Source organism: Brenneria sp. hezel4-2-4 (assembly GCF_013155275.1).
Taxonomy (GTDB): domain Bacteria; phylum Pseudomonadota; class Gammaproteobacteria; order Enterobacterales; family Enterobacteriaceae; genus Brenneria.
Window position 1 is genome coordinate 173,015 of the sequence record NZ_JABJXS010000001.1, and the last position, 114,780, is coordinate 287,794.

Below are 114,780 nucleotides of genomic sequence, written 5' to 3' on the forward strand. Positions count from 1 at the left end.
CTGAAACAAATTCTGATGGATACGTATTACGGGCGTAAATTCTCTGAAAACACCACAGAGAAAGGTGCTACCGAAGCCGTTGCGGCAACACCCGCCGCGCCTGCAACAAAAGTAGCCAAGCAAGCCAAAAAAGTGACGAGTTAACCCGTCGGGGGAATAACAGCCTCAACAGAGGCTGTTGTCCAAGCACCTCGCATCAATACCCTGTCAGCCCGCTGTCAGGGTATTTTTTCGTCCTGCGTTAAAAAAGCCGCCGTAGGCTATTGTCGGAATAGTTTATCCCTGGCGCAGTAAATTTGTGCATTGATTTGCATTAACCTTGTTACCCCCCTCCTCGCCTCATTTCGCCTCTCTGCGAGCCTGTGGCGCGAATTCAGCGACTCCCTACGAGAGGGGTTAAGATTATTTAATATCGCCGTCTGGAGTCGTTTTCGAGCGTTAAATACCATCGTGGCGGCGCTGCATAGCTTATTCAATTTCGCTTCTAACTAACCCTAATGCGATTTTATAGTGCTTTCTGCAAACGGAGACATAACTGTCATTGCCGCCGATAACCACCTGTTCCCCTTCGTGGAGAGGATTTCCCTGCGCATCCAGACGTAACACGCGGTTCGCTTTACGGCCGCAATGGCAAATCGTTTTGAGTTCAATCAACTTATCGGCCCAGGCTAATAAATAGTGGCTGCCTGAAAACAGCTCGCCACGAAAATCCGTGCGTAAGCCGTAACACAATACCGGGATATCCAATAGGTCGACCACATCTGAAAGTTCGCTAACTTGTTCACGCGTCAGGAACTGACATTCATCAATTAATACGCAATGAATAGGCTGGCTACGGTGCTCTTTCAATAGCAGGCTAAATAAAGGCGTCTGCTGATTAAACAGTAGCGCAGGAGAAGAAAGGCCGATCCGCGAACTAACCATCCCCACCCCATGCCGGTTATCTATTTCCGCGGTGAAAACCAGCGCCCTCATGCCGCGCTCTTGATAGTTATATGAGGACTGTAATAGCGCAGTGGATTTCCCTGCATTCATTGCTGAATAATAAAAATAAAGTTGAGCCATACTCAGATGCTCCAAAAGACGGGCTATATCGCGTATGCGGTTAAAATTTATTGTAACAACCCACCGTTAGCCCATGCAATGGGCTATTACTTGCGCAGCCTCGCCCGGTTCATCTATTGATAGGCGCCATTGGATAAAAGATATAAACATTCCTTATAACGATAGAATCCGTCACAATATCTTATCGAACACATCAGCGCGGCAAATGACGGTTAAATGTATTCTCCGTAGGAGAGACGTATTTTATATTCATGTAACATGGCATGTGATATCTGTTTTAAAAATGGCAATTTTTAACAAACTTACAAATTTGACTATTGCAGAAAAGAAAATAGCACTCTATTATCTCACTACACGCCACCAATAATATAAATTTGAGATTATCACAATGAGCGAAGCACTAAAGATTCTAAACAACATCCGTACTCTGAGAGCCCAGGCAAGAGAATGCAGTCTGGATACTTTGGAAGAAATGCTGGAAAAACTGGAAGTCGTGGTAAATGAACGCCGCGAAGAAGAAAGCCAGGTTCAGGCAGAAGTTGAAGAACGTGCACGTAAATTACAGCAATATCGCGATATGTTGATTGCGGACGGCATCGATCCTAACGAATTATTACAATCTTTAGGTTCAGTCAAAGTTGCCGGTAAAAGCAAGCGTGCCGCCCGCCCGGCCAAATATCAATATACCGATGAGAATGGCGAAGTTAAAACCTGGACAGGTCAAGGCCGTACTCCTGCGGTAATCAAAAAAGCGATCGAAGAACAAGGTAAATCTTTAGACGATTTCCTGCTCTAATCTGTATTTAAAATACACCAAACGCAGATACCCTTGATTTTTATCAAGGGTATTTTTTTGTGCAAAGTAACAGGTATATCGGTGAGAATTCATGCTCCCTGTCCTGTGTAATAAAACAGAGAGCAGTTATTACTAAATATTATTTTTCTTCAGCTTCAATAGTTTCCCGCAGCCATTGGGTAAGTTCACCGCCCAGGCTATCATGGCGCATACCATATTCCACGAACGCCTGCATATACCCGAGCTTGTTGCCACAGTCATGGCTGACACCTTTCAGGTGATACGCTTCCACCGTTTCTTTTTCCATTAACAACGCAATGGCGTCGGTTAACTGAATCTCATTGCCGGCGCCTGGAGGGGTTTTCTCCAGCAAAGACCAAATTTCAGCAGAAAGAACATAACGGCCGACAACGGCTAAATTTGAAGGGGCCTCGGAAGCTTTCGGCTTTTCAACCACGCCAACCATTGGCGCACTGTCGCCCGCTTTTAATTCCACGCCCTTGCAGTCTACAACGCCATAACTGCTGACATCGTCAACGGGCTCAACCATAATCTGACTATGGCCGGTTTCAGAAAACCGTTGCAACATTTCACTCAGGTTATCTTTCTTCAGATCGGATTCATATTCATCAATAATCACATCCGGCAAAATAACCGCAACAGGTTCATCACCCACTAATGGATGGGCGCACAATACGGCATGCCCTAATCCTTTAGCCAGCCCCTGACGAACCTGCATAATGGTAACGTGCTTCGGACAAATAGATTGCACTTCTTCCAACAGTTGACGCTTAACACGTTTTTCCAACATGGCTTCCAGTTCAAAACTGGTATCAAAGTGGTTTTCGATGGAATTTTTAGAAGAATGTGTAACCAAAATTATTTCATTGATTCCCGCGGCGATACACTCGTTGACTACATATTGAATGAGCGGTTTATCCACCAATGGCAGCATTTCTTTGGGAATAGCCTTCGTGGCCGGCAACATACGCGTTCCCAATCCCGCGACAGGGATTACCGCTTTTTTTACTTTTTTATTAACAGTCGACATAAACAACCTCTTATATATCGTTCAAATAATGAACTTTATTTATCTGGTCTAAAAACTGGATAAGTATACCAGTTTAGCCGGGCCACGCTTGCCCATCGTTATAGTTCCATTAAAAATAAGACAACTACCTACATAGTAGAAAATAAAAAATAATAACGAAAGGCGAACACGGCCAGAAGAGAGTTATCACCCCTACCTATCGGATTATTCTGTAGAAAGCATTAAGCGTAAGCGCCCGCCACCGCCCCAAATCTGGCATTGCCACGCTTCACACTGGTGATTTAACTGATTGAGGTAAGCCTCATCGAGTGTTCCCAACGGCACGCCGCTATTGAGCGCAATTTGATTTTCATTGACGTTTAATGTGGCGTTTAACCCGGCGGAGATCAGTATCAGCCGTTTTAATTCACGATGATAATAACCGACCAGCAAGGGGAAACGCCCTTCCAAACTTGCCTGGCGTAATAACTGATTTACCTGTTTTAATAAAAGCGGCAAATGGGGTAAACGGTGCTCCTGGTTTGCCAGATGCTCCTGAAGCACGCCGTTAAACAAAGTACGAAGTAATAATGCGGCCAACGTGCCGTTATTGTTGACCGCCTGAGTGACATCAAGGCAGTAGAAAGCCAGTTCATCTTCAGAGAGCGCGGCAATATCCAAAACCAATCCCGGCTGTTCGGCAACCGTAAGCTGTCGATAATTAATTCGACAACGGGCGAGCGTTTGCTGCACCGGCGGCTGTAGTTGCGCTAAAAGTTTTGCCACCGCATCAGGCGATTGATTAAGCGAATCCATATCCAACATTAATTGCTCAAGCTCATGAGCCGGCGAAGTAAACATGTCCGGATACAGACAAGTCATAACCGCCTCGCGTAAACGAGCATAATCACGAATAGGTTTCAGCAACACATCCTGAACGCCAAGCCGCAGAACCTTGGCGACATCCGCCATTTGACTGGTCGCGGAGATCACCAGTATCGGGATATGGTTGTCTTGTAAGCGTAACCGCTCCAGGAACTCAATGCCGCCCATCATCGGCATCTTTAGATCGCAAATAATTAAATCAGGCTGATGATGCTCCAGAACGCTTAACGCCTCCAGGCCATGAATAGCTTCCAAAACCGAAGCACCAAGCGAAGTCAGATAACCGGAAAGTACGGAGCGGAAAACAGCCTCATCCTCGATAATCAATATATGTTTACCCGCCAATGGTTGTTCCATCAGTTGCCCCTTACTTCAAACTCTTTAATGTTTTACCGCCAACGCTCAGCACGGCCTGACGTCGCTTATACTGGTTTTCAATGCGATTTTTTTACCAAAGGTAACAATTCATCGCGCTTTTTCTCCACTGCCTGACGACCGGCTTCAATCGCTTCCTGTGCCCGATGAAAATCCAGAGTGGCGATTTGCGGGCAATAAGGCTGTAAGAGTACATCAGGCGGGTCGCCCGCCATCCGGGTCATCTTTAATCGGTTTTCAAGAATCTGGATTGATGTACTCATGATTTCCATTGCTGTCGGCGAAATCCCGGTGCGCTGGCGACGTTTTCGTAACAAACGCTCACGAATTCTCCCGCGCCAGTTATTTACCGCAACATCCCCTTCAGACTCTGGCAATGTCGGCTTAACCGACAGCAAATCATGGTGGTCAAGGCTGGCGTCCTGTTGCAAATCAACGGCGATCACAACATCCGCCCCCATCGCCCGAGTCAGCGACACCGGGACCGGATTTACCACCGCGCCATCTACCAGCCAGTAGCCATTAAACCAAACGGGAGACAACAAACCAGGTATACTGCAAGAAGCCCGAATTGATTGATGTAAATCTCCTTTTGTTAACCACAACTCTCGTCCCGTGCTCAGGTTGGTGGCCACTGCGCCATATTTAATATCACAATCTTCAATCCTCTGCGTATGTAACAAGTGCTTCACATTGTTAAATACGCGATCGCCGCGTAATAAGCCGCCGCGCTGCCAGGAGAGATCCATCAAGCGGATTACGTCCCAATAGCTAAATCCGCTTACCCAATGCTCCATGTCATCCAGCCGGTGCGTCGCGTACGCCGCGCCGACCAATGCCCCGACGGAACAACCGGCAACAACATCAATGTCAATGCCCAACTCCGTCAGCGCCTTGATAACGCCAATGTGAGCCCATCCTCTGGCGGCCCCGGAACTGAGTGCCAGACCCACTTTTATCTGCCGCATGGTTGTCCTCATGTGTTTTCATTCTAGCGCACATTGCTACATCCTGAGCTTCTTAGGTAACATATCGGCCTCATGGATGGGAAGCTCACTATTATTTATCAAGTTTTAAATTAATTTTCGTCAGGAGATGCTGTGCCGGAACTTTGCCCCTGTAGCCGCGGGCTGCCATATGACTCATGCTGCCAGCCGTACCATGCCGATACGATGACGGCTGCCGACCCTGTTACATTGATGCGCTCGCGCTATGCCGCCTATGTCAAATGCGAAGTGGATTACCTGATAGCAACCTGGCACCCCAGCCATCAAGCGGAAAAATGGCGAGCCTCTGTGACCGAAAGTTGTCAGGAGACCCGCTGGCTTGGACTTAACATATTGGCAACCTTTCCGGGTAAAACGCCAGACGAAAGTTATGTCGAATTCGCCGCCCGCTATACCTCTGCCGCGAACCCACAACAGGCAGGATTGATGCGGGAACGCTCGCGCTTTCTTCGTTATCATGATCGCTGGTACTATATGGACGGCATTCATCTGCAAACCGGCAGAAATGAACATTGTCCGTGCGGTTCCGGCAAAAAATACAAAAAGTGTTGCGGACAGTAAGATACGGGCATTAACCCGCAGTGAATTTCGGCACTGCATTAACCTACGATCGCTATTTTAGTTTTGGACAGGATCCACGCGCTCATGCAATCGCAAAATATACAAAGAAAAGTATTACGGACTATTTGCCCCGATGCTAAAGGGCTTATCGCAAAAATTACCAATATTTGTTACAAGCACGAACTTAACATTGTGCAAAACAACGAGTATGTCGATCACCGCACCGGGCGCTTTTTTATGCGCACCGAACTGGAAGGGATTTTTAACGATACCACCCTGCTCGCCGACCTTGACGGCGCGCTCCCTGACGGGTCGGTGCGTGAACTGACCAATGCCGGCCGCCGCCGGATTGTCATTCTGGTGACGAAAGAAGCCCACTGCCTGGGCGATTTACTCATGAAAAGCGTCTACGGCGGTCTGGACGTCGAAATTGCCGCCGTTATCGGCAACCATGAAACATTACGTACCCTGGTTGAGCGGTTTGATATTCCTTTCCATCTGGTCAGCCATGAAGGCTTATCCCGCGAAGAGCACGATCAACTGATGATCGGGCAAATTGACCAGTATCAGCCGGACTACGTTGTTTTGGCAAAATACATGCGTGTGTTGACGCCTGCTTTTGTGCAGCATTATCCGAATCAGGTCATCAACATTCATCACTCATTCCTGCCGGCATTCATCGGCGCCCGCCCTTACCATCAGGCCTATGAGCGCGGCGTAAAAATCATCGGCGCAACGGCGCACTACGTGAACGATAGCCTGGATGAGGGGCCGATCATCATGCAGGATGTGATCAACGTTGATCACACCTACACTGCTGATGACATGATGCGTGCCGGCCGGGATGTCGAGAAGAACGTATTAAGCCGCGCACTTTACCGGGTGCTGGCGCAGCGTGTTTTTGTCTACGGGAATCGCACGATTATTCTTTAACTCGCGTTCGGGCATTGTTTTTGTATGCGAATAACGCGAATGGAATAAAAAATCGGCAAATACTTTTGTTTTTGATATATCAGGCTTTACAGCGGCGCATCATTTGATATGATGCGCCCGCTTGAAGCGAAAGCCTCTTGCAGCAAGGCCAGTGGTGGGGTTCCCGAGCGGCCAAAGGGAGCAGACTGTAAATCTGCCGTCACAGACTTCGAAGGTTCGAATCCTTCCCCCACCACCACTTCAACATAGTATTCTGAATCAACTTCCACGCTAAAACTTCATATTCCCGTCAGGGGAAGGTGAGAACCTTCGACCAAGTCAGACTAACTCTTCCAACTCCCCGACACATAAGAAAAAACCGGCAGTTGCCATGACCAGCGGATCGCCGCCAGCCGCACGGATAGACCGATGCTGAATGAAATCAACAGATTGATATCATGATTGACGTTTAGCGCCTTCAATCCCAGATAAAGCAGCGCCACTAACAGCGACACGCTGGCGTAAAGCTCTTTCTTGAGCACCATCGGCGTTCGATTACAAAAGATATCCCGCAAAATACCGCCAAAAATCCCCGTCACAATTCCCGCCATAACCACCACCGTGATGGAGTAATTTAACCCCAGCGCGACGTTACAACCGATAATCGTAAAAGCGATCAACCCCATGGCATCCAACACCAAAAACAGACGGTGCAAATGATGCATAACGCGCGCGATGATAATGGTAAAGAGACCTGCGCCGATGGTGAGATAGATATAACCGGGATGTTGAGTCCAGCCGATAGGATAGTTGCCAAGCAGAATGTCGCGCACCGTTCCACCGCCAAGCGCAGTGATAAACGCGATCATGCCGACACCGAAAATATCCATATTACGCCGTCCGGCCGCCAGCGCTCCGGACATGCCTTCCGCGGTGATCGCGATCAGATAGATATAGGTAAGCACACAAGATTTCCTGTGGAATGCGCCCCTCCCTCTGTCCGTTTTACCTGAGAGTTTACGCAGCGAGCGCTGCTTGCCCCTTCGGTGGGTTGCCGCAACAACCTCTCTCCAGTTGGCTTAAATGGAATTCGCAGTATGGCGGCCTGAGCGATTATGGGAGTTTGCGCCTTCGGCGGGGCGCCACGTTTCGACGCCCTCTCTCCTGCGAGCAGCGGAGTATACGGACTCTTCCCTTACGGTTCAACTACCGTAACTGATTCTTATTTTCCTATTATGCCTGCTCCCACGCAACCGTGACTCGTCACCTGAATTTCTGTTAACATCTGAGAACATTTTCATTGAACGGCAGCTAACATGAAAGTTGTTTCTTTTAATATCAATGGCCTGCGGGCGCGCCCTCATCAGTTGGCCGCCATTATCGAACAGCACCAGCCGGATGTGATCGGATTACAGGAAACCAAAGTCCATGACGATATGTTTCCGCTGGAAGAGGTGAGCCAGTATGGCTATCACGTTTTTTATCACGGGCAAAAAGGTCACTACGGCGTTGCGCTGCTGTGTAAGACCGCGCCGATGGCGGTGCGTCGGGGTTTTCCAACGGATGAAGAAGACGCGCAACGGCGGATTATTATGGCGGATTTCGCCACCGAGCAGGGTACGCTTACCGTGGTGAACGGCTATTTCCCTCAGGGTGAAAGTCGCGATCATCCGATTAAATTCCCGGCCAAAACACGCTTTTATCAGGATCTGCAAACCTATATTGAGCAGAGCCATATCGCCGATCAGCCGTTAATCATTATGGGCGATCTGAATATCAGCCCCACCGATCTGGATATCGGCATTGGCGAAGAGAACCGCAAGCGCTGGCTGCGCACGGGCAAATGCTCGTTCTTGCCGGAAGAGCGCGAATGGCTGGCCCGCTTACAGACCTGGGGGCTTATCGATACGTTCCGGGCGGCCAACCCGGACTGTAACGATCGTTTTTCATGGTTTGACTACCGTTCTGCCGGTTTTGATACCAACCGGGGCTTGCGTATCGATTTGATACTGGCGAGTCGGTCGCTGGCGGAACGCTGTATCGACACCGGCATTGACTATGACATTCGGGCGATGGAAAAACCGTCCGATCATGCGCCGATATGGGCGGAGTTCTCGTTGTAGTTGTAAAGGCAGAGGCGTAACGGCGAACCGCCGTTACGCCTCACCGCTGATTGAATCCGCTGCTCAGGGTTACTGTTTGAGCGGTTGCCAAATCAGGTTATTGGTTCCCAGCGTTTGTTTATCCCGCACGCATTGCAGGATCACGCCGTCTATTTTCAACACCGCGCCTTCCGAATAGTTACGATTTTCGTAAACACAACAGCGCATACAATTATTCTGTCCACGCGTAGCGGAACCCGCGCCCCACGCTTCGGCGGGAATAGGCACCACGATATCTGTCGCGCCACGATTTGGATTTGCCTGAACCGTCGCCGACAACGTCAGCGCCGCGGCGGAAATAAACCAGCAAACTAACGATCTCATTAACTCTGCTCCTTCTTTTTGGGCTGAGGCTTACGCCGCTTTTTACTGCTTGCCTGAGGGGCGGTGATGCCTTTAAATGCACTCACGCCTCGACTCTGTCTGGCTTGATAAATCAACGCCTGCAAAGAATGCGTCAGCGGTTGCATAAAATCCTGATAGCGACACTTTTTTTCGCTGATTTGCGTCAGCGTCGCTTCCCAATGCGCCGTCATATCCGGATGTGCTGCGCTGTCCGGCAGAGAGTGAATCAATGCCCGCCCCGCTTCGCTGGCATGAATATAACGCCCCTTTTTGAATAAAAACGTCCGCTTGAACAGTAACTCGATAATACCCGCGCGCGTGGCCTCCGTTCCTAAACCATCGGTTGCCCGCAGGATTTTCTTCAGTTCTTTATCCTGCACAAAGCGCGCGATGCCGGTCATCGCCGACAACAAACTTGCATCGGTAAACGGCCGCGGAGGCTGCGTTTGCCGTTCCACCACCTCGCCGCGCTCGCACAGCAACTCATCGCCTTTGGCGACCACCGGCAACGGGGTGCCCTCATTTTCCTCATCCCGCTCCTTCCCGCCCAGCAGCGTACGCCAGCCGGCCTCCGCCAGAAACCGGGCTTTGGCGACAAATTTCCCCCCGGCGATATCCAGATCGATAACACATTTCCGAAACACCGCGTCGGGGCAAAACTGCATGATATATTGTCGGGCAATCAGCCCGTAAACTTTACTCTCATTATCCGATAATGCGGCAGGCGCACTGCGCGCCGTGGGGATAATCGCGTGGTGGGCATCCACTTTTCCGTCATCCCAACAGCGGTTGCGACGCTCGATATCCATAACCGGCTGCGGCAATAAATCCGACTGATGCGCCGAAATGGCGTTCAGAACCGCGTGGCGGCCGGCAAAATGCTCCTCCGGCAGGTAACGGCTATCGGAGCGCGGATAAGTAATCAGCTTGTGGGTTTCATACAGCTTCTGACAAATATCCAGCACCTGCTGGGCGCTGAGCGCAAACCGTTTGGCGGCTTCAATCTGCAACGTCGACAACGAATAGGGCAACGGCGCCGTTTCCGATTCCCGCTTATCATTATAGCCAGTCACAAACGCAGGCTGACCGTCGATGCGTTTGACAACGTGCTCCGCCAAAGAACGGTGTAGTAACCGCCCTTCTTCATCCTGATAAGGCTCACAGGACTCGCTCGGCTGCCATAGCGCGACAAATCGTTCGCCTGCCGGGGTGAGGATATGCGCTTTAACCTCGAAATAATCTTTCGGGACAAAGTTCTCGATCTCTTCATCACGGCGCACCACCAGCCCCAGCACCGGGGTTTGCACCCGACCGACCGACAGCACGCCGTCATAGCCGGCATTGCGCCCCAGCAGCGTGTAAGCACGGGTCATATTGATGCCATACAGCCAGTCGGCCCGGGAACGCGCCAGCGCAGAGACGCACAGCGGGATGAACTCCCGGTTCTCCCGCAGCCTTGACACGGCCCGTTCGACCGCCTGGGGATTAAGATCGTTGACCAGACAGCGCCTAACCTGATGGCGCTTTTCTGCCGGCAGGGAAAGATACTCCAGCACCTCGTCAACCAGCAGTTGCCCTTCACGATCGGGGTCGCCCGCATGAATGATTTCGCTGGCGTCCGCCAGGAGTTTTTTGATGGTGTTGAGCTGTTTGCTCACCGAAGGTCGAGGCTGCAACAGCCATTTCTGCGGGATAATCGGTAAATCGGCCAATGACCAGCGCGCGTAACGCGCGTCATAAACATCAGGTTGCGCCTGTTCGAGCAAATGCCCGACGCACCAGGTCACCACATCGTTCTGACCGCAGGCGATAAAACCCTCGCCGCGTCGATGCGGTTTCGGCAATACGTCGGCGATCGCCCGCGCGAGGCTGGGTTTTTCGGCAATAAAAAGTCGCATTACGCACCATTGCGCTGAAAGACGGTTTCACAACTGCCGTTGTGCAAACAACATGGAAAAAGCGGGAAGAAACAACGCCCCTTCAATTGGCGCCGATCAGAAATAACGGACAAATTTTTCAGCATCAAGCGGCATCACCCGGGTCGAGGCTTTCAGTTGCGGCGTCCCCAGATAGAGGAAACCGACAATCTCATCCTGTTCGCGGCAATCAAAGGCTTCGCGTACCTGCGGATGATGCGTCCAGGCGCCGCTGCGCCAGATGCCGTTATATCCCTGGGCCAGGGCCGCCATTTGCATGGCCTGAACGGCGCAGCCGGCGGAAACGACCTGCTCCCAGCGCGGGACTTTGGGATTAGCTTCGCAATGCGCCACAACGGTAATAATCAGCGGCGCGCGAAACGGCGCCTGCCTGGCTTTTTCTATGCCGGCTTCATCCATGCCTTCCTGCTTTGCCGCTTCGGTCAGTAATCGGCTAAAACGTTCGAGCCCTTCATTTTCGATTACAAAGAATCGCCAGGGCTGTAAAGTACCGTGATCCGGCGCTCGCATACCGGCGTGGATAATATGGTTAAGCGCTTCACCGGAAGGAGCGGGTGTTGTCAAGCGTGAAGCCGAACGACGATTAAGTAACAGTTCGAGAGCATCCATCGCACATCTCCTGTATGGCAATCTGATTTTTGTGGTAAGGCGACATTGCGCGCCACGGTAGCACAAGTAGAAGTTTTGTTACAAGATACCCCCATCCGGGCGCCGTCCGGGTACTATTTAATGCTGACTTTTTACCGTCCGCTCATTAGGATATTAAGCTGTTTTCCCGTTCCCGGAGATATCATGCGCACATTGTGGCGAATTTTTAGCGGATTTTTTAAGTGGACATGGCGTCTGCTTAATTTTATCAGAGAATTTATTCTCAATATTTTTCTTATCGCGCTCATTCTTATTGGCGTCGGGATTTATACACAATTCAGCGGCACCCCGGCCGAGACCGCCCGCGGCGCGTTGCTGATCGATCTGACGGGCGTGGTGGTCGATCAGCCCACCATGAATAATAAATTTCGTCAGTTGGGGCGCGAATTTTTCGGCGCTTCCAGCAACCGTCGGCAGGAGAACTCCCTGTTTGATATCGTTGACAGCATTCGCCAGGCAAAAAATGACGATAACATTACCGGCATCGTGCTGGATCTGAGCGATTTTACCGGAGCCGACCAGCCATCATTACACTATATCGGCAAAGCCCTGCGGGAGTTCCGGGACAACGGCAAGCCGGTCTACGCCGTCGGCGATAGCTATAATCAGGCGCAATATTATCTGGCCAGTTTCGCCAATACCATCGCGCTAACCCCGCAGGGGAATGTGGATCTGCACGGTTTGGCCACCAACAATCTCTATTTCAAATCCCTGTTGGACAAACTGAAAGTCACCACCAACATTTTCAGGGTTGGAACCTATAAATCAGCCGTTGAGCCATACCTGCGCGACGATATGTCCCCGGCCGCCAGAGAGGCGGACAGCCGCTGGATCAACACGCTCTGGCAGCACTATCTGGACACCGTCGCCGCCAACCGGCAGATCACCCCGCAGCAGTTGTTCCCCGGCGCAGCCGCTATCATCGCGGACTTGCAGGCCGTACAAGGCGACACCGCGCGCTACGCCTTGCAAAACAAGCTGGTGGATGAAGTCGCCTCCCGTTCCGTTATCGAGCAAACGCTGGTAAAAACCTTTGGTTGGAACAACAAAACCAATAACTTTAATTTCACCAGCATTTATGACTACGCGCCTAAGCCGCCGGTGCAGAATAATAATCAGATAGCCGTGATTTTTGCCAATGGCGCGATTATCGACGGCCCGGAAACCCCTGGCATGGTAGGCGGCGACACGACGGCCGCCCAGATCCGCGCCGCGCGTCTCGATCCGAAGATTAAGGCGGTGGTTATGCGGGTCAATAGCCCTGGCGGCAGCGTAACGGCCTCTGAAATGATCCGTTCGGAGCTGATGGCGGTACGTCTTGCCGGCAAGCCGGTGGTGGTGTCAATGGGCGGTATGGCGGCATCGGGCGGCTATTGGATTTCAACGCCGGCCAACGCCATTATCTCCAGCCCGAGCACCCTAACCGGTTCTATCGGCATTTTCGGCGTGATCACCACATTTGAAAACTCACTGGAAAGCATCGGCGTCCACACCGACGGCGTGGCGACCTCTCCACTGGCCGATCTGTCGATTACCAAATCGTTACCCCCGGAATTCAGCCAGATGGTTCAGTTGAGCATCGATCGCGGGTATAAGAATTTTATCGACATCGTCGCTCAGGCGCGTAAGAAAACGCCGGAACAAATCGATCAGATCGCACAGGGACATGTCTGGACCGGCAGCGATGCCAAAGAGAATGGACTGGTCGATCAATTAGGCGATTTTGACGATGCCGTGAAAAAAGCCGCCGAACTGGCCAAACTGGGCCAGTATCAGCTTAGCTGGTTTGCCGAACAGCCAAGCCTGTTTGACGCCATGCTGAACCAGATTAACGCTTCGGTTTACGCCTGGTTGCCCACCGCCGTTCAGTCGCTGCTGCCCACCCCGATGGCGCAGTTGGTCCAGGCGGTGCAATCACAGCCGTCCATCATGAATAACCTCAACGACCCGCAGCACCGCTACGCACTCTGCCTCACCTGCGGTGAAATCCGCTAAAGGCGGCTTAAGTCCGGCGTTGCCATTTTATGCGGCGACGCCGGACTGTTATGATCGCCGGCGGCGGGGAAAACGACATTAATCACGGAGTCAGCGATGAACAGAGCGCTATTACTGATCGATTTGCAGAATGATTTTTGTCCCGGCGGCGCGTTAGCCGTCAACGAAGGGGATCGGGTAATCGACGTCGCCAATCGCGCCATCGCCGCCTGCGTCACCGCGAACATCCCGGTTATTGCCAGCCAGGACTGGCATCCGGCCGATCATGGCAGCTTTGCCGTCAACGCCAACGCGCCGCTGGGCGAAACCGGCGAGCTGGACGGACTCCCGCAGGTCTGGTGGCCGGTGCACTGCGTTCAGGATCGGCCTGGCGCGCAGTTTCATCCGGCATTACATCGGCAGGCGATAGAATGGGTGGTGCGTAAAGGCACTCAGGCCGACATTGATAGTTACAGCGCGTTCTTTGACAACGGCCACCGCGCTAAAACCGAACTGGACGACTGGCTGCGCTCCCGCCAAATCACGCATTTAACCGTAATGGGCCTCGCCACGGATTATTGCGTCAAGTTCAGCGTGCTGGATGCGTTGGCGTTGGGCTACAAAACGGATGTGCTGACGGAAGGGTGCCGCGGCGTCAACCTTCGCCCGGAAGATAGCCAGACCGCCCTTCAGGAAATGCAACGGCATGGGGCGAACCCGATCTCGCTGAAAAACTTTATCGCCAGTCTGCCGCGCCGCGCATAGCGTATGAAGTCGGAGTGGATCAGTCCCGCCCGCTGGGGCAGCCTGCCCCGCGCCGTGTTTATTTCTGTGGTTTGATCCTGACGATGGCCGCGGCGTCACTGAACTGTTGCTTAAGCTCCTGTTTGCTTTTCATGACGATTTCACCATCGGTGCCAATGGTCATGTGCTCTGGCTGTTGGTTATGACGCGCTTGCCATAACATCACCATTTGCAGACAGTTCTCTTTTTGCTCCGCGGATAAAGCGACGCCATCCGGCCACTTCCCTAATTCAACCGCCGTTGCCAGCCGCTGATAAATCTCCGGCGTCATCGCATCAATCAGGCTATTGAGTTGCATATCCTTATCCCTGCATGTATTTAGCTGAAACGTTTAAAGCTATACGACTGCACCGACGCCGATTAGCCGTGGACGCGCTCGCCATCCACGTCATCAATAAAACTTAGCGACGCGGAATTGACACAATAACGCTCCCCCGTCGTCGGCGGGCCGTCAGGAAAGACATGCCCTAAATGCGCGTCGCAGTTTCCGCAGCGGATCTCGATACGACGCATATTATGGGAGTGATCGTCAATATAGCGAATGGCGTCCGCCGACACCGGCCGGTCAAAGCTCGGCCAGCCGCATCCTGAATCATACTTATTATCTGAATAGAACAATGGTTTCCGACAGCACAGGCAATGATAAACACCCGTACGCTTGTTGTGCAGCAACTTACCGGAATAAGCGGGTTCAGTGCCCCGTTGCTGGGTCACGTAGCGTTGCATTTCTGTCAGATCTGTTGCCTCTGAGGCTGTTTGCTGAGAGGGATGGTTACTCATAGGGATCTCGCAAAGTCTGGTATCTATAAAATTCATCATCAATTATAACAAAAAATTAACAACCTTGCAGGCCATTTTGGCTTAATATAATAGCGGCTATCAGGGGAATATTTAATTGTGATGCTTGTCACAATTTTGCCTGATACAGGCTTTACTATAGAAGCAAAATGCCCGTTATCAGGCTGAGATGTTCTTAATTTACAGCACTGGCGGATTTTCGTTCAAAGATTGGTCATAGGTTTGACTTACAGCAACTATTGACACGATTCCGCTTGACGCCCAGCAAGGTTTTTGTAATTTTACAACCAACCTTTTATTCACTAACCAATATCTGGTGGAATATATGACTATCAAAGTAGGTATCAACGGTTTTGGCCGTATCGGCCGTATTGTTTTCCGCGCTGCGCAAGAACGCTCTGACATCGAAATCGTTGCGATTAACGATCTGTTAGACGCTGATTACATGGCGTATATGTTGAAATATGACTCTACTCATGGTCGTTTCAACGGCACCGTTGAAGTCAAAGATGGCCATCTGGTTGTTAACGGCAAAACTATTCGTGTTACCGCAGAACGCGATCCTGCGAACCTGAAGTGGAATGAAGTAAACGTTGATGTTGTTGCTGAAGCAACCGGTCTGTTCCTGACTGACGAAACCGCTCGTAAACACATCACCGCCGGCGCGAAAAAAGTGGTTCTGACCGGCCCGTCCAAAGACAGCACGCCAATGTTTGTTATGGGCGTTAACCACAAATCTTACGACGGTCAGGATATCGTTTCCAACGCATCTTGCACCACTAACTGCCTGGCGCCGCTGGCTAAAGTCATCAACGACAACTTCGGTATCGTTGAAGCGCTGATGACCACCGTTCATGCGACCACCGCGACTCAGAAAACCGTTGACGGCCCGTCTCACAAAGACTGGCGCGGCGGCCGCGGCGCATCTCAGAACATCATCCCGTCTTCTACCGGCGCTGCCAAGGCAGTAGGTAAAGTCATCCCTGAACTGAATGGCAAACTGACCGGTATGGCGTTCCGCGTTCCTACTCCGAACGTATCCGTTGTCGATCTGACTGCTCGTCTGGAAAAACCGGCTTCTTACAAAGAAATCTGCGCGGCTATCAAAGCAGCTTCTGAAGGCGAACTGAAAGGCGTTCTGGGTTATACCGAAGATGACGTGGTTTCCACCGATTTCAACGGTGAAAAACTGACTTCCGTATTCGACGCCAAAGCCGGTATCGCACTGAGCGACAACTTTGTGAAACTGGTATCCTGGTACGATAACGAAACAGGTTACTCTAACAAAGTACTGGATCTGATCACCCACATCTCCAAATAAGTTCGTGTGATGATTCAATGATGAAGGGCGACCGGTTGGTCGCCCTTTTTATTTGCTGATTAACAACAACCAAAAATAGGCAACATCATGAATGATAAGATTTTCGAGCTTCCCGTCACCCAAAAGATTACCCCGGCCATAAGCCGGCGACAGGTAGAGCAACTGCCGGTGGTTGTCGTGGATCATCCTCAGGTTCGCGCGGCCGTAGCGCTACAGGGCGCGCATCTATTGAGCTGGCAGCCAACGGGTCAGGCGCCCGTTCTTTGGCTGAGCGGCAATACGACGTTCGTCGAGCATGTGGCAATCCGCGGCGGCATTCCGATCTGTTTCCCGTGGTTTGGCCCCTTTGCCGAACCTAATCACGGTTTTGCCCGTTTGCTGCCGTGGGAATTAACCTCCCACAGCGAAGATGAACATGGCGTACAGCTGGCTTTTACCCTGCGGGACACCGCAGAAACGCGTAAAATCTGGCCGCATGAGTTTACCCTGATCGCCCGTTTCAAGCTGGGTAAAACCTGTCATATCGAACTGGAAGCGCATGGCGATTACTCCATCACCAGCGCCTTGCATACCTATTTCCAGATCGGCGATATCAGTAAGGTCGCCATCCGCGGCCTGGGCGATCGGTTTATTGATAAAGTGAATCAGGGCAAGGTAACGACGCAGCCAGGCGATCTGGTCTTTAGCGATCGTACCGACCGCATCTATACGCATCCGCAGGATATTAGCGTTATTAATGACCCGGCATTACAACGCACGATTGAAGTGCATCACGCCCACCATAGCGATGTTGTATCGTGGAACCCCGGCGCGGAATTATCGCACACCATCGGCGATATGACCGACGACGGTTATAAAACCTTTGTGTGCGTGGAAACGGCGCGAATTCATCAGCCTTTCGTCGCAACCGTGCAGTCTCCTGCCCGTCTGTCCGCGACTATTTACATCAAGCCGGCCGCGTAACGGCAAGATGGCCTATGATCTCCCGATCATAGGCCATCAACACCGCTGGCTCACACCACATCCAGATGCTGTTTACGCTGAGGCGGCGGAAATGCCCGATCCAGCAAGGCGAGTTCATCAGGTTGCAGCACAATATCCATCACCTGTGCATTTTCTTTAACATGCTGTTCGGAACTGGCTTTAGGAATGGCTATCACGCCGGGTTGGCGAATAACCCAGGCCAGCAAGACCTGAGCCGGCGTGATGGCGTGCTGCCTGGCGATAGCATTGACCACCGGATCGGCGAATAATCCATCGCGCAACCGCCCCGCCTGTGCAATCGGACAGTAGGCCATCACCGGCACATGTCGTTGCCGGCACCATGGCAGCAAATCGAACTCAATGCCGCGTGACGCCAGATGATATAGCACCTGATCGGTCATGCATGCATTGCCGCCATCCAGCGACCAGAGTTCCTGCATATCATCGGTATCAAGGTTGGACACACCCCAACGACCGATTTTGCCTGACTGCTGTAGTTGCTGCATGGCCGTTATCGTATCGATTAGCGGAATGCCGCCGCGCCAGTGCAGCAGATACAGATCGATATGGTCGGTTTGCAGACGTTTCAAACTCTGTTCACAGGCTTTAATCGCTTTTCCGCCGCCGGCGTTGTGCGGATAAACTTTAGAAACCAGGTAGACCTTGTCGCGCCGCCCGCGGATCGCTTCGCCGACGACGATCTCCGCCCCGCCCTCCGCATACATTTCCGCCGTATCGATCAGCGTCATTCCTTGATCAATGCCGGCCTGAAGCGCTTTGACCTCCTGGTCTTTTGTCCGGGAATTTTCGCCCATATACCATGTGCCCTGCCCGACAGCAGGCACTTTCGTTCCGTCTGGAAAACTAACGTCTCTCATCGCCATGATTGATCCCCCTGAGATAAAAATAGCACAACGCCGAGTGCACAATTAATGTGCAAATGGGGTGATTTCACCCCATTTTTGTGCAGCGAATGCACCATGATATCGAAGGCGCGTTAAAACCGATAACTGACACCCACGCTCATTAACGCGCTATAGCTGCTATCGACTATCGGGCTATCCTTCGTTTCGTCGGACAAGCGGGTATAACGGCCCACGGCCCAGGCGCTCCAGCTTGGGTTTATCTGGTAGTTGGCGCTAAGCTCGACAAACGGCGCCCATCCATCGCCGGGACGATAACGGCTAAACCCTGAACGCGCCGATTCCTGACTGCTGACGCCATAGTAATAGCGGTTCATATGCTCGCTGAACCAGGTCGCGCCGATGCCCGGCGTAATGCTCAGGTCGCCCAGCATGAAGCGATAAAGATAGGCGGTATCCCAGATGAACCCGTTGCTGTAATCCAGCGTGTCGCCGGCCAGTACGGTACGAATCTGCCCCCAGTCGGCGATATGGCTATAGGCCGCCCCGGCCATCAGCGTGCCGCGCCGCTTATCCAACTGCCTCATCCGCGGGTCATCGTTATCGCCGGGCTTAAACCCCAACGGCAGGTAATAGGCCGTCAGCGATAGCTTGTTGGCGCCGTCATTCCACAAATAGTACCCACCACCCAAACCACGAAAATAAAAATTTTCGCTTTCGTAATTCAGCACGGGAAAAGGGAAAACATGATTGTCATCACCGCGATACACCGACGTTGAACCGTACGCTCCCGCGCCTAATGACACCTCAGCCGCATGGGCCGCGGGCAACGCGACGGCAACCGACACCAGCGCGGCTGACAGACATAATTGAGGCCTATTCACAATTTTTTGTTTCCTATTCCAGATAAACATCGTTAAAAATGATGACTCAAGCATTCATACTCTCGCCTGGTTTACATAAAAATAAGGCGGCGAGTTACTTATATCAATATTGCCGCAGTCTCACAAACACGGCGTCAACACCCACCAGACGGGATGTTACACGCTATGCTCAGGAAGTGAGTCATTGAAATATCTTAAAAATATGTCTTCCGGGTAGAGAAATTTTTGCGGATGCAAACTACGCTTTAATAGAGAAGGTGAAGTTTTCCGAGTCTACGAGCCGGCATAAATGCACGATCTCGCTTTGCACCACAAGTTGGCATAAGGGTTGCTGTACTCAGGGGGATTTCTTCTTTCGGAGAGCTAATACATTATAGGTTGTGCAAATTCCACACGCTCTCTTAATCTGTGCTAATCGACGAAGGACGGGCATCGCTATGAACATATTTGATCATTACCGTCAGCGCTACGACGCTGCCAAGGATGAAGAGTTCACATTGCAGGAATTCCTTACCATCTGTCAGCAAGATCGTAGTGCGTATGCGAATGCGGCTGAGCGATTATTAATGGCCATCGGTGAACCCATGATGGTGGATACCGCTCATGAATCGCGCTTATCCCGTTTATTTTCGAATCGGGTCATTGCCCGCTATCCTGCTTTTGAAGAGTTTTATGGTATGGAAGACGCCATAGAACAAATCGTGGCTTACCTGAAACACGCCGCGCAAGGATTGGAAGAGAAGAAACAGATTCTGTATCTGCTGGGGCCGGTGGGCGGGGGTAAATCCTCCCTGGCTGAACGCCTGAAAGTGCTGATGCAGCATGTTCCCATTTATATTCTCAGTGCCAACGGCGAACGCAGCCCGGTCAACGATCATCCGCTGTGCCTGTTCAACCCGCAGGAAGACGCCGCCATTCTGGAGAAAGAGTACGCCATTCCGCGGCGTTATCTGGGCACCATCATGTCACCCTGGGCGGCTAAGCGTTTGCAGGAATTTGGCGGCGACATCACTAAATTCAAAGTGATTAAAGTCTGGCCGTCCATTCTGGCGCAGGTGGCTATCGCCAAGACGGAGCCGGGGGATGAAAACAATCAGGATATTTCGGCGCTGGTCGGGAAAGTCGATATCCGCAAACTGGAACATTACGCCCAGAACGATCCCGATGCTTACGGATACTCCGGCGCACTCTGCCGTGCCAACCAGGGCATCATGGAATTCGTCGAAATGTTCAAAGCGCCGATTAAAGTGCTGCATCCGCTGCTGACGGCAACGCAGGAAGGCAACTACAACGGTACGGAAGGCATCGCCGCCCTGCCGTTTAACGGCATCATCCTGGCGCACTCCAATGAATCTGAATGGGTGCAGTTCCGTAACAACAAAAACAATGAGGCCTTCCTTGACCGCGTCTACATCGTGAAAGTGCCCTATTGCCTGCGCGTCTCTGAAGAGGTCAAGATTTATGACAAACTGCTTAACCACAGCGAACTCACGCATGCCCCTTGCGCGCCGGGTACGCTGGAAACGCTGGCCCGTTTCTCGATCTTGTCGCGCCTGAAAGAACCTGAAAACTCCAGCCTCTATTCGAAGATGCGGGTTTATGACGGCGAAAGCCTGAAAGATACCGATCCGAAAGCGAAATCCTATCAGGAATACCGTGATTATGCCGGCGTGGACGAAGGCATGAACGGTCTTTCAACCCGTTTCGCCTTTAAGATCCTTTCCCGGGTATTTAATTTCGATCACAGCGAAGTGGCGGCTAACCCGGTACACCTGTTCTATGTGCTGGAGCAACAGATTGAACGCGAGCAATTCCCGCAGGAGCTGGCGGAAAAATACCTGGAACACCTGAAAGGTTACCTGATCCCCAAATATGCGGAATTTATCGGCAAAGAAATTCAGACAGCCTATCTGGAGTCCTACTCCGAATACGGGCAGAACATCTTTGATCGTTATGTCACCTATGCTGATTTCTGGATCCAGGATCAGGAATACCGCGACCCGGATACCGGTCAACTGTTTGACCGCGAGTCGCTGAACGCCGAGCTGGAGAAAATTGAGAAACCTGCGGGGATCAGCAATCCCAAAGATTTTCGTAACGAAATCGTCAACTTTGTGCTGCGCGCCCGCGCCAACAACAGCGGACGGAATCCGAACTGGACCAGTTATGAGAAACTGCGGACGGTGATTGAGAAGAAAATGTTCTCCAACACCGAAGAGCTGTTGCCGGTGATTTCGTTTAATACCAAAACCTCAACGGATGAACAGAAGAAGCATGATGATTTCGTCGATCGCATGATGGAGAAAGGCTACACCCGCAAGCAGGTTCGTTTGCTGTGCGAATGGTATCTGCGCGTGAGGAAGTCATCATAATGCGGCACGATGCTGGCAATGTCGTTTGGGGGAAATATGGCCTATTTCATTGATCGACGGCTTAATGGCAAAAACAAAAGCATGGTTAACCGCCAGCGCTTTCTACGCCGCTATAAGTCGCAAATAAAACAGTCGATTTCCGAGGCCATCAATAAGCGTTCGGTGACGGATATCGAAAGCGGGGAGTCGGTGTCGATCCCCAATGGGGACATCAGCGAACCCATGTTTCATCAGGGCCGCGGAGGACGGCGTCATCGCGTCCATCCCGGGAACGATCACTTTGTACAGAATGACCGAATCGAGCGGCCGCAGGGAGGCGGCGGCGGCTCCGGTCAGGGCGATGCCAGTAAAGACGGCGAAGGCCAGGATGAGTTTGTGTTTCAGATCTCCAAGGATGAATATCTGGATCTGCTGTTTGAGGATTTGGCGCTGCCGAATCTGAAAAAAACCCAGCACCGGCAGCTTAATGAGTACAAAACCCATCGGGCGGGTTACACCGCCAATGGCGTTCCCGCGAATATCAGCGTGGTGCGCTCGTTGCAAAACTCGCTGGCTCGACGCATGGCAATGACCGCGGGCAAACGCCGGGAGTTGCATGTCCTGGAGGAAACGCTGGAGCAACTGGCGAACACCGAGCCGGCGCAGCTGCTGGAAGAAGAGCGTCTGCGCCAGGAGATTGCCGAGCTGCGCCAAAAGATTGCCCGCGTGCCGTTTATCGATACGTTTGACCTGCGTTACAAAAACTATGAACGCCGGGCCGAGCCATCCAGTCAGGCGGTGATGTTTTGTCTGATGGATGTTTCCGGCTCCATGGATCAGGCGACAAAAGATATGGCCAAGCGCTTTTATATTCTGCTCTACCTGTTTCTCAGCAGAAACTATAAAAACGTCGATGTCGTTTATATTCGCCACCACACGCAGGCCAAAGAGGTGGATGAGCAAGAGTTCTTCTATTCACAGGAAACGGGCGGGACCATCGTTTCCAGCGCCTTAAAGCTTATGGAAGAAGTCGTCAAGGAACGTTATGACCCGTCGCAATGGAATATTTATGCCGCCCAGGCATCCGACGGCGATAACTGGGCCGACGACTCACCGCTGTGCCACCAGATCCTGGCCAAACAACTGCTGCCGATGGTGCGCTATTACAGCTACATTGAAATCACCCGGCGTTCACATCAAACGCTGTGGCGTGAATATGAAATGTTGCGCGATGAGTTCGACAATTTTGCTATGCAGCATATTCGCGATCCGGATGATATCTATCCGGTTTTCCGCGAACTTTTCCGTAAACAGACCGTCGGTAATTAGCATAAATAAACCAGCCAGTTACTCTTTTCTGGCTGATTTTATGCTCCCCATCCCCTGCCGGTTCGCTACGTTCGAGCGCGATTTTTGTGGTCAACGCGCGATAGTTCGGCCTGCACGAATTAGCGCAACGGCATCTTTTGTTACAACGTCACCAATATAACGCTTTCATTCATGAACCGCGGGCATTACCCTATCGGTAAATAAAATTTAGGTTTCTGTCTGGTGATGCAAAAATTTGTTCTGCTCTTGCTGGCTCTGGTATTACTGGGGCCGCTGGGCATCGATATTTATTTACCCCTGATCCCCGCCATTGCTCAAGGATTGAATAGCTCGGAACCTCTGATTCAATCAACTATCGCACTGTTTATTCTGGTGATGGGTTTGGGCCAACTGGTCGCCGGCCCGCTGGTAGACATGTACGGTCGCCGACCGATGGCGCTTGCCGGCGTGATTCTCTACATCATCGGGGCGGCGATGGCGGCGTTGGCAAATGATGCCGTCGTTTTTATTGTTTCACGCCTTTTTCAAGGTATCGCCGTCTGCTGCACCGCCGTGGCGATTTTCAGTTGCGTACGCGACAGACTGAATGGCAATGATGCCGCCCGAACATACGGTTTTCTTAACGGCACGCTCAACATCGTGCCGGCATTGGCGCCGTTGCTCGGCGGACTGCTGGCCGAAGCCTTTGGCTGGCGCGCGCCGTTCTGGTTTCTGACCGGCTACAGCGCGGTGATCCTGGTGTTGATCGGCTTTTTTCTGCCCGAAACCAGGCCGGACACAACCCTACCTATTCGTGAGTTGCCCCTGCGGCAATATGCCCGCATTTTATCCAATCCGCGCTTTTTAGTCTTTGCGTTAGTCAATGCGGGAGCAATGGGAATGGCGCTGACCTATGTCACCTTTTCATCAGTGGTATTGATGAATCAGGCGCAGTTGACGCCGTTGCAGTTTTCATTCGCTTTCGGCGGAAATGGCTTTTGGATTATGCTGGTCAGCTTTTTTGCCAACCGGATTATTCGCAAAGCCGGCCGGCCGGTTTGTCTGACGATGGGCAGCATACTGATGGGGGCCGGATTCCTCAGCCTGCTTCTAAGCGTTGCCCTGCTGCCGCCGCATTTGCAGAATAGCTGGCCAAGCTACATGCTGCCCGTCGGACTGGCCTGCGCCGGGCTGGCATTTTTAATCGGCCCGGCCACCAGCTACGCGCTGGAACCGTACTCCAATGAAGCCGGGATTGCCTCGGCGATGGTCGGCTTTATTCAGATGGCCGGCGGCGCGGTATTAGGGCTGGCGGCGATGGCATTGCCGCTGCCCGCTAAAGTGTCACTGGCGATGGTCATGCTGTGCGCGGCGTTGCTGGCCGTCCGGGCCAGGCTGTTAACCCGCACGTTGAAAGGCCGCATTACACCGCTGCCTCAGCGTTAGACGTTGGCGTAGCGGAATACCGATAAATCGTCGGATTGAATATCCGGCGTTTTACCCGAAATAATATCGGCCAGCAGTTGGCCTGAGCCACAGGCCATCGTCCAGCCTAAGGTGCCATGCCCGGTATTCAGGTACAGGTTTTTCAGCGGCGAACGTCCGACCAACGGCGTGCCGTCCGGCGTCATAGGACGTAACCCGGTCCAGAACGTCGCCTGCTCAATCGGCCCGCAATGCGGGTAAAGATCGCGTACCACCCTCTCCAACGTTTCACGCCGTCTCCCATTCAGCGAGGTATTGAAACCGACGATTTCCGCCATGCCTCCTACGCGGATACGCCGATCAAAGCGCGTGATGGCGACCTTATAGGTTTCGTCCAGCACCGTGGAAACCGGCGCGGCGCTGGCATCCGCCAGCGGAATGGTCAGGGAGTAGCCTTTAAGCGGATAAACCGGAATAGCGAACCAATCGCGCAACAACCCGGTAGAATATGAACCGCAGGCCATGACATAAGCATCCGCGGTTAACACTTCATCATCACATTGCACGCCAACGATCTGTTGCCCTTCCACCTGTAGATGGCGAACGGCCATACCGAACTTAAATACCACGCCGGCGTCCGCGGCCATTTTCGCCAGCTGGCGGGTGAATAACTGACAATCCCCCGTTTCATCATGCGGCAGACGCAAGCCGCCGGTGAGTTTATCCGTCACATTCGCCAGCGCAGGTTCGACGGTGGACAATTGCAGCTTATCCAGCAGTTGATAAGGTACGCCCGCCTCTTTCAATACCGTGATATCGCGGGCCGCGTTTTCGTATTGCTGCGCCGTGCGGAACAATTGCAGCGTACCGCCCTGCCGGCCTTCATATTGGATATCGGTTTTCTGACGCAGCGTCTGCAAACAATCCCGGCTGTATTCCGCCAACCGAACCATACGGGCTTTATTGATTTTGTAATGGCTGCTGTCGCAATTCAGCAGCATCTGCCACATCCAACGCAACTGTTCAGTCGAAAAATCCGGCCGGATCGCCAGCGGAGCATGCCGCTGAAACAACCATTTGACGGCTTTCAACGGGATACCCGGCGCGGCCCAGGGAGCGGAATAACCCGGGGAGATCTGTCCGGCATTGCCGGCGCTGGTTTCAAGCGCCGGCTCCGGCTGCCGGTCGATGATCGTCACCTCATGCCCGGCCTGCGCCAGATACCAGGCACTGCTTACCCCAATAACGCCGCTCCCTAGAATTGCAACCCGCATCTTTACTTCTCTCCCTCAATGATTCCGATTTACCGTAACCCTGTAATATGCTGGATAATCGATTGTCTATTAGAATAAAAGACTACTCTAGCATTTAGGTAAAAATTGTCATCAGGTGTAGATATAGCATTTATCTATTGTTCGTTAGCGGTGCGAACAGCCTAATATACGAACCTATGCCATGAATATTTTCTGCCAACCTACCGTTTTTACGTCACTTTTATCAGATTGAGCTACGATTAATAATGTCTGTACGATATGGTGCAGACGAATCACGTAAGGGGCGCGCTGATGGCTATATCGACTGATAACCCGGTAAAAAAAACGCATCGCCTGGACGATGGGCCAGACTGGTCGTTTGAGTTATTGCAGGTCTATCTGGATGAGATAGATCGGGTAGCGAAACTTTATCGTCTGGACACCTATCCTCATCAAATTGAAGTGATTACGTCCGAACAAATGATGGATGCCTATTCCAGCATCGGTATGCCGATCAACTATTCTCACTGGTCATTCGGGAAAAAATTTATCGAAACCGAGCAGCGTTACAAGCACGGTCAACAAGGTCTGGCTTACGAAATCGTTATCAACTCAGACCCTTGTATCGCTTATCTGATGGAAGAAAATACGCTGCCCATGCAGGCGTTGGTCATGGCTCACGCCTGCTACGGACATAACTCCTTCTTCAAAGGCAATTATCTGTTCCGCAGTTGGACTGACGCCGGCTCGATTGTCGATTATTTGATTTTCGCCCGGCAGTATATTGCGCAATGCGAAGAGCGCTACGGCGTGGAAGAGGTGGAACAACTGCTGGATTCCTGTCACGCACTGATGAACTATGGTGTCGATCGCTACAAACGTCCGCAGAAAATATCGTTGGAAGAGGAAAAATCCCGGCAGAAGAGCCGTGAAGCCTATTTGCAAAGTCAGGTCAACGATTTGTGGAAAACGCTTCCCCGCCGCGAACAGGGCGTTTCTCAGGAACAAGCGCGGCGTTTCCCGCAAGAGCCGCAGGAAAACCTGCTCTATTTTATGGAAAAAAACGCGCCGCTGCTGGAACCCTGGCAGCGAGAAATTTTACGGATTGTCCGTAAGGTCAGCCAGTATTTCTACCCGCAGAAACAGACTCAGGTGATGAATGAAGGATGGGCCACGTTCTGGCACTACACCATTCTTAACCACCTATATGATGAAGGCCGGGTTTCCGAACGTTTTATGCTGGAATTCCTGCATAGCCATACCAACGTCATATACCAGCCGCCGTATAACAGCCCGTACTACAGCGGGATCAATCCCTACGCACTGGGCTTTGCGATGTTTCAGGACATTAAGCGCATCTGTCAGGAACCTACGGAGGAAGATCGTTACTGGTTCCCGGATATCGCCGGTAAAGACTGGCTCGACACGCTTCATTTCGCCATGCAGAACTTTAAAGATGAAAGTTTTATCAGCCAGTTCCTGTCGCCGAAGCTGATGCGCGATTTCCGCCTGTTTACCGTTCTTGACGACGATCAGAATAATTATCTGGAAATCGCCGCGATTCATGATGAAGAAGGCTATCGATTAATCCGGCAGGAGTTGTCCGCGCAATATAACCTCAGCCATCTTGAACCGAATATTCAGGTCTGGAATGTGGATTTGCGCGGTAATCGTTCCATGACTTTACGCTATATCCCGCATAACCGTGCGCCGCTGGATAAAAGCAGGAATGAAGTGATGAAGCATGTTCATCGTTTGTGGGGATTTGAGGTATTTATGGAACAGGCGAATGACGATGGCAGCATCGAGTTGCTGGAGCGGTGTCCGCCACGCAGTGTATCGTCCTCATAGCGCTCGAACATTGATAGCAAAACGCCCGTTGATAAAGGGTATTCAGATAACAGCCTGAATACCCTTTTCGTCATCAGCGACGGATTTCAGCGATATCGCGTGGAATGGCGCTCTGCATGCTATGCCAGATCGCACCGCTTTCCTTACCATAATGACGCACCACATCCATCACCTGCTCATATAATCCGTCATGACACAGCGTTTCCAGCCGGCTATAGAAATCCAAAGCCAGTTTTCGCGCGTCAGGATTAGAAAAATAGTAACGGCCCACGCGAATATACAGCCCTTTCAAGCCGTTCAGGATCAGGCCGTAAATCGGATTACCGGACGCAAACGCCAGGCCGCGGAATACGTTGTAATCAAGCTGGGCGAAAGAATCCGCATTATCATCCACCGATGCGGTTTGCTGTAAGACTTCGCGGGTCTTTTCCGGGTGTTGCCGTAACGCCGTACGGATAAAAATAGCCGCGATATTGGTACGAACCGCCAGAAGATTATCAATGAGTTGCGGGACGCTATCGTGATCGAGCCGGGCCAGCGTTTCCAGAATATTCAGCCCCGATGTTTCCCAGAAGTTGTTGATTCTCGTTGGTTTACCATGCTGAATGGTCAACCAGCCGTCACGGGCCAATCGCTGAAGCACTTCTCGCAATGTGGTGCGCGTCACCCCTATCAGCTCGGAAAGCTCTCTTTCTGCCGGCAGAATCGACCCCGGAGGAAAGCGGTTATTCCATATACTTTCAATGATATATTCTTCCGCGAATCCGGCCGGACTTTGCGCCTTTATTACCATGAGTTTGATATTCCGTAGCGATATTTACTGATGAAAGCTTAGCTCATCATACCAGACGAACTAAACATGACATAGTATGGCGGCGATACGCCCGACAAATTCAACCTAAAACTGTGACCACCGGCAAAACCACCCAAAGCGTCCACACTATATAACCGGCCGGCTATTGAATTTTTCCTCTGGCCCCGAGTCCAATACGTTTAGCGATGAAAAAGCGCCTCTGCGTCGATCAGGCGTGGTTATGGCCGTCATTAACGGCCGCGATCGTGTATAGTGGTCAGGCGATAGTAAGTACCGTCAGCGGCTTTCAGTGGTGTTGAACTATCGCTGAATAAAGAAGAGAATCAAATAAATACCTTTGTTACAGTTTGCACAGTGAAATGATGGTAGTGAAACCGGCCAGGTTTACGCTGCTGATTCGATCATTTTTAGCATGGAATACTCGTATGTTGCGATTTCTCAACCGTTGCTCGCGCGGGCGCGGAGCCTGGTTGCTATTAGCATTCACGGCCTTAATCCTGGAATTGGTCGCGCTTTATTTCCAGCATGTCATGCTATTGAAGCCCTGCGTGCTTTGCATTTATCAGCGTAATGCGCTGTTCGGCATCATGGGCGCCGGTTTGTTAGGCGCGATAGCGCCAGCCAGCCTGTTACGTTATCCCGCTATTGCGCTATGGATATACAGCGCATATGAAGGGCTGCGTCTGGCCTGGAAGCATACGGATATCCTGCTGCACCCATCGCCTTTTAATACCTGCGACTTTTTCGTCAGTTTTCCGTCATGGTTGCCGCTGGATAAATGGCTTCCCGCCGTCTTCAACGCAACGGGGGATTGCGCGGAACGTCAATGGCAATTTCTTTCGCTGGAAATGCCGCAGTGGCTGGTGGGGATATTTGCCGTCTATTTGCTGATTGCGGTGCTGGTGTTAATTGCTCAGCCTTTCCGCCCTAAGCGTCGCGATCTTTTCAGCCGCTGAAAAATCAGCGTGCGGCCAGAAAGAAAGCCCGGATGAAAAAACCGGGCTTTCTTAGCTATCGTTGCTGCTGTGCTCCATAAATATCCCTGTAATGGTCTAATCTTTCTATGAAATACTGCCTTTTCTCTTGTGGGATTTTTTCCGCTATTTCATCAGCATTAATCTTTTTTTTCTGACTCTCCATGAAAGCAATCGTTGAAGCAGCAAAGTCAGCGTACTGATCGCTGTACCCAAGAATCATCTTTTCAAAGTTAATCATCTGCTCCCCCCTTTGTTTCGCCGTTGTTGTATTAAAATTATACAACACATTTGGATTTTCACCTGGGAGAGGCGCAGCAAAATATGACGTTATCTGGCCCACGCCGGCTTGTTCAGGATATGGTCTTGCCAATCCACAACCTCATTTTCCCGCACGGCAATGTGCCGGACAGAAATGCGCTCGCCGTGCATCGCTGCTTTAGAGCCGGTAATCAACGGATGCCATTGCGGCAACCCTTTTTTTTCATGGATGAGCCGATAGGCGCAGGTGGCCGGCAACCAGTTAAAGGTCAGCAAATTTTCGCGGGTAAGTTTGATGCAGTCAGGTTCATACTCAAAGCGCCGGCTGTAATTACGACATTGGCAGCTTTTTATATTCAGTTGATTACAGGCGACGTTGGTAAAGTAAATCTCCTCCGTATCCTCATCAATGAGTTTATTCAAACAGCACTGCCCGCAGCCATCGCACAGCGACTCCCATTCGTCGTCGGTCATGTCGGATAAGGTCTTTTGCTGCCAAAAAGGGCGTTCAGTCATTTTTCTTTCCGGGTTAATCTGTTGGGGCGCTCTGTATAACGGGTTTAACACGCCGAGGCAAGTTTTGCTACCCGTCCGCACCGACGCGGGTAGCACGGCATTTAGATAATACGGGTGTTGAGGGTACGGTCATTGACGGTGATTTTCAGCATATCGCCAGACTGAATCGGCCCAACCCCTTGAGGCGTTCCGGTCAGAATGATATCGCCGGCCCGTAACGTAAAGAAGCGGCTCATATAGGCAATCAACGGCAGGATCGGTGTAATCATATCGCGGGTGTTCCCCTGCTGGCGAACGTCGTCATTCACTTTCACCCCCAGTTCGGTCTGCTGCGGATCGCCGAATTCGGCCACCGGAATAAAGCCGGAGATCGGGCAGGAGCCATCAAATGCCTTCGCTTTTTCCCACGGTTGCCCCGCTTTTTTGCATGCGGACTGTACGTCGCGCAGCGTCAAATCCAGCGCCACGCCGTAACCGGCGATCGCCCGCGCGACCCGTTCTTCATTCGCCTGCTTAAGCGGCGTGCCAATCAGCACCGCCAGTTCGACCTCATGATGTACCGAGCCGAGATTTTTGGGAATAGCGACTGGCTGACGTAAATCGCACAGCGCGGTTTCCGGCTTGATGAATAAAACGGGTTCAGTCGGCGTCGCGCTTCCCATTTCTTTAATGTGCGCGGAATAGTTGCTGCCAACGCACACCACTTTGTTTACCGGGAAATCAAGCAGCGCCCCCTGCCAGTCTCTGTGTTGATACATGAATCGTCTCCTGCCCTGTCAGTTGGGTAAATATTACACTTATCACAATAAGAGCGTATAAAAATGCAATCTTGCAGAAATACGCGCTATCACGTCAAAACTCAGCCTTTGGAGAAAGGAGGGCTTGCCTTGAAGCAACCCCACCTTTTACCCTATTCCACCGTTCAATTCTGCCATCATCATCACTCTCTGCGCCATCGCGCCGCAGGGAAGCGCATTTCTTTTTGAAAAATAAACCGGACGTTATTATGACTAAGGCATTATCCGAAAATAACGGTGGTATTATTTTTTTACATTTACCAAAGCGTTTTTAATAAATTTTCCGGCGGCGGCGGAACCTGTAGATAAAAACCCTGATCTTCAAGCGCGCGTTTAACTTTTTCAATATCGGCGCTGGCCAATTTCTTACTGCCGTCCAGCGGTAATAACATGGCTAAATGCGGCGTGCCGAAACTTTTCATCAATTCTTCCGGCACCCGGGAAAAATCGTCTTTTTTTTCGACATACAGATAGGTTTGTTCGCGTTTGGCGCTTCGGTAGATCACACAAAACATTTTTTTTACTCTATTTAATGAGAATGGCGTCTTGCCTGTATATAATTGTGACTATAACATGCTTACAGCGCTCTGGAATATCATGCCTTAGATGTTACTCTGAGGATTAAAAGATGCTGAAACTGAGTCAGGATAGATGTCACAAACGCCAATTGAACTAAAAGGCAGCAGCTTTACCTTATCGGTTGTTCATTTGCATGATCCCCAACCCGAGGTAATTTATCAGGCATTACAGGAAAAGATCGAGCAAGCGCCGGCTTTTCTGAAAAATGCCCCCGTTGTCATTAATGTCGCCGCATTAACCGCGGATATCGACTGGATAAAATTACAGCAGGCCATTTCTTCCACCGGGCTGCACGTCGTGGGCATCAGTGGATGCAAAGACGAGCAGTTGAAACAGGTTATCACGCAAGCGGGGTTGCCCCTGCTGAGCGAAGGAAAAGAGCAGCGGCGGGCGACGCCTCCCGTCATGGCGGTGCCTGCCGTCGTGAAGACCCAAGTCATCAGCACTCCCGTTCGTTCCGGCCAGCAAATCTATGCGCGGAACTGCGATCTGATTGTGACCAGCAGCGTCAGCGCGGGCGCGGAAGTGATCGCCGACGGCAACATTCATATTTACGGCATGATGCGCGGCCGCGCCCTGGCCGGCGTATCCGGCGATGTGCAGAGCCAGATATTTTGTACGCATCTGGCCGCAGAGCTGGTGTCGATCGCCGGCCGCTACTGGCTTAGCGATCAGATACCGTCTTCATTTTCCGGGCAGGCGGCAAGGGTTAACCTGAACCTGCTGGATAACGTTTTAAACATACAACCTCTAGACTAAGCCCTTTCAAGGAAACATTTATGGCACGCATCATTGTTGTTACATCGGGTAAAGGGGGCGTTGGCAAGACCACTTCAAGCGCGGCCATTGCTACCGGTTTAGCCCAAAAAGGAAAAAAGACGGTTGTCATCGACTTTGACATCGGTCTGCGCAACCTCGACCTGATCATGGGGTGCGAGCGTCGTGTGGTTTATGATTTTGTTAATGTTATTCAAGGCGATGCCACATTAAATCAGGCGCTGATTAAAGATAAGCGGACGGAGAATCTTTATATTCTGCCGGCGTCGCAAACCCGCGACAAAGATGCGCTTACCCGTGAAGGCGTGGAAAAAGTGCTTGATGACCTGAGCGAAATGGCTTTTGACTTCATCGTCTGCGACTCTCCGGCCGGCATCGAAACCGGCGCGCTGATGGCGCTCTATTTCGCCGACGAAGCCGTTATCACCACCAACCCGGAAGTCTCTTCAGTACGCGACTCCGACCGTATTCTGGGTATTCTGTCCTCCAAATCGCGCCGTGCCGAACGTTCGGAGGAGCCGATTAAAGAACACCTGCTGTTGACCCGCTATAACCCCGGCCGGGTCAATCGCGGCGACATGCTGAGCATGGAGGACGTACTTGAGATTCTCCGCATTCCGCTGGTTGGGGTGATCCCGGAAGATCAATCCGTTCTGCGCGCGTCCAACCAGGGCGAACCGGTGATCCTGGACCCGGAAGCCGATGCGGGTAAAGCCTATTCAGACACCGTTGATCGTCTGTTAGGCGAAGAGCGGCCTTTCCGCTTCGTTGAAGAAGAGAAGAAAAGTTTCCTTAAACGACTTTTTGGGGGATAAATTATGGCATTACTCGACTTCTTTCTGTCCCGCAAAAAAACGACGGCCAATATTGCCAAGGAACGGCTGCAAATTATTGTCGCGGAGCGACGTCGGGGAGATAGCGAACCCCATTATCTGCCGCAATTAAAACGGGATATTCTGGAGGTCATCTGTAGATATGTACAGATCGACCCGGAAATGGTCACCGTTCAGTTAGAGCAAAAAGGCGATGATATTTCCGTGCTTGAACTGAACGTCACATTACCGGAAGCGGAAGAAACACCGAAATGATTTTTCCGCCATAACACTCTCTGCTTATTTGCAGAGAGTGTTATATAACCGAAAAATACGCGCGTTGAATAAAAGACATTGCTGCTGAAAGGGTTCTCTGTTTATTTCGGATATCTCCGAAATAAACGTTTTTTACGCCCGCCGTTAATACGCCTGTAAAATTTCCCGTAGCTCATCGCCATATAAACGATTACGCCAGCCAGACAACATTTCCGGCGCCGGCTCCTTCCCGCCACTTAATTTCCAGTGCCAGTTAAGCAGCCGATTAATCTGACGCCGTGACGCCAGTAGTTCGGCGGATAATCCGCTACGTTCGTTTACGCGTTGTACCAGCGCCTTAATATCTTTAAATGCCTTTTTATAGCCGGGATAGTCGATAAGATTGATCACCGGAGCCGGGCAGTCTGCGTCGGTCATGCCGTTAGTCTGATCGACCAACGCCAGCAGCGTTTTGCCGTGATAGCGGATCTCCGGGCCGCTCAGCCCTAACGAATCCAGCTCGCCCAGCGACGCGGGTAAAAAACGCGCCACCTGCCACAGATTCTCTTCACGTACCACGAAATTCACCGCGCTGTCGCGTTCACGCGCTTTGCGCAGACGCCACTCGGCAAGCTTCTGAAGACAGGCCAGATTACGGCCGCGCAACTGCCAGGCATTGCCTATTTCACGATAGGCCAACTCGGGAGCCAATATTTCCTGCTTGCGCTGACACAGTAAACGGCACTCATCCAGCGCAGCCGCCATCCATCCGGCGGCCTCCGTTTCCTCGACCAGTTTTATTGCCATCGGCAACAGATAGAACACATCGGCGGCGGCATAGTCGCACTGTCTGGCGCTTAATGGACGTGCCATCCAGTCAGTTCGCGACTCGCTTTTATCCAGCGCGACATCCTGATATTCGGCCACTAACGCCGCAAAGCCATAAGAGAGCGGCTTGCCTAAAAAAGCGGCCAAAATCTGGGTATCGATAAACGGCTCGGGAGACAGGCCAAACGCATTGAGGAAAACTTCCAGATCCTCGCTGCCGGCATGCAAAAACTTGATGACCTGCTCGTCGCGCAGCAGTTGCTGAAAAGGCGTCCAGTCGGCGATCGTCAAGGGATCGATAAGCGAAAGCCGTTCACCATCGAACAACTGAATCAGCCCTAATTGCGGATAGTAGGTACGGGTTCTGACGAACTCGGTATCCAGCGCAACCTGTTTATATTGGCGCGCATGCGTGCAAACCTGTTTTAACCCGGCGTCGGTGGTGATCAACTGATAATTCAAAACATCATTCTCTTGGTTGTTTCAATATAAAACATTGATAAAAAGTAACGCCGGTTATACCGGCGTGAGATTGGCCGCGGCGCGTAATCCGCCGCCTATCGGCAGGGTCAACGATAATGCCTGAAACCTATGATATCCTGTCCTGCCCGCATCTGGCAGACGTTTTACTGATAAATCACCCGCGGCTATCCATTCTGCTACGGCGTTGCGGTTTCCCTGGTTTTATCGGGGTCGTCGCGCAACTCCCGCCGCAAAATCTTTCCTACATTCGATTTAGGTAAATCCTCGCAAAACTCAATTTCTTTCGGCACTTTATACCCGGTAAGATTGCGGCGACAGTGAGTGATCAGTTCGTCTTTGGTCAGCGAACCGTCACGACGCACCACAAAGGCTTTTACCGCCTCGCCGGAAACGTCATTGGCGACGCCGATAACCGCAGATTCCGAAACTTTAGGATGGCGGGTAATCACATCTTCAATTTCAGTCGGATAAACGTTAAACCCCGACACCAAGATCATATCTTTTTTGCGATCGATAACCCGCAGGAAGCCTTGATCATCCGCGGTGACAATGTCACCGGTGGCCAGCCAGCCGTCTTTCAATACCTCGTCGGTCGCCGCGGGCTGCTGCCAATAGCCCAGCATCACCTGCGGGCCACGGATCCACAGCTCCCCTGATTCGCCGGGCGCGACATCATTGCCTTCGCCATCAATGATGCGCACATCCGTCGACGGCACCGGCAGACCGATGCTTCCGCTGTAATATTTCAAATCGTAGGGATTGCCGGAAACCAGCGGCGAGCTTTCCGTCAGCCCATAGCCTTCCAGCAGATGTTTGCCGGTCAGCTTTTCCCAGCGTTCGGCCACCGCCTGCTGTACCGAGGCCCCGCCGCCGACCGACAATCGCAGCGTCGAGAAATCCAGCTCATGAAATTCTTTATTATTCAACAGCGCATTAAATAACGTATTGACCCCGACCACGACGGTAAACGGATGCTGCGATAACTCCTTCACCAGCGCGGGGATATCACGGGGATTGGTTATCAACAGATTGGTTCCGCCAAATTCGATAAACAACAGGCAATTCACCGTCAGGGCGAAAATATGATACAGCGGCAGTGCGGTGACCACCACCTCATGCCCTTCCTGCAATACCGGGCCATAGGCCGCTTTACACTGCGCCAGATTCGCCTGCAAGTTACGGTGAGTCAGCATCGCGCCTTTGGCGACGCCGGTGGTGCCGCCGGTATATTGCAGGAAAGCCAGGTCGGCATTGATGATATCCGGCTTCACATATTGCAAGCGCCGCCCCTCTTGCAACACCCGCCGGAATGAAATGGCGTCCGGCAGATGATATTTAGGCACCAGCCGCTTAATGTACTTAACCACAAAATTGACCAGCGTCCCTTTCGCCGTCGATAGCTGATCGCCCATGCGCGTTAGGATAACGTGCCGCACCTGAGTGTTATGCACCACCTTTTCCAGCGTGTGCGCGAAATTGGATACAATCACAATGGCGCTGGCGCCGCTGTCTTTCAACTGATATTCCAGTTCACGCGGGGTGTACAGCGGATTGACGTTGACCACCACCATACCGGCCCGTAGCACGCCAAACAACGCCACCGGGTATTGCAACAGATTTGGCATCATCAATGCCACACGGTCGCCTTTCTTCAGTTTAAGCTGATTTTGCAGATAGGCGGCAAACGCCCGGCTGCGCTCTTCCAGCTTACGGAAAGTCATCACTTCGCCCATATTGCTGAATGCAGGCCGATCGGCGTAACGCGCCACCGCATTCTCAAACATTTCAACCAGTGAGGAATAGCAATCCGGATCGATGTCGGCGGGTACACCTGCCGGATAGCGCGATAGCCAAATTTTGTCCAAGACATCACTCCCGAGATATTTTTTTAGCGGCATCGTCAGCCTCACTACCAGATGATTGTTAACATTATTTTAACTCAGCTTACCAGTTGAAAAGCAAACAATGTCAAGGTTGCGAGGCCGATCACTTATTTTATGTTAATAACTTGTTCAAAAAAAATCAGGCAACCGAGTCGCCTGATTTCTATCGTGCCCAACGGTGGTTTATTCCGTCACTACCGTCTCAATCTGAGCCGGGCCGTACCATCCACCGCCGAATCCCCAACCGGGGCCCCAGCCATAGCCGTAGCGGGCATGCCAGCCCCACGGGCCGTAAGCCCCCGGCGGCATCACCACACGCTGCGCCACATTCCAGCGTTTATATCCCTGAGCGTCAACCACCACATAGCGGTATGGCTTGTCGCCGATGGCCCCCTGCTCCGTTCCCGTGATGGGGCCGACAACGGTAACTAATTTGTCTTTAAAATCCACCGGCTCCAGAAAGCGGTTTACATAAGCAATAAAGCGTCCTTCGGAAGGCAGATTCAGACGGGGTTTAGCGCCGCTGTCCAGCGGCATGGCGGCAATTTCCAATCGGGTTTTGTCGGCTTCATTCCGAATGCCGACCACCCGGCCGCCAAAGCGGGACTCTTGCCCCACATACAGCTGCGGCGCATTCATGACCCGCACAAGATCGTCCTGAGGCGTTGGAGAAGTTCCCTTGATGGCATCAGGCACCGTGACGCATCCGGAAAGCAGCCATGCTGCGGCGATAAGGATACCGACCCAGACAGCGCGTTGCCGCCGGGCATGCCGCATTTTATCATTCATATACCGTGCAATAATCATGACATCTCCTTTTCCAGGGCCTGATAATTAGACTATATCGCACAGAATAAGTTGCTGTTCATTCACGACCGGGCAGTTTTTTCCAGGCGACTTCATTGCGCAGATAACGGGGTTGAACCCGTTCCACGCTTACCGCCCGACCGTCCAGCCATTGCGTCAATGCCAGCGGCAGCATATCTTCCGCTTGGGGTAACAGCGTGTCGCCATCCAGCAATGCTATTGCCGGGTGATTCACCAGATCGGCGTAGGTTTTCCATCCCGTGCCGGCGGTTGCCCACCGGCCACTCAATTCAGCGCTCAGATCCCGCGCCTGCTGCGGCGTCAACACGGCTTCAGACGCGTCGCCTTGCCAGCGCCCATCGGCCTCTTGCTGGTATTTGGCCCAGTAAACCTCACCCATGCGGGCATCAATGGCAGCCAATACCCGCGTGGCGCCGGTACGGCGAAATGCGCCCTGCGCCAGAGTCGCCAGCGTGGAAACGCCGATCATCGGCAGCTCGGCGCCCAGAGCAAGTCCCTGAGCAATACCAATACCGATACGCACGCCGGTAAAACTCCCCGGCCCCTGACCAAATGCCAGCGCATCCAGCGCATTGAGCGTCAGGCCGCTTTCCGCCAGCACTTGCTGAACCATCGGCAACACACGCTGCGTATGTTCCCGGGGACAAATTTCAAATAAAGAATGAATTTCACCATCATTCCAGAGTGCGACGGAACAGGCTTCCGTCGCGGTATCAAGCGCTAGAATTCGCGTAGACATGCCAACCTCAGGCGGGATAAAAAATAAGTCTTAACGGCGCGCATCATAACATAGCCCCCGGCACATTTCCGTTATGCTTTCCGGGTAAGAAATTCGATGGCCTGGCCGAGATCGCGGGTGCGGGGAGCCGGCGGCAGGCTATTGAGAAACACGGCGCCATACGGGCGCATAACCAGACGGTTATCACAAATAACCAGCACGCCGCGATCGTCAATATCCCGAATCAAACGCCCCACGCCCTGTTTCAGCGTGATCACCGCATCCGGCAATTGCACGTCATCGAAGGGTTCGCCGCCCCGCAAACGGCAATCTTCAATGCGCGCCTTCAATAGCGGATCGTCCGGCGAAGTGAACGGAAGTTTGTCGATAATCACGCAAGACAGCGTATCGCCGCGCACGTCAACCCCTTCCCAAAAGCTGCTGGTCGCCACCAGCAGCGCGTTACCCGCCGAGACAAACTGCGAGAGGAGTTGCGCTTTACCGGTTTCCCCCTGCAATAAAACCGGCAACGTCAGCGTTGCCCGGAATTCGGCGGCCAGCTCGCGCATCATCTGATGCGAGGTGCACAACATAAAACAGCGCCCCTGATTCGCCTCAATCAGCGGACGCAGCATGGCGGCCAGTTGCCGGGCGGCGCCGGGTCGATGGGTTTCCGGCAGATAGCGCGGCACACAGAGCAATGCCTGACGGGCATAATCAAACGGACTGGGCAGCAGCAAGGTATGGGTATCGGCGTCATCCAGCCCCAGCCGCCGGGTAAAATGCGTGAGCTGCTCATTAACTGACAGCGTGGCGGAGGTAAATACCCAGGCCGACGGTTTTTCTTTCATCAGTTCGCGAAAGCGATCGGCAACGGAAAGCGGCGTCAGCGCCAGAACGAAGTGACGGGAACTGCATTCATACCAGTAGCTGTAACCGGGTTGCTGCACATCCAGCAATCGTTTTAAACGCCCGCGGTATAGCGTCGCCCGTTCAAAGGCGGCGTCCAGCAAGGCTGAGCGCCCCAGCGAGAGTTTAGCCACGTCATAACACAGCTCCAGCGCATCATCCAACAGCACCAGCGCGCGCTGAAGCGACGGCTGATTGAGGATTTCGCGCAGATTGCCGCGGAACCCGGGGTCGCCCAGCGCCAGGCGGAAATCCTGGGTGCTTTGCGTCAGGCGATCCGCGCTCTTTTGCAATTGCGCCGCGTCACGCACCTCGGTGCGGTAGGCGATGCTCATATCTTTCGCCAAATCCATCAGTTGCCGGCTGGAAAGCTGCTGACCGAAATACTGGCTGGCGATATCCGGGATCTGATGGGCCTCGTCAAAAATCACTACCTCGCTGTCGGGGATCAGTTCGGCAAAACCACTCTCTTTAACCACCATATCCGCCAGATAGAGATGGTGATTGACCACCACGACATCCGCATCCATGGCTTTGCGGCGCGCCTTAACGACAAAACATTCTTTATATCGCGGGCAATCACTGCCCAGGCAATTATCATTGGTGCTAGTCACCAGCGGCCAGACCGGGCTATCTTCCGCCACCCCGGCACAGGTCGTCACGTCGCCCTCCGCCGTTTCAGAAGACCATCCCCGCAGCCGAACCAGTTCGCTTAGCGTTTCCGCGGAAAGATCGCCGCCCGCCAGCGACTGTTGGTCAAGGCGCTCCAGACACAGATAGTTGGATCGTCCCTTCAACAGCGCCAATTTACCTTTGTATTTCAGCGCCTGCGCCACCGTCGGCAAGTCTCGGCTATAGAGCTGATCCTGTAATGCTTTCGACCCCGTCGAAATAATGACTTTTTTATCCGATCGCAGCGCCGGCGCCAGATACGCATAGGTTTTGCCGGTTCCGGTTCCGGCTTCCACCACCAGCGCCTGCCGCTTATCAATCGCCTGAGCGACAGCCTGTGCCATTTGCCGCTGGGGTTCACGCGGTTTAAATCCGCGGATGGCTTTCGCCAGCGCCCCGTCGGTTGCAAAATCATCTATTACACGATCGTTTGTCACACTGTCTCTCTTTATCGGATATGCAGACGGCCGACGTTACCTGATGATAGCGCCGCGCCGATTATGCCAAGACTCAACTACGGCTACCACCCTAAATCAGACGGACTTTTTATCCGCGCAAATGAAAGCGGCGTAAAAGATTATGTTAGGCTTGACGCCGTTATTCACCAACGATGAAGAGACAACACGCTTATGCCAATTACCAGAATCGATGCTGAAGCCCGCTGGTCCGATGCTGTTATTCACAACAACACGCTGTATCACACCAGCGTGCCGGATAATCTGGATGACGACGCCCGCGCCCAGACGGAAAATGCCCTGGCGGCGTTGGATGCCGTGCTGCAACGGGCGGGAACGGATAAAAGCCGTCTGTTGGACGTCACCATTTTTCTGGCCGACGCCGAAGATTTTGCGGCGATGAATGCCGTCTGGGATAGCTGGGTCGTGTCAGGCAGCGCGCCGGTGCGTTGCACCGTACAGGCCAAGCTGATGAATCCGAAATATAAAATTGAAATAAAAGCGATTGCCGCCGTGTAAAGCGATAGCGGAGGAATAGCCGTCAGTGCTCTTCCTCTTCTTCGCCGTCGTCAAAAGAGCGCGTCTCATCCTCATCGTTTTCATTGGTTTCTTCGTCATCAAACATAGCAGTGACCCTGTCACCTTTATGCGTTTCACGAATCTCGGCCGCCACCGTCGCGATAGCCTGACCGCTGCTCATTCCCTGCGACATCAGCGCCTGAATACGCTCTACGGCTTCCTGCTGCTGCTCATGCGTCAATGCCGGCATACCTGCAATCATGATAAACTCCTGGTGGTTGAATCGGGGCGTATCATCGCACGCTATCTCAGCCATACACCAGAACTTCCGGTTTGTGGTACGCTAGCCCACCGGGAAAATCCCCGGGCTCACCACAGAAACCGACGTCCACCTGCAAAGCATGAGATTATACGAAAATACCATGTCCTCATCCCCTGTCTATCACGCGCTGCCCTATCAGCCGGATGCATTGCTGACGCTTTTCGCGCCGTTTTCGCAACAACCGTGGGCCATGTTGCTGCATTCCGGTTTTGCCGAACATTCCCATAATCGTTTTGATATTATGGTGGCCGACCCCAGAGTGACGCTCTGCACGCGCGGCGGGCAAACGGACATTATTCGTGACGATGGCAGGCAGGTCTCCGCCGACGATCCCTTTTCACTGTTACAGCAGCAAATTGAAAGTCTGGGGATCGCCGCCGACCCGCACCCTGATTTCCCCTTTCAGGGCGGCGCGCTCGGTCTGTTCGGTTACGATCTCGGCCGCCGCATTGAAACGCTGCCGACACAGGCCGCGCAGGACATCGACCTGCCGGATATGGCCATCGGTCTTTATGACTGGGCGTTAATTGCCGATCATCAGCGCCAGACATTAACGCTGATCGTACATCGCCACCTTCAGCACCGGCTCGACTGGTTAGCGAACCCGCCGGTCTATGATCGTCAGGCGGATTTTCAGCTCACCGGGCCGTGGCGCGCCAATCTGTCACGCGAAGCGTACGGCGAAAAATTTCGCCGAATACAGGATTATCTGCTGTCGGGAGATTGTTATCAGGTCAATCTGGCGCAACGCTTTGTCGCCGAGTATCAGGGCGATGAGTGGCAGGCTTTTTTACGCCTGTCATCCGACAACAAAGCGCCGTTCTCCGCTTTTCTGCGTCTGCCCGAAAATACGGTGATCAGTCTGTCTCCGGAACGTTTTCTGTGGCTGGAGAATCAACGTATTCAGACGCGGCCGATTAAAGGCACGCTGCCGCGGCTGGCGGACCCGGCGGCGGATGCCAGACAGGCCGAGCGGCTGGCCCGGTCGGAAAAAGATCGGGCGGAAAACCTGATGATTGTCGATTTACTGCGTAATGATATTGGCCGGGTCGCGGCGCCCGGCAGCGTCAGCGTACCGCAACTGTTTGCCGTTGAGCCTTTTCCGGCGGTGCACCATCTGGTCAGCACCATCGTGGCGCGGCTTCCCGAGACCTGCCGCGCGACGACGCTGCTGCGGGCCTGCTTCCCCGGCGGTTCCATTACCGGCGCGCCCAAAATCCGGGCGATGCAGATTATTGAAGAGCTGGAGCCGCACCGGCGTAATGCCTATTGCGGCAGTATCGGCTACCTTAGCGTTTGCGGCACCATGGACACCAGCATCACCATTCGTACCTTATTAACCGAACAGGGGAAAATATACTGCTGGGCCGGCGGCGGAATTGTTGCCGACAGTCAGGAACAGGCGGAATATCAGGAAACATTTGATAAAGTAGGCCGTATCTTGCCGTTGCTGAATGCATCGAATCAGCAGGATGAATTGGATCGTCAACCAGATGCTCAGGTTAATACCCGTGACACATTCCGTGATTGAGACCAGCGCGCCGGCGCTACGCTCGGCTGCGCCTTTTAGTTTGGCCGAGTTTATTACCCGCTTTCAACTGCAAACGCCGCCGCCCGCGTCTGTCGCCCGCCAGCCGCGGCATGCCGCGGTGTTGGTGCCGATTGTCTGCCGCCCTACGCCGACCCTGCTGCTCACCCGACGGGCCTCCAACCTCAGAAAACACGCCGGACAAGTCGCTTTCCCCGGCGGCGCGGCCGATAGTGATGACCGCTCATTGATCGCGACGGCTTTGCGCGAAGCGCAGGAAGAAGTCGCCATCCCGCCGCAGAATGTGCGGGTGCTGGGCGTGTTGCCGCCGGTAGACAGCATCAGCGGGTTTCAGGTCACGCCCGTTATTGGTCTTATTGCCGCCCGGACGCATTTTTATCCTAATGAACACGAAGTGGCCGAGCTGTTTGAAATGCCGCTTGAAGAGGCATTGGCGCTGACGCGCTATTACCCCGTTGATATCGAGCGACGGCAGCGGCCCCATCGGGTTTACCTTTCCTGGTATCGGCAGCAATTTGTCTGGGGATTGACGGCATCGATCATTCGCCAGCTTGCGCTGCATGTTTCCAGCGCGCCCTGATATTGCCCCCACTTCTTTTCCATCGCCAATTATCCCTGCCATTTACAAGGTTATAATGGTGATTAATTACCCCACCCAGCCTTTCTGGAATAAGTTCTGTTGTGAACTGGCATAAGTTTATTTCATGCGAAAAAGAAAGCCACACAACATATTCCACACTACAATAGCGCAATTTTGAGAATTTTATTCTAACCAGCGGATTAACGTGCGCTTTTTAAGGGGTTTTGTGTGATAAGCGTTTTCGACATGTTTAAAATCGGTATTGGCCCCTCTAGCTCTCATACGGTAGGACCGATGAAAGCCGGTAAGCAATTTGTCGATGAGCTAATAAGCCGGCATTTACTGGACGCCACCACGCGGATCGCGGTTGATGTTTACGGTTCGCTGTCGCTGACCGGAAAAGGACATCACACCGATATCGCCATCATCATGGGGCTGGCAGGCAACATGCCGGACACCGTCGACATTGATGCCATTCCGAGTTTTATCCGCGACGTTGAGCAGCGCGAACGCCTGTTACTGGCGGATGGGCAGCATGAAGTCGATTTCCCGCGTGAAGGCGGTATGGTGTTCCGCAGCGAAAACCTGCCGTTGCACGAAAATGGTATGACCATCACCGCGTTTGCCGGCAGCAAAGAGCGTTACCGCAAGACCTACTATTCCATCGGCGGCGGGTTTATCGTCGATGAGGAAAACTTCGGCAACAGCGTGTTAAATGAAGTCTCAGTGCCCTATAACTTTCATTCAGCGAAAGAAATACTGGCGCACTGCAAACAAAGCGGCCTATCACTCTCCGGCATGGTAATGCGCAACGAACTGGCTTTGCATAGCCGTCAGGATATCGAAGATTATTTCGCCGCCGTCTGGCAAACCATGCGCGCCTGTATCGATCGCGGCGTCAATACCGAAGGCGTTTTACCCGGCCCTCTGCGGGTTCCCCGCCGTGCTTCAGCCTTGCGCCGCATGCTGGTCGCCTCCGACAAACTGTCAAACGATCCGATGAATGTCGTCGACTGGGTCAATATGTTTGCCCTGGCGGTAAATGAAGAGAATGCCGCCGGCGGACGCGTCGTTACCGCGCCGACCAACGGCGCCTGCGGCATCGTGCCGGCCGTCCTCGCTTATTACGACCATTTCATCGAACCGGTGGGGCCGGGCATCTATATCCGCTATTTTCTCGCCGCCGGCGCGGTGGGGATTCTGTACAAAATGAATGCCTCCATTTCCGGCGCGGAAGTGGGTTGTCAGGGAGAAGTGGGCGTCGCCTGCTCAATGGCGGCCGCCGGGCTGGCGGAATTAATGGGCGCCAGTCCGGAGCAGGTCTGCGTCGCCGCGGAAATTGGCATGGAGCACAATCTGGGCTTAACCTGCGATCCGGTTGCCGGTCAGGTGCAGGTTCCGTGCATTGAACGCAACGCCATCGCCTCGGTAAAGGCGATCAACGCCGCACGAATGGCGATGCGCCGCACCAGCGAACCGCGGGTATCGTTGGATAAGGTGATCGAAACCATGTACGAAACCGGTAAGGATATGAACGCCAAATATCGCGAAACGTCGCGCGGCGGGCTGGCGATTAAGGTTCAGTGCGACTGATTTACGCTATGTGATAAACATCGCGGCGGAAACCAGCCCCGTAGAGTTCGGGGCTGTTTTATGACGCTTACTCTTCTTCCTCATCAACCGGCTCGGTGATTTTTTCCACCCTGACCAGCTCAATGCGGTACTCCGACACCTCCATGATTTGGAAGCGCAACCGGTGGATTTCAATCACATCGCCCACCTGCGGAAACTCATCGCTGTGTGCCAGCAGCATTCCCGCCAGAGAGGCATAATCCTCTTTCGGGCTGACCAGATCGCTGCTGTCGACGACCTGCTGCAATGAGTGCAAATCCGTGCCGCCTTTAACCAGCCAACCGTCGCCGTCCGCCACAATCTCCAGCGTTTCATCCTCATCCGGGAATTCACCGGCAATGGCTTCCAGTACGTCAAGCGGCGTCACCAGCCCCTGCACGACACCGAACTCGTTGCTTACCATAACCAGGCTCCCTTTGGCCCGACGCAGCACCGGCAGTAAATTGATCACATCCAGCGTTTCCGGCACCACGATGGGCGGGTTCGCGGCGGCAAAGCTCTCTACATCGGTGTGATCTTCCAGCGCGACCAGCAAATCCTTGGCGCGGACGACGCCAATGAGTTCATCCAGCGAACCCCGGCAGACAGGAAATAGACTGTGGGGGGTATCCAGCAGTTGCAAGCGAATTTCGTCAATGGAACGCTCACTGTCCACCCAGGAAATTTCCGTTCTCGGCGTCATGACACTGCGTAAAGAACGCGACGCCAATGTCAGAACCCCGCTGATCATATAGCGTTCCTCTTCAGCAAAGGTTTCGGTCATGACTTTCTTCGGTTCATCGTCCACATCGTCGGTGGTTTTTCTGGTGCCCATCAAACGCAAAATCGCCTCCGCGGTTCGCTCGCGCAGAGGGCGTCGCGACTGATGTTTCATAAAGTTATGCCGGGCAATCTGGTTAAACATTTCGATCAGGATCGAGAAACCAATCGCCGCATACAGATAACCTTTGGGAATATGGAAGCCGAAACCTTCCGCCACCAGACTTAAACCAATCATCAGCAGGAAGCTGAGGCACAGCACCACCACCGTCGGATGAGCGTTGACGAAATTGGTCAGCGGTTTAGACGCCAACAGCATTACACCCATGGCGATAATGACCGCGGTCATCATCACGCCAAGATGGTTAACCATTCCCACCGCCGTAATAACGGCATCCAGCGAGAAGACCGCATCCAGCACCACAATCTGCGCCACTACCGCCCAAAAGCTGGCATGCGCGCGATTGCCATGCTCATCATGCGATTTATTCTCCAGCCGTTCGTGGAGTTCCATCGTGGCTTTGAACAGCAAAAACAGCCCCCCGAACAGCAGAATAAGATCGCGTCCTGAGAAGCTAAAATCAGCAATGTGAAACAGCGGACGGGTCAGCGTGACCATCCAGGAAATCAGAGACAACAGCCCCAAACGCATTAACAGAGCCAGCGATAAACCGATAATACGGGCTTTATCGCGCTGTTTGGGCGGCAGCTTATCCGCCAAAATGGCAATAAAGACCAAATTGTCGATGCCCAGAACAATTTCAAGTACCACCAGCGTCAATAGGCCTGCCCAGATTGAAGGATCCAGCAAAAATTCCATGTCAGACTCCGAAAAATGAACGAGCAAATGACATCAATGCGTTAATTGCATTGAAGGGTAATAAAAAGAGTGGGTTTGAATCAGGGTGCCTCAGATGAAGATGGGAACGACCAACTGAGTACAGAAAACCACCAGCGTTAGCGGGTAAACAGAGAACGTTTTGTCGGTGACAGTCCATGGGAAGGGCGGATGCCCGGTGCTCCTAAGCAATTTAAGGGAAGATTACTCTAACAGGTTGCCCCCATTTTTCACAAAGATTTTCTTACGCTCAGCATCAACTAACCGTATGCAACATTTCTATTGTTTACTCCACATTTGAGTAACAGATCAAACTTTTTACCGATCAAAGGTGGAGCCGCATCACACTATTTATTTTTTCGATGAGTAAAATAAATCCGTCAAATCGTCGTTTCACGTTTGATTGCCTGACCCGATTCATTGAATGTCGAATGAATTTTAACGTTTTTTACCTATTGGATAACCAAGTTAGATTCTTACGACCATACTGATAACACTGCGGTTAACTTTCAGTATCTGAACGTTAATCCTGTTTCCTGACGTATTACACATGCAATTTGATGGTGAATAATGAGGAGGTAGCAAGTGAGTATTGCGATAATGTTATGCACTCACGGAGCCACTGCGGGGCCGCTGCTAAAAACGGCTGAAATGATCCTTGGCGAACAAAGCAACGTCGCCTGGGTTGATTTTGTCCCCGGTGAGAACGCTGAAACATTAATGGAAAAATATCAGGAGAAGCTGTCCCGGTTAGATACGTCGCTTGGCGTATTGTTTTTAGTCGATACCTGGGGAGGAAGCCCGTTTAACGCGGCCAGCCGCATGGTAACGGATAAAGAAAACCATGAAGTTATCGCCGGGGTAAATATCCCCATGCTGGCGGAAACGTTTATGGCGCGAGACGACAATCCGGCATTCGCCGATTTGGTGGCGATCGCCCTTGAAGCCGGCCGGGACGGCGTAAAGGCGCTGAAAACGCAGGAGAAACCGAAAGCGGCCGTCTCCCCTGCTCCGGCATCCCCCAAGGCGCCCGCCGCCGCTCCGGCTTCCGGAACCGGCGAACATATGAAAATAGGTCTGGCGCGTATCGATGATCGCTTAATTCACGGTCAGGTCGCCACCCGTTGGACAAAGGAAACCAATGTCACGCGCATTATCGTCATCAGCGATGACGTCGCGGCCGATCATGTCCGCAAAACCCTTCTGACCCAGGTCGCCCCTCCCGGGGTTACGGCGCATGTAGTCGATGTCGAGAAAGCCATTCGGGTTTATAACAACCCGAAATATGCATCCGATCGCGTTATGTTGTTATTTACCAACCCGACCGATGTATTACATCTGGTTGAAAATGGCGTAAAAATAACCTCCGTTAATATTGGGGGCATGGCATTCCGTCAAGGAAAGACGCAGGTCAATAATGCGGTCTCTATTGATGAAAAAGATATTGCCGCGTTCAAAGAGTTGGATAAACGCGGAATTGAATTGGAGGTCAGAAAAGTTTCCAGCGATACCAAACTCAAAATGATGGACTTAATTAATAAGATGGCTCGTTAACACCCAATAAATAACGCGGCGTAACGATTTATTTTATACCCTTAAAATTTCAAATTGCCGCCTGGCGGTAATCGGGCGAATCCCTGAAGCTTGCGCAAAATAAGCGAACGGGACGAACGAAAGCAGCCGACGCCGCAACGTGAAAAATGACGGGGATACTCAGAAACGCTTTCATAGGAGAAGTACAATGGAAATCACCACACTTCAAATTGTGCTGATATTTCTTGTCGCTTGTGTCTCGGGGATGGGATCGATTCTTGATGAATTTCAATTCCACCGCCCACTCGTCGCCTGTACGCTCATCGGGGCGGTATTAGGCGATTTGCAAACCGGGATCATTATCGGCGGTACGCTGGAGATGATCGCACTCGGCTGGATGAACATTGGTGCGGCGGTCGCCCCCGATGCGGCGCTGGCTTCCATTATCTCAACCATCCTGGTTATTGCCGGCGGACAAAGCGTCGGCGCCGGGATTGCCCTGGCGATCCCGCTGGCCGCCGCCGGGCAGGTACTGACGATTATTGTCCGAACCATTACCGTTGCCTTCCAGCATGCCGCCGACAGCGCGGCGGAACGCGGTAATTTAAGCGCCATCAGTTGGCTGCATGTCTCAGCCCTGCTGCTTCAGGCGATGCGTATTGCCATTCCTGCCGTTATCGTTGCGATTTCCGTCGGTACTGATGCCGTTCATGCCATGCTGAATTCAATCCCGGACGTCGTCACCAACGGCCTGAATATCGCCGGGGGCATGATTGTGGTGGTCGGTTATGCGATGGTCATCAACATGATGCGCGCGGGCTACCTGATGCCTTTCTTCTATCTCGGTTTCGTTACTGCCGCATTCACCGATTTCAACCTGGTGGCGCTGGGTGTGATTGGCGTTGTCATGGCCGTGCTGTATATCCAGCTCAGCCCGAAATACAACAAGACGCAGGGTCAGCCTGTAGCGGCGGGTAGCAACGATCTTGATAATGAACTGGACTAATAGGGGTGAGAGAAATGGTTGACACAACTACAACTGATGTAAAGAAACTCACGGCCGGTGATATTCGCGGGGTGTTTATTCGCTCCAACCTGTTCCAGGGGTCATGGAACTTCGAACGTATGCAGGCGCTCGGTTTCTGTTTTTCCATGGTGCCGGTGATCCGCCGTCTTTACCCCGAAAATTCGGAAGAACGCAAACAGGCGATTAAGCGCCATCTGGAGTTTTTCAACACCCAACCGTTTGTCGCGGCCCCGATTCTGGGCGTGACGATGGCCATGGAGGAGCAACGCGCCAATGGCGCGCCGATTGACGACGGTGCGATCAACGGCCTGAAAGTGGGCCTGATGGGGCCGCTGGCCGGCGTAGGCGACCCGATATTCTGGGGCACCGCGCGCCCGGTTTTTGCCGCGCTCGGCGCGGGGATTGCGATGAGCGGCAGCCTGCTGGGGCCGATACTCTTTTTCGTGCTGTTCAACCTGGTGCGTCTGTTGGTTCGCTACTATGGCGTGGCTTACGGCTACCGTAAAGGGGTTGATATTGTTAATGATATGGGTGGCGGCTTCCTGCAAAAGATGACCGAGGGGGCATCGATTCTCGGCCTATTTGTCATGGGGGCGCTGGTCAATAAGTGGACGCACGTTAATGTGCCTTTGGTGGTATCGAGGATCACCAATCAAAACGGTGAAACCACGGTGACTACCGTCCAGTCGATTCTCGACCAGTTGATGCCGGGGTTGATCCCGCTGTTGCTGACTTTCGGCTGCATGTGGCTGCTGAGGCGTAAAGTCAACGCCTTGTGGCTCATCATGGGATTCTTTGCCATCGGGATCTTCGGTTATTGGATCGGCCTGCTTGGTTTATAATGCGTACCTTGCCGGAGGTTTTCACCTCCGGCCTTACGCGGCCGAAACACGACTCAAGTCTGGAATACCCTCTTACCCGGCGCGATATTCCGGCTTAAAACGCCATTCAGGTTATCACTCGCTGTTCCTCATACTTACAAATGGAGTTACCCATGACGGTTACGGATATCGCCCTGGCTGTGTCGATTGCACTGGCGCTGATTTATGCCATCTATGACGAATTCATCATGGATAGGCTGAAGGGAAAGACGCGGCTCCGCGTCTTGTTAAGGCGTGCAAACCGACTGGACGCGCTCATTTTTATTGGTTTAGTCGCCATTCTTATTTATCAAAATATCATGAATAATGGCGCGATAATGACGACCTGGCTTTTGCTTTCCCTGGCATTAATGGCGATCTATCTTGCCTATATTCGCCGCCCCAAGTTGCTGTTTAAATCAGCAGGGTTCTTTTATGCCAATATATTTATTCCTTATAACTGTATTAAAAATATGAATTTATCTGAGGATGGGGTTTTGGTCATCGATCTGGAGCGGCGGCGATTATTAATTCATGTCGCGCAACTTGATGATTTGGAAAGAATATATAATTTTATGATTGAAAATCAATAGGATATAGTAAAATTATCGTAAATTTTTAATATTATTAAACATACCATTAACTTATTTGTGGTATTTAATCCTTATTCTATCTGACGTTATTTTATGCATTTATCCCTATCTTTATTTAAATGAAAATAATTATCAATTGCATTATTAACACTTAGATTTTTTATTGTTGTTTCACCCCTAAATAATATGCTAAGGTTGCGCCGTCATTGGGGAGTAGCCGGTTTCTGATATTTAATATTAGAAATGCTCGTATCAACATACTCGTTTTATATCCGTATTAAGGATATTTAAAACGTGGTGCGGGCGGCCGATTGGCAGGCGAGACCATAGACACGGCGATCATCATCTGGTTGGGGATGATCTACGTGGATATGGAGAACCACCCAGCCGAGGCTATTACAATGAACCTATCAGCAACACTTATCCTGGCTTTTGGCATGTCGATGGATGCATTCGCCGCATCAATTGGTAAAGGCGCCGTACTGCACAAACCCCGATTCCGGGATGCCATTCGTACCGGTCTGATTTTTGGTATCGTTGAAGCCATCACACCGTTAATTGGCTGGTCGCTCGGTTTTTTTGCCAGTCAGTTCATTATTGAATGGGATCACTGGGTTGCCTTCATGCTGTTGGTGATTCTCGGCGGGCGCATGATCATCGGAGGCTGTAAAACGGCCAAGACCTGTCACTGCGAAAAAATCAAGAAACACAGTCTGGCTCTGTTGGTCTGCACCGCAGTGGCAACCAGCCTTGATGCCATGACCCTTGGCGTGGGACTGGCATTTTTACAAGTTAATATTTTCCACACGGCGATGGTTATTGGCTGCGCCACCATGATTATGGTGACGTTAGGCATGATGATTGGCCGCTATATTGGCCCGATCCTCGGCAAAAAAGCGGAGATAGCGGGTGGCATCGTGCTGATTGCCATCGGCTGCAATATTCTTTACGAACATCTTGGCTATTTAGCCTGACGCCCGCGCCTGCACTGAGGTCTCATCAGTGCAGGGCTTCCCGCCCCGCACGTTTTACGCTATCGCAGTTTATGCCGGCTCCCCGGCGGGGCCGGCATCGTCAATACGCTGATGCAGTCGGATAATAAAATCCGTCTCGCAGCTAAATTGCCTCATTGCCAACAGCTTTTGGCTGACCTCCGGCGTGGCGCGCCAGGCGAACGGCGTCATCTGCAACAAGGCGGCGCTCTCCTGCCCCGATAATTGCATCGGATAGGCCAGGGGTTGCTGTTCGATCAACTGAAACCCCGCAAGCGTTTCGTCTCTGGTGGGATGCAACCGTACCTGGTCATAGACTTCGGCTTTTAGCTGGTAAAGATGCCGCGGCCCCGGCGATACGGTAATAACCCAGCCGCCGCCTTTGACCGTGCGCTGTAGTTCAGCCTCATTGCAGGGCGCATAAATCTTCAATATGGCATCCAGCGAGCCGTCGTTGAACGGCAGTCGTTGGCTTGATGCGACACAGTAGTCGACCTGCGGATAACGTTTTGCCGCACGTTGGATAGCGGCTTTTGACACATCCAGTCCATAGACGGTTATTGCCCGGCTTGATTTAAGCGCGTCAGCCAGCGCCGCCGTGTAATACCCTTCCCCGCAGCCGATATCCAGCAGCGCGGCCGCATCATGCGGCAATGCCTCATTAATGCGCTGCGTAACATATTCACGCAATGGCTGATAATGTCCCGCCTCCAGAAAACGTCGGCGCGCCTGCATCATCTCGGCGCTGTCGCCCGGCTGTTTTGAACGTTTAAATTGCACCGGCAACAAGTTCACATAACCTTCTTTCGCACAATCGAAACTGTGACGACCGCACGACCACTGCTGCGCTATCCGGCGTAAGGGTTGCCGGCATAGCGGGCATTGATAAAACATCAGCACGTATTCCCTGCTAAAAAATATTCTTTAATACCCGTCATACTTCAAGTTGCAGGCGCGTTGGCTTTATCACTCGGCCCCTCTATGGGCCTCGCCCCGTTGGGGCCGCTGCAAGCAGCGTTCAAATCTACCTCAGGCAGATTTGAGATTGCTAACAAAATCGTCTGTAAGCCCGAGATACCCGGGCCTACCGTACCGAGGGGCGCTCCGGCGGCTTACGCCGCTACGGCCCCTCGCCACACTCTCCCTAATAACGGGCTTTGTCAATGGACTGAAATCAGCCCCAGGCAGATTTGTCGCTCACCCCGATCGCTCACGGGCGTAAGCTCCCGGGGATGAATGAGAGACATCCGGTCTCTCACCGCAGGCCAGCCGTTGGCTGGTCAAATTCGTTCCCGACGAATTTGTCGCGGTGTCGCCGCCTTGCTGCAACTCGAATTATTTAGTGTATATATTTGCGTCATAAGTGTTGCGTCGATAAAAATCAGGCAACAAAAAACCCGCACCATGGCGGGTTTTGCAACGTGTGCGGTAATTACAGCGCAGTAACGTTGACGGCAGACGGACCTTTCTGACCGTCTTGAATTTCGAACTCTACGTTCTGGCCTTCAGCCAGAGTTTTAAAGCCGTTGCCTTGAATTGCAGAGAAATGTACGAATACATCTTTGCTTCCGTCAGCCGGAGTGATGAAACCAAAGCCTTTAGACTCATTGAACCACTTAACCTGACCTTTAATCTTTGCCATTTCAGATATTTCCTTTAATTGTTTAAACCGCCAGAGGCGTTATACAGACAAACCAAAGTCGTTACTGCTTGAGGCACTAAGATAAGGATCGGCAGAGAAGCGGTATTCAACGCTAACGTTTGTACTCATATCTTCTTTACTGAAAATGCCATTCATATACAGAACTGTACCTCGTTTTACCCAAGTGCGTTATTACACACTCTTTAATCAATGGCAAGCCATTTTTTTTCAGTCGTGGACGAGCTGCACAGATTAGGCGTATTGATGACTTATAAATACGCAATGACGCGCTAAATCACTGTCCCGGATAAGGAACATGTCGCCCTGAAATGAGGACAATGTGGAAATGAAAAAGGCAAAAGTGGTAAATCGCCGAGGCTTAGATAAAAAATAACTATCAAATACCATTTTTGCCTTTTATAGACGGCGCTTTAAATCAACAAGTAAGAAATGTCACTTTTTCTATAACTTTTCTTACTTTTTTTGATTAGTCCAGCGATAACATAACAATAAACAATGGAACTAATAAAATAAGTAAAATACAACTTATCCGCTTCCAACGTCTTTCTGATTTCCAACGTCTCTCTGATTTTGAACTCATATTCCCGTACGTCCTCCCGACACAAAATTTAGGCATAAAACCCTACTTTTTGTGTTTATCGGCAGACTCTGTGATTTTATTAGCTCAATTGTTCAGCGTATCGGGTAATCTGGGCTTATTGCGCATAAACAGTGCGGATATGCGCGTTAGGGTTAGACTTACGTTGCAACGTTACGTACGATTTATTAAATTATATCAATATTTTTGTTATCGAAGGAGCATTATGAGTTTCATGCTCATGTGCACACAGTTCATCACCCGCAGAGTCGTTCAACGCGCCATCAATATCCATCGCTCTCTTGACTTAAATGATATTGATAATTATTCTCAAAAACTATTTCCCGACTTGTTAAGGATGTTCGTATGAATGTTGTTCTGGCCCAGTTACCTCCTCTTTTGCGACGTATTGCGCTGTCGAGCGTCCTGATTATGTCTGTTTGCAGCGTCCAGGCGGCGGAAAAGCTTAAAGTCGTCACGACGTTCACCATCATTCAAGACATGGCGCAAAACATTGCGGGAGACGCCGCCATTGTCGAATCCATTACCAAGCCGGGGGCCGAAATTCATGACTACCAACCGACGCCGCGCGACATTGTTAAAGCGCAATCGGCCCAGTTGATATTATGGAACGGCATGAATCTGGAACGCTGGTTTGAGCGTTTTTTTGAGAATGTCAAAGATGTTCCCGCCGTGGTGGTGACCGAAGGCATTACGCCGCTTCCCATCCGTGAAGGCGCCTATAACGGCAACCCGAATCCGCACGCCTGGATGTCGCCTTCCAATGCGCTGGTCTATATTGAAAATATCCGGGCCGGACTGGTGAAGTATGACCCGGCGAACGCGGAAACCTATAACCGCAACGCCAAAGCCTATGCGGAAAAAATCCAATCCATTGACTCGCCGTTGCGTGAGCGGTTGTCCCGTATTCCTGAACAGCAGCGCTGGCTGGTTACCAGCGAAGGCGCATTCAGCTATCTGGCAAAGGACTACCAGTTCAAGGAAGTCTATTTGTGGCCGATCAACGCCGATGAACAGGGATCGCCTCAGCAGGTGCGTCGCGTGATTGATGTCGTCCGGCAGCAAAAAATCCCGGTGGTGTTCAGTGAAAGCACCATTTCAGACAAGCCGGCAAAGCAGGTCAGTAAAGAGACTGGCGCCAACTATGGCGGCGTACTCTATGTCGATTCTCTGTCAAACGAAAAAGGCCCGGTTCCGACCTACATTGACCTTTTACAAGTCACCGTAGAAACCATCGCCAAAGGATTTGATCAATGAGCAGTGAGAGTGCTACAGCTACGCAATCATTAGAAGTCAACGATGTCTCCGTAACCTACGGCAACGGACATCAGGCGATTCGTCATGCCTCTTTCGCATTGAACGGCGGCACGATTTGCGCGCTGGTCGGAGTCAACGGCAGCGGGAAATCCACCCTATTCAAAAGCATTATGGGTCTGGTGAAACCCACCGCCGGGCAAGTTCTGTTGAACAAAAAACCCATTGTTCAGGCTTTGAAACAGAATCTGGTCGCTTATGTTCCACAAACCGAGGATGTGGACTGGAACTTTCCGGTGCTGGTCTCCGATGTGGTGATGATGGGACGATACGGGAAAATGAATTTTCTGCGTATTCCCAGTCAGCAGGATCGCGCCATCGTTGCCGAATCACTGGAACGCGTCGGTCTTTCGGCGCTACATCAACGGCAGATAGGCGAATTATCCGGCGGCCAGAAAAAACGGGTTTTTCTGGCGCGCGCGCTGGCGCAACAGGGCAGCGTGCTGCTACTGGACGAACCCTTTACCGGCGTGGATGTAAAAACAGAAAACGCGATTATCGACCTGCTGCGCACATTACGTAACGAGGGACATCTGATTCTGGTTGCGACGCATAATCTCGGCAGCGTCCCCGAGTTCTGCGATAACGTTATTTTGGTGAATCGTACCGTGTTGGCCTCAGGGCCGACGCACAGTACGTTTACCCAGAGCAATCTGGAAAAGACCTTTGGCGGCGTTCTGCGTCACATTAACCTTGGCGGCCCGCACCTTCACGATGATGATGATGCCCGAACGGTAACGGTGCTGACCGATGATGAGCGCCCCGCCGTTTTTTACGGCTCAACCAAAAGCGATCCTCCCGCTTCACGCGCCATCGCTCCGGAGGAGAAAGAACACCAATGATCGAACTGTTGCTACAGCCCTTTAGCTATAACTATATGGTGAAAGCTATCTGGGTCAGCGCCATAGTAGGCGGCGTTTGCGCCTTTCTCTCCGCCTATCTGATGCTTAAAGGCTGGTCATTGATGGGCGATGCGTTATCGCATTCCGTCGTTCCCGGTGTCGCCGGCGCCTATGCATTAGGTCTGCCGTATGCCGCCGGCGCTTTTTTTACCGGGATGCTGGCCGCGCTGGCCATGACCCTGATCCGGCACATCACCCGATTGCGCGAAGATGCGATTATCGGGTTTATTTTTTCAACCTTTTTCGCCGTCGGGCTGCTGATTATTTCACTTAATCCCACGTCGGTTAACGTTCAGTCCATTATCTTCGGCAATATCCTGGGTATCGCCGATGAAGACGTGCTTCAGGTTGAGATCATTATCGGTATTACCTTTATTATTCTGTGCCTGATATGGAAAGACCTGCTTGCGGTGTTCTTTGATGAAAACCATGCCCGGTCTATCGGCCTGTCGCCGCTGAAGCTGAAAATTCTGTTTTTTACCCTGCTTAGCGCCTGTACCGTCGCGGCGTTGCAAACCGTCGGGGCGATCCTGGTCATTGCGATGGTGATTACTCCCGGCGCGACGGCCTATCTGCTCACCGATCGATTCGGCCGTTTGGTGCTGATCGCTATCGCGCTTGGCGCAATCACCAGCGCGGTCGGCGCCTACCTGAGCTTTTTCCTGGATGGCGCCACCGGAGGCGTCATCGTCACGTTGCAGACGGTGGTGTTCCTGCTGGCGTTTCTGTTTGCGCCCAAACACGGATTGCTCGCCTCGCGTCGCTTAAGCCGGCGCGAGCAAACGGGAGATGCGCTATGAGCCTGATACTGAGTTGGATAGCAGAGCCGTTATCCTACCCGTTTATGCAGCGGGCGCTTATCGCCGCGGTGGTGACCGGGACGGTGTGCGCGGTATTGTCGTGCTATCTGGTGCTGAAAGGCTGGTCATTGATGGGAGACGCGATTTCACACGCCGTTTTACCCGGTATCGTGGTTGCCTTTCTGCTGGGGATCCCGCTAGTGATTGGTGCGTTTATTTCCGGCGTTTTCTGTGCGGTCGCCACCGGTTATGTCAAAGAGCATAGTCGGGTTAAAGAAGACACCGTGATGGGGATCATCTTTTCAGGCATGTTCGCGCTGGGGCTGGTGCTGTTTGCCCGTATCGATACCGACCAACACCTTAATCATATTCTGTTCGGTAATGTACTGGGGATCACCTCGCAGGAACTGACGCAGATACTGATTATCGCGGGAATTACGCTGGCGGTGATCCTGCTCAAGCGCCGGGATTTCATGCTCTACTGCTTCGATCCCAATCACGCGCGCGTTATCGGGTTGCCCGTCAAGCTGCTGCATTACGGCTTGCTCTGCCTGCTGGCGTTAACCATCGTCGCGTCATTGCAGGCCGTCGGCGTCATTCTGGTCATCGCCATGCTTATCGCCCCGGGTATCATTGCGTTTATGCTCTGCAAGCGTTTCGACCTTATGCTGCTCGTGGCGACGCTGGTTTCCATCCTATCCTGTGTCGCCGGCACGATGATCAGTTTCTACATCGATGGCGCGACCGGCCCCTGTATCGTTATCGTCCAGGCGTTGTTCTTCGCCGTGGCGCTGAGTTATCACCAGTTGAAGCTTCATCGCCAGCCGGCCAATCAGGCCGCGGTAAACACCGTACCGCGCTGATCCTCTCTGAAACCGGCGGTTCTCTGCCGGTCAGACCGTTGACTAACCTATTACCCTTTATTGAACGGTAATAATGGAATGGAAGAGTAAAGCGTCCGCGCCAGGGATGGCGCGGTTCGAGCTTACAAGGATGTACTTGCAGCGTCTTTACGATCCATCCATCATTACCGCTCACCGGACTTTGTCAGCAAACTCACCGGCGGTTCTCCGCCGGTTTCGCTTTTCGTCCGCCGTGTTATTTTCAACAGCGTCTATACTTTTCTGCGGACATCCTTTCACCATTGCATCAATCGTCATCACTGTGCTGTAGATTCAGTTTTTATAAAGTTCAATAGATTACCGTAACGGCATGACCCAATCGCATAATCGGGTATCGGGCAACATCAACGGGAGAATGATCTTATGTGGCAAGCTATCAGCCGGCTTTTGGAAGAACATCTCGGTGCTGCTGAAATTCAGGAACGCCGGGAACTGTCAGGCGGAGAGATGCACCCAGCCTGGTATATTCGTTATGGCGAGCATGAGGTTTTCGTCAAATGCGACCTGCGCGAAATGCTGCCGAAGTTCACCGCGGAAGCCGATCAACTCGCCCTGCTGGCGCGTAGCGCTACCGTCAACGTGCCCGAGGTATACGGCGTCGGCAGCTCCCGTGATAACAGCTTTCTGCTGTTGCAGTTCCTGCCGGTAAAACCGCTGGATGCCCACAGCGCCTGGTGTCTTGGCGAGCAATTAGCGCGCTTGCATCAATGGAGCGATCAGCCGCAGTTCGGCCTGGATTTTGATAACGATCTGTCGACCACGGTTCAGCCCAACTGTTGGCAGCGGCGTTGGTCGTCTTTTTTTGCCGAACAGCGTATTGGCTGGCAATTACAACTGGCTGCGGAAAAAGGCATGCATTTCGGTGAGGTTGATAGCCTGATTGCGCGCGTGGAACAACGGTTAGCCGGCCATCAGCCGCAGCCGTCGTTACTGCATGGCGACCTGTGGCCGGATAATTGCGCCAACAGCGATAATGGCTGTTATCTGTTCGATCCGGCATGTTATTGGGGAGACAGAGAGTGCGATTTGGCGATGCTGCCCCTCTACCCGGCGTTGCCGCCGCAAATTTACGACGGCTACCAAAACATCTGGCCGCTGGATAAAAGCTTTATCGAACGGCAACCGGTCTATCAGATTTACTACCTGCTCAACCGCGCCAACCTGTTCGGCGGCAAGCACATTGTCGAAGCTCAGCAAGCGATAGAGCAACAGCTCTATTCCTGACCCCTCGCAGCGGTTGTACGGCAATCATGCGATTCCGGCGCCTACCGGCGCCGGAACGTCGAACTAGGCCAGCAAGCCTAATAACCGCAGCGCCATATACCCCACTCCGGCAATCATCACCGGCAAAATATAGAGCGGGAAGAATTGCAGAAAAATGGTGTGACGCGGCACCACGACGCGCCCTTCCAGCTTCTCGCGGGTGCTGCTTTCGTTGCCTTTCGCTTTTTCCAGGATCAGTTGATCCTCAATGCCTTCTCGAATCGCCTTTACCTGCCGGGACATGCGGGCGCCGGAAACCTGTAGCGCCAGGCCGACAAAAATCAGAATGTATATCAGCCAGAACATCAGGCTGGCGGCGATAAAAAAACGCGAGAAATCAGGAACCGGCGAGTTGTACCAGAAAATATTCAGGAACGGCGTATTAAACCGCACCATATCGATCATCAGATGCAGGAAATCCAGCAGCACCGCATCAATTCCCTGCTTTTTCTGCGTATAGGCATAAAGATAATTTGCCAGCGAAATAATCGTGGACAGCAAAGCCGGAATAAAAATGATCCATCCCGCGATACGTTTAACCACCGCTAAGCGACCGGCCTGTTGATACGTCATGAGTTCCCCTTTGAGTGACGCACTGTTGTTATACGCAACACGATGTTGCGTATAACAAGTGTATACCTAAAACTTTAAGTTTATCATCAGTCAACGCATCAGCGCTCGACGGGCTTTATAAGCAACCGTTTAGCTTATAATAAGCCGTTACAATAACCTATGTATTACGGAGCCACTCGCATGACCTCTGCCCCCTCAATTCGCGCGGTAATTTTTGATATGGACGGCCTGCTGATCGATTCTGAACCCTTATGGGATATGGCCGAACTTGAGGTCATCGCCTCACTGGGGATCGATACTTCGCTGCGGCAATCCATGCAGGATACGCTGGGATTACGCATTGATATGGTGGTTGATCTCTGGTATCAGCTTGCGCCCTGGAAGACCCCCAGCCGGGAAGTGGTTGTCGGCCGTATTATTGAACGGGCGATCGCCCTGGTCGCCGAGCGCCGCCCTTTACTGCCTGGTGTCGAACATGCTTTGCAACTCAGTCGCGAGCAAAATCGCAAAATCGGCCTGGCCTCGGCGTCGCCGCTGATGATGCAGCAACAGGTGTTGCGTATGTTCAATCTGGAACACTATTTTGACGCGCTGGCTTCGGCCGAAAATCTGCCCTATAGCAAGCCGCATCCGCAAGTCTATTTGAATGCGGCCGAACAGTTGGGCGTCTCGCCTTTACGGTGCGTCACGCTGGAAGATTCGGTGAACGGCATGATTGCGACCAAAGCGGCCCGAATGCGTTCCATTGTCGTACCCCAGGCGGAATTCAGCCAGGATCCGCGCTGGGCTTTGGCCGATCGCAAGCTTAGCTCGTTGCAACAGCTTGAGGCGGCGCATATTTCGTAAATAAAACCGAGGAAAGCCTGAAACGCTGCTGGAAAAACGCGGTAGCATTGGCCGGAAAAAAACCGGCCAACCGCCAGGCGATTTAAAGGAAATCGTCGCGTTTCGGTGAAAACGTGTCAATCAATATACTGCCGTCTTCCAGCGCAACCACGCCGTGCATTTCGTCCTTTACCGCCATATAGGCATCACCGGTTTTCAGGACGCGTTTTTCACCTTCAATCACCACTTCAAAACTGCCGGCGGCGACATAGGCAATCTGATCGTGAATATCATGCTTGTGAGGCGTCCCGATGGCGCCTTTGTCAAAATGCACGCAGACCATCATCAGCTCATCACTCCAGGTCATGATCTTACGCTTGATCCCGCCGCCGAGCGCTTCCCACGGCGTTTCGTCGTCAATAAAATACCTTCTCATCATTTCCCCTTATATTTCTATTACTCATCGGTATCGAACAAAGATGAGCGTGTCACGGTGACTACCGCCATCTTAGTGACATCAGCGCCAGATGAAACCTAAAATAAGCAAAATCATGACGCCCCTCAAGAAATAAATAAAACATAATTTCATTTTTATTGAATTCACATCCCAATCAAACTATTATCCTGCTTAACAAGAAAGAGCCGGGCAATTGACGTTGTCACTGCCACGCAGCCTCATTTGTTCCGCCCGGTACTTTCTCCAAAGCGCTAAAGCGTCATTGTTGTTTTGTTGATGTCTGAAAGAGAGGCGAAAAGTTAAAAACGAGCAGGCGGTGTTGTTACCGATCTGCTCGATCCATTCCGGTGTGGGCACCAGACGCTGCACCTTTATCTGGGGCATGGTTGGCGAGGGTCCGGTTTTCGGTGACAGGGATCACGTCAAGGTTAGCGAGTTACGTTAATCGCTTTCAGCCGGAATAACCGGTGTTCCCTACAGTAACAGCTAACGACGAATTATTGTCGCTTATAGAGAGATTAACGCTATGATTTTAAATTCTTTTGATTTACAGGGTAAAATTGCTCTTATCACAGGCTGTGATACAGGGTTAGGACAGGGTATGGCTATCGGCCTGGCGCAAGCCGGCTGTGATATTGTCGGCGTCAACATTGTCGAACCGAAAGACACTATCGAGAAAGTCACCGCGCTGGGCCGCCGTTTCCTAAGCCTGACCGCGGATATGAGCAACATCAACAGCCACGCGGAACTGGTGGAAAAAGCCGTTGCCGAATTCGGCAAAGTTGACATTCTGGTCAACAACGCCGGCATCATTCGCCGTGAAGACGCCATCGAGTTCAGTGAAAAGAACTGGGACGATGTGATGAACCTGAATATTAAGAGCGTGTTCTTTATGTCTCAGGCGGTCGCCCGTCAGTTCATCAAGCAAGGCGGTGGCGGTAAAATTATCAATATCGCATCGATGCTGTCTTTCCAGGGGGGGATCCGCGTTCCTTCTTACACCGCCTCAAAAAGCGCAGTGATGGGCGTTACCCGTTTGCTGGCGAACGAGTGGGCCAAGCACCGCATCAATGTCAATGCGCTGGCCCCGGGATATATGGCAACCAACAATACCCAGCAGCTACGCGCTGATGAAGAGCGCAGCAAAGAAATTCTGGATCGCATCCCGGCAGGCCGTTGGGGATTACCGCAGGATTTGATGGGCCCCGCCGTATTCCTGGCTTCCGGCGCGTCTGATTATATCAATGGCTATACTATCGCCGTTGACGGCGGGTGGCTGGCTCGCTAGTACAGGCTTTCGCAGTAACCATTACGCTATAACCCCCTGTTAAAAGGCACAATATTGATTGTGCTTTTTTATTTATTTTTCAAAAAGTTATTTTTACTTCTATTTTATCCCTCTTCTCTAAAATGCGTTTTTAAAAAATTTAAAAACAACGTTCCGACTTTGATCACACTTTCGCGATTGCGTGAATGACGGCAAGGCGACTCGCGCAATATAATCAATCAAAACAGTGTTTCTATTTATAAGGAACTGTTGCGCAGTTCCATAAGCAGGTACTCCATGAGTATTTTTGAAAATTTTTCCACCAGCAAAAAAGCCAGACTTGATGAATGGGTTGATGCCGTAAGCCGCCATATCGACACGGTTCAGAATGTGGCTCACAGCCGCACAAACCCTACGCCGTTGTTGGCTGATGGATTTGATGTACGCAGCATGGAACCGGTCGTGTGGCGGTTTCCTGATGGTCGCAACGCGCCAATTTCAAACTTTGCCAGTCAGCAAAACTGGCTGAGGACACTGTGCGCGATGAGCATCATTAGCGGGGAATCCCGTTATCAGCAGCAGGCCGAGGCGCTTAGCCGCTATTTCCTCAACCATTTTGTCGATGAGAACAGCGGATTATTTTATTGGGGCGGCCATCGTTTTATCAATCTGGATACCCTGCAAAGCGAAGGCCCGGAATCGAAAGCCCAGGTACATGAGCTCAAGCATCATCTGCCCTACTACGCGCTGCTGCATCGCGTCAACGCGGAAAAGACGCTGAACTTTTTTCAGGGTTTCTGGAACGCCCATGTCGAAGACTGGGATTCGCTGGATCTCGGCCGGCATGGCGATTACGCCAAACCCCGCGATGCAGACGTTTTTCTTCATCCCCGTCGTGATGTGGTCGACCCTGCGCAATGGCCGACGCTGCCGCTGACTAAAGGATTGACCTTTGTTAACGCCGGCACCGACCTTATTTACGCCGCCTTTCACTATGCGGAATATACCGGCGATCGGCAAGCGGCCGCATGGGGCAAACATCTATACCGGCAATACGTGCTGGCGCGCAATCCGGAAACCGGCATGCCGGTTTATCAGTTCAGCTCGCCGCTGCAACGTCAACCGGCGCCGCAAGATGACAACCAAACCCAATCGTGGTTCGGCGATCGCGCACAGCGGCAGTTCGGCCCGGAATTCGGCGACATTGCCCTAGAGGCCAACGTCCTGTTCCGTGACATGCGTCCGTTGCTGATCGACAACCCGTTAGCGATGCTGGACATTCTGCGTACCCGGCCAGACGACGAAATCCTTGGCTGGGTTATTTCCGGGCTAAAAAACTATTATCAATATGCCTATGATGTAACCAGTAACTCGCTGCGTCCGATGTGGAACAACGGTCAGGATATGACCGGTTATCAATTCAAACGTGACGGCTATTACGGAAAAGCGGGCACGGAATTGAAGCCCTTTGTTCTGGAAGGCGATTATTTATTGCCTCTGGTGCGGGCTTACCGCCTTAGCGGCGACGAGGATCTGTACGCATTGATTAATACCCTGCTGACTCGTCTGAAGCATGAAGATATTCATCACATCGCCAGTCCGGTTTTTTTATTCGCCATGATTGAACTGGCCGAGCACACACAGTCGGAACAATGGGCGCAATACGCCTGGCGGTTAGCTGACGTTTTATTTGAAAAACATTTCCATCGAGGTTTATTTATTCGTTCAGCGCGACATCGCTATGTTCGTCTGGATGATCCCTTTCCATTGGCTTTATTGACTTTCGTGGCCGCCTGTCGCAACCAATTAAGCGATATTCCGCCGTTTTTAACCCAGGGTGGGTATGTTCACGGTGATTTTCGCGTTAACGGGGAAAATAGAATTATCTATGACGTGGAGTTTATTTATCCAGCGTTATTAACGTCTTAATTTTTTGTTTTTTAATGATTCACAATTACTAAATAGGTAAGCATTATGAATGAAAACAGAATGCTGGGGTTAGCCTATATCTCTCCCTATATTATAGGATTGATAGTCTTTACCGCTTTCCCCTTTATTTCATCTTTTATACTCAGCTTTACCGAGTATGACTTGATGAGTCCTCCTGAATTCACTGGTATTGAAAATTACCATCGGATGCTGCTTGAGGATGATCTTTTCTGGAAATCAATGGGCGTAACCTTTGCCTATGTATTTCTGACCATTCCGCTGAAATTAATATTCGCTCTATTAATTGCGTTTGTGCTTAATTTCAAATTGCGCGGCATCGGCTTCTTCCGTACTGCTTATTACGTTCCGTCCATTTTGGGCAGCAGCGTGGCGATTGCCGTGTTATGGCGTGCGCTTTTCGCCATCGACGGCCTGTTAAACAGCTTTCTGGCCGTGTTCGGCTTTGATGCCGTCAACTGGCTCGGCGAACCGTCGCTGGCATTAATGTCCGTTACCCTGCTGCGCGTGTGGCAGTTCGGTTCGGCGATGGTTATCTTCCTGGCCGCGTTGCAGAACGTACCGCAGTCGCAATATGAAGCCGCCATGATCGACGGCGCCTCCAAATGGCAAATGTTCCTGAAAGTCACGGTGCCGTTAATTACGCCGGTTATTTTCTTCAACTTTATTATGCAGACCACCCAGGCATTCCAGGAATTCACCGCGCCTTACGTCATTACCGGCGGTGGTCCAACTCACTACACCTACCTGTTCTCGCTCTATATCTACGATACGGCATTTAAGTATTTCGATATGGGCTACGGCGCCGCGCTGGCATGGGTTCTGTTCCTGGTCGTTGCCGTCTTCGCTTCGATTGCCTTTAAGTCGTCCAAGTACTGGGTGTTCTACTCCGCGGATAAAGGAGGAAAAAATGGCTGACATGCATTCAAATATGAGCTCCGCGCAAGAGATTGCGGCGTTGGAAATTCGCCGTACGCTGCGTAAAGAAAAAATCAGCGCCGCCATTCGTTACGTGATTCTGTTGTTTGTCGGTCTGCTGATGCTCTACCCGCTGGCCTGGATGTTCTCGGCATCGTTCAAGCCGAATCATGAAATCTTTACCACGCTCGGTCTGTGGCCGGAACACGCCACCTGGGACGGCTTCCTTAACGGCTGGAAAACCGGTACGGAATATAATTTCGGTCATTACATGATCAACACCTTCAAGTATGTGATCCCGAAAGTGCTGCTGACCATTATCTCTTCCACCATCGTCGCTTACGGCTTCGCCCGTTTCGAGATCCCGTGGAAGAATTTCTGGTTCGCCACGCTTATCGCCACCATGCTGCTGCCTAGCACCGTGCTGTTGATCCCCCAGTACATCATGTTCCGTGAAATGGGCATGTTGAACAGCTACCTGCCGCTGTATCTGCCGCTGGCGTTCGCCACCCAGGGTTTCTTTGTGTTCATGCTGATCCAGTTCCTGCGCGGCGTGCCGCGTGATATGGAAGAAGCGGCCCAGATTGACGGCTGCAACTCCTTTCAGGTGCTGTGGTATGTGGTGGTGCCGATTCTGAAACCGGCCATTATCTCCGTCGCGCTGTTCCAGTTCATGTGGTCGATGAACGATTTTATCGGTCCGCTGATCTATGTCTACAGCGTGGATAAATATCCGATTGCGCTGGCGTTGAAAATGTCCATCGACGTAACAGAAGGCGCTCCGTGGAACGAAATCCTGGCGATGTCCAGCATTTCGATTCTGCCCTCCATCATTGTTTTCTTCCTGGCGCAGCGTTACTTCGTACAAGGCGTGACCAGCAGCGGCATTAAAGGTTAATAGAGGATCTATCATGGCTGAAGTCATTTTCAATAAGCTGGAAAAAGTTTACTCCAACGGTTTCAAAGCGGTACACGGCATCGATCTGACCATTAAAGACGGCGAATTCATGGTTATCGTCGGCCCTTCAGGCTGCGCGAAATCCACTACGCTGCGGATGCTGGCCGGTCTGGAAACCATCAGCGGCGGCGAAGTGCGTATCGGCGAACGCGTGGTAAACAACCTGGCCCCCAAAGAGCGCGGGATTGCGATGGTGTTCCAGAACTATGCGCTCTACCCGCATATGACGGTAAAAGAGAATCTGGCGTTCGGCCTGAAGCTTAGCAAAATGCCGAAAGCGCAGATTGAAGAGCAAGTTACCGAAGCGTCCAAAATTCTGGAATTGGAAGATCTGATGGATCGTCTGCCGCGCCAGCTTTCCGGCGGCCAGGCGCAGCGCGTCGCGGTGGGCCGCGCCATCGTGAAAAAACCGGATGTTTTCCTGTTTGACGAACCCTTGTCAAACCTGGATGCCAAACTGCGCGCGTCCATGCGTATCCGTATTTCCGACCTGCACAAGCAGTTGAAGAAAAGCGGTAAAGCGGCAACCACCGTGTATGTCACCCACGACCAGACCGAAGCCATGACCATGGGCGATCGTATTTGCGTGATGAAACTGGGTCATATCATGCAGGTGGATACCCCGGATAACCTGTATCACTTCCCGGTAAACATGTTTGTCGCCGGCTTCATCGGCTCTCCGGAAATGAACATCAAACCAAGCAAACTGGTGGAAAATGACGGTCAGATTGGCCTGACCGTCGGGCACTACACGCTGGTATTGAATCAGTCCCAGCAGGATAAGGTTCGCCCTCACGCCGGTCAGGATGTGTTCTTCGGTATCCGTCCGGAATACGTGACCGTTTCCGAAACACCGTTTGAGGCCAACCATTCTCAGGGTGAACTGGTTCGCGTAGAGAACATGGGCCATGAATTCTTTATGTACATAAAAGTTGATGGCTTTGAATTAACCACCCGCGTCCCGTCCGACGAAGCGCGGGTGATTATCAAGAATGGCCTGCACCGTCAGGTGTTCTTCCAATTTGATATGGATAAATGCCATATCTTTGATGCAAAAACAGAAAAAAACATCTCTCTCTAACAGGAGTAGTAACCGATGAAAAAAGCGATCCTACACACGTTGATAGCCTCATCTCTGGCATTATTGGCGGCTCCGTCTTTTGCCGCCGATCAGGTTGAATTAAGAATGTCCTGGTGGGGCGGCAATACCCGCCACCAACAAACGCTCAAAGCCATTGAAGAGTTCCATAAGCAGAACCCGAATATCACGGTTAAAGCAGAGTACACCGGTTGGGACGGACACTTGTCCCGTCTGACTACGCAAATTGCCGGTAATACCGAACCTGACGTTATGCAGACCAACTGGAACTGGCTGCCGATTTTCTCTAAAAACGGCGAGGGTTTCTACGATCTGAACAAAGTCAACGATACGCTGGATCTGACGCAATTCGATCCCAAAGAGCTCAGCAGTACCACCGTCAACGGCAAGTTGAACGGCATTCCTATTTCCGTCACCGCCCGGGTGTTCTATTTCAATACTGAAAGCTGGAAAAAAGCCGGTCTGGAATATCCGAAAACCTGGGATGAATTGCTGAATGCCGGCAAGGTGTTTAAAGAAAAACTGGGCGATCAATACTACCCGGTGGTGCTGGAACATCAGGATTCACTGGCGCTGTTAAACTCCTATATGGTTCAGAAATACAACCTCCCCGCCATTGATGTGAACGCGCAGAAGTTTGCGTATACCGATGCGCAGTGGGTTGAATTCTTCGGCATGTATAAAAAGTTGGTTGATAGCCACGTAATGCCTTCAGCGAAATACTATGCTTCTTTCGGTAAGAGCAACATGTATGAGATGAAGCCGTGGATCAATGGCGAGTGGAGCGGCACCTATATGTGGAACTCGACGATCACCAAATATTCCGACAACCTGCAACCGCCCGCCAAGCTGGAGTTAGGTCACTATCCCATGCTGCCGGAGGCCAAAGACGCCGGCCTGTTCTTTAAACCCGCGCAAATGTTGTCAATCGGCAAATCAAGCAAACATCCTAAAGAAGCGTCTCTGCTGATTAACTTCCTGTTGAACAGCAAAGAAGGCGTTCAGGCGCTGGGACTGGAACGCGGCGTTCCGTTAAGTAAGGCCGCCGTAGCCCAACTGACGGCTGACGGCGTAATTAAAGATGATTCTCCGGCGGTTGCCGGTCTGGCTCAGGCGCTGTCACTGCCGCATAACGTGAGCGTTTCGCCTTACTTTGACGACCCGCAAATCGTTTCTCTGTTTGGCGATGCTATTCAGTCCATCGATTACGGTCAGAAATCCGTTGAAGAAACCGCGAAATACTTCCAGCGTCAATCTGAACGTATTCTAAAACGTGCGATGAAATAAAATACGCTGCAATTTATCAATTAACCAACCTGCCATTAACACGGCAGGTTTTTTATTGTTTTTAGTTTTATTTATCTTAAAACAATGAGTTTATTGTATTTCATTTAAATTGAAACAACCCCACTATCCAACCCGATCGCAATCACAATTTAAAACATCATTTCAATTCTAATTTATCAAGCAGACCTGGATCACAAAATACATTTTAATAATAAATACAATAGAACTTGCTCCAAAAAAGAAAAACGCGTCTTTGTATTAAACATCATCCTAACTATATAGGAACTATAACAATGAAATTAAAATTACTCGCTCTGGCTGTCACTTCATTAGTCAGTATTAACGCGATGGCCGTCAATATCGATTATCGCCATGAAATGAAAGATACGCCCAAGAATGATCACCGCGATCGTCTGTTGATGTCTCACCGTTTTGCTAATGGTTTTGGCCTGTCGGTTGAAGCTAAATGGCGCCAATCTTCTGCTGACACCACGCCGAACAAACCTTATAATGAAACCGTAAGCAACGGTACTGAAGTGGTGGCCAGCTACGTTTACAATTTTGATAAAACTTTTTCTCTTGAACCAGGATTCTCTTTAGATTCAAGTTCTTCAACCAACAACTACCGCCCTTATCTGCGCGGTAAAATCAACATCACCGACGATCTGTCCACCTCGCTGCGCTATCGCCCTTATTACTTGCGTAAGAGCGGGAATATCGGTAAAACCGATACGCAGGAAAATGGTTATAACCTGACCGGCGTTATCAGTTATAAATTCCTGCAAGACTACCAGATTGATTACGAACTGGATTATAAGAAAGCCAATAAAGCCGGCGCATACCAATATGACAACGAAACTTATAAATTCGAGCATGACGTAAAACTCTCTTATAAACTGGATAAAAACTGGAAGCCCTATATGGCGGTGGGTAATGTCGCTCAGGACGGCACCAGCGATCATCGTCAAACGCGCTACCGCGTCGGCGTAACTTATAGCTTCTAATCCGCCAACGGTTGTTTTAATGTTTAGACCTTATTAATAACCAGGGATGTTGGAATTAATGAATCAGTCCAGTTAATTTTAACATCCCGTTATTAAGGTAGTCTGTGGTTAGTGAAACAAGTAAGTGAGTATTGTTTTGTGTTAGGTAAATGGCTGTGTCTGAATTACCCTCATCGTATATTAACGTAATTTATTGATTTATTTTTGCGGTTCAGGGTGGTCATTCTCTCTCCGATTCAATGACCGCCCTATTTTTTGTCGCCGCCCCATTCGCCGTAAAAACCCTGGTTGCCGCGTCGGCGCCGGGCGCATCCCCGACTGTCGCCTACCGCCATATAACAAACTTATAAAAGAACTGATATCCTGTCGGTGTTTGTCATCATTTTTGAAAAATTGCTCATCTAACTGATAGGGAGAAGTGGAGATGAATTTTCCGCTGCTGTTAAATATTTTGGCGTTTGCCGCACTGCTGCTTTTAGTGGGATACGCCAGCAAAGGCAAGTCATGGAGCCTGGCAAAAAAAGTTTTGCTGGGTCTGGTTATCGGGGTTCTGTTTGGTCTGGCCCTACACCTGATCTACGGCGGCGATAACCCGGTTATCAGCCAATCGGTCGCCTGGTTTAATATCGTCGGCAACGGCTACGTGCAACTGTTGCAGATGATTGTTATGCCGCTGGTATTTGTTTCCATCCTGAACTCGGTCGCCAAGCTGCATAATGCCTCGTCGTTGGGGAAAATCAGCGTATTAACGCTGGCTACCCTGTTATTTACCACGCTGATTGCCGCGCTGGTCGGGGTTTTCGTGACCAATCTGTTCGGGTTGACGGCAACTGGACTGGTGCAGGGCGCGCAGGAAACCGCCCGCTTGTCGGCCATCGAAAATAACTACGCGGGCAAGGTTGCCGATCTGAGCATCCCGCAGATCATTCTTTCCTTTATTCCTAAAAACCCGTTTGCCGAACTGACCGGCGCCAATCCCACGTCGATTATCAGCGTCGTTGTTTTTGCCGTCTTCCTCGGCGTTGCCGCGCTGCAACTGATGAAAGACGACGCCGCCAAAGGCGAGCGGATCCTGGTTGCCATTGATACCTTGCAATCCTGGGTGATGAAACTGGTTCGTCTGGTGATGAAACTGACCCCGTACGGGGTATTGGCGTTAATGACCAAGATGGTGGCCAGCTCCAACCTGCAAGATATCCTCAAGCTAGGGAGCTTTGTGGTGGCGTCTTATTTGGGTCTGGCTATCATGTTCGGCGTTCATGCGCTGATTCTGTCGCTGACCGGCATTAATCCTGCCCGGTTTTTCCGTAAGGTATGGCCGGTGCTGACATTTGCCTTTACCAGCCGTTCCAGCGCCGCCACCATCCCACTGAGCATCGAAGCGCAAACCCGCCGTATCGGCGTACCGGAATCCATCGCCAGCTTTGCCGCCTCATTTGGCACCACTATCGGCCAGAATGGCTGCGCCGGACTTTATCCCGCCATGCTGGCGGTGATGGTCGCTCCGACGGTGGGGATTAATCCGCTCGATCCGGTATGGATTGCCACGCTGGTCGGGATTGTCACCATCAGTTCGGCAGGGGTGGCCGGCGTCGGCGGCGGCGCAACCTTTGCCGCGCTGATCGTTCTGCCGGCAATGGGGCTGCCGGTTACCCTGGTTGCTTTGCTGATTTCTATTGAGCCATTGATTGATATGGGACGTACGGCGTTGAATGTAAGCGGTTCAATGACCGCGGGCACGGTCACCAGTCAGTTATTGAAGCAAACGGATAAAACCGTGTTTGATGCGCAGGAAGAAGCCGAGTTGGCGCATCGATAACATTAAATAAAACGATAAGGCGTCGGTAAGCGATACCCGGGCCTAGCGTACCGAGGGGCCATTATGGGACACATCCTTGTGCCCCACCCTGCGGGCCAGCATAAATGCTGTTTAAATTTGCTCCTGGCAAATTTGTCGGCGGCTTACGCCGCTACGGCCCCTCGCCACGCTCTCCCTAATAACAGGCGTTGTCAATGTCGGTAATGATTTACCGACGCCTCTTACGACTAATTCAATGCGCTATTCAGAAGAATGGCCGTGATTATCCCGGTGGCAGCGGCAATCAACACGTAGTTGCCGTTAATATAAGCCCAGTGCTGCCCGGCAGGCGGTTCACGTAAGCCGCGGACGCGCCAGTCATTCACCCGATAATTATCGCCACGAAAATGCTTGGGCGCCGCCTGGCCTTTTCTGAAATCATTGCCGTTCCACGCAAAGTGGTCCCGTTCGCGGAATTTGGCCGTATTACGCTGTTCACGTGAAGCGGACTTTACGCCATTTTTCCCTTTGTCGCTGTTGTGATGATCGTTGGAGACATTTCTTTGTTTACCGGTACGCTCACCGCCCTTTTGGTTGTCACCTTGTTGCCATTTCTGGTCTTGCGATCTATTTGGCCCTTCAGCAAAAGTGAGGGGTGAAAAAGAGCTGGTGATCAGAAATAACGACATCGCCAGTGCCAGTGTTTTTTTCGTCATTGCATTTTCCTCGACGCATGTACAGTCTTGTAAACCGGTTAGCAGCAATATCGGTTACAATCTCACGCGGGTGAAGATGGAATAATCTTAATCCCCTGTCATCTGACAATGTTTTACCTAATCCAGGCAAATTCTTAACACTATCCATTAACACTATGCGCGCGTGCTTTTCTCCCCCGCTCATTCAGGGTGAGGCGCTTTGGGGACGCAAGGTCTACAACGATGTTTACAGATCATGCTGAAAGCCGCTGTTCTCTGATGAGAAAGCGTCTTCCAGCATGTTTTCAGATATGAGAATGTAGATATAGCAGAAAGTCAGATAAGCCCATGCGCTACGTTATGATGTAGCTATTAATTTCAATTACCGCTGCGGATTAGTGTCATAAGCCTGACAGCTTTGGAAACCTTTGTTACGGACATGGCCGGTGTCGTCATAGCTGACAAAGTAATTCTGCGCCGTGCCGTCACGATTTTTCAGCAGATAATCGCTACAGGTGCCTGTCGCGTTCACCAGACGTCTTTCCATGCCTCCCGAACCAGCAATCTGAAGAACCTGCTGCTTCGTCATCCCGACCTTAACGTCTTTCACCACCGGTTCATTGACATAACTCTCAGCTTTGTTATAAGTCGAACACCCAGAAAGAAAGACTGCTCCTGCCGCCGCAATACACAACATTAGTCGATTATTTTTCATTGCATTACCTCATGTGAATGGGTCATAGATAAGGCTAGATGGCAAACGGCGTTTTTTCAAATTATAACCCTACCTATAACAAAATTAGATAAGCGCCCGGAACGGCTTCATCCATAGGTAAAACAACTGACTGCGTGCTTGTTCTTTTTCTTCATGCCAATTAGCTTTACACTCTGGTAATTGGGATAATTATTTCGCAGGATCAATAAGTTCAGAAGGGGGGGAGATTATGTCATTACAGCAGGAGATTATCACTGCGCTGGGGGTGAAAAGCGCCATCGACCCGGTGAAAGAAATCCGCGTTAGCGTTGATTTTTTAAAGAATTATCTGAATGCTCACCCGTTTGTGAAATCTCTGGTACTGGGGATCAGCGGTGGTCAGGATTCGACGCTGACCGGCAAACTCTGCCAAACGGCAATTACCGAGATGCGTAATGAAACCAGCGATGACAGCTACCAATTTATCGCCGTCCGTCTGCCTTATGGCGTTCAGGCCGATGAAGCCGACTGCCAGGACGCCATCGCTTTTATTCAACCAGACAGAGTGCTGACGGTTAATATCAAACCGGCGGTGGAAGCCAGCGAAGCCACGCTGAAAGCGATTGGCATCGAGCTTTCCGACTTTGTTAAAGGTAACGAAAAAGCCCGCGAGCGGATGAAAGCCCAGTACAGCATCGCCGGCATGAATGCCGGACTGGTGGTAGGAACCGATCATGCGGCTGAAGCCGTGACCGGCTTTTTCACCAAATACGGCGACGGCGGAACAGATATCAACCCGATATTCCGTCTGAATAAACGTCAGGGGAAAGCGCTGCTGCGGGAACTGGGCTGCCCTGCTCATCTTTATACCAAGGCGCCGACGGCCGATTTGGAAGAAGACCGCCCGTCGCTGCCCGATGAAGTCGCGCTGGGCGTGACTTATGAAAAGATTGATGATTATCTCGAAGGGAAGCAAATTGGTGCGCAAGACGCCGCCATCATTGAAAACTGGTATCGTAAAACCGAGCATAAACGTCGGCCGCCGGTTACCGTTTTCGACGATTTCTGGCGTTAATCCTTCAGTTTTGCGTAGAACGGATGCAGGCAACGGCATCCGTTTTTATTATTTCCGCTTCCTATACCTAAGTCAGATACAACATCATGATCTTGACGCCGCAACGCGCCACACTCGCTGGTTTGCTGGCTATTGTTCTGTGGAGCACCTCCGTCGGGCTGATCCGCAGCCTGACCGAATCACTCGGCACCTTTGGCGGGGCCGCGATGATTTACAGCACCAGCACGCTCTGTCTGTTGCTGTTTTATGGTGTTCCCAAAATAACAACGCTGCCCAAAGTCTATCTTCTGGCCGGGGGAACGCTCTTTATCTGCTATGAAATTTTTCTGTCCGTCTCTATCGGACTTGCCAATACCCGTTTACAGGCCATGGAACTCGGCATGATTAACTATTTGTGGCCCAGCCTGACCATCCTGTTCTCCATCTTTATCAACCAGCAAAAAAGCCGCGTCCTGCTTTGGGCGGGGCTGGCTCTTTCACTATCCGGTATCGTCTGGATTATGCAGGGGGAAGGCGAATGGTCTCCGCGCATGCTGTGGCAAAACATCCTCACCAATCCGCTGGCTTACGGGCTGGCCTTCTCGGCGGCCATCGCCTGGGCGCTGTATTGCAATATCGCCAAACGTTTCGGCCGCGGGGAAAGCGGCGTGTTATTCTTTTTCCTCATCACCGCCGTCGTACTATGGCTGCAATATGCGTTCAGCGCGGAGAACGCCCTGAGCTTCACCATCACCAACGCCATTGAACTGATCTTCATGGGCGTCTCCACCGCCGTCGCCTACTCCGCGTGGGACACCGGCATTCAGCACGGTAATCTGACGTTGCTGGCTACCGCCTCTTATTTTACCCCGGTGATTTCAACGCTGCTGGCCGCACTGTGGCTGAGCATCACCCCTTCGTTCTCTTTCTGGCAGGGCGTCATCATGGTGACGCTGGGATCATTGCTGTGCTGGTTTACTACCCGTCAGAATCGCAGATAAGCTGTTAAATCGATTTCACCGCCCTTGGATCACCTCATCCACGCTGCAATCCCCATAAAGGAAAAAGGCCGCTTGCGCGGCCTTTTGAGTTATCACTTTTACTCTTTGGGAGAGGCGTTCTCTACCCTGCTTTTTAACTTTTGCCCCGGACGGAACGTGACCACACGGCGCGCCGTAATCGGAATATCTTCGCCAGTTTTTGGGTTACGTCCCGGACGTTGGTTCTTGTCTCGCAAATCAAAATTGCCAAAACCCGACAGTTTGACCTGCTCGCCATTTTCCAAAGCGCGACGAACTTCTTCAAAAAACAGCTCGACTAGCTCTTTGGCATCCCGTTTGCTCAGCCCGAGCTTCTCAAACAGGTATTCTGACATTTCAGCTTTAGTAAGCGCCATAGGTTCAATCCCTCAAGGATGCTTGGAATCGCTGTTTTAATGCTGCTACACATTGCGCAACGGTAGCGGCAATTTCCTCTTCTGCCAGTGTACGAGAGGTATCTTGCAAGATCAGGCTGATAGCCAGGCTCTTATACCCTTCCGCTACGCCCTTACCTCGGTACACGTCGAATAAGTTTACGCCAACTAACTGATTTGCGCCAACTTTCTTACACTCGGCTATAATATCACCAGCGGGAACGTTTTCAGCCACTACCACAGCGATATCACGGCGGTTCGCGGGGAAGCGAGAAATGTTGCTCGCATCAGGCAGCACGCGGTCTGCGACCTTATTCCACAGCAGTTCAAATACCACGGTGCGGCCATTCAAATCCAGCTTACGTTCCAGTTCCGGGTGGATAACCCCAATAAATCCAATGCGTTCCCCGCACAGATAAATAGCAGCACTTTGCCCCGGATGCAATGCCGGATTACCTTCCGCTCTGAACTCAACGGCGGATAATTTACCCGTCAATGCCAGTATCGCTTCCAAATCGCCTTTTAAATCATAGAAGTCAACCGCCTGACGCGCCAGATCCCAATGCTCTTCATAACGACTGCCGGTAATAACCCCCGCCAGCATCACATCCTGACGAATGCCCAGATCGGCGCCGCTATCCGGTACAAAGCGCAATCCGCTTTCAAACAGGCGCAGGCGGCTTTGCTGGCGGTTCTGGTTATAGACCACCGCGCTCAGCAGGCCGCTCCACAGCGACAGACGCATCGCCGACATCTCCGCGGAGATCGGGCTGGGCAGCATTAATGCCTCTTCACCGGGATGGACAAGCGCCTGAATTTTAGGATCGACAAAACTGTAAGTAATTGCTTCCTGATAGCCGCGATCGACCAATAGCGTCTTCACGCGCTTCAGCGGAAGAGAAGCCTCGCGATGAGACGTCATCGTCAACGGCGCCTGAGTGGCGATATTGGGGATATTGTTATAGCCATACAGACGGGCAACTTCTTCCACCAGATCTTCTTCGATTTCCATATCGAAACGCCAACTTGGCGCGGTGGCCTGCCATCCAGCATCGGTCTTTGTTACCTTGCAGCCGAGGCGGCGTAAAATATCATCGACCTGATCGTCGGCAATATGATGACCGAGTAAACGATCGAGTTTTTCACGGCGCAGCGTAATGGTCGCCCGCGCCGGTAAATCCGCCTCGCTGGTTACATTCACCACCGGGCCGGCGCTGCCGCCGCAAATATCGATCAACAGAGCGGTCGCCCGCTCCATCGCCTTAAACTGCAAAGCCGGATCGACGCCGCGCTCATAGCGATGAGAAGCATCGGTATGCAAACCGTAGCGACGCGCACGTCCGGTAATCGACAGCGGATTAAAGTAAGCACACTCCAGCAAAACATTCCGCGTCTCTTCATTAACGCCTGAATGCTCGCCGCCAAAAATCCCGCCCAACGCCAGCGCTTTTTGTTTATCCGCGATCACCAGCGTATCGGTGTTCAGCGTCACTTCATTGCCGTCCAGCAGCGTCAACGTTTCGTTATCCTGCGCCATGCGGACCACAATCCCGCCTTCCAGACGGTCGAGATCAAACGCATGCATCGGCTGACCGAGTTCCAGCAACACATAGTTGGTGACATCCACAACCGGATCGATAGCGCGAATGCCGCAGCGGCGCAGTTTTTCACGCATCCACAGCGGCGTAGCGGCTTTGACATTGATGTCTTTGACCACCCGCCCCAGATAACGCGGGCAAGCCTGCGAGGCTTCAACCTGAATCGGGAACCTATCCTCAATGGTGGCCGCGACGGGCTGAATATCAGGCTCTGTCAGCGGTAATTGGTTCAGCACGGCCACATCGCGGGCAACGCCGATGATGCCCAGACAATCGGCGCGGTTCGGCGTGACGCTGATATCAATGGCGTTGTCGTCCAGTTGCAGGTACTGACGAATATCCGTCCCGATCGGCGCATCCAGCGGCAGTTCGATGATGCCGTTATGATCGTCGGAAATACCCAGTTCAGAGAATGAACACAGCATCCCTTCGGACGGCTCGCCACGCAGTTTGGCGGCTTTGATTTTGAAATCGCCAGGCAATACCGCGCCGATGGTCGCCACCGCCACTTTTAGCCCCTGCCGACAGTTCGGCGCGCCGCACACGATGTCCAGCAGGCGCTCGCCGCCCACGTTGACTTTCGTTACGCGCAATTTATCGGCGTTCGGGTGTTGTCCGCACTCGACCACTTCGCCGACCACCACGCCGTGGAACGCGCCGGCAACCGGCTCGACGCCGTCGACTTCCAGGCCGGCCATAGTGATTTGTTCAGATAATGTATCGCTGTCTACCGCCGGGTTTACCCACTCGCGCAACCAGAGTTCACTGAATTTCATGATGATATTCCCGCCTTACTTAAACTGTTTGAGGAAACGCAGATCGTTTTCGAAGAATGCGCGCAAATCGGTTACGCCGTAACGCAGCATGGTCAAGCGCTCCATGCCCATGCCGAAAGCAAAGCCGGAGTAAACCTCAGGATCGATACCCACATTGCGTAGCACATTCGGGTGCACCATGCCGCAACCCAGCACTTCCAGCCACTTGCCGTTTTTACCCATCACGTCCACTTCAGCGGACGGTTCGGTAAACGGAAAGTAGGAAGGACGGAAACGAACCTGTAAATCTTCCTCGAAAAAGTTACGCAGAAAATCATGCAGCGTCCCTTTCAGGTTGGTAAAGCTGATGTTTTTATCAACAATCAGCCCTTCCATCTGATGGAACATCGGCGTATGGGTCTGATCGTAATCATTGCGATATACACGACCAGGGGCAATGATGCGAATCGGCGGCTTCTGTTGCTCCATGGTGCGAATTTGCACGCCGGAAGTTTGCGTACGCAGCAGGCGTTGCGCATCAAACCAGAATGTATCGTGATCGGCGCGCGCCGGGTGATGCCCGGGGATATTCAACGCATCGAAGTTATGATAATCATCCTCGATTTCCGGCCCCGTCGCCACGGAGAACCCCAACTCGCCGAAAAAGGTTTCAATGCGATCGATCGTGCGGGTCACCGGATGCAGGCCACCGTTCTCACTGGTGCGTCCCGGCAGCGAGACGTCGATGGTTTCCTCAGCCAGACGGGCGTTCAACTCAGCCGCCTCCAGCGCCTGCTTACGCGCATTCAGCGCGTCCTGCACCTCCTGCTTGGCCTGGTTAATAACGGCGCCGGCCGCAGGGCGCTCTTCCGCCGGCAGCTCGCGCAGCGTGGTCATCTGAAGGGTTAAGTGACCTTTTTTGCCAAGATACTCAACGCGCACGTTATCCAGTGCGCTGATATCCCCGGCCTCTTCTATGGCTGTTCTGGCTTTGGCAACCAGTTCTGCGAGATGTGGCATTGCATTCCTCTTCTTCTGCCTGTACGGCCAAATGTCATGATTGGAAAATGTCATATCAATAGCGCGTCATGCTTGCCCGCGCATTGAAAAATTACGTCGTATTAAACAAAAAAGCCTCCCTGAGGGAGGCTTAGGCGCTACTTTTCGTTTCTTTTCTTACGCGCAAAGCCCCCCGGAGTTCAGGCGCTAAAGTAAAAAAAGAAACGGAAAATAGCAGTATGCATACTTGCGTTACCTTGTCGTTATTGGAAAACGGAAAAACAAAACAACGTTATTGAAAAATGAGATACCAAAAATGTCAACAGCAACACTTATTGCGCTGAACGCCAAGCGGGTCAAAACGAAAAGAGGGAGCCAGGCTCCCTCTTTTCACTGACTTACGCCAGCGCTGCTTTCGCTTTTTCAACCAGTGCGCTGAATGCGACTTTGTCGAATACGGCGATATCAGCCAGGATCTTACGGTCGATTTCAACAGAGGCTTTTTTCAGGCCATTGATGAATTTGCTGTAAGACAAGCCATTCTGACGGGCTGCTGCGTTGATACGTGCAATCCACAGCTGACGGAATTGACGTTTACGTTGACGACGGTCGCGGTAAGCGTATTGACCAGCTTTGATTACTGCCTGGAAGGCAACACGATAAACGCGCGAACGGGCACCATAGTAACCTTTCGCTTGTTTCAGTATTTTTTTGTGACGTGCACGAGCAACCACACCACGTTTTACGCGAGCCATATGCTCTCTCCTAAAGTCTTATTCTAAATTCAAAAAAGGTTACTTATGCGTACGGCAAACAGGCGATGACCAGACCCAGATCCCCTTTGGAGACCAGACCTTTCGGACGCAGATGACGTTTACGTTTAGTCGCTTTTTTGGTCAGAATATGACGCAGGTTAGCATGCTTACGCTTAAAACCACCGTTGGCGGTTTTTTTGAAGCGTTTAGCGGCGCCACGTACTGTTTTGATCTTTGGCATGTTAATTTCCACTTCGCATTGTTAATTACAACGAATCAGATAAGGCGAACAAAACCCGCACGGCGCGAACGCGGCGCGGGTTCAGCTACTTGAATGCCTTACTGTTTCTTCTTAGGTGCGAGCACCATGATCATCTGGCGGCCTTCAATCTTCGATGGGAAGGATTCAACCACTGCCAGTTCACTCAGATCGTCACGAACGCGGTTAAGCATTTCGATGCCAATCTGCTGGTGCGCCATTTCACGACCGCGAAAACGCAGCGTGATTTTGGCTTTATCGCCGTCTTCCAGAAAGCGAATCAGGTTGCGTAGTTTGACCTGATAGTCGCCATCATCGGTACCAGGCCGGAATTTAATTTCCTTGACCTGAATGACTTTTTGCTTCTTCTTCTGTTCCTTTGTAGCCTTACTCTTCTCATAGAGGAACTTGCCGTAATCCATGATTCGGCAAACCGGCGGCTCGGCGTTAGGACTGATTTCAACTAAATCAACACCTGCTTCCTCGGCTTTTTCTAATGCTTCATTCAGACTGACAATGCCAAGCTGTTCGCCTTCGACGCCTGTCAGGCGTACCTCATGTGCGCGAATTTCTCTGTTGATGCGATTAGGACGCGCCGGTTGAACTCGTTTTCCGCCTTTAATACCTTATTCCTCCAATTGATGAAGACTACGGCTGCGAATCTCTTGTTGCAGCTTATTAATAACTTCACTGACATCAAGGCTCCCCAGGTCTTTACCGCGACGGGTACGGACAGCAACTTTGCCTGCCTCAACCTCTTTATCGCCACAGACCAGCATATAGGGAACACGCCGTAAAGTGTGCTCGCGGATTTTAAAGCCTATCTTCTCATTTCTCAAGTCTGCTTTTACGCGAATGCCTGCTTCTTGCAGTTTTCTGGTCAATTCGCTGACATAGTCAGACTGGCTATCGGTGATATTCATGATCACCGCTTGTACCGGGGTCAACCAGGTTGGGAAGAAACCGGCGAATTCTTCGGTAAGGATACCGATGAAACGCTCCATTGATCCCAGAATGGCCCGATGAATCATTACCGGTACCTGACGTTCGTTACTTTCACCCACATAGGAAGCATTCAGGCGACCCGGTAGCGAAAAGTCGAGTTGCACCGTACCACACTGCCAGGCGCGATCCAAACAATCATGTAAGGTAAATTCAATTTTTGGTCCGTAGAACGCCCCTTCGCCCGGCTGATATTCAAATGGAATATCATTTTCGGTCAATGCGGCGGCCAGATCTTCTTCGGCGCGATCCCACATTTCATCGCTGCCGATACGTTTTTCAGGGCGGGTAGACAGTTTCACCACGATTTTTTCAAAACCGAAAGTGCCGTACATATCGTACACCATCTTGATGCAGCTATTCACTTCCTCACGGACCTGTTCTTCCGTGCAGAAGATATGCGCATCATCCTGCGTAAAGCCGCGAACGCGCATCAAACCATGTAATGAACCCGACGGTTCATTACGATGGCAACTGCCGAACTCAGCCATCCGCAGCGGCAGATCGCGATAAGATTTCAATCCCTGATTGAAAATCTGCACGTGCCCCGGGCAGTTCATCGGCTTGATGCAATATTCCCGGTTTTCCGACGAGGTGGTAAACATCGCTTCTTTGTAGTTGTCCCAGTGCCCGGTTTTTTCCCACAGCACGCGGTCCATCATGAACGGGCCTTTAACTTCCTGATACTGATATGCCTTCAGCTTCATGCGCACAAACGCTTCAAGCTCGCGGAAGATAGTCCAGCCATCATTGTGCCAGAACACCATTCCCGGCGCTTCTTCCTGCATATGGTAAAGATCGAGCTGCTTGCCAATCTTGCGGTGATCGCGTTTGGCGGCTTCTTCAATACGTTGCAGATAGGCGTTGAGCTGTTTTTTATCCGCCCAAGCCGTGCCGTAAATACGTTGCAGCATTTTGTTGCTGCTGTCGCCGCGCCAGTAGGCGCCGGACGTTTTCTGCAATTTAAAATGGTGGCAGAAACGCATATTCGGTACGTGCGGGCCACGGCACATATCGACATATTCCTGGTGATGATACAACCCAGGACGGTCGTCATGACTAATGTTTTCGTCCAGAATGGCGATTTTATAGGTCTCGCCGCGGGCGGCAAAGGTGTCGCGCGCTTCCTGCCAACTGACTTTCTTTTTAATCACGTCATAGTCGGTGTCGGCAAGCTCATGCATACGCTTTTCAAGCAGATCGATATCTTCCTGCGTCAGGGTGCGATCGATATCCACATCATAATAGAAACCGTTATCGATGACCGGACCAATCGCCATCCGGGTATCAGGCCACAACTGCTTGATGGCATGACCCAGCAAGTGAGCGCAGGAGTGACGAATAATCTCCAGACCCGCTTCATCTTTGGCGGTAATAATCGCCAACTGGGCGTCGGTTTCGATTTTGTCGCTGGCGTCGACCAATTCGCCGTTCACGCGGCCGGCGATACAGGCTTTTGCCAGTCCGGGACCGATATCAAGGGCGACATCAAGGGGAGAAACGGCGTGGTCGTAGTGACGCTGACTTCCATCAGGAAGGGTAATAACAGGCATTATAATTCCCTTATTTGCAGTGGTGACCCACACGAAAGATCACATGCAAAAAACAATTTCTTTAATTTCAGATGATTGCATGTCAAATCAGACCCACAATGTCAGATTGGCAAGCAAGTTGGCACACGATTTCGTTTGATGTGCACACATTCGCCTAAAAAGGCAGTCAGGATAATATCACTAAATAATCCAAGGATAAACGAACACATGCCGTTTGGAATAGCCATCATATTAGCCACAATAAAAATGCGTCATTAGCGCAAATTTGTTAATTGGCACACTGAATTCAAAAAGATGAAACGCTATTCTAATCGAGTATCAATGCGTCATTTATTAACTATACACCGTTACTATATCTATCATTCAGAAAGGAAATGAAGCATGAAAATGAAATTTTTACCCATCGTTCTCGTGGGTTTCGTTGCCGTTACTGCTTTTGCCGCAGAAAGCGTGATTAAGGATGGCACCTATAAAGCCGAGGCCATCGACTTTGATGCGCACGGATGGAAACCCTTTCTGGATCTGACATATAAGGATGGGAAAATCACTGAGGTCAAATTTGACTATACCAGTGAAAAAGACGGTCGCCTGAAAACCAGCGACAACGAATACATCAAGAAAATGGCCGCCACGACGGGCACATCACCGGATATCTATACGGTAAAACTCTCACAAAGCCTGTTGGCAACGCAGAATATCGACGCTGTCGATGGCGTAACGGGAGCAACGCACTCGACGGAAGACTTTAAAATACTTGCCGGCGCGGCAATAGAGAACGCTAAAGCGGGTAATTTAGAGACGGCTAAAATCGAATAAACTTTTATCGTTCCATGCGGCAGCAAAGTCGCATTTTCCTGTACCGCCTGAAGGCGCAAGATAATCCGCTTTGCTGCATATTACACCCTCTTTATGTATTCTTTCCGGCCGTCATTAACGTTCTGGAATGACGTTTTTAAAGTCAAGCACCGCATCATCCTGCGCCTGCAAATCGGCGGTATCTTCCTTTGCACGTTGTGGCACTAACATATTCAGCAAATCCAGCTGTTGCCGTTGTTGTTCAACGATCTCCTGCAACAGTTTGATTTGCTCATTCGCTCTGACGCTGGCCCGGTTAATAAAAAACCAGACCAGTAAAACCAGAAGCGCAATGAGTGCAATAAAAATCATCTCTAATGTATTCACAGCTATGCCACTCATAACAATTTGCCAGATAACAACTCACGGGCTCTCATCTTAGCATCAAGCCGAAGGTAAGTTCGATACTCTGCAATGCTAGCCTGACGCTCGCGACCATCGCCGCGCCGTGGCGCGGTTTTTTACAGCGTGCGCGACATCGCGCGGACAGCAGGCCGCCATAAAAAAACCTGTCGCGAGGACAGGCTTATATGCAGACATATCTTAATATCAGAAAGGGTAATCGTGATAGCCCATTTGTTCAGAGATATTTCTGGCGGCGGTATGCAACATGCCGACATATCCGAGTTTATTTTCTTCAGAAAAGCGAATGGTCGGGAATGAAATACTTAACCCCGCGATAACGACGCCGAAACGGTCAAAAACAGGAACCCCGATGCAGCGCAACCCTTCTTCCTGTTCTTCATTATCCTCACCGTATCCCTGTTCACGGACCACATCCAACTGCGTCAGCAGATCTTCGGCAGTACAAAGGGTATTCGGCGTGCTGCGCGTAAATTCGACGGTAGATAGAATATCCTTGACTTCCCCGCTATCGCGCCACGCCAGCAACACTTTACCAATGGCCGTACTATACAACGGATTACGGCGACCAATGCGGGAATACATACGCAGGTTATACATCGAATCAATCTTGTGGATATAAACGATGCTGTCTTCATCCAGTGCGCCGAGGTGAATGGTTTCCCGGGTAAGCGCGGAGAGCTCCCGCATTTGGATATCCGCGCTGCGGATTAAATCGACGTTCTGCAAGGCTTTCGCGCCCAGCTCAAACAATTTCAGCGTCAGCGAATATTTCTCTGATTCGCCTTCCTGCGCCACATAGCCCAGGGATTTCATCGTCTGCAAGAAACGGTACACGGTACTTTTAGACATCATCACGCGCTGCGAGAGTTCGGTAATACCGATTTCACGCTCTTCGCCTAATGCCTGCAAAATACCAAAAACCTTTAAAACGGACGACACGGAATCGGGTTGTTTATCTAAATCTGCAATAGCCATTTTTGTGGTTACCCTACTCAGTTTTCTTGTTTTAAAAAAAATAGAACAATGGTTTTAGTATAAAGGGAACTCGTTGATGATGGCAATGGAACAACGACGATAATCAAGCAACTTTGATAAATATCAGGGTAAAAAAAATTTACGAATTAATAGGTAAGTTAATTCATCGTCATAAACTGCGCCGTGTAATGACGCAGTTTATTCACGTGAATTACTGCCAGACGGAATCCGGCACTTTAGCCAGATAAAGCGCCGGTTTACCATCGACATCGGACGTAAACAGAATGTGTTTATTATCCGGCGTGAAGGAAGGATGCGGGTGAGTGACCTGACGGTCGCCTTCTAATACCGCCCAGGAGGTATTGTGCTGGGCAACACGGTACTGTTTGCCGCTGTGCATATTAAATACGTACAGGAAAGGATCGTTTTCAATCTTATAACCGCTATCATCCTGCACATCAACCGGTGCATCAGAACCATCGCCGACCAGCAATGAGCCGTCAAAATTACTCATCAGGTGAGAACAGGCCGGCATAACCATTAACTGACGGTTTTCCAGCGTAACCGGATCAACCCGGCAGATATACCGGTTGGGATCGCCTTTGTGGTAAGACACATAGATCATCGCCGAACCGTCTGGCACCCAGAATTCATGGGTGCAACTCTCGCCTTGCGCATGCGCTTTTACTTTACGCATGTGGCTGCCGTCTTCATTAATGAACCACATCCGGGCGTCCACCCGATCGTGCGGGCCTTCATGACAGAAAGCCACGGTATTATCATCCCCGGGGCGATAAATCGGATGACCCAGCCATTGGTTTTCCTGAAGTATGGTTTGCGCTTTACCGGTTGCCAGATCGACCCGAATCAGGCGGCAACAGGGATTGGTAAAATAGAATTCCTGGAATTTTTTCCAGTCCGTTAACGGCTGCCAATCTTCTTTTTTAATTTCAATGCCGACCATTTTAGTACAATCGGAATTCGCCACCCAGGTACCGTAACCCACCCAATCATCAGGAACCTGGTAAATCATTTTCTCTTCCAGCGTTTCCAGATCGACACGCATCAGATTACGTACATTTTTTACGTAATACAGCGTATCGTCGTCAGGGGAGAGGAAACCGCCAAAGGTATTATCGCCCTTGCCTTCGGTTAACTGCGTTGCCTGCTGCGTTTCCAGATCCAGCAGGTAATAGTTCCACGGGCCATCAAAAGCACCGCCAAACAGCAACTTGCTTCCATCGTTAGTGAAACATTTCTGATAAAAATAATTGCGGTGGCAGATAACATCGGGCGGAGTCAGCCGTACAACGTCTGTGCCGGTTGCCGAATCCTGATAGGTATGAAACGCGAGGGAGAGCTTGTTGCCTTTGGCCATTCCGTAAATCCTTAGAACCGATCGTGAAAAGTCTGACGCCGTGCGCGCATACCATGATGTCGCTTATCATTGCGATCATCTAAAACCACACTTTCCTGGCTCACGCGATAACGCCGGTCATCCAACATTATAGAAACAATGTTTCAATTTTCCGTGATCGCGATTTTGTTTTATGAAACATTCCGGTATTTAGATCGGCGCTTTCTGATTTAATGACATTGCTGAAGCAAAGAAAAAGCCGCGCAGGACATTAGCGGGAGACAGAAATGACCAAGGCCCGTTAAGGGCCTTGGGGGAAACAGACTTGAACGGTTACTTCAGGTAGGCACCGGAACGCAGAGCTTCGATCCGTTTATCCAACGGAGGATGCGACATAAACAATTCGCTGAACGACTTGGATTTACCGTTAATACAGAAAGCCAGCATGCTGCTCTCTTCCTGTGGTTCATAACTGGTTTTCAGCCGTTGCAACGCGGCAATCATTTTTTCACGCCCTACCAGCTTCGCCGACCCCGCATCCGCATGGAATTCACGGTAGCGGGAGAACCACATGGTAATAATGCTGGCAAGAATACCAAACACCAATTCCAGCACCGTGGCAACGGCGAAATAGACGAGCGGATTACCGCTGCCCTGGCCTTCATCCCGATTTCCGGACAGAAAGCCGGAAGCGACCTGAGCAATCAGGCGGGAAATAAAGATAACAAAGGTATTCACTACGCCCTGGATTAACGTCATGGTGACCATATCGCCGTTAGCCACATGGCTGATTTCATGAGCAATGACCGCTTCTGCTTCATCACGGCTCATGTTTTGCAACAGCCCGGTGCTGACAGCGACCAGCGATGCGTCACGCCGCGCCCCGGTGGCGAAAGCGTTAATATCCGGCGCATGATAAATCGCGACCTGAGGCATCACGATACCCGCCTGCTGAGACTGCGAACGGACGGTTTCCAGCAACCAACGTTCTGTTTCGTTACGTGGTTGTTCAATCACTTCCCCACCAACAGATCGTAATGCCATCCATTTAGACATCAGCAGTGATACAAACGCACCGCCAAAGCCGAACAGCCCAGCCATAATCATTAAACCCTGGACACTGCTGGATTGAATTCCCGTCAGGCTGAGTACCAGCCCGAAAACCAACATCACCGCCAGGTTGGTGATCAGGAAAAGCGCAATACGCATCATAGAAGTTTGATTTCCTCTCGCAGAAAAATGAAGTTTGCAACAATCCATATCGTATGGGCTGCGGCGTCATTTTCAAGCATTCTTAACTTTTCAGTTACTAAATCCACATAACTTTACATTTTTCAAAAGGAAAGTCGCGATAAACAGCCTAAGCGGAGCGCGCATCGGCGGCGGTCAAGGTTTTATTTTCAGCATCGCATGTTGACGAAAAGTCATGTCGATGACGGCCAGCGCTCCCCCCGCTTGAACGTGAATTAGCACATCCTGTTCAACAGCAGATAGGATCTAAGGCAAAAATAAGCGTACTATCAATTTATGTCGATAAAGTTAACACTTGGTCATTAGAGTATTATTGTAGTGTTGCAGAAAAGAGATACGCTGTTTGTTCGGACATCCATCGCCCCCCGACAGCGTTTACCATCATGTGGAAATATCTAGCTTAAGCAGTCTCTACGTATTTCCCTCTATTATAAGGAAAATAATATGGCCTACGCCACAACGAACCCTTACACCGGGGAATTAATAAAAACTTTTCCTGATGCGACGGATGCCGAAGTCGCATCCGCAATAGAACACGCGCATGCGACTTTCCTGGCATGGAAAGACACCTCTTTTGCGGAAAGACGAGCCATCATGCAACGTGCAGCGGATTTACTGCGTGAAGAGAGCGACAGCTACGCAAAACTCTTGACGTTGGAGATGGGTAAACTGTTCACCGAAGCAAAAGCGGAAGTCGAGTTATCCGCCCAGATTTTCGAATATTACGCAAAATACGCGGAATCACTGCTTGAACCGGAAAAGCTTCCGGTAGCCGATCCTGCCGAAGGTGAAGCGGTGGTATACCATGAACCGCTTGGTGTCCTGTTAGCCATCGAACCGTGGAATTTCCCTTATTACCAGATTGCCCGCATCATTGCCCCGCAGTTGTCCGCCGGGAATACCATCTTGCTGAAACATGCCTCAAACGTTCCGCAGAGCGCGGCATTGTTTGACCGTCTGATGCGTGATGCAGGCTTGCCGGAAGGGGCTTTCAAAAATCTGTACGTCACGCGTTCCCAGATTGAACGCATCCTTAACGATCCGCGCGTGCACGGTGTTGCGCTCACCGGCTCTGAAGACGCCGGCGCGCTCGTTGCCCAGCAAGCCGCCAAAGCACTCAAAAAATCGACGCTCGAACTGGGCGGCGCGGATGCGTTTATCGTACTGGCCGACGCCGAAATGGAAAAAACCGTCAAATGGGCGGTATTCGGACGTCACTGGAACGGCGGACAGGTCTGTGTGTCATCTAAACGCATGATTATCGTCGATGAGGTTTATGACGAATTCCTCAAACTGTATACCGATGGCGTAGCGGCATTACGCGCAGGCGACCCCATGTCCCCCGATACCACGCTTGCCCCGCTTTCATCGCAAAAAGCGGCGGATGAGGTGAAAGAGAAAATCCAGTTTGCTGTGGATCATGGCGCAATCGCCACAGAGGTTGGTCCTAAGGTCCCGGAAAAAGGCGCATTCGTTCAGCCAACCATTCTGACAAACGTGTTACCGGACAACCCGGCCTATTCCATGGAGTTTTTCGGGCCGATATCAATGCTTTTCCGGGCCAAAGATGAAGCTGACGCGATCCGCATCGCCAATGATTCTCCCTTCGGTTTAGGCGGCTCCGTCTTCACCCGGGATACCCAACATGGCGCGGAAGTCGCGAAAAAAGTCTCAACCGGTATGGTGTTTGTTAACCATCCGACCATGGTTAAAGCCGACCTCCCCTTTGGCGGGGTCCGTCGTTCAGGGTATGGTCGTGAGTTAATTGGATTGGGCATCAAAGAATTTGTAAACCATAAATTGGTCAACATTGTCGATATTGATGCTGAATTCTGATCCCGGTTTTTCTGACATAATGACCTGTATGCGGTATTTTCTCTGCGCAAATTAAAAATACAGGTCACTATTTAAAAGAACATTATTATATGGAGGAAAATATTATGGCGGCTATTAATCTCGTAGGTATAGCAGGCAGTTTACGTCAAAAATCAACCAACAAAGGCCTGTTGCGGGCAGCGAAATCACTATTACCAGACAATGTATCGCTGGATATTGCTGATTTAAACGACGTGCCCTTTTATAATGCAGACATAATAATCGTACCCGATGCCGTTCAACGAATAATACAGCAGGTCAAAAAAGCGGACGGTTTAATTATCGCCTGCACGGAATACAATTACTCTATTGCCCCTGCGTTGAAAAATATTCTGGATTGGATATCACGTGACGACGATAAAACATTATTGGCAGGAAAGCCGTTAGCGATAATGGGTTCCGGCGGCGGTATGGGAACATCGCGCGCGCAGTACCATTTACGTCAGGTTTGCGTATTTCTTGAGTTGCAACCCTTGAATAAACCAGAGGTTTTCTCAAACGCCTTTAGCGGTAGCTTTGACGCGGACGGCAACCTTGTTGACGAAAAAATCAAAGGTTTAATATCACAACAGATATCCACGCTAGTGGAAACCATCAATAAAGCGTAAAAACGCAATGGTCAGCATCAACCTGAAAAGCGCTGTCTGACATAGGTAATATAAAACCTATGGCGCGAGTCGACTATGCTGACCACGATAAAACATCAAGCTGGAAAATAGGTTATCGAATGCTCGGGCGTATCGTTTTTAGCATTGATGATCAAATCCCAGTCGCCGGTATAAGGAACCGTTAAATATATTTCATTCTCAGCTCTTACGCTAATAGCATCCTGCATAACATTTTTATTCTGAGGGTCGGTCGCGTGCGCGCCATTAACCATCTGAAGCTCAAACGCATTAGCGCATCGAACAATTACCGTATCACCACCAAAAAGACTTAAACACGTGCGAATTACAGACATACATCCTCCACGGCACACAGCCATTGGCATGCCTTCATGAAACAAATCTATGGATCATTTCCCACAACGGGATTTTCATAAGAACAAAATGTATACCGACAGATTGTGATCTAGATCAACTTAATTCCACGTTTCCGGTGAATCTTCTGTGGAATAAGATTGGCTTATGGCAGACAACCTTGCTCAACACACAAAAAGCGCTAATTGATAATCCTCCGCCTATACTTTTAGAGTCATAGTGAAATTACAGAGGCTTTTATGCTTTGGTTTGAGGAAGGTTTGTATTTAAGAATAAAACAGTTGGAAAACGGCCCCTCACCCTTGCCGCTTAACAGCGGGTTTAACTGTGAAACCGCCTACCGAGCGATTGGCGTGTTCAATCCGTCTGAAACATCGGACGCCTATTATATTTTTTCCAACGATAGAGATGAGATATGGTTTATCTGCAACAGACACCTGCGAACGGTTGCCATCTCGCCAAAACCCGCGGATTTCCGCCGGCCGCTGGCTTCATTTTCAGTGATGGCCTGAATGATAATCGGACGCAAAGTCCAAAAGAACGCTTGAGCGTAAAAAGAGCGCGTTGAAGCGATCCGCAATCGCATTAGAATAATAAACGGAAGCATTAAGCCTCCGTTTATTGGATAACCGTCGCTTACATATTATCGATGATATCCTGCGCGAACTCGCTACATTTCCGCAGCTTAGCGCCGTCCATCAGACGTTCGAAATCGTAGGTCACGGTCTTGTTCTTGATCGCGCCCTCAACGCCTTTAACAATCAGGTCGGCGGCTTCGAACCATTGCAGATGGCGCAGCATCATTTCAGCAGACAGGATAACCGAACCCGGGTTCACTTTGTCCTGACCGGCGTACTTCGGCGCAGTACCGTGAGTCGCTTCAAACAGCGCGCATTCATCGCCGATATTCGCGCCGGGGGCAATACCGATACCGCCGACCTGCGCGGCCAGGGCGTCGGAAATGTAGTCGCCGTTCAGGTTCATACAGGCGATGACATCGTATTCGGCCGGACGCAGCAGAATTTGTTGTAAAAACGCATCCGCAATGACGTCTTTAACCACAATCTCTTTACCGGTTTTCGGATTGTTGATTTTAACCCACGGGCCGCCATCAATCAGTTCACCGCCAAACTCTTCACGCGCCAGTTGGTAGCCCCAGTCTTTAAAGGCGCCCTCGGTGAATTTCATGATATTGCCTTTATGAACCAGCGTGACGGAGTCGCGATCGTTGGTAATCGCGTATTCAATCGCCGCGCGCACCAGGCGTTTTGTGCCCTGCTCGGAACAGGGTTTGATGCCGATACCGCACTGCTCTGGGAAACGAATTTTGTTTACGCCCATCTCGTCACGCAGGAATTTGATCACTTTATCCGCTTCAGCCGAGCCGGCTTTCCACTCGATACCCGCATAGATATCTTCCGCGTTCTCACGGAAGATCACCATGTCGGTCAATTCAGGGTGTTTAACCGGGCTTGGCGTGCCTTCGTAGTAGCGCACCGGACGCAGACAGATATACAGATCCAGTTGCTGACGCAAGGCAACGTTCAGAGAACGGATGCCGCCGCCGACTGGCGTAGTCAACGGACCTTTAATCGCCACACGATATTCACGAATCAGATCCAGCGTTTCTTCCGGCAGCCAAACGTCTTTGCCATAAATCTGCGTTGATTTTTCGCCGGTATAAATTTCCATCCAGGAGATAGCGCGCTTGCCCTGATAGGCTTTTTTTACTGCCGCATTAACAACATTGATCATCGCCGGCGTTACATCGACGCCTATGCCGTCCCCTTCGATAAAAGGAATGACCGGATTATTGGGAACGATCAGCTTACCTTGAGCATCAACCGTGATCTTTTGACCTTCTGTCGGTACCACTACTTTGCTTTCCATTAACCTCTCCTTCGAGCGCAATTGTGTTAATGACTTGTAAGATGTGAGTCGATACTACTTGAATATTTTGCCCGCGCCAATCGCAAACCATTTCGAGTATAATGATTTTGTTATCCGCGACCATAAAGACGATGAATAAATTCCCTGTTAAAAATCACCAAGTTAAACGTTTCAGCTCACGGGCGGCGGCAAAACGCGGCAGTAAGGGACCACGACGTATCGTATTGTTCAATAAACCCTTTGACGTGCTGCCGCAATTCACCGATGAGGCCGGCCGCTCAACCCTGAAAGACTATATCCCGATCGAGGATATCTACGCCGCCGGACGTTTAGACCGTGACAGCGAAGGGCTGATGATCCTCACCAATGACGGCAAGCTTCAGGCCAGGCTCACCCAGCCGTCGCAAAAAACCGCCAAGACCTATTATGCTCAGGTTGAAGGCATTCCCGATCAAGCGGCGCTTGCGCGATTTCGCGCCGGGCTGGCGCTGAAAGATGGTAAAACCTTACCGGCGGGCGTTGATATCGTTCCTGAACCTGAATGGCTGTGGGAACGGGTTCCGCCTATTCGGGAGCGGAAAAGCATTCCCGACTGCTGGCTGAAAATCACGCTTTATGAAGGACGCAACCGTCAGGTGCGCCGTATGACGGCTCATATCGGTTATCCCACGCTGCGTTTGATCCGCTATGGTATGGCAAACCAGACCGTGAAAAACCTGTTGCCCGGAGAATGGAAGGAGATTGTTGATGTTTAAGCCGCACGTTACCGTGGCCTGCGTGGTGCAGGCTGAGAACCATTTTCTGGTGGTCGAAGAGTTGATTAACGATAAGCTGCTGTGGAATCAGCCCGCCGGACATCTCGAAGCCGATGAAACGCTGATTCAAGCCGCCAGCCGCGAGCTATGGGAAGAAACAGGCATTCAGGCCGCGCCGCAGAGTTTTCTGCAACTGCACCAGTGGATCGCGCCGGATCGGACGCCGTTTCTGCGCTTTTGTTTTGCTCTCGACTTGCCGCATCGTCTGGAAACCCAGCCGCACGATAACGATATTGAGCGCTGCCGCTGGCTGACGGCCGAGGAAATTCTTCACTCCAACCAGCTGCGCTCACCGTTAGTCGCCGAGAGTATTCGACGCTATCAACAGCCGGAACGCTACCCGCTAACCCTGCTCGGCGCGTTTAACTGGCCATTTTAGCGGACAACACATCAGGAATAGCGATGCAGGCCCGGCCGCATCATGATAAAATGCGCCGCTTGTTTTTCGCTTTAATGCGTAAGTGTTCCAGTTCGTGAGATCGTGAGACGTCCATGTCAGATAACAGCCAGAAAAAAGTGATTGTCGGTATGTCCGGCGGTGTTGATTCATCCGTTTCCGCTTACCTGTTGCAGCAACAGGGCTATCAAGTCGAAGGCCTGTTTATGAAAAACTGGGAAGAGGACGACGACACGGAGTATTGCTCCGCCGCCGCCGATCTTGCCGACGCGCAGGCCGTCTGCGACAGGCTTGGCATTGCGTTGCATACCGTCAATTTCGCCGCCGAATACTGGGACAATGTGTTTGAACTGTTTCTGGCCGAATATCGGGCGGGCCGCACGCCTAATCCCGATATTCTGTGCAACAAAGAGATAAAATTTAAAGCCTTTCTTGAATTCGCGGCGGAAGATTTAGGCGCGGACTACATCGCCACCGGCCACTATGTCCGCCGCCAGGACGTTGACGGGAAAAGCCGCCTGCTGCGCGGGATCGACGGCAACAAAGATCAGAGCTATTTCCTCTATACGCTGAGCCATGAACAGATTGCGCAAAGTTTGTTCCCGGTGGGCGAACTGGAAAAACCGCAGGTGCGTAAAATCGCCGAGCAGTTGGATCTCGCCACCGCCAAAAAGAAAGACTCCACCGGTATTTGCTTTATCGGCGAACGTAAATTCACTGATTTCCTGGCCCGCTATCTGCCTGCCCAACCAGGCCCGATTTTGTCCGTGGATGACAGTAAATCCATGGGGCAGCATCAGGGGCTGATGTATCACACCCTGGGACAGCGGAAAGGGTTGGGCATCGGCGGCGTCAAAGATGGCGGCGAAGATCCCTGGTATGTGGTGGATAAGGACGTAGAAAACAACATCCTGTATGTCGCCCAAGGACATGAACACCCTCGCCTGATGTCTTACGGTTTACTCGCCCAGCAGTTGCACTGGGTTGATCGCCAGCCATTAACCACGGCATTACGTTGTGTGGTGAAAACCCGTTATCGTCAGGCTGATATCCCCTGCACCGTCACCCCGCTGGGTGACGATCGCATCACCGTACGTTTTGATGAGCCGGTAGCCGCGGTGACGCCGGGTCAGTCGGCCGTTTTCTATCTGGGCGACGTTTGCCTGGGTGGCGGCATCATTGAAGAACGCTTACAGGAGTGATCGTGGCCAAGAATTATCATGATATTACCCTGGCGCTGGCAGGCGTCTGTCAGTCCGCCTACCTGGTGCAACAGTTAGCCCATACCGGCAACTGCGACAATGACATTCTGCATACGTCGCTCAACAGTATTCTGGTGGTGAACCCGGCCTCGACGCTGTCCGTCTATGGCGATACGGAGCGCAATCTGAAAACCGGGTTGGAAAGCCTGCTGGGTATATTAAACACCAGCGGCAAAGGCCCGGGCGCGGAGCTATCGCGCTATGCTTTCAGTCTGATTGCTCTGGAGCGCAAGCTGCACGCCAAAAGCGCGGCGCTCGACGAACTGGGTAAGCGCATCGGGCAGTTGGAGCGTCAGTTGGAGCATTTTGAACTGCTCTCTGATACGATCATCGGCGCGCTGGCCGGCATTTATGTGGATGTGATCAGCACGCTGGGGCCGCGAATTCAGGTAACGGGGTCGCCAGAGATACTGAAAAACAGTCAGATCCAGGCCAAGGTGCGCGCTGCGCTATTAGCCGGTATTCGCTCTGCGGTGCTGTGGCAGCAGATTGGCGGCGGACGCCTGCAACTGATGTTCTCCCGCGGTCAACTGGTGAAAGAAGCAAAACAGCTATTGGCACGGTGCTGACCCCCAATTTACGCGTACTTATTGTTATTAAAATCAATCCCAGGAGTTGCTTGCGATGGAATTATCCTCACTGACCGCCGTTTCCCCGATAGATGGCCGCTACGGCGATAAAGTCAGCACGTTGCGCGCTATTTTCAGCGAATTCGGTTTGCTGAAGTTTCGCGTACAGGTTGAAGTACGTTGGCTGCAAAAGTTGGCGGCCTGTGCAGAAATCCAGGAAGTTCCTGCATTTGATGCCGACGCAAACGCTTTCCTTGACCGGATTGTCGCCGAATTTGACGAACAGGACGCCGCGCGCATTAAAACCATTGAGCGCACCACCAACCACGACGTCAAAGCCGTCGAATATTTTCTGAAGGAAAAAGTCGCCGCCGTTCCGGCGCTGCACGCCGTCAGTGAATTCATTCACTTTGCCTGTACTTCGGAAGACATCAACAACCTGTCTCATGCGCTGATGCTGGATACCGCGCGCCGCGAAGTCATTCTGCCCTACTGGCGTAAAATCATTGACGCCCTGGCGGATCTGTCCCGGCAATATCGCGATATCCCGCTGCTGTCGCGCACTCACGGTCAGCCGGCCACGCCGTCGACCATCGGCAAAGAGTTTGCCAATGTGACCTATCGTATGGAGCGTCAGTATCGCCAGCTTCTCCAGGTCGACATTCTGGGTAAAATTAACGGCGCCGTAGGCAACTACAACGCGCACATTGCCGCCTACCCCGACGTTGACTGGCACCGGTTCAGCGAGGAGTTCGTCACTTCGCTGGGGATCGCCTGGAACCCCTACACCACCCAGATCGAGCCGCATGACTACATTGCGGAACTATTTGACTGCATCGCCCGCTTTAACACTATTTTGATCGACTTCGACCGCGACATCTGGGGTTACATTGCGCTTAACCACTTCAGGCAGAAAACCATCGCCGGTGAAATCGGCTCTTCCACCATGCCGCATAAAGTGAACCCGATTGATTTCGAGAACTCAGAAGGCAACCTGGGATTAGCCAATGCCGTTTTAGGCCATTTAGCCGGCAAACTGCCGGTTTCCCGCTGGCAGCGCGACCTGACCGACTCGACGGTATTACGCAACCTGGGCGTCGGCGTCGGCTATGCGTTGATCGCCTATCAGTCAACGTTGAAAGGCATCAGCAAGCTGGAGGTTAACCGCGACCACCTGAGTGAAGAACTGGATCACAACTGGGAAGTGTTGGCGGAACCGATTCAAACCGTGATGCGCCGTTATAGCATTGAAAAACCTTACGAAAAGCTAAAAGAGCTGACGCGGGGCAAACGCGTTGATGCCGCAGGCATTCAGGCCTTCATCGACGGGCTGGATCTGCCGGAAGCAGAAAAAACGCGGCTGAAAACCCTGACGCCGGCGAATTACATCGGCCGTGCGGTAAAAATGGTTGATGACCTGAAATAAGCGTATATCACCACTGGCGGGCCGCGCGCCCGCCTTTTACTCTATTCTCTTCCCCCTTTTCCCGCCTGTTTATTCTCTGTTTATGCTCTCTATGGATAATTACTAGATTAAAATTAAATAACACGATGAATTTCGATTGCGTATGACTATGATACGAAACAGTGTTTGCCTATGGACCGCTTTACCTGTTTGACAGAGGAAATAACGATGCGCATTCTGGTCGTCGAGGATAATGTTTTATTACGCCATCACCTTACCGTTCAAATGAATGAGATGGGACATCAGATTGATGCTGCCGCGGATGCCAAAGAAGCCGATTATTTCTTACTCGAACACTCGCCGGATATTGCAATCGTCGATCTCGGATTGCCTGATGAAGACGGCATGAGTCTGATCCGTCGCTGGCGTTCACAACAGATTAAGTTACCCATTTTAGTACTGACGGCGCGAGAAGGCTGGCAGGATAAAGTGGCCGTATTGGAAGCGGGCGCGGATGACTACGTCACCAAGCCTTTTCATATGGAAGAGGTGGTCGCCCGCCTGCAAGCCCTGATGCGCCGTAATAGCGGGCTGGCGTCGCAAATTATCAGCATCCCGCCGTTTGAAATCGATCTGTCGCGGCGCGAAGTGATGATTAACGGCACGGCGATCAGGCTGACGGCATTCGAATACACGATCATCGAAACCCTGATCCGCAACAATGGCAAAGTGGTCAGCAAGGAATCGCTGATGTTGCAGCTCTACCCGGATGCAGAGCTGCGTGAAAGCCACACCATTGACGTACTCATGGGCCGATTGCGCAAAAAAATACAGCTTGCCGATTCGCCCGATGTCATCACTACCGTTCGCGGATTAGGTTATCGTTTCGATATTAATACCTGTCAGGCACAAAATGAGTAATAAAAAATCGCCGGGATCGATATTCAACATCGCCGGCGACGGCCCGAAAGGCGGCGAGCGGGCAGCCCGCCGTAAACGCCCCCCGTTTTCACTACGTGTCCGCTTTTTATTGGCCACGGTCGCTATTGTGCTGGCGCTCTCCTTGTCTTACGGCGCCGTGGCGATTATCGGCTACAGCATCAATTTCGATAAAACCTCTTTCCGCTTGCTGCGTGGTGAAAGTAACCTGTTTTACAGTCTGGCGCAGTGGCGGGATAATCACTTAACCATCGCCACCTCGCCGGATATCGATATCAATTTCCCCACATTGGTTTTAATTTACGATCGGCACGGAAATATACTGTGGCGTGAAAAAGAAGTGCCTGAGCTGGAAGCCCTTATCAATCCTGAATGGTTGAAAAAAACCGCCTACCATGAATTGGATACCGATACCGATACCAGCAGCGCCGTGCTGAAAGGCAATACTCTGGTACTGAATAGCCTCAAAGCGCTCCACGGCGTTCATTCGAATACGCTGACGCATTCCATCGCCGTTAATGTCTATCCGCGTACGGAACATCTTCCGCCGTTGACGATTGTGGTGGTCGACAGGATCCCCCAGGAGTTGCAACAGGAAGATATTGTCTGGGAGTGGTTCAGCTATGTTTTTATCGCCAATCTTATTCTGGTTTTTCCCTTACTCTGGCTGGCGGCGCACTGGAGCCTGCGTCCGATCAAAAATCTTGTTGAGCAAATTGCCGAACTGGAAAACGGCACCCGCGAACAGTTGGATGAAAACCCGCCCCGGGAATTATTCAGCCTGGTCAGCAATCTGAATATTTTGTTGAACAACGAGCGCCAGCGCTATCACAAATACCGCACCACCCTGACCGACCTCACCCACAGTATGAAAACCCCGTTGGCGGTGCTGCAAACCACGCTGCGGGCTTTACGTACCGGTAAGGAAATCAACATCGATCAGGCGGAACCCATTATGCTGGAGCAGATAAGCAGGATATCGCAACAGATTGGTTATTACCTGCATCGGGCCAGCGTGCGTTCCGAGCACCATATGCTGATGCGCGAGGTGCACTCGGTACCCGCATTGCTGGACGGACTGTGCTCGGCGCTAAACAAGGTTTACCAGCGCAAAGGCGTTGTCCTGACGCTCGATATTTCCCCCGAGCTGACCTTCGTCGGCGAAAAGAACGACTTTATGGAAGTGTTGGGCAATGTGCTGGACAACGCCTGCAAATACTGTCTGGAGTTTGTGGAAATCAGCGCCCAACATTCCGACCATAGACTGCATTTGATTATCGATGATGACGGCCCCGGCATCCCGGAAAGCAAGCGGGCGCTGATTTTTCAGCGCGGACAGCGCGCCGACAGATTACGCCCGGGTCAGGGGATCGGCCTGTCGGTCGCCGCGGAGATTATCGAACAATATCAGGGCGAGATCATCATCAGCGACAGTGTTTTGGGCGGCGCCCGGGTAGAAGCCATCTTTTCCCGCCAGAATCTTAGTCAGAATGAGGTATGAAAGTCAGTACAGCCAACTGCGCTTCCGCTATAATTGCTGATGGCCCCCGTTTTCTGGAAAATATGGTATGGACTATCAACTCAATCTCGACTGGCCGGATTTTTTAGCGCGCTACTGGCAAAAATATCCGGTTATTATCAAGCATGGTTTTACTAATTTTATCGATCCTATCTCACCCGATGAGTTGGCCGGTCTGGCCCTGGAAAATGAGGTCGATAGCCGGTTGGTCAGCCATCATGACGGACGCTGGCAGGTAAACCACGGCCCCTTTGAAAGCTTCGATCACCTGGGCGAAAACAATTGGTCGCTGCTGGTTCAGGCGGTCGACCACTGGCACGAACCCTCCATCGCGCTCATGCGTCCTTTCCGTCAGTTGCCCGACTGGCGTCTTGATGACCTGATGATCTCTTTTTCCGTACCCGGCGGCGGCGTTGGCCCGCATCTGGATCAGTATGACGTGTTCATCATTCAGGGAACCGGCCGCCGCCGCTGGCGGGTGGGCGAAAAGGTGGCGATGAAACAGCATTGTCCCCACCCCGATCTGCTTCAGGTCGATCCGTTTGAAGCGATTATTGATGAAGAGATGGAGCCGGGCGATATTCTGTATATTCCCCCGGGATTCCCGCATGACGGTTACTCACTGGAAAACTCGCTCAATTATTCGGTGGGGTTCCGCGCTCCGAATGCCCGCGAGCTGGTGAGTGGTTTCGCCGATTACGTGCTATCCCGCGAACTCGGCAGCTATCGCTACAGCGATCCGGCGATCCCGTCCCGCGATCACCCAGCCACCGTGCTGCCGCAGGAGTTGAACAATCTACAGCACATGATGTTGGATCTGGTTCAGCAGCCAGAACATTTCCAGAACTGGTTCGGCGAGTTTATTTCGCAGTCCCGTCACGAACTCGATCTCGCGCCGCCGGAACCGCCCTATCAGGCCAGTGAGGTTTATGATTTTCTGCGGCAGGGCGAGCAGTTGCGCCGCCTGGGCGGATTACGCGTGCTGTGCGTCGGCGATAACTGTTTCGTCAACGGTGAAATGATCGATAGCCCGCACAAACCGGCGCTTTCAGCGCTGGCCGAACATCATGCGATTGACGCCGCGATGCTGGCGGACGCGCTGGAAGATCCGGCGTTTCTGGCCCAGTTAACCGTTTTGATTAACAATGGTTATTGGTATTTTGCCGACTAGGTCAATTACTGCTCAGGCGGGATCTTCCCGCCTGTTTTTGATGACGACTATCCCTGCCCGCCCACGACGTTGAAAAACGCTTTCCGGCGTTTTATATCAGGCTTTGGCGCGTAATGCGGTTAGCTCGGCGATACGCATAATGACCGACACAGACTGCTCCATGCCTTCCAGGGTAACGAATTCATGCTTGCCGTGGTAGTTGTAACCGCCGGTAAACAGATTAGGACACGGTAGCCCCTGAAACGACAGATGGGCGCCGTCAGTACCGCCGCGGATCGGCTTAAGCACCGGTTCGATATCGCAATCGCGCATGGCCTGCTGCGCCAGCGCAATAATATGCGGATGCTGCTCAACCTGCTCACGCATGTTGTAGTAGCTGTCGGTTATCGTCACCTCTATATAGCAATCGGGGTGCAGCCCCTGTCCCACTTTCTCCGCAATATCCAGCATCTTTTTCTTGCGCTGCTCAAACCCGTTACGATCAAAATCACGAACGATATAATGCAACTCCGCTCGTTCGACCACGCCTTTAATGCTATGCAGATGATAAAAACCCTGATAGCCCTCGGTATTTTCCGGCGCCTCATCGGCGGGCACCTCATGATGATAACGCGACGCCAGATTAAGCGCATTGACCATCACCCCTTTGGCGCTGCCGGGATGCACGTTATTACCGACAATTTTCACCGTCACCGAGGCGGCATTAAAGTTTTCATACTCAAGTTCACCGACGCCGCCGCCGTCAACGGTATAGGCCCACTGTGCATTGAATGCCTTTACGTCAAAAAATTGCGCGCCTTTGCCAATTTCTTCATCTGGCGTAAACGCGATCCGGATCTCCCCATGGGGCACCTGACGTTTTTTCAACCGCACCAGCGCGGTAATGATTTCCGCAATTCCGGCTTTATCATCCGCGCCGAGCAGCGTTTTTCCGTCGGTGGTAATCAGCGTATGTCCCAGCAACTGATGCAACACCGGGAACATCACCGGCGAAAGCACTTCATCGCCAATGCCCAACGCGATGTCGCCGCCGCGGTAGTTTTCCAAAATTTGCGGGTTAACGTGCTTTCCGGTGTAGTCGGGAGACGTATCCATATGAGAAATAAAACCGATAGTCGGCACCGACCAGGCCACATTGGCGGGTAACGTCGCCATGACACATCCGTGTTTACTTAGCGTGACCTGCTCAAATCCCAGATCGAGCAATTCCTGCTGTAATGCGCGGGCAAGCTTCAGTTGCCCCTCAGTGCTTGGCACCTGCCGGACACCCGCTTTTGATTGAGTATCAAAAGAAACGTAATTTAAAAATCGATCGAGTAATTTATCCATCTCTATTGCCTCTTGAACCCTGAATTTCATTATGAAGACGGCATCTACGGCAGATATTGCGTCAGGTCAGTTTTTACCGTGTTAACACGCAGAAGCGAAATAGCGCTCCCGATCGCCAACTGCGCTTAAATGACCGATTAGCGCCACCATAAGAAAGTAAAGTCGACAGAACCCCGGCCGCGAATTACAAACCGCTTTCAATAAAACAACAACCGAGCAACATAATATTCCTGCCGCATTGCCCATCCGGCAAACGATTTGTGGTTGTTATCGCCAAGTGTAGCGGCACAAGTTGTGCGTTCAGCCTGCTTTCCCGTAGAATGCCGACCCTCAACTGAGATTCCAGGCTGAAAGGTGATAACCCTTGGCCGCCGCCCTCTTCCGTGGACGCGCCATATTTGGAAATAGAGCAATAACCCTAAATGAAAGATAATCGTCCTGCTACTCCGGTCGTTGAACTGCTCGACGTCCATAAAAGTTTTGATGGTAAAGACATCATTTCTCACTTTAATCTCACCATTAACAACGGTGAGTTTCTTACTATTCTCGGGCCTTCCGGCTGTGGTAAAACCACCGTGCTGCGCTTGATTGCCGGTCTGGAAACCGTGGACAGCGGCAGGGTAATGTTGGAAAAACAGGATATTACCCACCAGCCTGCCGAGCACCGGCACATTAATACCGTTTTCCAAAGCTATGCGTTATTTCCCCATCTCAGCGTTTTCGACAACGTCGCCTTTGGATTGCGGATGCAAAAAACGCCCGAAGCGGAAGTCGTTCCCCGGGTGCTGGAAGCGCTGAAGATGGTGCAGTTGGAAGAGCTGGCCCCGCGCCGGCCGCATCAGCTCTCCGGCGGGCAGCAACAGCGCGTGGCGATCGCCCGGGCCGTGGTGAATAAGCCTAAGGTGCTGTTGCTGGATGAATCGCTCTCGGCGCTGGACTACAAGCTGCGTAAGCAGATGCAGAATGAGCTAAAGGCGCTGCAACGGACATTGGGTATCACCTTTATTTTCGTCACTCACGATCAGGAAGAGGCGCTCACTATGTCCGATCGTATTGTGGTGATGCGCGACGGCCGCATCGAACAGGACGGCACGCCGCGTGAGATTTACGAAGAGCCGCACAATCTGTTCGTGGCCAGCTTTATCGGCGAGATCAACATATTCGATGCGACCGTCATCGCACAAATTGACGAGCAACGGGCGCGCGCCAGCGTCGAAGGACACGAATGCGTCATCACCGTCGGTTTTCCGGCAATGGTCGGACAACGGCTCAAGGTACTGTTGCGGCCGGAAGATCTGCGGGTAAAAGAGATCAACGACAACGCCGCCACCGCCGGGATTATCGGCTATGTCCGCGAACGTAACTATAAGGGAATGACGCTGGAATCCAGCATTGAGCTGGAAAGCGGGAAAATAGTCATGGTCAGTGAATTCTTTAACGAGGACGATCCCGATGTCGACCATTCGCTGGATCAAAAAGTAGCGGTAACCTGGGTCGAAAGCTGGGAGGTCGTTCTGCACGATGAAGAAGCCGCGTAAACGCTTTCAAAATACCATTATCACCATTATTGTGGCCTGGCTGGTACTGTTCGTTTTCATGCCCAATCTGATGATTATCGGCACCAGTTTTTTAACCCGTGACGATACCCATTTCATCAGTATGACGTTGACGCTGGACAACTATACGCGTCTGGCCGATCCAATGTATGCCTCGGTGCTGCTGCATTCGCTGAATATGGCGGTGATAGCGACGCTGTGCTGTCTGCTGCTTGGCTATCCTTTTGCCTTTTTTCTGGCCCGCCTGCCGCAAAAAGTCCGGCCCTTGCTGATGTTTTTATTGATTGTTCCGTTCTGGACCAACTCCCTGATCCGTATTTACGGGCTGAAGCTGTTCCTGAGCACGCGCGGCTATCTGAATGAGTTTCTGCTATGGATCGGTCTGATTGAATCGCCCCTGCGCATCATGTACACCTCGGAAGCGGTGATCCTCGGCCTGATCTACATACTATTGCCGTTTATGGTGCTCCCGCTTTATTCCAGCATTGAGAAGCTGGATAAATCCTACCTTGAGGCCGCCCGCGATTTAGGCGCCAATAAGTGGCAGGCGTTTGTGCGCATCGTTATTCCGCTAACCATGCCCGGCATCATTGCCGGTTGTCTGCTGGTGCTGCTGCCGGCGATGGGGCTGTTTTTCGTGGCCGATCTCATGGGCGGCGCGAAAAACCTGCTTATCGGCAATGTGATTAAAAGTCAGTTCCTGAATATTCGCGACTGGCCGTTCGGCGCCGCCACCAGTATTTGTCTGACCCTGATCATGGGTCTGCTGCTGTTGGTTTACTATCGCGCCGCCCGGCTGTTGAACAAAAAAGGGGCGCTGGAATGATTGGTCGTCTGTTGCGCGGCGGATTTATGTCCGTCATTTACGCCTATTTGTATATTCCCATCATCATTCTGATCGTCAACTCCTTTAATCAGGCTCGCTTTGGCATCAACTGGCAGGGCTTTACCCTCGACTGGTATCGGCTGCTGATGAATAACGACAGCCTGTTGCAGGCTGCACGGCACTCTCTGACCATGGCGGTGTTTTCGGCCAGCCTGGCCACGCTTATCGGCTCGCTGACCGCGGTTGCGCTCTATCGCTATCGTTTTCGCGGTAAACCCTTTGTCGGCGGCATGTTGTTCGTGGTGATGATGTCGCCGGATATCGTCATGGCGATATCCCTGCTGGTGCTGTTTATGCTGCTGGGCATATCGCTGGGATTCTGGTCGCTGCTGTTTTCCCACATTACCTTTTGTCTGCCTTTTGTGGTGGTCACCGTCTATTCACGTTTGAAAGGGTTCGATGTGCGGATGCTGGAAGCCGCCCGCGATCTGGGCGCCAGCGAAGCGATCATTCTGCGAAAAATCATTCTGCCGCTGGCCATGCCGGCGGTGGCGGCAGGCTGGCTGCTGAGCTTTACCCTGTCAATGGACGACGTGGTGGTGTCATCATTCGTTACCGGGCCGGCCTATGAAATCCTGCCGCTGAAAATTTACTCCATGGTCAAAGTCGGCGTTTCGCCGGAAGTGAATGCGTTAGCGACCATTTTGCTCATACTTTCATTATTACTGGTGCTATGCAGTCAGCTTATCCTGCGCGATCGCACTCAAAAATAATCTTTATGCTTTGGGATATAAGGAGACAAACAACATGAAAACGTGGTCATATCTGCTGGCTGCCTGCGCCATGGCTTTCAGCCTCAACACGGCCAATGCCAACGATGGAAAAACACTGTATTTCTATAACTGGACCGAATATGTTCCCCCCGGTTTGCTGGAACAGTTCACCAAAGAAACCGGGATCAAGGTGATTTACTCTACCTATGAATCCAACGAAAGCATGTACGCCAAGCTGAAAACCTATCAGGACAGCGCCTACGATCTGATCGTGCCCTCGACCTATTTCATTTCAAAAATGAGTAAAGAAGGCATGCTGCAAAAAATCGACACCAGCAAACTCAGCAATTTCCATAATCTCGACCCGAACCTGCTGCACAAATCGTTTGATCCCAATAACGACTACTCCGTCCCTTATATCTGGGGAGCGACGGCCATCGGCGTCAACCGCGATGCCATCGATCCCGCCAGCGTCACGAGCTGGGCCGATCTGTGGGATAAGCAATATAAAAACAGTCTGTTATTGACGGACGACGCGCGCGAGGTGTTCCAAATCGCGCTGCGTAAACTCGGATACTCCGCCAATACCACCGATCCGCAGCAGATAGAGGCAGCCTATAAAGAACTACAGAAATTAATGCCCAACGTGCTGACCTTTAATTCAGACAACCCGGGCAATCCGTTTATGGAAGGCGAAGTGGATCTCGGCATGGTGTGGAACGGCTCGGCTTACGTGGCCCGGCAGGCCGGCACGCCGCTGGACATCATCTGGCCGCAAGAGGGAGGGATTTTTTGGATGGATAGTCTGGCTATCCCCGCCAACGCCAAAAATGTCGAGGGCGCGATGAAAATGATTAACTTCCTGCTACGCCCGGAAATCGCGGCGCAGGTTGCGGAGACGATCGGCTATCCAACGCCGAATCTGGCGGCGAAAAAATTGCTGCCGGCGGCCGTTTCAGGCGACCAAACGCTGTATCCGGATGAAGCGATAATCAACCACGGGGAATGGCAGAATGACGTCGGCCACGCCAGCGCCCTGTACGAAACCTATTTCCAACAGTTAAAAGCCGGGCACTGATCGGCCTGGCAGTCTGACCGGCAGGCGGCTCCCCTGCCGGTCAGGCACAAAAAAACTACCGACCGCCCCACTCATAATACTGACTCAGGCTTTTATCGCACGAACAGCAACTTCCGCATTTGCCGCCGTCCTCAGCCCGGTGCAGCCGTATTTTGCCTTTTTGCACCCAGACCTCCAGCATCCCTTCGATCACGCCCGGTTCAGTGTGAAATGCGCTGCTGATTTCCTGCAATGACGCTCGCTTTTGCCGGCGCACATAATCACGTAATTCAATTAAGGTCATACCGCCTCCGTGCAGGCGAGTTCCCTCACCTGCGACATTAACAACTCAAACGCTCTCGTTCAGTTGACTCACGCCAACCGCTGGCCTTGCTGCGGCATTTCGGCGTAAAAACAGGATGGTTATCAGCAACGCCAACAGCACAGCGGCAATCGCCAGCGTTGAATAGATCGGATGTTGGGCGAAACGACCAACCTGATAGACCACCACCGCCGTGCCGTAACCTAATTCAATGGTCCAGGCCACGCAAAACAGCGTCCACGCCGTACCAACCTCACGCCAGATGGCGGCCACCGCAGCGACGCAAGGTACATAAAGCAGCACCATCAGCAGGTAGGCGAACGCCCCCAGCCGGCCATCAAACAGTTGGCCGATCACCGTCAACGATGAAACCGAAAACGCATTTTCTTGCGCCACCGATTCGGCATTGCTCAAATCACCGACCTCAATACCCAGCGGGTCCAGTAAGGCGCCGCCCAGCCCGCTGAGGTTTTCAGGAATGGTCGCCAGCGCGCCGACGATCCCCGCTTGCAGGCTGAATGGCGCCTCCGCGCTTTCGTCAGCCCCGCTCTGGGCATCGGCCATCGCGCCATAAAGCGAATCCAGCGTCCCGACCACCGCTTCCTTGGCGAAAATACCGGTAAATACGCCGACCGCCGCCGGCCAGTTTTCCGCTTTTATGCCCATGGGGGCGAATACCGGCACAATTTGCCGCCCGATAGCCGACAGCACCGATTTGTCGCTATCCTGATTATCAAATGTGCCGTCAGTACCCATTGAGTTCAGAAAACCTAATACGGTGACCACGATGACAATCAGTTTCCCGGCTCTGAAAATAAAATTTTTCAATCTGTCCCAGGTACGAATCAGCACGCTGCGCAGGCCGGGTAGATGATAAGGCGGGATTTCCATGACGAACGTGGACGCCTCGCCTTGCAACACGGTTTTTTTCAGCATAAAACCGGTGGCGACGGCGGCGACGATCCCAATCAGATACAGACCGAACACCAGATTCTGCCCACCGCGGGTGAACAGCGCCGCGGCAAATAAGACGTACACCGGCAAACGCGCGCCGCATGACATAAACGGCGCCATCATCACGGTGACGATGCGGTCACTGTGTTTTTCCATGGTGCGCGTCGCCATCACCGCCGGCACGTTACAGCCGAAACCAACGATCAGCGGCACAAACGCCTTGCCTGGCAGACCGATGCTGCGCATGAAACGATCCATGACAAACGCGGCCCGCGCCATATACCCGGAGTCTTCCAGATACGACAGGAACAGATAGAGACAGCCAATCACCGGGATAAACGTCGATACCGTCTGAATCCCGCCGCCAATGCCGTCGGCAATCAGCGTTTTCAGCCAGGCGGGAGTATTGAGCGCAACCAGCAGTTCCCCCATGCCGTCAACAAAAACAGTACCGAAGAATTGATCGAAGAAATCAATAAAAGCGCTGCCGATATTGATCGTGAATACAAACATCAGGTACATCACCAACAGGAATATCGGGATGCCCAGAAAACGATGCAATACGATGCGGTCTATTTTATCCGTCAGCGTGGCGGACATTTCACCGCGGCGAGTAATCACCGAGCGCGCAATCGCCGACACGAATTGATAGCGGCCATCCGCCAGAAAGATATCCAGCTCGTCTTCATAGTGTTCAATCAACGCCGCCACTTTGGCATCGGCCATTGCCAGCAGCGATGCGGGAATGCCGGCGCGAACCGTGGTATCCCCTTCAAGCAGCTGAAGCGCCAGCCAGTGAGGATTGGGTATTTCAGCGTGTTCGGCGAGCCGTTGCGCAATGTCTTGCGCCGCCAGTTGAAGCGGCGCATCGTAAGGAATGGCGACGTTGGGCGCCGCCGGAAGAGAGACGGCCGCAAAGCAGGTCTGGCGTAAATTATCGATGCCTTTTTTCTGGCTGGCGGTAATAGGAATGACCGGGCATCCCAATTGTTGCTGTAGCCCGGCGATATCAATATCCAACTTACGTGATAACGCGATATCCATCATATTTACGGCGACGACCATCGGGACATTCATATCCAGCAGTTGCGCCGTCAAATAAAGATTTCGCTCCAGATTGGACGCATCGATAATATTCAACACCAAATCCGCTTCGCCGGATAAAATATAATCTCTGGCAACGCGTTCATCTTCTGAACTTTCGGATGAGGGATTGAGTGAATAAACGCCGGGAAGATCCACCAGCGTCGTGAGCTGGTTTTGATAGCGGTAGTAGCCGACTTTTTTCTCTACCGTCACCCCCGGCCAGTTGCCTACCGTCTGCTTACCGCCGGTAAGCACGTTGAACAATGTTGTCTTGCCGCAATTAGGGTTGCCGACAACGCAAATAACGGGTTGCGCATCCATAAGGATTCCTGCCTGATTTTATTGATTCAGCATTTTTCGAGAATAAGTATTTGCGCCTCACTCTTACGGACGCTGATTGCCGCGCCGCGTAAGCGCAATTCGATGGGATCGCCTAGCGGCGCAACCCGCGACACGGCGAACTCCACCCCCGGCGTGACGCCCAATGCCAGCAGACGCTTACGATAATCCGTAGAGCCTTTTTGAAAGCCAATGACTCTCCATTTGGTCGCGACGGTGAGTTCTTCCAGAGACATCTTCACTTACCTTCTGTTAGTGCGTCGACTGTGGAGAAACCCACACCTGTTTTCCCATATCCCAATTAATGGCGATGCGCCCGTCACCGGCGGCAAGCATCAACGGCTGGTTTTCTTCCCGCTGAATAACACGCACATTGCCGCCCACACGGATACCTAACTCGGTTAAACGCTGCCGGTTTTCCTCGCTCAAACGAATGCGGGCAACAACCGCACTCGCATTGAGAGGGATATCCAGCAATGTTTGAAGATGTAACGCCATGTTTATTTCCTTGCTTCTATAAAATTAAATTCAAATAAAATAATTATATTAAGTATTATCACCCGGAATACACGCCGGAGAATGAATATGACTTATAACTATTCTCAATCATATTCCTGCATCGACTCGTACGCTTGATTCACATCAAATAAAAGCCCGTTCCCGCAGGGCAGGACGCGCTAATAAACGAAACGGCTATTATGCCGGCAAGAAAAACCCCGGACGCGCCGGGGTTGGTTCAGAACAGATAATAAACGGTGACTGACTACTTTTGTTGCTGTGCCAGATCGTGAGCAATCTGCACCGTTTCATCCAGATAAGGATCCGGAGCCTGATAATCTTTCGGCAAGGCTTCCAGCGATTTCAGCGGCTTTTTGCCTTCGCGGATCAAACGATCGTTAATCCGGTTCAGACGCATCGCTTCATCATCGTTATTCTCTTTCTCACGCTGGGCAAGATTGAGCGATACCGTATTGCGTTTGTCTTTCATCGCGTTATATCGCGCAATATCCTCGGCGATATATTGAAACTCCGGATCTTTGGCAATACGCGTCTGATGATTTTCATTTAGCGTGCTGATAATCGGTTTCAGATCGCCGCTCTTGGTGTAGTCAGCGGCTTTAATGCTATCCCACGGCAGCGCGTTGTCCTCGAATTTCTCGCCGGTATCAACCGTTTCGGTTCCGGTCGGCATCATCACATCGGGCGTTACGCCTTTCATCTGCGTACTGCCGCCGTCAATACGATAAAATTTCTGGATGGTATACTGAACCGAGCCTAATGACGGCCACTCGGGGCGCAACATCTGATCATAGATGCGATTCAGAGAACGATATTGCTGCACGGTGCCTTTACCAAAGGTCGGTTCGCCCACCACCAGCGCGCGGCCGTAGTCCTGCATCGCCGCGGCGAAAATTTCGGACGCGGAGGCGCTGAAACGGTCGACCAGCACCACCAGCGGCCCTTTGTAATACACCGTGCCGTCAGTATCGCTGTCTGCGCGGATTTTGCCGTTATTATCGCGAATTTGCACCACCGGCCCGCTGGGAATAAACAGGCCGGACAACCCTACCGCTTCGGTCAGCGCGCCGCCGCCGTTGCTGCGCAGATCGATAACGATGCTGCTGACGTGCTGTTTCTCCAGCTTCTGCAACTGCACTTTCACGTCATCCGTCAGGCCCACGTAGAACCCCGGAATATCCAGCACGCCCACTTTCTCTTTGCCGACATCCTTGACCGACATCTTGACCGCGCGGTCTTCAAGACGAATGCGCTCGCGCGTCAGCGTCACCGTCCGGGTTTTGGTGCCTTTGCCCGCCGGCAGGATTTCCAGCCGAACCTGACTGCCTTTCGGCCCTTTAATCAGCGCGACCACATCGTCAAGACGCCAGCCGATGACATCCACCATCGGTTTACCGGTCTGACCGACCCCCACCACGCGATCGCCCACCGTAATGCTTTTGCTTTTCGCCGCCGGGCCGCCGGGCACCATGGAGTTAATCACCGTGTAATCGTCGTCCATCTGCAATACCGCGCCGATCCCTTCGAGCGACAGGCTCATTTCGGTATTGAACTGCTCGGTATTCCGTGGCGATAAATAGCTGGTATGCGGATCAATTTCCCGCGCAAAGGCGTTCATGATCAGTTGGAAGACATCTTCGCTATTGCTCTGGGCCAAACGGCGGATGGCAAACTGATATCGCTTGGTCAGCGTTTCCTTAATCTCTTTATCTTCTTTACCGGTCAGCTTCAGGCTTAACCAGTCGTATTTAACTTTCGCGTCCCATAAGCGGTTCAGCTCGCCCACGTTTTGCGGCCAGGGCGCCTTGCTGCGATCGAGGTCGATAGTATCATCGCCGGTAAACGTCATCGGCTTGTCCAATAACGACAACGCATACTGATAGCGCTCAAAACGCCGCTTCTGCGCCAGATTGTACAGCGCATAGGGAAGATCCAGCGTGCCGGACTTCAGTTGATCATCCAACTGCGTTTTCTTATCGGCAAACTGCGCGATATCTGAAGCCAGCAGCACGTTATGGCTGTAGTCCAGCATATTCAGATAGCGGGAAAAAATTTTCTCGGAAAACGCGTCGTCCAGCATAAACTGGCGATAGTGAGAACGCAGAAAGCGCGAGGCGACTCTGTCGCTTACCGTGACATGCTGCGGCTCCTGCTGTAACTGAGGAACTTGTTCAACGCGCGTTATGGTCTCATTTGCAAATGCAAAACCGACGCCCGCCAGCAGTAGACCTGCAATAACGGTTATTCTGGCTAAATTGTTCATGCCCAGGTTGGCCTCCGTATCAGAACTGCAAGTGTTCTGCGCGCACGATCATCGCCATTCCCGAAGCCAACTGAACCCTGACCTCGCCTTTGGCAATCTCAAGCACAGTGGCATCCATGGCATCTTTGCCGGCTCTGACTTTGATTTCCTGACCGATTTGCAGTTTGGATACGTCCGTAACCGCAACCCGCTGTTGTTGAGGCTCGTTGCCGGCAGGTCTTGCCTGACGGGGCTGAGCGTTGGCGGGATGCTGAGAAGAGGACGATGACTGACGGGAAGAAGCCTGGCGTGGTTTACGCGGCGCGGTACGATTGGCGTCGCGCTCACGACGCGGCGCGCTTTTACCGTTCGCCGGGCGAGCACGCGCCGGTTCGGCCGTCTCGCCGGCTTCGCGTTTTTTCGCTTGTTGCTCGGCACGCTGGGCCTGAACCCTGGCTTTCGCTTCTTCCAGTTGCTTACGCGCATGATCGACATGCTGCTGTTCCAGTTCGCCGCAGGGATTTCCATCCAAATCCACACGCTGAGCGCCCAGCTTAACACCGTACAGATAACGCCAGCTTGAGGTATATAGCCTCAATGCGGAACGCAATTGCGTTTTGCTGACGTTATCCGTTTCGTGTACGCGCTCAACAAGATCTTGAAAAATACCGATCTTTAACGGTCTGGTTTCACCTTCGGTGGTGAAACAAAGCGGGAACCGCTCTGCCAAAAGGGCAATGACTTCTTTACTACTGTTCAACTTAGGTTGATTTTCCATGAAATTTCCTGATTACAACGGGTTTGCCAACCGGCGCAGGCATGAACAGGCGTCATTATAATGACGCCATCGGCAATTGCTACGTTATCCTTGTCTCAACGTGAGAGAATTGACAAAAGTCAGTACATCGCTCTGTTCAAGTTGTGCACAAAGTGCTGTCGCCACCGCCTTAAGCCCCTCTTCATCATCTGCGTCAAACCGTTGATAAACAGTGCTATCAATATCTAAAACACCGATCAACCGACCGCCGACCGTCAGCGGCAGCACAATTTCGGCGTTACTTGCGGCATCGCAGGCAATGTGGCCGGGAAACGCATGAACATCGCCTACGCGTTGAATCTTATTTTCAGCGACTGCCCGGCCGCATACGCCTTTACCTACCGGAATACGTACGCAAGCCACCCGGCCCTGAAACGGCCCCAAAAACAGCGAGTCCTGTTCCAGTAGATAAAAACCGGCCCAGTTAACCCCATCGAGACGTTCGAACAACAGTGCGCTGCTGTTCGACAAGAGGGTGATAAAACGATTCTCCCCCTCAATCAGCGCGGATAAATCGCGAACCAGATCGGTATAAAATTGTTGTTTTTTCATAAAATACTATTCTGTCTTTTTCAATCTATCAGCCATATACACCAAAATCACAAACCACAAGCAACCGCTACAGGATGCCACAAGATTTATTCATTAGCGCGCGGAATCATCCTCTTTAAAATACCGTGACCCTGCATATCGTGCTATTTGTCATTTAATCTTATCATCTACAGAGTGTAGCGCCGTTTTATGTCACCCATCATTCAGTTACGCTATGCTCTGGTTCGGTTACACTTATCCGTACCCGATACACGCGCAAGCGGGTCCATCTGACAGCAGGAAATATGAAAATAGTTAGCATAGCCAGTCCTGCGCCACTCCCGCCATCAAGGCCCCCCTGTGTTGACGGCGCCGGCGTGCCCGCGCGACGGGCCGGACGTTATCACCGTTGTCCTGAATGCGATGCTTTTTTTGTCTTGCCCGAGCTTAAACATAACCAGACGGCAAACTGCCCGCGTTGCGACGCCAGGGTAAGCTCAGGGCGCGACTGGTCAATATCCCGGTTGGCGGCGATGGCCGTCGCCATGCTGTTGCTGATGCCGTTTGCGTATACCGAACCGTTAATCAGCATCCGTCTGCTTGGCGTCTCCATTAATGCCAGTCTGTTTGAGGGGATCTGGCAAATTACGCGGCAAGGGAATCCGGTCACCGCCAGCATGGTGGCGTTTTGTACCGTCGGCGCGCCGCTGACGCTGGTATTTTCGCTCCTGTATCTGTTTTTTGCGCCGCGCATCGGCTTGAATCTGCGCCCGATTTTGTTAATGCTCGGCAAGCTCAAAGAGTGGATGATGCTGGATATCTACCTGGTCGGCATCGTGGTCGCCGCCATCAAGGTCAGGGAGTTTGCCGACATTCAGCCAGGCGCCGGCCTGATTGCCTATCTGGCGCTGATGACGCTAAGCGTGCTGACGATCATCCACCTGAATACCGATCAGCTATGGCAACGGTTTTATCCGCGCCTGCGCCCGGTTATCTCACCGGAACGTTACCGGATATGCCTCGCCTGTCATTTCAGCAGCGCGCCGGATAACCGTGGACGCTGCCCGCGCTGTCATATTCCGCTGCGCCTGCGGCGAAGACATAGCCTGCAAAAATCCTGGGCGGCGCTGATTGCGTCGGTTATCTTTCTGTTGCCTGCCAATCTACTGCCGATTTCCATTATTTATGTGAATGGCGTTCGCACCGAAGACACCATTTTTTCCGGCATTCTGTCGCTGGCATCGGGCAATATCCCGGTGGCGTTGGTGGTTTTTATTGCCAGTATTCTGGTGCCTTTTACTAAGGTTATTGTGCTGACAGGGTTGCTGTTAAGTATTCATCTGCGGGTTGAGGACGGTCTTCTTGCCCGGATGAAGATGTTGCGCGTCATTCGCTGGATCGGCCGCTGGTCAATGCTGGACTTATTCGTCATTGCGCTGACGATGTCGCTGGTCAACCGCGATCAATTACTTGCTTTTACCATGGGGCCTGCGGCTTTCTATTTTGGCACCGCAGTGATTTTAACTATCCTGGCCGTTGAATGGCTGGATAGCCGACTGATGTGGGATAACCATGCAAGACAAAATATCCGAGACACCAACTGCCGCCGCTGTGAAGAATAAACGCCGGCTGTCGCCGTTTTGGCTGCTGCCGTTGATTGCGCTGATGATCGCCGGTTGGCTGGTGTACACCAACCAACAGGAGCGAGGCACGACCGTCACCATTGATTTTGTGTCGGCCGACGGCATCGTCGCCGGCCGCACGCCGGTACGTTATCAGGGGGTCGAAGTCGGCACCGTGCAGAACATTACGCTCAGTGACGATTTACGCACCATTCAGGTTGAAGCCAGTATAAAAAGCGACATGAAAGACGCGTTACGTTCCGGAACCCAGTTCTGGCTGGTCACGCCGAAAGCGTCGCTGGCGGGGGTTTCCGGTCTGGATGCGTTGGTCGGCGGTAACTATATCGGCATGATGCCCGGCGACGGGGAACCCCAGGAGCATTTTTCCGCGCTGGATACCCAACCCAAGTACCGGGTCAACACCGGCGAACTGCTGATCCATCTGCACGCCGATGATTTAGGCTCCCTCAGTAACGGTTCTCTGGTCTATTACCGCAAGGTTCCGGTGGGAAAAGTCTACGACTACACCGTCGCGCCGGATCATAACGGCGTCATGATTGACGTGCTGATCGAGCGCCGATTTACCCATCTGGTGAAGAAAAACAGTCGTTTCTGGAATGTATCGGGCTTCAACGCCGACGTCAGCTTCGGCGGCGCCCGGGTCGAAATGGAAAACCTCGCCGCGCTGGTCAACGGCGCCGTCGCCTTTGACTCCCCCGATGACAGCGAAACCGCCAACGCGGAGCAATCCTACCGCCTCTATCCCGATCTGGCGCAAAGCCAGCGCGGCGTGGCGATCTCGCTTGATTTGCCCTCCGGCGACAGTCTGTCGGCGGGGCGTACGCCGCTGATATATCAGGGATTGGAAGTCGGCACGCTGGAAAAAATCACGCTGGTGCCGAACAGCAGCAAGGTCGCGGGCGAACTGATTATCGATCCGGCGGTCGTCGCGTTGATGCGTGAAGGGACGCGTATCGAATTGACCAAACCGCGCTTGTCGCTGAGCGATCTGAATATCTCCCGTCTGCTCGGCGGCCCGACCCTGACGCTCATTCCCGGCGAGGGCGAACCGCGCCACCACTTCACCGTGGAGGACAGCGGCCAGCAACAGTTGGCACAACCCGGCGCGTTGTCCATCCAACTGAATGCCGCGCAAAGCTACGGTATCGATAGCGGCCAGCCGGTGTTATTGCACGGCGTGCAGATTGGTCAGGTGGTTAAGCGCAGCCTGGACGAAAAAGGCGTCAGCTTTACCCTAGTGATCGAACCTCAATACCGGCAGCTTCTGCATCGCGACAGTAAATTCGTCGTCAATAGCCGCCTGAACGTCAAAATGGGTCTGGATGGCATACAGATGCTGGGAGCCAGCGCGCAAGAGTGGATTAGCGGCGGCGTTCAGGTCTTGCCCGGCAGTCAGGGCGAGGTGCAGCAGCGTTATCCGCTTTATAGCGATCTCGACAAGGCGGAAGCCGGCATCCGTGGCGGCGCACCCTCCCCGACCTTGACCCTGGTGACCGACAGTCT

At 51.9% G+C, this 114,780-nt stretch carries 114 protein-coding genes, 1 tRNA gene, 1 pseudogene, 2 riboswitches and 1 other annotated feature (2 of these 119 only partly in view); of the genes and pseudogenes, 62 read left to right on the forward strand and 54 right to left on the reverse strand.

Annotated features, from left to right (window positions below):
• On the forward strand, positions 1-144 hold the end of the coding sequence (gene adhE, locus HOY33_RS00740) for a bifunctional acetaldehyde-CoA/alcohol dehydrogenase (RefSeq protein ID WP_172287721.1). The gene continues 2,559 nt to the left of window position 1, outside the view; the window shows 144 of its 2,703 coding nt (coding positions 2,560-2,703); its start codon lies off the left edge, out of view; the stop codon is at positions 142-144.
• A gap of 324 nt (positions 145-468) precedes the next feature.
• Here the strand turns inward: adhE and HOY33_RS00745 are convergent, their stop codons facing one another.
• Positions 469-1,065 carry a thymidine kinase gene (locus HOY33_RS00745; RefSeq protein WP_172287723.1) on the reverse strand — a complete coding sequence of 199 codons (597 nt, stop codon included), beginning with the start codon at positions 1,063-1,065 and terminating at the stop codon, positions 469-471.
• A 388-nt stretch (positions 1,066-1,453) separates the two neighbouring features.
• Here HOY33_RS00745 and hns point away from each other — a divergent pair, with 388 nt between their 5' ends.
• Positions 1,454-1,861, forward strand: a complete 408-nt coding sequence (gene hns, locus HOY33_RS00750; RefSeq protein ID WP_009112886.1) for a histone-like nucleoid-structuring protein H-NS — start codon at positions 1,454-1,456, stop codon at positions 1,859-1,861.
• 139 nt (positions 1,862-2,000) lie between these two features.
• On the opposite strand, the gene galU is transcribed toward hns, so the two are convergent.
• The 3 genes from galU to rssA form a co-directional block, all read right to left on the reverse strand.
• Positions 2,001-2,912, reverse strand: a complete 912-nt coding sequence (gene galU / locus HOY33_RS00755) for a UTP--glucose-1-phosphate uridylyltransferase GalU (RefSeq protein ID WP_172287724.1) — start codon at positions 2,910-2,912, stop codon at positions 2,001-2,003.
• Positions 2,913-3,116: 204 nt separating this feature from the next.
• Complete coding sequence (gene rssB, locus HOY33_RS00760) at positions 3,117-4,133, reverse strand: two-component system response regulator RssB (RefSeq protein ID WP_172287726.1); 1,017 nt, start codon at positions 4,131-4,133, stop codon at positions 3,117-3,119.
• A 77-nt stretch (positions 4,134-4,210) separates the two neighbouring features.
• Entirely contained in the window at positions 4,211-5,119 is a 909-nt protein-coding gene (rssA, locus tag HOY33_RS00765) for a patatin-like phospholipase RssA (protein WP_172288760.1), read from the reverse strand.
• 132 nt (positions 5,120-5,251) lie between these two features.
• On the opposite strand from rssA, the gene HOY33_RS00770 reads away from it, so the two are divergent.
• The 3 genes from HOY33_RS00770 to HOY33_RS00780 all read left to right on the forward strand — a co-directional run bounded on the left by HOY33_RS00770 (position 5,252) and on the right by HOY33_RS00780 (position 6,890).
• Positions 5,252-5,719, forward strand: a complete 468-nt coding sequence (locus HOY33_RS00770) for a YchJ family protein (protein ID WP_172287727.1) — start codon at positions 5,252-5,254, stop codon at positions 5,717-5,719.
• 84 nt (positions 5,720-5,803) lie between these two features.
• Positions 5,804-6,652: a formyltetrahydrofolate deformylase gene (gene purU / locus HOY33_RS00775; RefSeq protein WP_172287729.1), complete on the forward strand. Its 849-nt coding sequence runs from the start codon at positions 5,804-5,806 to the stop codon at positions 6,650-6,652.
• 153 nt (positions 6,653-6,805) lie between these two features.
• A tRNA-Tyr gene (locus tag HOY33_RS00780) sits at positions 6,806-6,890 on the forward strand.
• 85 nt (positions 6,891-6,975) lie between these two features.
• Here the strand turns inward: HOY33_RS00780 and HOY33_RS00785 are convergent.
• Positions 6,976-7,596 carry a trimeric intracellular cation channel family protein gene (locus HOY33_RS00785; RefSeq protein ID WP_172287730.1) on the reverse strand — a complete coding sequence of 207 codons (621 nt, stop codon included), beginning with the start codon at positions 7,594-7,596 and terminating at the stop codon, positions 6,976-6,978.
• Between the two features lie 118 nt (positions 7,597-7,714).
• Positions 7,715-7,808, reverse strand: a riboswitch (glycine riboswitch).
• Between the two features lie 139 nt (positions 7,809-7,947).
• Between HOY33_RS00785 and xthA the strand changes: the two genes are divergently transcribed.
• A complete protein-coding gene (xthA, locus tag HOY33_RS00790) occupies positions 7,948-8,754 on the forward strand; it encodes an exodeoxyribonuclease III (protein ID WP_172287732.1) in 807 nt (268 codons plus the stop codon).
• Positions 8,755-8,823: 69 nt separating this feature from the next.
• On the opposite strand, the gene HOY33_RS00795 is transcribed toward xthA, so the two are convergent.
• The 3 genes from HOY33_RS00795 to HOY33_RS00805 all read right to left on the reverse strand — a co-directional run bounded on the left by HOY33_RS00795 (position 8,824) and on the right by HOY33_RS00805 (position 11,684).
• Positions 8,824-9,117: a DUF1496 domain-containing protein gene (locus tag HOY33_RS00795; protein ID WP_172287734.1), complete on the reverse strand. Its 294-nt coding sequence runs from the start codon at positions 9,115-9,117 to the stop codon at positions 8,824-8,826.
• Positions 9,117-11,036: a DNA topoisomerase III gene (locus HOY33_RS00800; RefSeq protein ID WP_172287735.1), complete on the reverse strand. Its 1,920-nt coding sequence runs from the start codon at positions 11,034-11,036 to the stop codon at positions 9,117-9,119. Before HOY33_RS00800 ends, HOY33_RS00795 begins: the two co-directional genes overlap by 1 nt.
• Positions 11,037-11,132: 96 nt before the next feature.
• Entirely contained in the window at positions 11,133-11,684 is a 552-nt protein-coding gene (locus HOY33_RS00805; RefSeq protein WP_172287737.1) for an NAD(P)H nitroreductase, read from the reverse strand.
• Positions 11,685-11,867: 183 nt separating this feature from the next.
• Here HOY33_RS00805 and sppA point away from each other — a divergent pair, with 183 nt between their 5' ends.
• Both sppA and pncA read left to right on the forward strand, forming a co-directional pair.
• Complete coding sequence (gene sppA, locus HOY33_RS00810) at positions 11,868-13,718, forward strand: signal peptide peptidase SppA (RefSeq protein ID WP_172287738.1); 1,851 nt, start codon at positions 11,868-11,870, stop codon at positions 13,716-13,718.
• Between the two features lie 96 nt (positions 13,719-13,814).
• Entirely contained in the window at positions 13,815-14,462 is a 648-nt protein-coding gene (pncA, locus tag HOY33_RS00815) for a bifunctional nicotinamidase/pyrazinamidase (RefSeq protein ID WP_172287740.1), read from the forward strand.
• A gap of 58 nt (positions 14,463-14,520) precedes the next feature.
• Here pncA and HOY33_RS00820 read toward each other — a convergent pair whose 3' ends face one another.
• Together HOY33_RS00820 and msrB are read right to left on the reverse strand one after the other, a co-directional pair.
• Positions 14,521-14,799 (reverse strand): YeaC family protein, encoded by a 279-nt coding sequence (locus HOY33_RS00820; protein ID WP_172287741.1) that lies wholly within the window; start codon positions 14,797-14,799, stop codon positions 14,521-14,523.
• A gap of 62 nt (positions 14,800-14,861) precedes the next feature.
• Positions 14,862-15,281: a peptide-methionine (R)-S-oxide reductase MsrB gene (gene msrB, locus HOY33_RS00825; RefSeq protein ID WP_172287743.1), complete on the reverse strand. Its 420-nt coding sequence runs from the start codon at positions 15,279-15,281 to the stop codon at positions 14,862-14,864.
• Positions 15,282-15,624: 343 nt separating this feature from the next.
• Here msrB and gapA point away from each other — a divergent pair, with 343 nt between their 5' ends.
• Complete coding sequence (gapA, locus tag HOY33_RS00830) at positions 15,625-16,620, forward strand: glyceraldehyde-3-phosphate dehydrogenase (protein ID WP_170158883.1); 996 nt, start codon at positions 15,625-15,627, stop codon at positions 16,618-16,620.
• A gap of 87 nt (positions 16,621-16,707) precedes the next feature.
• Positions 16,708-17,583, forward strand: a complete 876-nt coding sequence (locus HOY33_RS00835) for a D-hexose-6-phosphate mutarotase (RefSeq protein WP_172287744.1) — start codon at positions 16,708-16,710, stop codon at positions 17,581-17,583.
• 50 nt (positions 17,584-17,633) lie between these two features.
• Here the strand turns inward: HOY33_RS00835 and HOY33_RS00840 are convergent, their stop codons facing one another.
• Together HOY33_RS00840 and HOY33_RS00845 are read right to left on the reverse strand one after the other, a co-directional pair.
• Positions 17,634-18,488, reverse strand: coding sequence for an aldo/keto reductase (locus HOY33_RS00840; protein WP_172287746.1), 855 nt, complete (start codon positions 18,486-18,488; stop codon positions 17,634-17,636).
• A 113-nt stretch (positions 18,489-18,601) separates the two neighbouring features.
• A complete protein-coding gene (locus tag HOY33_RS00845; RefSeq protein ID WP_330526914.1) occupies positions 18,602-19,351 on the reverse strand; it encodes a MipA/OmpV family protein in 750 nt (249 codons plus the stop codon).
• Positions 19,352-19,788: 437 nt separating this feature from the next.
• Here HOY33_RS00845 and yeaG point away from each other — a divergent pair, with 437 nt between their 5' ends.
• The 3 genes from yeaG (at position 19,789) to HOY33_RS00860 (ending at position 24,456) form a co-directional block, all read left to right on the forward strand.
• Entirely contained in the window at positions 19,789-21,723 is a 1,935-nt protein-coding gene (gene yeaG, locus HOY33_RS00850) for a protein kinase YeaG (protein ID WP_172287747.1), read from the forward strand.
• Positions 21,724-21,759: 36 nt separating this feature from the next.
• Positions 21,760-23,031: a YeaH/YhbH family protein gene (locus tag HOY33_RS00855; protein ID WP_172287749.1), complete on the forward strand. Its 1,272-nt coding sequence runs from the start codon at positions 21,760-21,762 to the stop codon at positions 23,029-23,031.
• A 225-nt stretch (positions 23,032-23,256) separates the two neighbouring features.
• Positions 23,257-24,456 (forward strand): multidrug effflux MFS transporter, encoded by a 1,200-nt coding sequence (locus tag HOY33_RS00860; RefSeq protein ID WP_172287750.1) that lies wholly within the window; start codon positions 23,257-23,259, stop codon positions 24,454-24,456.
• Here the strand turns inward: HOY33_RS00860 and HOY33_RS00865 are convergent.
• Positions 24,453-25,709 carry a D-amino acid dehydrogenase gene (locus HOY33_RS00865; RefSeq protein ID WP_172287752.1) on the reverse strand — a complete coding sequence of 419 codons (1,257 nt, stop codon included), beginning with the start codon at positions 25,707-25,709 and terminating at the stop codon, positions 24,453-24,455. The two genes, HOY33_RS00860 and HOY33_RS00865, sit on opposite strands and share 4 nt — an antisense overlap.
• Positions 25,710-26,000: 291 nt before the next feature.
• On the opposite strand from HOY33_RS00865, the gene HOY33_RS00870 reads away from it, so the two are divergent.
• Positions 26,001-27,539, forward strand: a complete 1,539-nt coding sequence (locus HOY33_RS00870; protein ID WP_172287754.1) for a SpoVR family protein — start codon at positions 26,001-26,003, stop codon at positions 27,537-27,539.
• 73 nt (positions 27,540-27,612) lie between these two features.
• Here the strand turns inward: HOY33_RS00870 and fadR are convergent, their stop codons facing one another.
• Positions 27,613-28,332, reverse strand: a complete 720-nt coding sequence (fadR, locus tag HOY33_RS00875) for a fatty acid metabolism transcriptional regulator FadR (protein WP_172287755.1) — start codon at positions 28,330-28,332, stop codon at positions 27,613-27,615.
• 446 nt (positions 28,333-28,778) lie between these two features.
• Between fadR and dsbB the strand changes: the two genes are divergently transcribed.
• A complete protein-coding gene (gene dsbB / locus HOY33_RS00880) occupies positions 28,779-29,309 on the forward strand; it encodes a disulfide bond formation protein DsbB (protein WP_172287757.1) in 531 nt (176 codons plus the stop codon).
• A gap of 55 nt (positions 29,310-29,364) precedes the next feature.
• Here dsbB and HOY33_RS00885 read toward each other — a convergent pair whose 3' ends face one another.
• The 4 genes from HOY33_RS00885 to HOY33_RS00900 all read right to left on the reverse strand — a co-directional run bounded on the left by HOY33_RS00885 (position 29,365) and on the right by HOY33_RS00900 (position 31,416).
• Positions 29,365-29,568, reverse strand: a complete 204-nt coding sequence (locus HOY33_RS00885; protein WP_172287759.1) for a DNA polymerase III subunit theta — start codon at positions 29,566-29,568, stop codon at positions 29,365-29,367.
• An 89-nt stretch (positions 29,569-29,657) separates the two neighbouring features.
• Positions 29,658-30,104 (reverse strand): YcgN family cysteine cluster protein, encoded by a 447-nt coding sequence (locus HOY33_RS00890; RefSeq protein WP_172287760.1) that lies wholly within the window; start codon positions 30,102-30,104, stop codon positions 29,658-29,660.
• Positions 30,105-30,205: 101 nt separating this feature from the next.
• A complete protein-coding gene (locus tag HOY33_RS00895) occupies positions 30,206-30,862 on the reverse strand; it encodes a fumarylacetoacetate hydrolase family protein (RefSeq protein ID WP_172287762.1) in 657 nt (218 codons plus the stop codon).
• A gap of 296 nt (positions 30,863-31,158) precedes the next feature.
• Positions 31,159-31,416, reverse strand: coding sequence for a YcgL domain-containing protein (locus HOY33_RS00900; protein ID WP_172287763.1), 258 nt, complete (start codon positions 31,414-31,416; stop codon positions 31,159-31,161).
• A 136-nt stretch (positions 31,417-31,552) separates the two neighbouring features.
• Here HOY33_RS00900 and minC point away from each other — a divergent pair, with 136 nt between their 5' ends.
• Genes minC through minE form a run of 3 tightly spaced genes read left to right on the forward strand, consistent with a single transcriptional unit; the run spans position 31,553 to position 33,345 of the window.
• Entirely contained in the window at positions 31,553-32,239 is a 687-nt protein-coding gene (minC, locus tag HOY33_RS00905) for a septum site-determining protein MinC (protein ID WP_172287765.1), read from the forward strand.
• A gap of 20 nt (positions 32,240-32,259) precedes the next feature.
• Positions 32,260-33,072: a septum site-determining protein MinD gene (gene minD, locus HOY33_RS00910; protein WP_172287767.1), complete on the forward strand. Its 813-nt coding sequence runs from the start codon at positions 32,260-32,262 to the stop codon at positions 33,070-33,072.
• Between the two features lie 3 nt (positions 33,073-33,075).
• Entirely contained in the window at positions 33,076-33,345 is a 270-nt protein-coding gene (gene minE / locus HOY33_RS00915; protein ID WP_005968801.1) for a cell division topological specificity factor MinE, read from the forward strand.
• 144 nt (positions 33,346-33,489) lie between these two features.
• On the opposite strand, the gene rnd is transcribed toward minE, so the two are convergent.
• The 5 genes from rnd to HOY33_RS00940 all read right to left on the reverse strand — a co-directional run bounded on the left by rnd (position 33,490) and on the right by HOY33_RS00940 (position 40,082).
• Complete coding sequence (rnd, locus tag HOY33_RS00920) at positions 33,490-34,614, reverse strand: ribonuclease D (RefSeq protein WP_172287768.1); 1,125 nt, start codon at positions 34,612-34,614, stop codon at positions 33,490-33,492.
• 197 nt (positions 34,615-34,811) lie between these two features.
• A complete protein-coding gene (gene fadD, locus HOY33_RS00925; protein WP_172287770.1) occupies positions 34,812-36,500 on the reverse strand; it encodes a long-chain-fatty-acid--CoA ligase FadD in 1,689 nt (562 codons plus the stop codon).
• A 201-nt stretch (positions 36,501-36,701) separates the two neighbouring features.
• Positions 36,702-37,295, reverse strand: coding sequence for a Slp family lipoprotein (locus HOY33_RS00930; protein ID WP_172288764.1), 594 nt, complete (start codon positions 37,293-37,295; stop codon positions 36,702-36,704).
• 88 nt (positions 37,296-37,383) lie between these two features.
• Positions 37,384-38,085 carry a tRNA (adenosine(37)-N6)-threonylcarbamoyltransferase complex dimerization subunit type 1 TsaB gene (gene tsaB, locus HOY33_RS00935; protein ID WP_172287772.1) on the reverse strand — a complete coding sequence of 234 codons (702 nt, stop codon included), beginning with the start codon at positions 38,083-38,085 and terminating at the stop codon, positions 37,384-37,386.
• A 71-nt stretch (positions 38,086-38,156) separates the two neighbouring features.
• Positions 38,157-40,082 carry an ATP-dependent DNA helicase gene (locus tag HOY33_RS00940; RefSeq protein WP_172287774.1) on the reverse strand — a complete coding sequence of 642 codons (1,926 nt, stop codon included), beginning with the start codon at positions 40,080-40,082 and terminating at the stop codon, positions 38,157-38,159.
• A 192-nt stretch (positions 40,083-40,274) separates the two neighbouring features.
• On the opposite strand from HOY33_RS00940, the gene HOY33_RS00945 reads away from it, so the two are divergent.
• The gene (locus tag HOY33_RS00945) at positions 40,275-40,619 is read left to right on the forward strand and encodes a RidA family protein (protein WP_172287776.1); all 345 of its coding nucleotides are present in this window, start codon (positions 40,275-40,277) and stop codon (positions 40,617-40,619) included.
• A 22-nt stretch (positions 40,620-40,641) separates the two neighbouring features.
• Here the strand turns inward: HOY33_RS00945 and HOY33_RS00950 are convergent, their stop codons facing one another.
• Entirely contained in the window at positions 40,642-40,881 is a 240-nt protein-coding gene (locus HOY33_RS00950) for a YoaH family protein (protein WP_172287778.1), read from the reverse strand.
• Between the two features lie 160 nt (positions 40,882-41,041).
• Here HOY33_RS00950 and pabB point away from each other — a divergent pair, with 160 nt between their 5' ends.
• The 3 genes from pabB (at position 41,042) to HOY33_RS00965 (ending at position 44,663) form a co-directional block, all read left to right on the forward strand.
• Positions 41,042-42,472, forward strand: a complete 1,431-nt coding sequence (gene pabB, locus HOY33_RS00955) for an aminodeoxychorismate synthase component 1 (RefSeq protein WP_172287779.1) — start codon at positions 41,042-41,044, stop codon at positions 42,470-42,472.
• A complete protein-coding gene (locus HOY33_RS00960) occupies positions 42,453-43,070 on the forward strand; it encodes a CoA pyrophosphatase (protein ID WP_330526948.1) in 618 nt (205 codons plus the stop codon). Before pabB ends, HOY33_RS00960 begins: the two co-directional genes overlap by 20 nt.
• A gap of 228 nt (positions 43,071-43,298) precedes the next feature.
• A complete protein-coding gene (locus tag HOY33_RS00965; RefSeq protein WP_172287782.1) occupies positions 43,299-44,663 on the forward strand; it encodes an L-serine ammonia-lyase in 1,365 nt (454 codons plus the stop codon).
• A gap of 67 nt (positions 44,664-44,730) precedes the next feature.
• On the opposite strand, the gene HOY33_RS00970 is transcribed toward HOY33_RS00965, so the two are convergent.
• The gene (locus HOY33_RS00970) at positions 44,731-46,281 is read right to left on the reverse strand and encodes a TerC family protein (protein WP_172287784.1); all 1,551 of its coding nucleotides are present in this window, start codon (positions 46,279-46,281) and stop codon (positions 44,731-44,733) included.
• Positions 46,282-46,884: 603 nt separating this feature from the next.
• Here HOY33_RS00970 and manX point away from each other — a divergent pair.
• From manX to mntP, 5 genes are all read left to right on the forward strand, one after another.
• On the forward strand, positions 46,885-47,853 hold the full coding sequence (gene manX, locus HOY33_RS00975; protein ID WP_172287785.1) for a PTS mannose transporter subunit IIAB: 969 nt from the start codon (positions 46,885-46,887) through the stop codon (positions 47,851-47,853).
• 187 nt (positions 47,854-48,040) lie between these two features.
• Positions 48,041-48,838, forward strand: a complete 798-nt coding sequence (locus HOY33_RS00980) for a PTS mannose/fructose/sorbose transporter subunit IIC (RefSeq protein ID WP_172287787.1) — start codon at positions 48,041-48,043, stop codon at positions 48,836-48,838.
• A gap of 14 nt (positions 48,839-48,852) precedes the next feature.
• On the forward strand, positions 48,853-49,701 hold the full coding sequence (locus HOY33_RS00985) for a PTS mannose transporter subunit IID (protein WP_172287788.1): 849 nt from the start codon (positions 48,853-48,855) through the stop codon (positions 49,699-49,701).
• A 152-nt stretch (positions 49,702-49,853) separates the two neighbouring features.
• A complete protein-coding gene (locus tag HOY33_RS00990) occupies positions 49,854-50,312 on the forward strand; it encodes a DUF986 family protein (RefSeq protein ID WP_172287790.1) in 459 nt (152 codons plus the stop codon).
• Positions 50,313-50,508: 196 nt separating this feature from the next.
• Positions 50,509-50,707: riboswitch (yybP-ykoY riboswitch) on the forward strand.
• A 6-nt stretch (positions 50,708-50,713) separates the two neighbouring features.
• Positions 50,714-51,286 (forward strand): manganese efflux pump MntP, encoded by a 573-nt coding sequence (gene mntP, locus HOY33_RS00995; RefSeq protein WP_172288766.1) that lies wholly within the window; start codon positions 50,714-50,716, stop codon positions 51,284-51,286.
• 69 nt (positions 51,287-51,355) lie between these two features.
• Here mntP and rlmA read toward each other — a convergent pair whose 3' ends face one another.
• The 3 genes from rlmA to HOY33_RS01010 all read right to left on the reverse strand — a co-directional run bounded on the left by rlmA (position 51,356) and on the right by HOY33_RS01010 (position 53,102).
• Positions 51,356-52,198 carry a 23S rRNA (guanine(745)-N(1))-methyltransferase gene (gene rlmA, locus HOY33_RS01000; protein WP_172287792.1) on the reverse strand — a complete coding sequence of 281 codons (843 nt, stop codon included), beginning with the start codon at positions 52,196-52,198 and terminating at the stop codon, positions 51,356-51,358.
• A 538-nt stretch (positions 52,199-52,736) separates the two neighbouring features.
• Positions 52,737-52,946 carry a transcription antiterminator/RNA stability regulator CspE gene (gene cspE / locus HOY33_RS01005; RefSeq protein ID WP_005968829.1) on the reverse strand — a complete coding sequence of 70 codons (210 nt, stop codon included), beginning with the start codon at positions 52,944-52,946 and terminating at the stop codon, positions 52,737-52,739.
• Between the two features lie 39 nt (positions 52,947-52,985).
• A complete protein-coding gene (locus tag HOY33_RS01010; RefSeq protein WP_172287793.1) occupies positions 52,986-53,102 on the reverse strand; it encodes a DUF2627 domain-containing protein in 117 nt (38 codons plus the stop codon).
• 808 nt (positions 53,103-53,910) lie between these two features.
• Here HOY33_RS01010 and HOY33_RS01015 point away from each other — a divergent pair.
• The 5 genes from HOY33_RS01015 (at position 53,911) to HOY33_RS01035 (ending at position 58,707) form a co-directional block, all read left to right on the forward strand.
• Positions 53,911-54,822: a metal ABC transporter substrate-binding protein gene (locus HOY33_RS01015; protein ID WP_304502320.1), complete on the forward strand. Its 912-nt coding sequence runs from the start codon at positions 53,911-53,913 to the stop codon at positions 54,820-54,822.
• Positions 54,819-55,721, forward strand: coding sequence for a manganese/iron ABC transporter ATP-binding protein (locus tag HOY33_RS01020; RefSeq protein WP_172287795.1), 903 nt, complete (start codon positions 54,819-54,821; stop codon positions 55,719-55,721). The genes HOY33_RS01015 and HOY33_RS01020 overlap by 4 nt, the downstream gene beginning before the upstream one ends.
• Positions 55,718-56,581 carry a metal ABC transporter permease gene (locus tag HOY33_RS01025; RefSeq protein WP_172287796.1) on the forward strand — a complete coding sequence of 288 codons (864 nt, stop codon included), beginning with the start codon at positions 55,718-55,720 and terminating at the stop codon, positions 56,579-56,581. The genes HOY33_RS01020 and HOY33_RS01025 overlap by 4 nt, the downstream gene beginning before the upstream one ends.
• A complete protein-coding gene (locus HOY33_RS01030; RefSeq protein ID WP_172287798.1) occupies positions 56,578-57,444 on the forward strand; it encodes a metal ABC transporter permease in 867 nt (288 codons plus the stop codon). The genes HOY33_RS01025 and HOY33_RS01030 overlap by 4 nt, the downstream gene beginning before the upstream one ends.
• Positions 57,445-57,846: 402 nt before the next feature.
• Positions 57,847-58,707, forward strand: a complete 861-nt coding sequence (locus HOY33_RS01035; protein ID WP_172287799.1) for a fructosamine kinase family protein — start codon at positions 57,847-57,849, stop codon at positions 58,705-58,707.
• 63 nt (positions 58,708-58,770) lie between these two features.
• Here HOY33_RS01035 and HOY33_RS01040 read toward each other — a convergent pair whose 3' ends face one another.
• A complete protein-coding gene (locus HOY33_RS01040) occupies positions 58,771-59,319 on the reverse strand; it encodes a YniB family protein (protein WP_172287801.1) in 549 nt (182 codons plus the stop codon).
• Positions 59,320-59,499: 180 nt separating this feature from the next.
• Here HOY33_RS01040 and hxpB point away from each other — a divergent pair, with 180 nt between their 5' ends.
• The gene (hxpB, locus tag HOY33_RS01045) at positions 59,500-60,165 is read left to right on the forward strand and encodes a hexitol phosphatase HxpB (RefSeq protein ID WP_172287802.1); all 666 of its coding nucleotides are present in this window, start codon (positions 59,500-59,502) and stop codon (positions 60,163-60,165) included.
• An 82-nt stretch (positions 60,166-60,247) separates the two neighbouring features.
• Here hxpB and HOY33_RS01050 read toward each other — a convergent pair whose 3' ends face one another.
• Positions 60,248-60,580 carry a cupin domain-containing protein gene (locus HOY33_RS01050; RefSeq protein ID WP_172287804.1) on the reverse strand — a complete coding sequence of 111 codons (333 nt, stop codon included), beginning with the start codon at positions 60,578-60,580 and terminating at the stop codon, positions 60,248-60,250.
• 319 nt (positions 60,581-60,899) lie between these two features.
• On the opposite strand from HOY33_RS01050, the pseudogene HOY33_RS01055 reads away from it, so the two are divergent.
• The 9 genes and pseudogenes from HOY33_RS01055 to HOY33_RS01095 form a co-directional block, all read left to right on the forward strand.
• A pseudogene (locus tag HOY33_RS01055) lies at positions 60,900-61,046 on the forward strand (5-keto-4-deoxyuronate isomerase); the annotation flags it as partial.
• Between the two features lie 81 nt (positions 61,047-61,127).
• Positions 61,128-61,889 (forward strand): 2-dehydro-3-deoxy-D-gluconate 5-dehydrogenase KduD, encoded by a 762-nt coding sequence (gene kduD / locus HOY33_RS01060; RefSeq protein ID WP_172287805.1) that lies wholly within the window; start codon positions 61,128-61,130, stop codon positions 61,887-61,889.
• A gap of 276 nt (positions 61,890-62,165) precedes the next feature.
• Positions 62,166-63,797, forward strand: coding sequence for a pectate disaccharide-lyase PelW (gene pelW / locus HOY33_RS01065; protein ID WP_172287807.1), 1,632 nt, complete (start codon positions 62,166-62,168; stop codon positions 63,795-63,797).
• A gap of 45 nt (positions 63,798-63,842) precedes the next feature.
• Positions 63,843-64,733, forward strand: coding sequence for a carbohydrate ABC transporter permease (locus tag HOY33_RS01070; RefSeq protein WP_172287808.1), 891 nt, complete (start codon positions 63,843-63,845; stop codon positions 64,731-64,733).
• A complete protein-coding gene (locus HOY33_RS01075) occupies positions 64,726-65,631 on the forward strand; it encodes a carbohydrate ABC transporter permease (protein WP_172287810.1) in 906 nt (301 codons plus the stop codon). Before HOY33_RS01070 ends, HOY33_RS01075 begins: the two co-directional genes overlap by 8 nt.
• 13 nt (positions 65,632-65,644) lie before the next feature.
• Positions 65,645-66,772, forward strand: a complete 1,128-nt coding sequence (locus HOY33_RS01080) for an ABC transporter ATP-binding protein (RefSeq protein ID WP_172287812.1) — start codon at positions 65,645-65,647, stop codon at positions 66,770-66,772.
• Between the two features lie 15 nt (positions 66,773-66,787).
• Positions 66,788-68,077, forward strand: a complete 1,290-nt coding sequence (locus HOY33_RS01085; protein WP_172287813.1) for an ABC transporter substrate-binding protein — start codon at positions 66,788-66,790, stop codon at positions 68,075-68,077.
• Positions 68,078-68,370: 293 nt separating this feature from the next.
• Positions 68,371-69,081: an oligogalacturonate-specific porin KdgM family protein gene (locus HOY33_RS01090; RefSeq protein ID WP_172287815.1), complete on the forward strand. Its 711-nt coding sequence runs from the start codon at positions 68,371-68,373 to the stop codon at positions 69,079-69,081.
• A gap of 424 nt (positions 69,082-69,505) precedes the next feature.
• The gene (locus HOY33_RS01095) at positions 69,506-70,900 is read left to right on the forward strand and encodes an L-cystine transporter (protein ID WP_172287816.1); all 1,395 of its coding nucleotides are present in this window, start codon (positions 69,506-69,508) and stop codon (positions 70,898-70,900) included.
• Between the two features lie 227 nt (positions 70,901-71,127).
• On the opposite strand, the gene HOY33_RS01100 is transcribed toward HOY33_RS01095, so the two are convergent.
• Both HOY33_RS01100 and osmE read right to left on the reverse strand, forming a co-directional pair.
• Positions 71,128-71,595, reverse strand: coding sequence for an RcnB family protein (locus HOY33_RS01100; protein WP_172287818.1), 468 nt, complete (start codon positions 71,593-71,595; stop codon positions 71,128-71,130).
• A gap of 361 nt (positions 71,596-71,956) precedes the next feature.
• Complete coding sequence (gene osmE, locus HOY33_RS01105; RefSeq protein WP_172287819.1) at positions 71,957-72,289, reverse strand: osmotically-inducible lipoprotein OsmE; 333 nt, start codon at positions 72,287-72,289, stop codon at positions 71,957-71,959.
• A 229-nt stretch (positions 72,290-72,518) separates the two neighbouring features.
• On the opposite strand from osmE, the gene nadE reads away from it, so the two are divergent.
• Together nadE and yddG are read left to right on the forward strand one after the other, a co-directional pair.
• Complete coding sequence (nadE, locus tag HOY33_RS01110) at positions 72,519-73,343, forward strand: ammonia-dependent NAD(+) synthetase (protein ID WP_172287821.1); 825 nt, start codon at positions 72,519-72,521, stop codon at positions 73,341-73,343.
• Between the two features lie 92 nt (positions 73,344-73,435).
• The gene (gene yddG, locus HOY33_RS01115) at positions 73,436-74,323 is read left to right on the forward strand and encodes an aromatic amino acid DMT transporter YddG (RefSeq protein ID WP_172288772.1); all 888 of its coding nucleotides are present in this window, start codon (positions 73,436-73,438) and stop codon (positions 74,321-74,323) included.
• Positions 74,324-74,421: 98 nt separating this feature from the next.
• Here the strand turns inward: yddG and ihfA are convergent, their stop codons facing one another.
• The 8 genes from ihfA to thrS all read right to left on the reverse strand — a co-directional run bounded on the left by ihfA (position 74,422) and on the right by thrS (position 81,657).
• Positions 74,422-74,718 carry an integration host factor subunit alpha gene (ihfA, locus tag HOY33_RS01120; protein ID WP_009112984.1) on the reverse strand — a complete coding sequence of 99 codons (297 nt, stop codon included), beginning with the start codon at positions 74,716-74,718 and terminating at the stop codon, positions 74,422-74,424.
• A gap of 4 nt (positions 74,719-74,722) precedes the next feature.
• Positions 74,723-77,110 (reverse strand): phenylalanine--tRNA ligase subunit beta, encoded by a 2,388-nt coding sequence (gene pheT, locus HOY33_RS01125; protein ID WP_172287823.1) that lies wholly within the window; start codon positions 77,108-77,110, stop codon positions 74,723-74,725.
• Positions 77,111-77,125: 15 nt separating this feature from the next.
• Entirely contained in the window at positions 77,126-78,109 is a 984-nt protein-coding gene (gene pheS / locus HOY33_RS01130; RefSeq protein WP_172287824.1) for a phenylalanine--tRNA ligase subunit alpha, read from the reverse strand.
• A 104-nt stretch (positions 78,110-78,213) separates the two neighbouring features.
• Positions 78,214-78,339, reverse strand: a sequence feature (Phe leader region).
• Positions 78,289-78,333, reverse strand: a complete 45-nt coding sequence (pheM, locus tag HOY33_RS01135) for a pheST operon leader peptide PheM (protein ID WP_121514181.1) — start codon at positions 78,331-78,333, stop codon at positions 78,289-78,291. (Overlaps the previous feature by 45 nt.)
• A 147-nt stretch (positions 78,340-78,486) precedes the next feature.
• The gene (gene rplT / locus HOY33_RS01140) at positions 78,487-78,843 is read right to left on the reverse strand and encodes a 50S ribosomal protein L20 (protein WP_009112987.1); all 357 of its coding nucleotides are present in this window, start codon (positions 78,841-78,843) and stop codon (positions 78,487-78,489) included.
• Between the two features lie 43 nt (positions 78,844-78,886).
• A complete protein-coding gene (gene rpmI, locus HOY33_RS01145) occupies positions 78,887-79,084 on the reverse strand; it encodes a 50S ribosomal protein L35 (RefSeq protein WP_009112988.1) in 198 nt (65 codons plus the stop codon).
• Positions 79,085-79,182: 98 nt separating this feature from the next.
• Positions 79,183-79,725: a translation initiation factor IF-3 gene (gene infC, locus HOY33_RS01150; protein WP_113866144.1), complete on the reverse strand. Its 543-nt coding sequence runs from the start codon at positions 79,723-79,725 to the stop codon at positions 79,183-79,185.
• 3 nt (positions 79,726-79,728) lie between these two features.
• Positions 79,729-81,657: a threonine--tRNA ligase gene (thrS, locus tag HOY33_RS01155; RefSeq protein WP_172287826.1), complete on the reverse strand. Its 1,929-nt coding sequence runs from the start codon at positions 81,655-81,657 to the stop codon at positions 79,729-79,731.
• A gap of 381 nt (positions 81,658-82,038) precedes the next feature.
• On the opposite strand from thrS, the gene HOY33_RS01160 reads away from it, so the two are divergent.
• A complete protein-coding gene (locus HOY33_RS01160) occupies positions 82,039-82,473 on the forward strand; it encodes an FMN-binding protein (protein ID WP_172287828.1) in 435 nt (144 codons plus the stop codon).
• A gap of 114 nt (positions 82,474-82,587) precedes the next feature.
• On the opposite strand, the gene HOY33_RS01165 is transcribed toward HOY33_RS01160, so the two are convergent.
• The 4 genes from HOY33_RS01165 to htpX form a co-directional block, all read right to left on the reverse strand.
• Positions 82,588-82,854, reverse strand: coding sequence for a YebO family protein (locus HOY33_RS01165; protein ID WP_172287829.1), 267 nt, complete (start codon positions 82,852-82,854; stop codon positions 82,588-82,590).
• 207 nt (positions 82,855-83,061) lie between these two features.
• Positions 83,062-83,853, reverse strand: coding sequence for a DNA-binding transcriptional regulator KdgR (kdgR, locus tag HOY33_RS01170; protein WP_172287831.1), 792 nt, complete (start codon positions 83,851-83,853; stop codon positions 83,062-83,064).
• A gap of 211 nt (positions 83,854-84,064) precedes the next feature.
• Complete coding sequence (gene ogl / locus HOY33_RS01175) at positions 84,065-85,231, reverse strand: oligogalacturonate lyase (RefSeq protein ID WP_172287833.1); 1,167 nt, start codon at positions 85,229-85,231, stop codon at positions 84,065-84,067.
• 312 nt (positions 85,232-85,543) lie between these two features.
• The gene (htpX, locus tag HOY33_RS01180) at positions 85,544-86,422 is read right to left on the reverse strand and encodes a protease HtpX (protein ID WP_172287834.1); all 879 of its coding nucleotides are present in this window, start codon (positions 86,420-86,422) and stop codon (positions 85,544-85,546) included.
• Between the two features lie 483 nt (positions 86,423-86,905).
• Here htpX and HOY33_RS01185 point away from each other — a divergent pair, with 483 nt between their 5' ends.
• Together HOY33_RS01185 and HOY33_RS01190 are read left to right on the forward strand one after the other, a co-directional pair.
• Positions 86,906-88,297 carry an NAD-dependent succinate-semialdehyde dehydrogenase gene (locus HOY33_RS01185; RefSeq protein WP_172287836.1) on the forward strand — a complete coding sequence of 464 codons (1,392 nt, stop codon included), beginning with the start codon at positions 86,906-86,908 and terminating at the stop codon, positions 88,295-88,297.
• 104 nt (positions 88,298-88,401) lie between these two features.
• Positions 88,402-88,944, forward strand: coding sequence for an NADPH-dependent FMN reductase (locus HOY33_RS01190; RefSeq protein ID WP_172287837.1), 543 nt, complete (start codon positions 88,402-88,404; stop codon positions 88,942-88,944).
• 95 nt (positions 88,945-89,039) lie between these two features.
• Here HOY33_RS01190 and HOY33_RS01195 read toward each other — a convergent pair whose 3' ends face one another.
• Entirely contained in the window at positions 89,040-89,297 is a 258-nt protein-coding gene (locus HOY33_RS01195; RefSeq protein WP_172287839.1) for a hypothetical protein, read from the reverse strand.
• 258 nt (positions 89,298-89,555) lie between these two features.
• On the opposite strand from HOY33_RS01195, the gene HOY33_RS01200 reads away from it, so the two are divergent.
• On the forward strand, positions 89,556-89,828 hold the full coding sequence (locus HOY33_RS01200; RefSeq protein ID WP_172287840.1) for a hypothetical protein: 273 nt from the start codon (positions 89,556-89,558) through the stop codon (positions 89,826-89,828).
• A 124-nt stretch (positions 89,829-89,952) separates the two neighbouring features.
• On the opposite strand, the gene icd is transcribed toward HOY33_RS01200, so the two are convergent.
• Positions 89,953-91,206 (reverse strand): NADP-dependent isocitrate dehydrogenase, encoded by a 1,254-nt coding sequence (gene icd, locus HOY33_RS01205; RefSeq protein WP_172287842.1) that lies wholly within the window; start codon positions 91,204-91,206, stop codon positions 89,953-89,955.
• Between the two features lie 131 nt (positions 91,207-91,337).
• On the opposite strand from icd, the gene rluE reads away from it, so the two are divergent.
• The 8 genes from rluE (at position 91,338) to HOY33_RS01245 (ending at position 99,283) form a co-directional block, all read left to right on the forward strand.
• A complete protein-coding gene (gene rluE, locus HOY33_RS01210) occupies positions 91,338-91,961 on the forward strand; it encodes a 23S rRNA pseudouridine(2457) synthase RluE (protein ID WP_172287843.1) in 624 nt (207 codons plus the stop codon).
• The gene (locus HOY33_RS01215; RefSeq protein ID WP_172287845.1) at positions 91,954-92,400 is read left to right on the forward strand and encodes an NUDIX hydrolase; all 447 of its coding nucleotides are present in this window, start codon (positions 91,954-91,956) and stop codon (positions 92,398-92,400) included. Before rluE ends, HOY33_RS01215 begins: the two co-directional genes overlap by 8 nt.
• Positions 92,401-92,513: 113 nt before the next feature.
• Positions 92,514-93,620 (forward strand): tRNA 2-thiouridine(34) synthase MnmA, encoded by a 1,107-nt coding sequence (gene mnmA / locus HOY33_RS01220; protein ID WP_172287847.1) that lies wholly within the window; start codon positions 92,514-92,516, stop codon positions 93,618-93,620.
• Between the two features lie 2 nt (positions 93,621-93,622).
• On the forward strand, positions 93,623-94,249 hold the full coding sequence (hflD, locus tag HOY33_RS01225; RefSeq protein ID WP_172287848.1) for a high frequency lysogenization protein HflD: 627 nt from the start codon (positions 93,623-93,625) through the stop codon (positions 94,247-94,249).
• 55 nt (positions 94,250-94,304) lie between these two features.
• Positions 94,305-95,675 carry an adenylosuccinate lyase gene (purB, locus tag HOY33_RS01230; RefSeq protein WP_172287850.1) on the forward strand — a complete coding sequence of 457 codons (1,371 nt, stop codon included), beginning with the start codon at positions 94,305-94,307 and terminating at the stop codon, positions 95,673-95,675.
• Positions 95,676-95,882: 207 nt separating this feature from the next.
• Positions 95,883-96,575: a two-component system response regulator PhoP gene (gene phoP, locus HOY33_RS01235; RefSeq protein ID WP_172287851.1), complete on the forward strand. Its 693-nt coding sequence runs from the start codon at positions 95,883-95,885 to the stop codon at positions 96,573-96,575.
• Positions 96,568-98,094 (forward strand): two-component system sensor histidine kinase PhoQ, encoded by a 1,527-nt coding sequence (gene phoQ / locus HOY33_RS01240; protein WP_253906903.1) that lies wholly within the window; start codon positions 96,568-96,570, stop codon positions 98,092-98,094. Before phoP ends, phoQ begins: the two co-directional genes overlap by 8 nt.
• 67 nt (positions 98,095-98,161) lie before the next feature.
• The gene (locus HOY33_RS01245; protein ID WP_172287853.1) at positions 98,162-99,283 is read left to right on the forward strand and encodes a cupin domain-containing protein; all 1,122 of its coding nucleotides are present in this window, start codon (positions 98,162-98,164) and stop codon (positions 99,281-99,283) included.
• A gap of 96 nt (positions 99,284-99,379) precedes the next feature.
• Here the strand turns inward: HOY33_RS01245 and pepT are convergent, their stop codons facing one another.
• A complete protein-coding gene (gene pepT / locus HOY33_RS01250; RefSeq protein ID WP_172287854.1) occupies positions 99,380-100,612 on the reverse strand; it encodes a peptidase T in 1,233 nt (410 codons plus the stop codon).
• 422 nt (positions 100,613-101,034) lie between these two features.
• Between pepT and potA the strand changes: the two genes are divergently transcribed.
• Genes potA through potD form a run of 4 tightly spaced genes read left to right on the forward strand, consistent with a single transcriptional unit; the run spans position 101,035 to position 104,845 of the window.
• Positions 101,035-102,150 (forward strand): spermidine/putrescine ABC transporter ATP-binding protein PotA, encoded by a 1,116-nt coding sequence (gene potA, locus HOY33_RS01255; protein WP_172287856.1) that lies wholly within the window; start codon positions 101,035-101,037, stop codon positions 102,148-102,150.
• A complete protein-coding gene (potB, locus tag HOY33_RS01260) occupies positions 102,134-102,994 on the forward strand; it encodes a spermidine/putrescine ABC transporter permease PotB (protein ID WP_172287857.1) in 861 nt (286 codons plus the stop codon). Before potA ends, potB begins: the two co-directional genes overlap by 17 nt.
• Positions 102,991-103,767, forward strand: coding sequence for a spermidine/putrescine ABC transporter permease PotC (gene potC, locus HOY33_RS01265; RefSeq protein ID WP_172287859.1), 777 nt, complete (start codon positions 102,991-102,993; stop codon positions 103,765-103,767). Before potB ends, potC begins: the two co-directional genes overlap by 4 nt.
• A gap of 34 nt (positions 103,768-103,801) precedes the next feature.
• Positions 103,802-104,845 carry a spermidine/putrescine ABC transporter substrate-binding protein PotD gene (gene potD, locus HOY33_RS01270; RefSeq protein ID WP_172287860.1) on the forward strand — a complete coding sequence of 348 codons (1,044 nt, stop codon included), beginning with the start codon at positions 103,802-103,804 and terminating at the stop codon, positions 104,843-104,845.
• Positions 104,846-104,900: 55 nt separating this feature from the next.
• Here the strand turns inward: potD and HOY33_RS01275 are convergent, their stop codons facing one another.
• The 7 genes from HOY33_RS01275 to HOY33_RS01305 all read right to left on the reverse strand — a co-directional run bounded on the left by HOY33_RS01275 (position 104,901) and on the right by HOY33_RS01305 (position 111,655).
• Positions 104,901-105,128, reverse strand: coding sequence for a FeoC-like transcriptional regulator (locus tag HOY33_RS01275; protein ID WP_172287862.1), 228 nt, complete (start codon positions 105,126-105,128; stop codon positions 104,901-104,903).
• 45 nt (positions 105,129-105,173) lie between these two features.
• Positions 105,174-107,507: a Fe(2+) transporter permease subunit FeoB gene (feoB, locus tag HOY33_RS01280; protein WP_172287863.1), complete on the reverse strand. Its 2,334-nt coding sequence runs from the start codon at positions 107,505-107,507 to the stop codon at positions 105,174-105,176.
• Between the two features lie 26 nt (positions 107,508-107,533).
• On the reverse strand, positions 107,534-107,761 hold the full coding sequence (locus tag HOY33_RS01285; protein ID WP_172287865.1) for a FeoA family protein: 228 nt from the start codon (positions 107,759-107,761) through the stop codon (positions 107,534-107,536).
• Positions 107,762-107,777: 16 nt separating this feature from the next.
• A complete protein-coding gene (locus HOY33_RS01290; protein ID WP_172287867.1) occupies positions 107,778-108,023 on the reverse strand; it encodes a FeoA family protein in 246 nt (81 codons plus the stop codon).
• Between the two features lie 265 nt (positions 108,024-108,288).
• Complete coding sequence (gene prc, locus HOY33_RS01295) at positions 108,289-110,307, reverse strand: carboxy terminal-processing peptidase (protein WP_172287868.1); 2,019 nt, start codon at positions 110,305-110,307, stop codon at positions 108,289-108,291.
• Between the two features lie 19 nt (positions 110,308-110,326).
• Entirely contained in the window at positions 110,327-111,064 is a 738-nt protein-coding gene (gene proQ / locus HOY33_RS01300) for an RNA chaperone ProQ (RefSeq protein ID WP_172287870.1), read from the reverse strand.
• 84 nt (positions 111,065-111,148) lie between these two features.
• Positions 111,149-111,655, reverse strand: a complete 507-nt coding sequence (locus HOY33_RS01305; RefSeq protein WP_172287871.1) for a GAF domain-containing protein — start codon at positions 111,653-111,655, stop codon at positions 111,149-111,151.
• Positions 111,656-111,939: 284 nt separating this feature from the next.
• Between HOY33_RS01305 and yebS the strand changes: the two genes are divergently transcribed.
• Both yebS and HOY33_RS01315 read left to right on the forward strand, forming a co-directional pair.
• A complete protein-coding gene (gene yebS / locus HOY33_RS01310; RefSeq protein WP_172287873.1) occupies positions 111,940-113,256 on the forward strand; it encodes a membrane integrity lipid transport subunit YebS in 1,317 nt (438 codons plus the stop codon).
• Positions 113,207-114,780: the 5' portion of a PqiB family protein gene (locus HOY33_RS01315; RefSeq protein WP_172287875.1), read on the forward strand. 1,060 nt of this gene lie beyond the right edge of the window; 1,574 of the gene's 2,634 nt are visible here — the first part of the coding sequence; the start codon lies at positions 113,207-113,209; its stop codon lies beyond the right edge, outside the window. The genes yebS and HOY33_RS01315 overlap by 50 nt, the downstream gene beginning before the upstream one ends.

Excerpts from the sequence above, each read along its gene's own strand:
- HOY33_RS00745 (WP_172287723.1), bottom strand. The coding sequence starts at position 1,065 with ATGGCTCAACTTTATTTTTATTATTCAGCAATGAATGCAGGGAAATCC.
- hns (WP_009112886.1), top strand. The coding sequence starts at position 1,454 with ATGAGCGAAGCACTAAAGATTCTAAACAACATCCGTACTCTGAGAGCC.
- galU (WP_172287724.1), bottom strand. The coding sequence starts at position 2,912 with ATGTCGACTGTTAATAAAAAAGTAAAAAAAGCGGTAATCCCTGTCGCG.
- rssB (WP_172287726.1), bottom strand. The coding sequence starts at position 4,133 with ATGGAACAACCATTGGCGGGTAAACATATATTGATTATCGAGGATGAG.
- rssA (WP_172288760.1), bottom strand. The coding sequence starts at position 5,119 with ATGCGGCAGATAAAAGTGGGTCTGGCACTCAGTTCCGGGGCCGCCAGA.
- purU (WP_172287729.1), top strand. The coding sequence starts at position 5,804 with ATGCAATCGCAAAATATACAAAGAAAAGTATTACGGACTATTTGCCCC.
- xthA (WP_172287732.1), top strand. The coding sequence starts at position 7,948 with ATGAAAGTTGTTTCTTTTAATATCAATGGCCTGCGGGCGCGCCCTCAT.
- HOY33_RS00795 (WP_172287734.1), bottom strand. The coding sequence starts at position 9,117 with ATGAGATCGTTAGTTTGCTGGTTTATTTCCGCCGCGGCGCTGACGTTG.
- HOY33_RS00800 (WP_172287735.1), bottom strand. The coding sequence starts at position 11,036 with ATGCGACTTTTTATTGCCGAAAAACCCAGCCTCGCGCGGGCGATCGCC.
- HOY33_RS00805 (WP_172287737.1), bottom strand. The coding sequence starts at position 11,684 with ATGGATGCTCTCGAACTGTTACTTAATCGTCGTTCGGCTTCACGCTTG.
- sppA (WP_172287738.1), top strand. The coding sequence starts at position 11,868 with ATGCGCACATTGTGGCGAATTTTTAGCGGATTTTTTAAGTGGACATGG.
- pncA (WP_172287740.1), top strand. The coding sequence starts at position 13,815 with ATGAACAGAGCGCTATTACTGATCGATTTGCAGAATGATTTTTGTCCC.
- HOY33_RS00820 (WP_172287741.1), bottom strand. The coding sequence starts at position 14,799 with ATGCAACTCAATAGCCTGATTGATGCGATGACGCCGGAGATTTATCAG.
- msrB (WP_172287743.1), bottom strand. The coding sequence starts at position 15,281 with ATGAGTAACCATCCCTCTCAGCAAACAGCCTCAGAGGCAACAGATCTG.
- gapA (WP_170158883.1), top strand. The coding sequence starts at position 15,625 with ATGACTATCAAAGTAGGTATCAACGGTTTTGGCCGTATCGGCCGTATT.
- HOY33_RS00835 (WP_172287744.1), top strand. The coding sequence starts at position 16,708 with ATGAATGATAAGATTTTCGAGCTTCCCGTCACCCAAAAGATTACCCCG.
- HOY33_RS00840 (WP_172287746.1), bottom strand. The coding sequence starts at position 18,488 with ATGGCGATGAGAGACGTTAGTTTTCCAGACGGAACGAAAGTGCCTGCT.
- yeaG (WP_172287747.1), top strand. The coding sequence starts at position 19,789 with ATGAACATATTTGATCATTACCGTCAGCGCTACGACGCTGCCAAGGAT.
- HOY33_RS00855 (WP_172287749.1), top strand. The coding sequence starts at position 21,760 with ATGGCCTATTTCATTGATCGACGGCTTAATGGCAAAAACAAAAGCATG.
- HOY33_RS00860 (WP_172287750.1), top strand. The coding sequence starts at position 23,257 with ATGCAAAAATTTGTTCTGCTCTTGCTGGCTCTGGTATTACTGGGGCCG.
- HOY33_RS00865 (WP_172287752.1), bottom strand. The coding sequence starts at position 25,709 with ATGCGGGTTGCAATTCTAGGGAGCGGCGTTATTGGGGTAAGCAGTGCC.
- HOY33_RS00870 (WP_172287754.1), top strand. The coding sequence starts at position 26,001 with ATGGCTATATCGACTGATAACCCGGTAAAAAAAACGCATCGCCTGGAC.
- fadR (WP_172287755.1), bottom strand. The coding sequence starts at position 28,332 with ATGGTAATAAAGGCGCAAAGTCCGGCCGGATTCGCGGAAGAATATATC.
- dsbB (WP_172287757.1), top strand. The coding sequence starts at position 28,779 with ATGTTGCGATTTCTCAACCGTTGCTCGCGCGGGCGCGGAGCCTGGTTG.
- HOY33_RS00885 (WP_172287759.1), bottom strand. The coding sequence starts at position 29,568 with ATGATTAACTTTGAAAAGATGATTCTTGGGTACAGCGATCAGTACGCT.
- HOY33_RS00890 (WP_172287760.1), bottom strand. The coding sequence starts at position 30,104 with ATGACTGAACGCCCTTTTTGGCAGCAAAAGACCTTATCCGACATGACC.
- HOY33_RS00895 (WP_172287762.1), bottom strand. The coding sequence starts at position 30,862 with ATGTATCAACACAGAGACTGGCAGGGGGCGCTGCTTGATTTCCCGGTA.
- HOY33_RS00900 (WP_172287763.1), bottom strand. The coding sequence starts at position 31,416 with ATGTTTTGTGTGATCTACCGAAGCGCCAAACGCGAACAAACCTATCTG.
- minC (WP_172287765.1), top strand. The coding sequence starts at position 31,553 with ATGTCACAAACGCCAATTGAACTAAAAGGCAGCAGCTTTACCTTATCG.
- minD (WP_172287767.1), top strand. The coding sequence starts at position 32,260 with ATGGCACGCATCATTGTTGTTACATCGGGTAAAGGGGGCGTTGGCAAG.
- minE (WP_005968801.1), top strand. The coding sequence starts at position 33,076 with ATGGCATTACTCGACTTCTTTCTGTCCCGCAAAAAAACGACGGCCAAT.
- HOY33_RS00930 (WP_172288764.1), bottom strand. The coding sequence starts at position 37,295 with ATGCGGCATGCCCGGCGGCAACGCGCTGTCTGGGTCGGTATCCTTATC.
- tsaB (WP_172287772.1), bottom strand. The coding sequence starts at position 38,085 with ATGTCTACGCGAATTCTAGCGCTTGATACCGCGACGGAAGCCTGTTCC.
- HOY33_RS00945 (WP_172287776.1), top strand. The coding sequence starts at position 40,275 with ATGCCAATTACCAGAATCGATGCTGAAGCCCGCTGGTCCGATGCTGTT.
- HOY33_RS00950 (WP_172287778.1), bottom strand. The coding sequence starts at position 40,881 with ATGATTGCAGGTATGCCGGCATTGACGCATGAGCAGCAGCAGGAAGCC.
- pabB (WP_172287779.1), top strand. The coding sequence starts at position 41,042 with ATGTCCTCATCCCCTGTCTATCACGCGCTGCCCTATCAGCCGGATGCA.
- HOY33_RS00970 (WP_172287784.1), bottom strand. The coding sequence starts at position 46,281 with ATGGAATTTTTGCTGGATCCTTCAATCTGGGCAGGCCTATTGACGCTG.
- HOY33_RS00980 (WP_172287787.1), top strand. The coding sequence starts at position 48,041 with ATGGAAATCACCACACTTCAAATTGTGCTGATATTTCTTGTCGCTTGT.
- HOY33_RS00985 (WP_172287788.1), top strand. The coding sequence starts at position 48,853 with ATGGTTGACACAACTACAACTGATGTAAAGAAACTCACGGCCGGTGAT.
- HOY33_RS00990 (WP_172287790.1), top strand. The coding sequence starts at position 49,854 with ATGACGGTTACGGATATCGCCCTGGCTGTGTCGATTGCACTGGCGCTG.
- mntP (WP_172288766.1), top strand. The coding sequence starts at position 50,714 with ATGAACCTATCAGCAACACTTATCCTGGCTTTTGGCATGTCGATGGAT.
- rlmA (WP_172287792.1), bottom strand. The coding sequence starts at position 52,198 with ATGTTTTATCAATGCCCGCTATGCCGGCAACCCTTACGCCGGATAGCG.
- cspE (WP_005968829.1), bottom strand. The coding sequence starts at position 52,946 with ATGGCAAAGATTAAAGGTCAGGTTAAGTGGTTCAATGAGTCTAAAGGC.
- HOY33_RS01010 (WP_172287793.1), bottom strand. The coding sequence starts at position 53,102 with ATGAATGGCATTTTCAGTAAAGAAGATATGAGTACAAACGTTAGCGTT.
- HOY33_RS01015 (WP_304502320.1), top strand. The coding sequence starts at position 53,911 with ATGAATGTTGTTCTGGCCCAGTTACCTCCTCTTTTGCGACGTATTGCG.
- HOY33_RS01020 (WP_172287795.1), top strand. The coding sequence starts at position 54,819 with ATGAGCAGTGAGAGTGCTACAGCTACGCAATCATTAGAAGTCAACGAT.
- HOY33_RS01025 (WP_172287796.1), top strand. The coding sequence starts at position 55,718 with ATGATCGAACTGTTGCTACAGCCCTTTAGCTATAACTATATGGTGAAA.
- HOY33_RS01030 (WP_172287798.1), top strand. The coding sequence starts at position 56,578 with ATGAGCCTGATACTGAGTTGGATAGCAGAGCCGTTATCCTACCCGTTT.
- HOY33_RS01035 (WP_172287799.1), top strand. The coding sequence starts at position 57,847 with ATGTGGCAAGCTATCAGCCGGCTTTTGGAAGAACATCTCGGTGCTGCT.
- HOY33_RS01040 (WP_172287801.1), bottom strand. The coding sequence starts at position 59,319 with ATGACGTATCAACAGGCCGGTCGCTTAGCGGTGGTTAAACGTATCGCG.
- hxpB (WP_172287802.1), top strand. The coding sequence starts at position 59,500 with ATGACCTCTGCCCCCTCAATTCGCGCGGTAATTTTTGATATGGACGGC.
- HOY33_RS01050 (WP_172287804.1), bottom strand. The coding sequence starts at position 60,580 with ATGAGAAGGTATTTTATTGACGACGAAACGCCGTGGGAAGCGCTCGGC.
- kduD (WP_172287805.1), top strand. The coding sequence starts at position 61,128 with ATGATTTTAAATTCTTTTGATTTACAGGGTAAAATTGCTCTTATCACA.
- pelW (WP_172287807.1), top strand. The coding sequence starts at position 62,166 with ATGAGTATTTTTGAAAATTTTTCCACCAGCAAAAAAGCCAGACTTGAT.
- HOY33_RS01070 (WP_172287808.1), top strand. The coding sequence starts at position 63,843 with ATGAATGAAAACAGAATGCTGGGGTTAGCCTATATCTCTCCCTATATT.
- HOY33_RS01075 (WP_172287810.1), top strand. The coding sequence starts at position 64,726 with ATGGCTGACATGCATTCAAATATGAGCTCCGCGCAAGAGATTGCGGCG.
- HOY33_RS01080 (WP_172287812.1), top strand. The coding sequence starts at position 65,645 with ATGGCTGAAGTCATTTTCAATAAGCTGGAAAAAGTTTACTCCAACGGT.
- HOY33_RS01085 (WP_172287813.1), top strand. The coding sequence starts at position 66,788 with ATGAAAAAAGCGATCCTACACACGTTGATAGCCTCATCTCTGGCATTA.
- HOY33_RS01090 (WP_172287815.1), top strand. The coding sequence starts at position 68,371 with ATGAAATTAAAATTACTCGCTCTGGCTGTCACTTCATTAGTCAGTATT.
- HOY33_RS01095 (WP_172287816.1), top strand. The coding sequence starts at position 69,506 with ATGAATTTTCCGCTGCTGTTAAATATTTTGGCGTTTGCCGCACTGCTG.
- HOY33_RS01100 (WP_172287818.1), bottom strand. The coding sequence starts at position 71,595 with ATGACGAAAAAAACACTGGCACTGGCGATGTCGTTATTTCTGATCACC.
- osmE (WP_172287819.1), bottom strand. The coding sequence starts at position 72,289 with ATGAAAAATAATCGACTAATGTTGTGTATTGCGGCGGCAGGAGCAGTC.
- nadE (WP_172287821.1), top strand. The coding sequence starts at position 72,519 with ATGTCATTACAGCAGGAGATTATCACTGCGCTGGGGGTGAAAAGCGCC.
- ihfA (WP_009112984.1), bottom strand. The coding sequence starts at position 74,718 with ATGGCGCTTACTAAAGCTGAAATGTCAGAATACCTGTTTGAGAAGCTC.
- pheT (WP_172287823.1), bottom strand. The coding sequence starts at position 77,110 with ATGAAATTCAGTGAACTCTGGTTGCGCGAGTGGGTAAACCCGGCGGTA.
- pheS (WP_172287824.1), bottom strand. The coding sequence starts at position 78,109 with ATGCCACATCTCGCAGAACTGGTTGCCAAAGCCAGAACAGCCATAGAA.
- rplT (WP_009112987.1), bottom strand. The coding sequence starts at position 78,843 with ATGGCTCGCGTAAAACGTGGTGTGGTTGCTCGTGCACGTCACAAAAAA.
- rpmI (WP_009112988.1), bottom strand. The coding sequence starts at position 79,084 with ATGCCAAAGATCAAAACAGTACGTGGCGCCGCTAAACGCTTCAAAAAA.
- thrS (WP_172287826.1), bottom strand. The coding sequence starts at position 81,657 with ATGCCTGTTATTACCCTTCCTGATGGAAGTCAGCGTCACTACGACCAC.
- HOY33_RS01160 (WP_172287828.1), top strand. The coding sequence starts at position 82,039 with ATGAAAATGAAATTTTTACCCATCGTTCTCGTGGGTTTCGTTGCCGTT.
- HOY33_RS01165 (WP_172287829.1), bottom strand. The coding sequence starts at position 82,854 with ATGAGTGGCATAGCTGTGAATACATTAGAGATGATTTTTATTGCACTC.
- kdgR (WP_172287831.1), bottom strand. The coding sequence starts at position 83,853 with ATGGCTATTGCAGATTTAGATAAACAACCCGATTCCGTGTCGTCCGTT.
- ogl (WP_172287833.1), bottom strand. The coding sequence starts at position 85,231 with ATGGCCAAAGGCAACAAGCTCTCCCTCGCGTTTCATACCTATCAGGAT.
- htpX (WP_172287834.1), bottom strand. The coding sequence starts at position 86,422 with ATGATGCGTATTGCGCTTTTCCTGATCACCAACCTGGCGGTGATGTTG.
- HOY33_RS01185 (WP_172287836.1), top strand. The coding sequence starts at position 86,906 with ATGGCCTACGCCACAACGAACCCTTACACCGGGGAATTAATAAAAACT.
- HOY33_RS01190 (WP_172287837.1), top strand. The coding sequence starts at position 88,402 with ATGGCGGCTATTAATCTCGTAGGTATAGCAGGCAGTTTACGTCAAAAA.
- HOY33_RS01195 (WP_172287839.1), bottom strand. The coding sequence starts at position 89,297 with ATGTCTGTAATTCGCACGTGTTTAAGTCTTTTTGGTGGTGATACGGTA.
- HOY33_RS01200 (WP_172287840.1), top strand. The coding sequence starts at position 89,556 with ATGCTTTGGTTTGAGGAAGGTTTGTATTTAAGAATAAAACAGTTGGAA.
- icd (WP_172287842.1), bottom strand. The coding sequence starts at position 91,206 with ATGGAAAGCAAAGTAGTGGTACCGACAGAAGGTCAAAAGATCACGGTT.
- rluE (WP_172287843.1), top strand. The coding sequence starts at position 91,338 with ATGAATAAATTCCCTGTTAAAAATCACCAAGTTAAACGTTTCAGCTCA.
- HOY33_RS01215 (WP_172287845.1), top strand. The coding sequence starts at position 91,954 with ATGTTTAAGCCGCACGTTACCGTGGCCTGCGTGGTGCAGGCTGAGAAC.
- mnmA (WP_172287847.1), top strand. The coding sequence starts at position 92,514 with ATGTCAGATAACAGCCAGAAAAAAGTGATTGTCGGTATGTCCGGCGGT.
- purB (WP_172287850.1), top strand. The coding sequence starts at position 94,305 with ATGGAATTATCCTCACTGACCGCCGTTTCCCCGATAGATGGCCGCTAC.
- phoP (WP_172287851.1), top strand. The coding sequence starts at position 95,883 with ATGCGCATTCTGGTCGTCGAGGATAATGTTTTATTACGCCATCACCTT.
- phoQ (WP_253906903.1), top strand. The coding sequence starts at position 96,568 with ATGAGTAATAAAAAATCGCCGGGATCGATATTCAACATCGCCGGCGAC.
- HOY33_RS01245 (WP_172287853.1), top strand. The coding sequence starts at position 98,162 with ATGGACTATCAACTCAATCTCGACTGGCCGGATTTTTTAGCGCGCTAC.
- pepT (WP_172287854.1), bottom strand. The coding sequence starts at position 100,612 with ATGGATAAATTACTCGATCGATTTTTAAATTACGTTTCTTTTGATACT.
- potA (WP_172287856.1), top strand. The coding sequence starts at position 101,035 with ATGAAAGATAATCGTCCTGCTACTCCGGTCGTTGAACTGCTCGACGTC.
- potB (WP_172287857.1), top strand. The coding sequence starts at position 102,134 with ATGAAGAAGCCGCGTAAACGCTTTCAAAATACCATTATCACCATTATT.
- potC (WP_172287859.1), top strand. The coding sequence starts at position 102,991 with ATGATTGGTCGTCTGTTGCGCGGCGGATTTATGTCCGTCATTTACGCC.
- potD (WP_172287860.1), top strand. The coding sequence starts at position 103,802 with ATGAAAACGTGGTCATATCTGCTGGCTGCCTGCGCCATGGCTTTCAGC.
- HOY33_RS01275 (WP_172287862.1), bottom strand. The coding sequence starts at position 105,128 with ATGACCTTAATTGAATTACGTGATTATGTGCGCCGGCAAAAGCGAGCG.
- feoB (WP_172287863.1), bottom strand. The coding sequence starts at position 107,507 with ATGGATGCGCAACCCGTTATTTGCGTTGTCGGCAACCCTAATTGCGGC.
- HOY33_RS01285 (WP_172287865.1), bottom strand. The coding sequence starts at position 107,761 with ATGTCTCTGGAAGAACTCACCGTCGCGACCAAATGGAGAGTCATTGGC.
- HOY33_RS01290 (WP_172287867.1), bottom strand. The coding sequence starts at position 108,023 with ATGGCGTTACATCTTCAAACATTGCTGGATATCCCTCTCAATGCGAGT.
- prc (WP_172287868.1), bottom strand. The coding sequence starts at position 110,307 with ATGAACAATTTAGCCAGAATAACCGTTATTGCAGGTCTACTGCTGGCG.
- proQ (WP_172287870.1), bottom strand. The coding sequence starts at position 111,064 with ATGGAAAATCAACCTAAGTTGAACAGTAGTAAAGAAGTCATTGCCCTT.
- HOY33_RS01305 (WP_172287871.1), bottom strand. The coding sequence starts at position 111,655 with ATGAAAAAACAACAATTTTATACCGATCTGGTTCGCGATTTATCCGCG.
- yebS (WP_172287873.1), top strand. The coding sequence starts at position 111,940 with ATGAAAATAGTTAGCATAGCCAGTCCTGCGCCACTCCCGCCATCAAGG.